This window comes from Sodalis sp. RH24 (assembly GCF_047324145.1).
Classification (GTDB): Bacteria; Pseudomonadota; Gammaproteobacteria; order Enterobacterales; family Enterobacteriaceae; genus Acerihabitans.
The window spans coordinates 172296-286009 of record NZ_CP178729.1 but is presented as its reverse complement, the minus strand read 5'-3'; the positions used below and the strand labels follow the sequence as shown (position 1 = coordinate 286009).

Here is a 113714-nt window from a genome sequence, read left to right as displayed (position 1 = left end):
CCACACATTAGCTTCACGGCATGCAGCCGAAAAAACCGCCGTTTCATCACCAGGAATGGTCGACGCCGTGGTCATCATTTCGTCCGGATCGTACATAATGCCCATGGTGCTATACTCAGGGAAAATAATTAAGTCCATCCCCGGCAGGCCTGATTTAACACCTTTAACCACTTCCGCTATTTTTCGCGCATTCTCCATAACTTCCTGCCGGGTATGCAAACGCGGGATTTTATAGTTTACAACCGCGACCCCGACACTGGTCGGGCTACTGGAAATATCACCATGACGCATATTAACTCCTTACATGTTTTTAAGAAAAAGGGTATCGGCACATCATTGCGATGTGAAATTTAACAATTACAAGAATAACCCCAGGCCTGCTTTATAAGGGTGCGTGACGCATAACACACTTATCGCCATTTACTCCACTGGCAATAATCTAGGCCAGCGTATCCATGGATTTTTTATGGCTATATTTTTTATTACGGAAATAATGAAAGGCTAAAAATAGCAACATTAAAATGACAAACCCTGCCCCGACCATAGTGAAGACAAGCTCGTTAAAAGCAATTTCAGGATTAAACTCGACTGTAATGTTATAAACAGCCACGAAAAAAGACATAAATACAATCAGGTAGCCCAGGCTGTTGCGCCAGACGTTTTTTGTCTGTATTGACTCCGTCTGCTGGCTTAGCCGGTTAACAATCCTGCCATCCATGGTATCGGTTATCATCATGCCGGCGGTAAATACGCATCCCATGATGGCCGCATACATCGCCTGCCAATTTTGATTGCTATTGCTGGCAACATAACCCCACGCCGCCGCCTGCGTCGCCGTATCGAACACCGCGGCGAATATGACCCCGACCAGAATAATAGACAACGGATTGGACTGTTTTAATAATCGGGTCGGGAACAATTTCATTTTCCAACCTACCGGGCGGTAATTGGCGCTGTTCATTAGTGTCCACAGATTTGTCACGCCAATGGCCAAGAGCATTAACGTCGGCAGCCAATCAAGGGAAAACCGCACAGGGGGGGGCAAGGTAAGGGTTTGCGTAAAATAGCTTACGAATATGGCAATGCCTGTCACCAGGCCGCCGTGGCCGATGGCAAACAATGTCCCCACCCACTTGGCATGACCATGCTTATGCCTGATAGCATGCCAGGTCAGGCCGTCGATACAGGCGATATGATCGGGATCGAGGCCATGCCTCAATCCTAGGGCAAACATGATCAGTAAACTTGATAGCTGTAGGTTTAATTCAGTCATAATATAATCACTCCGTTCCGGGGGGTAAAAACGCAATGGGAAAATTCAGCTTTCAGCATCTCGGGATCAAGATCTTTACCAATTACCACCAACTCGCTTTCATGTACGGCATCCCCCATCCATTCATCGAGATGATTTAGCGTGGTGAGCATGCGCACGCTCTGAAATACCACCGGTTCCGTAAAACCCTTGGCATTTAGCAGACCTTTCGTCCGAATCATTTTATCGCCATCCACAGCGAGCAGTGCGGTCATCCATGCCATGAAACGGTTAATATCCAGCGGCGAGCGTTCCCGCAGCACCAGGGTAGAAATGGATGGGTCATGCTCATGGGTATGATCGGTTAATAAATCAGGCTCAATTTTCAATTTTTCCGTCAAACTAAAGCCATGGGTATTCATGAGTTCGGTGATATCCACGCGGCCATATTCACTGACGTGGATATGCGCAATGGGATTGAGAGATTGTATCCGTTGTTTGACCTGATGGAGCCTTTCGGGCGTAACCAGATCGGCTTTGTTCAGGATGATAATATCGGCAAAAGCAATTTGCTCTTTTGCCTCCAGGCTACCTGCAAGATTTTTATCAATATTAACCGCATCCACCACCGAGATAAACGCGTCCAACTGGGCGCGGCGGCTTATCTCATCGGAAACAAAAAAAGTGGACGCCACCGGCGCCGGGTCGGCAAGGCCGGTTGTTTCAATAAATATATATTCAATATCATCCGAGCGCTGCATCAGCTGATCAATCGTTTCTATAAGATCACCGCGCACCGTGCAGCATAAACAGCCGTTATTAAATTCAATCAGCTGCTCATCGCTGTGTGTGACTAACAGTTTTGCGTCAATGCTCATTTCACCGAATTCATTGACAATAACCGCGATTTTGGCGCCTTCATTTTGCAAAAGCATATGATTTAATAAAGTCGTTTTTCCGGAACCTAAATAGCCGGTAATCACTGTGATGGCGATATGCCGTTTGTTAATCATAATAGCCCCTGTAGCAGTTGACCTTTATGTCAGCTACCCTAAAGATGAAATAATCGAGCCTGGGAGGGTGGGTGATTACTGCGGTGTGGCAACCACCGTTTCCGTCATTTTTCGAATCGCCTCCTCGCGAATCACTTTACGGTTGGCCGGCGGCAATACATCACCGCGCAGTTGATCGTAAGGCACCACCACCCAGCAGGCGCATCCCCAGATACATTCACCGGCCATGCCTTTAAAACGAATGGCGGGTTCGGAAATCATCGGTCCGAGATCGATAAGCCAGGCATGTTCAGCCAGCTTCGCTTTCCAGTTGAGCGCATCGTAATTCTTCTGGCTATTCCAGAACGCGGCCAAATCGGTTTTTGCCACCCCGGGTAAAATCACGTTGCAGTAAGACGTCAGGGCATCAAAAAATTCGTAATGATAGACTTGCAGCGACGAGCCGGTTTCCATCAGATAGCTGCCGGTAATGGCTTCCTTGACATTGTGCGTCAGTTTTTCCAGGTTCATTTCGCGAGAGCAATGGATATGCAGTTCGGCAAAATCGGTTTCGAAACTGTCGGTCAAACCGTCGAAAGTCGCAATAAACTTAGTCCACTGCGCCAGGGTTTCATCCCAGACATCGCCGCTTTGTCCTGGGAGCACCTGCACCCCGGGATGGGTCAGCTTGGCAACGTTGAACAGCGTCCAGTTGCGGGATTTGGAACTGATGGTTTCGTGCGGTGCGCCGGTGAAGCCGGTCGGACGTAAAGAACGAAATAATACCCGGCTCTTGTCAAGCACGGCGAACCGCATAAAAGAATCGGCGACGAAGCGATTAGTCACCAGTTGTTTAAATTCATGGCGTACTTTTTGATTGCCGGTATCGGTATAGGATGACAGCCGTTGCCAGCTTTGCTCTGGATTTACGACAAAGAACCCGCCGGTAAAGGGGCTACGGTACAGATCGCCCCAAACTGTGGTCACGCCAGCATTTTTATCGTCATCAAGCATGCAATCGAGCTCATTAAGCGTGGTGTAAAGCCCTGGACTTTCTTTGTAGATATCCGGATCGCCGCTATGGGGCAACTGGCCGACGCCTATCACAGGCATGCGGCGCCCCAGTTTTACCGTCGCCAGGTGGCGCGCCAAATCCATCACGATCCCGCTGCCGGTTCCCCCCGCCAGGCTGAAGGACACCGTAATCATAGAGGGTAAGGTTGCCTCTTCAATATGGCTGACGAATTGCTCCAACGCGTTATGCATCGGGCGGTTGCCGTCATAATAGGCATTGGCGTATAAACCCTTGGCAATGGAGCGTGGGAAATGCTCTCCCGCCTTGGGGAATTTAGTATCATGGGGCACATAGGACTCGTAATTGGGATTCCAATAATAACGGGGATATTCCAGTTTCAGATATTCACGCGTGCGGTTCATCCCTGAAAAGTAGCTGTCCGTATCCTTCATATCCAGAACAATAGCCTGGAATTTGAAACGCGAAGCGGGAATGCCGCGCTCCTCAAGACGTTTTACCAAGGCGCCGGCATAATCCTTGGCGATTTGCATATCCTGATCGCCGATATCAACCACCATGGCGGCAAAGCGGGCACGCGGATCCTCCAATAAGTCCTCGACTTCACCGGTGCGCAGCAAAGCTTCCACATACGCAATGCCGGTCCTGCCAATACCGATGGCATGCAAGCAGTGCGGAGCCTGGACACCGGTAGCGCTGTTATATAAAGAAGCTGTCATTTTATATTCTCCTGGAGTACATGATTAACATTGCGCATATTCGGTTGAATATGCGGTACAAAGCCACAACTTAATCACACTGAATTCAACAGCGAACACTGAAAGTTTCGATTTTATCCAAAAATCCGAGATCTCTTAAGATATGCGCAACGGAGGTTGCCCGCTCATTGGCGACATATAAGATATAGTCTTCGACAAATAATCCCGGGTCGGAGGATATTATGCCTTCCTCTATTAACCTGACGCCTTTTTCCAGGTTTTCCCTGTGCAATTGTGTTCGCCAAATAGGTGATGAGATGGTAATAGCCTCATTATCGACTTTCTCAATATGCAGAAATTTATCGCCCACTACAGTGGGGACCTGGTAGCCGTCACCGTATTTTATGATCACATCGTTCCAGTTAAGCGGCATGGTGGACTCCTTTATATTTCTCCCCGAATAGCCGGGTATGGCAGATTTATCCATCGTTTGCCGGTTATGATATTGCGGCCGGCCACGCCTGTCTGCGCGTCGGAAGGCTCGCAAAGCAGCAAACCCTGTTCGAGTAATAAGGCATGGGATAGCCTTTTTTCATTTTGGCTACTTGCGTCATAACGCGCTTTCGCCTGCGCGAACAGCCGCAGATCGCTTTTCGCCAGGGACGGCAGGATAAAACGCATCTCTTGAGCGGAGCCGGCGGCGTAATGATTCACCATGATGTTCTGCCCGAAAGACTGGTGGATCGCGCGGGTCAGTTGTTCGGCCGTTTTTTTACTCAAACGCGCGCAAACCACTTCGACAAAAGCCGGCTCATAGCCGTCGGAAATGCCTAGCTGGTTTTTCAACGCGGCAAATGCCGATGGCTCTTTTACCGCCATCATGACCAACACGTGCAGCCAGCGATTGCCCCACGGGGTACGTGCGGCTGAATGTTGCGTCAATGGCGCCGCCAGCCAGTTAAGCTGGCGTAGTATTTCCCACAACCCTGCTCCGGCGCGATCCTGCAGCAATGAAGATAACGCCTGATACAACTTCCCTTGTTCTGATGGGGTCGGCTCCAGGTCCGGCACCATCAGGAAACCTGCGGTAAAGGGATTTTTGAACAAATCACCGCACGATGGCGTAATACGCTGATTCAATTGATCATTACACAGACATTCCAATTCATTTAACGTGGTATAGACATTCGCCGGCGCGATAGTGTCATTCGCCGCCGAAGCCGGTGCCAGACCTATGCCAGTAACCAGGATCCGGCGACCGAACCGCACGGTGGATAAATGCCGGCTGAGATCCATCGCAATAGCGCTTCCGACCGCATCAGCCAGGGAAAACACAATGCAGACCACGGATTCGGTTTCTGTTTGGCCGACGCTTTGGGCGAATCTTTTCAGGGCATGCCAGGCGGGCCGTTCACCGTGATAATAGGCCAGGCTATACATGGCCTTGACATAGGCCCGGCTGAGGCTATCCCGGTCCGGCGCGTTCCGCTCCGATTCCGTTAGCCAGGGAGCAAAGGTATCCGGATTAGGTATCAAGGGATATTCCAGTTGGAGGTGCGCGGCGTGCTGGCTGAAAAAATCGCCAAGCGCATCGGGTTTACCTTGCTCGATTGCCAATGATTCATAAAAGTATTTATTACCGTCCAGGGCCGCGGGCAATACTGGGAGACCAGCGTCGGCCTCTCCGGCCATATCCACCGAAAGGATGCTCAGCCGTGACCGTTCATGATCCAGCAGAGTGTCCGGCATTTGGCTGACAAATTGACGCAAGAAAGCATTGGCCGCCATGCCGATACATACCAGATGAACATTGTAAGGCACCGCCTCGTCATCGCTGATACGGTGTATACCTCGGGTTAAGGCGTCAAGTTTGCGCTGGCGCAGTTTGGCATCGGTACTGCCGATGGCCGGAACCGGCCTGCCGCGTAGTAAATCTATCCCAATCGCTGATGGCATACATCCTACCTCGTCTGTGTTTAACATTTCAGCCCGGCGATACATTGGCCCGTCTTCGCGAACCAGAGAGTCAACATTCTGGCTGGCGGCAAGCCGGCGGGCTTTATAGCTCATCAAGGCAAAAAAAAAGAGCCCCAAAAATGCGTGGTTGAACGCATTTTTAGAGGCTCTCTTGCCTGGAGTGATATCGGCCATCTGGGCGATAACATGGTTAAACCTTAAACATCAGGGTGCCTAAAGTCAACACCCCGGCAACATGAGATTATTTTTTTTAACCTATTGATATTAGGCATATCGAATTTATCTTTTTACAAATTTTCCTTAGGATTAAGATGGTTACATAAATCATTCCCTTGAAGATGTTTTTCTTATACATCAGCGCATTTATTGAAAGATTTTAATATCGCCATACATATTAGTACATGGTTAATATGCTGGATAGAAAACATCTTATGACACATCCGACTAAGTAAATCGTTACCAGCGACGTAATTCAATTATCACATCGTATAAGTAAATATGATTTTCAATCCGGTTGCTTTATTTTTATTCTGCTTTTAACTACTGGATATCGCGGATGACATATAATCCAAATATCATATTCAACAAAAATCCTGGCGAAAACTGGAAAAGGAAATTAACCAATGATATTAAACAAGCATAGTGATGCCGTCAGGGTTGGCGTCTTATTCTCCTCGACGGGATTCACCTCAAAAATCGAAAGATCGCAAATGGAGGGAACATTTTTTGCCATTGAAGAAATCAACAATAATGGAGGAATCAATGGCAGGGAAATTATTCCTATTTACTACGATCCCGCCAGTTCGCCTTACCGTTTCGCTGTTTATGCGGAAAAACTGATAAAAGAAGATCTGGTCAACGTGGTTTTCGGCTGTTATATGTCCAGCACGCGAAAAGCCGTAATGCCTATTATAGAAAAATGGCAAAAATTACTCTTTTACCCAACACCTTATGAAGGTTTTGAATTTTCAAACAATATCATCTACACCGGTGCGTCTCCCAATCAAAATAGCTTTTTTTTGGCTGATTATATGGCAAGCAATTATGGTACCCGTGTTTATATGGTTGGCAGTAATTATATTTACCCTTATGAGTCAAATCGCATCATGAGCGATTTCATGACCAACTTTCCGGGAGGGGCGGTGGTGAGCGAGCGTTATGTGGATCTGAATGCCGGCCGGGAAGATTTTCACTCTATTGTACAGGACATTAAATTAACCCACCCCGATTTTATATTTTCCACAGTGGTTGGTAGAAGTACCCAAGAATTTTATTTAGCCTGCCATGATGCAGGACTTCATCCAGATAAAATTCCAATAGCCAGCCTGACCACCAGCGAAGCGGAAATTTCAGAAATGCGCACGGGGGTGTCAGCAGGACATATCACTTCAGCGCCCTATTTTCAATCAATTGATTCTAAACGCAATAAAGACGTTCTCAGCCGATTTAAATCTAGCCCGTTTTATACCGTTGAGCCGAATATGTGTTGGGAGGCCGCCTATTTTCAGGTGCATCTTTTCGCTAATGCAATGGCAAAATCCGATACCGATGACATAAGCCAGCTGTTTCCGTATCTGCTGAACAGCGAATATGACGCCCCGCAAGGAAGGGTGAAAATCAATCCGCACAATAATCACACATTATTGTATCCTAAAATTGGCAAAGTGAATAAACAGGGGCAATTTTCCATTATCAAAGAAGTCACTCAAGGGGTGGATGCAGATCCCTACTTTGTTAACTATTCTCCGCCTGGGGTTGATAATGATAACGCATAAAATTTTCAACCGGGCAAAAAACAAAAGCGCCAGCCTGCGTTTTTTCAGACGTATCAGGAGCTGTAAAGTCGTTATATTTCATCCTGATGATGATGACCTCAAAATTCTCACGCAGCAACTGCACCGTATTGGCTGCCAAAGCCTGACTATATGGCCGCCAGTAAAAGAGGTGCCCGACGATATCGACGCGATATTCTGGGCCGTGCGCATGGAATACCTCGCTGATGAATACCTGATGCAGCATACGGATATCCCGGTCATTGCCATTATCAATTATGAAAATCCCACCGTTATCGACGCCGCGCTGCATGTAGGGGCTAAGACATTGATGAGCAGTCCCATCCGTCCAATCGGGGTACTTTCCAGCCTGGTGATGGCATTTAAAAATCATTACGACTGGAAGGACTTAAACCGTCGCATGGAAAAACTTTCCACCAAATTACGTATTGCCGATGTCATCAGTCAGGCAAAGGTGATTATTTCCACCATCCGGGGCGTTGATGAACTTGAAGCCTACGCGATCATTCGCGAGATGGCCATGAATGAAAGAATGTCGATCGAAGACATGTCGAAATCCTTGATTCGGGCCAATGAATTACTCCAGCTAAATAAAAAAAAGCATGACTTAAAATGAACACAATCCCCGAGTGATAAAGTGAACGCGGGCCAGTAGATTCCCGTTAATGCGCCAGCCCGGTGCTTTCCCAGTATTCAATATCGGCATCACAAGCGTCATCACTCCGGGTAGCGCAGCGCATCGACGATGACGGATAAGGCAGGAGAAAATTGCCGCCGGTTCGGATAGTAGAGATGATAGCCGGGATAGGGATCGCACCAATCATTAAGCATACGAATCAACCTTCCCTCGGCGATGTGCTCAAGCACCATGTCTTCGGGGACAAAGGCCAGGCCGTGTCCAGCCAGTGCCGCCCTGACGATGGACGAACTGTTGTTAAATACCCATTGTCCCGACACACGGAGCTTGACCTGCTGTCCATCCTTATCAAAATCCCACGGCAATAAGCCGCCATGGGTTGGAAGCCGAAGATTGATGCAATTGTGCTGAGCCAAATCATTTGGCGTCCCGGGCAGAGGCCGCTTTGCCAAATAGGCAGGTGAGCCGACGACAGCGATGCGCATATCGGGACCGATACGCACGGCGATCATGTCCTTAGCCACCTGATTGCCCAGGCGAACACCGGCGTCGTAGCGCTGGGACACGATGTCCGCCATGGTGTAATCAATAGTGATCTCGACATTGATATCGGGATATTCGCCGAGGACTTTGGATAGTTTGGGCCACAGCACACTGTTTGCAGCGTGCTCAGCCGATGTAATACGAACCGTTCCTGCGGGCTTGTCACGCAGCGCATCCACGACGCCCAGTTCAGCATCGATCTCCTCAAGACGAGTCGAAACGTTAAGGAATAGCCGTTCCCCGGCTTCGGTAGTGGAAATATTCCGGGTGGTGCGGGTCAGCAATTGGACGCCCACCTGAGCTTCGAGTCCACTGATGGCATGGCTTAATGCGGAAGGGGTTACGCCAAGCAAGGCAGCCGCCCGGGTAAAGCTTCCTTCGCGCACGACGTTGATAAAGGCGAGGACCTGGCTGAAGTTTTTGCGGGCCATTCTAGGACACCTCCGCCAGATCGGACGGATAGCGTAGCGCTTCAATCAGCACGGCCATGGCTCGCGAAGAAGATTGACGGCGTATCGGATAACAGAGGTGATACCCCGGAAATATTGGGCTCCACTCTTTCAAAACCTGTATTAGCTCGCCACGGTTAATATAGGGCTGCGCCATTTCCTCCGGCACATATCCCAGACCGAAACCTGCCAGCGCGGCATGCAGAATCTGCCTGGTGCTATTAAAAACCAGTTGACCGTCGACCCGCACATTCAATTGCTGCGGGCCTTTTTTGAACTCCCAGGCGTAGATTTCGCCGTGGCTCATCAGATATAAATTGATACACTCATGCTCCGTGAGATCGTGCGGCGTTCCGGGAGCAGGACGCCTTGCCAGGTAGTCTGGCGAAGCAACAATCGCCACACGCATGTCCGGTGCGATCCTTATAGCCGTCATATCACGAGCCACTTCACTGCCCAAGCGTATCCCCATGTCATATCGTTCAGCGACAATATCGGTAAAACGGGACTCCACAATGAGTTCGACCTTGATATCGGGATACTTGGGCAGCAGTTTGACCAGCCTGGGCCACAATACGGTTTCGGCCGCATTTTCAGTAGCTGAAATACGAATGGTGCCTGCGGGCTTGTCGCGCAATTCGCCGACGGCTGTCATTTCCTCCTCGATTTCCTCGAACCGGGGCGCAATGCGATCTATCAAGCGTTGACCGACCTCTGTCGGCGATACGCTGCGGGTGGTTCGGGTCAGCAGACGGACCCCCATTCTTTCTTCAAGGGAACGCATGGTGTGGCTCAGTGCCGACTGGGACATTCCGAGTTGCGCGGCAGCGCGCGTAAAACTTTTTTCGCGTGCCACCGCAATGAAGACCAACAGATCACTGTAGTTATCTCTCGGCATTGCCATTGTCCCTATAGATATTATTCATGAAAATGACTCACAAGTGTTTCCCAACTTTACCATCTAGTCGCCGCCAGATCCATTATCTATAGTAAGGCTCATAGTAAGAATGCGTCACAACAGCGTCGCACAGGTCCCTCGCCTCTTCATTGCCGCGCCTCGAATGCGCGGTTGATATGGGGTTTCGAGATGGAGGCGGATCAGCAAAGACGCACTATGGAAAGTATGACGGAATGGCTGAAAGCAGTAGTGATAAACGACTGACCAAAAGCTCGCTTGAGCCTATCGAACCGCTCAAGGAAGAATCCATTCAATTAAGCAGGACGATAAGGACCGCCGATGAAGTCACTTGCATTGAATACCGCCGTTTTGCTGCTTCTTGCTGCGAATGTATCAGCCCGGCAGATTCCAGAGGTGATGGTCACCCGTGCCGGCTCGCAGGCGTCCAGCGCAGGTCCCGAGAAGAATTTTACGGGGTCGGTTCGTGTGGATTCCCGTTTTCAGGCGATCTCGCCGGGCAGGGCCGGCGGCGGTATAGTCACGTTCGAGCCTGGTGCTCGCACCGCCTGGCATACCCATCCACTGGGGCAAACCTTGATCGTCACAGCCGGCGTGGGCTGGGTTCAGCAATGGGGAAAATCACCGCAAGAAATCCGACCGGGTGATATCGTCCAGATCCCACCAGGTGCCAAACACTGGCATGGCGCCGCCGCCACCACCGGTATGACCCACATGGCCATCGCCGAAGCGCTTGACGGAAAATCGGTCGATTGGCTGGAAAAGGTATCGAACGACCAGTATCAAACCGCGACGTCGCACGCAGCGACGAAGTAGCGACACCGCCTTGTCAAGGATTTAGCTTTTTGGCATCGCGCGGTGGCGAACCGGGAACGACGGACGGTAACACTGTTGAAAGTCAAATCCGACGCGCTGGCAACGCTGCCTAAGTTAGACAAATCAAAGGAACTGCCCATGTCTGGTATTGATTTACAACGCGAGCCAAGTGGCCGCGAAACAATAAACCTGCAGCGCCGTCATTTGCTGGCTTCAGCCGCAATCCTGGGCATTGCGCCATGGGTGCTCTCTGCCTGTATGACGTCCGCAGCTTTCGCGGCCGATATCCAGACCTCTTCCATCGCCGGTTCACTGCCGGCCAGCCAGCGGCGCAAACTGGGCACCCTTGAAGTCTCCTCCATTGGCCTGGGCTGCCAGTGGGTACCGGGTACGACCAGGGATTCGGTATCCGACTTCTATCATAGCCCCCTCGACCGGAAAGCGGCGATAACACTCATCAGGACGGCAGTCGAGCGTGGAATTACGCTTATCGACACCGCTGAAGCCTACGGTCCCTTCATCTCCGAAGAAATTGTCGGCGAGGCACTGCAGGGCATACGCGAAAAAGTGGTCATTGAGACCAAATACGGCTGGAATTTCGATCAAAAGACAGGCAAGCCGCTCGGCGGCCTCAACAGCCGGCCGGAACACATCAAGCTCGTGGTCGAAGGCATGCTGCGGCGTCTGCGCACCGATCGCATCGACCTGCTCTACCAACACCGCGTCGACCCGGCCGTGCCGATCGAAGACGTGGCCGGGGCGATCAAGGATCTGATCGCCGAGGGCAAAGTGCTGCACTACGGCCTTTCCGAACCCGGCATCCAGACCATCCGCCGTGCGCATGCGGTGCATCCGCTGACGGCTATCCAGAACGAGTACTCAATGCTTTGGCGTGGACCGCAGGCGGCGGTCCTGCCGGTCTGCGAGGAGCTGGGCATTGGTTTTGTCTCCTGGAGCCCGCTTGGCATGGGCTTTCTGACCGGCAAGATCACCGCCGATACGCGCTTCGTTGCCGACGGTCCGCGGGAGTTTCGCGCTACAGTGCCCCGCTTCGCCCCCGATGCCCTGCGCGCCAACATGGCGCTGGTGGACGTGGTCAGGACCTGGGCCGAACGTAAGAACGCGACGCCGGCCCAACTGGCGCTGGCGTGGCTGCTGGCGCAAAAACCCTGGATTGTGCCGATCCCCGGCACCACGAAAATTGCCCATATGGAAGAAAACCTTGGCGCCACCGCGATAAGGTTCACTCCCAATGAACTGCGCGAACTCAACGCGGCCGTGGCGTCAGTCAAGATCCAAGGCGATCGGCTTTCAAAAGGCGTGCTCGCGTTGTCAGACGTTGAAGCGCCGCCGAAAGACTAGCGAAACCCCATGCTTTGGCCCGTGGCGGAGTAAGCCTACTGCTAGAGGGCAGCGCTTTATCTTACGGCTTTACCGCTATCGACCAGGCCGGCTTGCGCGGCGTTATGTTTCACCACGGTTGGCGGTCCGATTCATTCAGCAACGGACGACCACCTTGCCAAAATGCGAACCGCTGTCGAGGTGGGCATAAGCTGCCCTGGCATCGTTAAACTCAAAAATGCGGTCAATCACTGGTTTGATATTGGACATCGCCATTATTGCACAAACATCTTCCAGCGTTTCACGACTGCCCACTGAAAACGGCCTGAAGGTTGCCAGGCTGCCAAATAACGCTAAAAAATCGATGCCTGCTCCCTGGGCGCTTAAAAAGCCAATGGATGCGATTTCGCCGCCAGGAGCAATCGCGCGCAGCGACTCGGCGATAGTTCCCGGTCCACCGACTTCCACAATACGATCAACGCCCTTGCCCTGCGTCAATTCACGCACCCGCTCGCCCCAATGGGGTTCTACCTGGTAATTGATAACCTCGCTGGCGCCAAACTGGCGTAATCGTTCCGCCTTGGCGGCACTTGAGGTTGTTGCAATGACCGACGCGCCAAGAACCCGGGCAAATTGCAAAGCGAAGATAGAGACGCCGCCGGTTCCTTGGATAAGTACGGTGTGTCCAGCGCGTATTTGCGCGGTGCCGCTCAATGCGTTCCATGCCGTGACCGCTGCGCAAGGCAGGGTCGCCGCCTCCTCAAAGGAAAGATTGTCGGGCATATGAACGACAGCTTCCTGGCTAACCACTTTGAATTCGCAAAGCCAGCCATCGTTCTCACTGCCATAACCGCGCTGATTCGAATACATCGGCATACGCCCGCCAAACCAGCGGGCATGGAATAGACCCACCACCCGATCGCCTATTTTAAAATCGTGCACATCCGGCCCGACGTCGACAACCTCCCCCGCGCCATCGCTGGTCGGCACCAAGCCCTTACGATGACTAAGGGGATAGCGATTGCCCAGCATGGCAATATCACGATAATTCAGTGAAACGGCCCGAACCCGGATTAATACTTCGCCTCGTTGCGGTCGCGGCGTCTCTTCTTCACACTGTTGAAGATCATCTAAGCTTCTAAAATCAAGCAACCGGTAAGCTTTCATAATATTAGTCCTCTATAATTTTATAAGCTGCCGCCAGCCAATCTCTGCCACCAATAGGGAAACCGTAGTGTTTTTCCCCAAGAATAATGGCAAGACGGCAATACCCGCACGGCGCAGCTTGCTGATGGTTGTGAACGGCTACAAGTAGCCGATCCACCCGAAACCATCTACGTCCCTGAATTACAGCGTTCTTCCATAGAAGGCAGTCAGCTTGCCGATGGCGGCGTTCACATACTTGGGAACCCAGTAGGTTTCGATATGCGTGGCGCCATCAATAATAAACAATTCCTTGTCCTTGGTGCCGGTGGCCTTGGGGAACGCATCTTTGGTCATGTACAGGCTGTCGGCCTTGCTGCCCGCGATCATCAGCAACGGCTGTTGGATAAGATCAATATGGTCGGTGGCGTCGAAGCGCATCAGGTCCAGCAGGCTGCTGGTGGTGTACTTGAAGGTTGAGCCGGGGTGCGCATACGTCTTCCAGTAGTACTCGTAGCCCTGGCGATACAGTTCAAACGGCAATTTGGCAATCTGCGCATCGGTGAGATTGGCATCACCCGAATAGAGTACTTTACCGCCGGCCGCTTCCTGGGCGCGGGCGGCGGAAGCCTGCTGCAGGCGCTGCTGGATAGTGTCCATTTGCGAATCGTTGTAGCCATTGCGGCGAACCCGTCCCGAATTGAACATGCTCACCGTCGCCAGCGACTTGAATCGCTTGTCGGTTTGCGCCGCGGCCAGCGAGTATCCCCCGCCGCCGCAGATGCCGAGCAGACCCAGGCGTTTCCCATCGACGCCGGCATATTGAGTGATGTAGTCCGCCATACCGTGGATATCCTCAATGCGGTACATCGGTTTGTCCACGCTGCGCGGTTCGCCACCGCTGGCTCCCTGATACGCCGCATCGGCGGTGATGGTAATGTAGCCATGCTCAGCCAGTCGCTGCGCATACAGACCGGCCACCTGCTCTTTCACCCCGCCGTTCGGATGCGCTACCACCACCGTCGGATAGGACTTCTTCGGATCATAGTTGGCAGGGGTATAGACGTTGGCGGCAATATCCAGGCCATTGAGCTTATAGGTGACCGGATGGATATTGACCTTACCGGGCTCATTTTGGGTAATGGCGCCATCGTAGACCAGGGTAAACGGGTTATTCCGATAGTCCGCCGCCCCGGCATTGCCTGCCGAGAGGCTGACCATGGCGGCCAAGAGCATGGCCTTGATCATTTTGTTTTTCATATTAATACTCCTAAAGGTGAAAACGTCGCGCGCCGGCAAGATGTTCCGCCATCATCGCGACCACCGGTCTTTGCCTGCGCGGCGCCCGGGCTACTTGCCGCGGTTGACCTGTTGTTTTGTCAGTCCAGTTTTTTCTCGGCAAGGAACGTCGACACGAGATCCGCAATCTGGACATTATTTAAGTCTGCAAACGGAAAATGGGTGTTGCCTTTAATACCGATCTCGGGCAGATGTACGACCGTGACATCACCGCCGTGCTTGTTAACGACATCACGCCACTTGCGCGCCATTTCAAGACGCGCGCGCCAGCTATCCTGGGCCGGCATGTCAGTCGGTTTGTCAGGGATATTGTCGCCGTAATAAATGACTATGGGGATGCGCGTCAGCGCCATGAATCTGTCCAGGGGAACAGTCTCGCCCCGCACAATATCAAAGGAACTGGTGATCGGCGCCGGTACCTCGCCATCAGGAAAGATAAAGCTGCTGCCCGGCTCAAATGCCACGATAGCTTTGACATTCTTGTTCTTGATGGCCGTCAGCCAGCCCGGCCCGCCGCCTTGCGAATGAGTGAACAGGATACCTGGGCCTATCTTGTCAAAGAGCGCGGAAGCACCGTCGGAGACGACATTCATGTCAAACGGTCCGGTATTGGGGGTCATCGACCGGAAGAACTGATCGAGCGTCCCGGCGCTGCGGTCAAATTGCACGCCTTTGAAATACTCAGGCCAGACTCCCACGCGAAATTGGTTGAACCACATTTGTTCGTCCGGCGTAGGCTTGACCAGGGTTTCGACCATACTGCGGCCGGCATTTCCCCGACGAGGCTGGTCAATCAGATACGTGGAGAAACCCCGTCGTAGAAAAATGTTTTGAAAACCCTCGCGGCCATCCGCCGTGGTTTCCCAGGTTTTGGAGAATTGACCGGCGCCATGCCACATGACGATGGGATACTTCCGGGGATTGACCGGTATCTGATAAAAAGCATAGAGATGGTCGCCGTGATAGGTTTGCCCTGCTGGCTCCATGGGCTTTCTTGGGTCAAATGTGCCCGGCGCGGTGTTCACATTCCCGCCAACGGTAAAACTTCCTTGCGCTTGAATGACCAGCGGCTTTTGCGAGTTTGTGTCAGCGGCGGTCGCATTAAAACCAGCGGCCATAGAGGCCACCACCCACGTAATAGCCCAGAGTCGTTTCCAGCGGCTTGCTATCATATTATTATTTCCTCTTCACGTTACTTATCAGGTTGCGCATATACGGCTTTGATAATGGGTAAGGACGACATTGCACGTGGCCACCCTGCATAAAATGCGAGTTGAGTGGCAACCTCCGCCGCCTGGGTCTTCGTCAATCCACTTTCACGGGCCTTGTTCAGGTGGAAGGAAAGCTGCTCGAGCTGCCCTCGGGCGATAAGTGCAGCGACCGTAACCAAACTGCGATCACGGGCTGCCAGATCGGGTTGGCGCCATAAGTCCGCAAACAGAACATCGTCGGTATAACGCGCCAATTCGGGCGCAACCGGTGCGATATTTTCCTTTACAAGCGCCGCCCGCTCAGCCTCGGCGGCCTTATCGACCGGCAACAGTGCCGACGACTCGGGACGTGATGTGTCGGGTGTGATCCCACGTTGTTTGAAAACGCTCTTCGCGACGCCTACAGCCGACATGGCATTCGGCCACCCCGTGTAGAAAGCAAGATGAGTGATCAGCCCGATGATTTCACTGGGCTTAACGCCATTATCCAGCGCCAGATTGATGTGCGAGGTCATCTGCGCCGCTTGCCCATTGGCGAGCAATGCGGACAAGGTCACCAGGCTGCGGTCGCGTGGAATGAGCTCGGTGCGCTTCCACAAATCGCCAAACAGCACGTTCTGGGTGTAGGCAAAGAGCTGTGGCGCGGTTTCTCTGGCCTCGCGCGCAGCTGGGGTATCGGGTACAACATCCTGGGCGGTTGCCTGCGCCGGCAGGCTAACCAAGAGAATGGGAATCAGCGTGCTGAGAAGTTTCATGACAGTAACTTCCTCTTCAATCCGAGTGGTTTTCTACCCGGATACTACGGGCAAACTCTCTTTTGATTAAGAGCACTATTACGCATGTCTTGTTGAATGAGATTCATTAATGAGTATTGCTATAGGTTGCTAAATATTGCTATAGCGTATAAATCCGCGCCTGATGGTCGTTTAATTTCGCCATTGATGAAATGGATTCAAAAGTCTTTGCTGATTTTGCCATCTAGTCACCTACCCGGGTAAAAGCTAATTTCAGGAGTAGTAAATCTTTATCGCCAATGGCATAGACGACGCCACTTCGGTTGTGGCTGGTACATAACCCTCCTTGTGATGCCGTGTGATGCTGCTACCGACAATTACTGATAATGAGGGCAAGATTTCAGTCGCTCGCTATCCCGCCGCTCTACAGGCCCGCGTCGGGTGTTGATTTTGTGAGAAATAACGTTGGAGATGAACATATGCAAATGCAGGATCTGAAAGGTAAAGTCGCGGTAATTACCGGCGCCTCAAGTGGCATCGGCGAAGCCACGGCACGTCTGCTGGTCGCTGAGGGCGTCCATATCGTATTGGCGGCGCGGCGGCGCGATCGAATCGAAGCACTTGTTGAAGAGCTTGGCAACAAGGCGACCGCTATAGTGACCGACGTTACTGACAATAGCCAGGTCGAATGGCTGTTTGCACAGGTAAAAGAGACTTTCGGCGGGCTCGACCTGCTGCTGAACAATGCCGGCCTTGGTATCCATGCCCCCTTTGCCGAGAGTGCGCCGGAACAATGGCGCGGCATGATCGATACCAATCTGATTGGGCTGCTTAATTGCACCCATGCCGCCATTCCTCTGCTGCAGGGTCGCCCTGGCGCGATGATCGCCTCGATATCCAGCACTGGCGGCCGCTATGGCGTAGAAGGCTGGTCGGTCTACTGCGCGACCAAGTACGCCGTGGTCGGCTTCCACGAAACATTGCGTAAGGAACTGGGCGCGGTAGGTATTCGCGTTTCTGTTATTGAACCCGGCGCGGTCTGGACGGAATTTGGCCACAACCTGCCTGAGCAGGCGCTACGCGAGCGGCGCGCAGCTTTGGATGCCCTGCACGCCGAGGATGTCGCCCAGGCGGTTGTTTATGCCTTTGCTCAACCGCCCCGCGTACTGGTGCAGGAAATCCTTGTTCGGCCTGTAAAGCAGGTTGCGCCCTAATCAAGCAATTCGCTTCGGCAAATGATCCTTATCCCTGCTATCGGCACCTCATGGAGATTCGTTACGCCGCGACCGCTTAGCACAGCACTACAGCAATGTGCCCTCAGCCGGATAGCCTGTATTAATGCGATCTTCCCACGGTATCGCGCTGACTCGCTTGTTACATATATAGCCAGAGAATGAGATGAACGTAAAAGCAAAAGTAACGACAGTGGCGTGGATGGCCACCTCTATCGTCATGACAGCTGGATGGCCGGTCGGTAACGCGGCCGAACGCCAATCCACATCCGTAACCGCCAGCACTGAAGTATGGAAAGTGGCAAACATACGCACCGCCTATGCGGACGGCACCTATACCGCTACGGGGCAATACGGGAATGCGCCCTCGTTTATCACGGTTACCGTTACCCTGCATGCTGGTCTCATTACATCCGCAAACATCAAAACCCATGCTACCAATCCCATTTCACTGGATTATCAGCGGCGGTTCGCCGACGCGGTCCCTGCGGTCGTGGTCGGCAAGCCTATTGAGCAGGTCAAAGTGGACCGTCTTGCCGGCTCAAGCGGCACGCCGGAGGGCTTTAATGCCGCTCTGGAACAAATCAAGAAACAGGCAGCCAAATCAGGTTGACCCGGCTGATACAACCCGCGGTTGTATACCGGTACAAGCCAGGTTTACAGGACCTCATTTATTTGCGCCAGCCCTTTCACCTTTGCGCCGGCAGCGCGGTCGGTATAGATAAAACCGACGACAGAAACAAGTCGTGGCACACGCCGTGCAGCAGGACGCCGAGATACAGCAGGAACCGCCCTTTCTCACTGACGCCCAGGGCGAAAAAAGCGTAGCGAACGAACCTGTCCAGCATGCCGATCAGCAGCATGTACTTAACGCCCAGGCGGCGGAACAGCAAAGGGATGCACCACATAAAAAAGATTTCAAACATTTGGCCGAAAGCCATGGCGGTGCTGACATCGCTAAGCCAACATCGCACGGAACGCGAGATACCATGGGCCCGGCTGCGAGCCCTTTTGATACCCACCCGTAAACCTCAGCGCCAGTCACCGGACGCCCAAGCCCAGTCCTGGACGGCAGACCTGGTATTTATAGCGGGGCAGCCCGTAAGCCTGCATTTCATCTCCTGATGTATACCGGGAGTGGAACTCAGCTTTATCGTCTGCTAACAACTCTATTAATTAACTTGTTATTATTTATTATTATTTTTCACCCAGGTTTGCATCTGATCGATTTCCGGCTGCTGAGCGTTGATGATATCTTGCGCTAATTTCCTCATTTCAGGATCTTTACCATATTTGAGTTCAGTTTTAGCCATTTCAATGGCGCCTTGATGATGCGCGGTCATACCTTTTGCAAAGGCTACATCCGGGTTGGACGACATCATTCCCGCCATCATGTTGTCATGCATACTTTGCATTCCAGACATGTACTCTTGTGCTGCTGGCGACATTGAGGACTGATTATCCATGTTCATACCTTGGCCGGCGGCGAACACTGCCACTGGAGACATCAACGCTACCACCACAACTAATAATTTCTTGTTCATTTAGTTACCTCATTATGTTAGGTGTTATTAACATTATAAATATTAACGATATTTATTTTTTTGAAGGACCACAATGGCATACGAACAATTGTGGTCCTATAATGAAACTCAATTCATTTTCTTCAAATGTTCATCAGCCATTTGCTGATGGACTTCTGAAAATCCATTTTTACCGTTCTCGTGTATGACAGCTGCTTTTTCATGCTCATTCATATCCTTGAAGGGCTGGGCCGTCACCGGTTTTTTCACTTCCTGGTTATTACCCATCATTTTTTTGTGCTGCTCAGCCATATACTGATGGGCTTGGGATTGTCCATTTTTCGTGGATTCATGAATATTAGCTGCTTCCTCATGTTGGTCCTGCTGCAGCTTGCCAGCAGCAATCTTATTTTGTTCTGGGGATTTTTTCACCATCAATTGATGGGCCTGCGCGCTACTGTTATTAACAGACTCATGCACATTGCCATCACTCGCAGCATAAGCACTCGTAGCAAAAACTAAGGCCATTGCGGTAGTCAAAATAATTTTTTTCATCTTAAATTCTCCAATTATGGATACTTCAGCGTTCAGATGGGCAGAGACCTAGTATCCGAAGTTTTATTTCCAGAAGCTGACTCATTTGTTAAAAAAATTGTTATAGCTCAATAATCAGGGCTAAGGATAAATTATTCAGCACGCTGTGCCGCCAAAAGAATTAACCGTCAACTCATATATTATCTCAGGATGCTTGCAAGTTAAGACTAATTATATAACGCGAATTCTGTTTAACACGTGACTGCATGATGACATTTTTGTCATTCTTGATAGTTAAAACATATATACAATTCAATATGTTACAATTATAGTGTTACAGACTTATCCTTAATCCGCCAAAAACAAACGAGGGTGCGCTGAGTGACTGCGTTGCGCATGGAATTTACAGCATTTTTCTTGCTCAAGGGAGCCGATGACTCCGGCGCATCGCCGGAGTCAATCACTCGGTGTTGAATGATTAATTAACCGGTAACTTTACTAAAACGCATTCATCCCCTTCACCAACGACACACCTAAACTAAATCACAATAGATCAGAGTAAAGAAAATAATCAATATGGACACAAGTTTATTATTTCGAGTGTCATTAAAGATTTGCTGAATATGGCTATTTTGGCAAGCTTATTATAAACTTTGTTGATATAACATCGGAGGTTACGGATATCTTACCTTGATGCGCGCCAATAATAGATTTCACAATGGCTAAACCGATACCACTACCATCGCTGCTTCTTTGTCTCGAAGGATCGACACGGTAAAAACGGTCGAAAAGTCGCGGCAGGTGCTCGGCGGGTATGGGGGTACCTGGGTTTTCAACAACTAGCTGTACATCATCGATAGTATCCGTCACGCTCACTGTGACTGAATGGCCTGGGGACGTATAACGTACGGCATTTGACAGCAGGTTACTGATAACGCGGCGTAGCATCAGAGGGTCGCCTTTTACCAATAATGGACTGCCAATGAAGTGCAAGCTTACCCCGCGTTCTTCAGCTAACGCTTCAAAAAAATCGAATACTTTGATAATTTCTTTTTTGAGATCAATAGAAACACATTCAGGGATAAGTAAGTTATTATCGGCCTGAGCAAGGAATAACATGTCATTCACCATATTTGCCATTCGAGAAAATTCTTCCAGATTTGAATAAAGAATATCCTGATACTCCTTTGATGAACGAGTCTGGCTAAGTGTAATCTCCGTTTGCGTCACCAAGTTAGTAATCGGGGTCCGTATCTCATGGGCAATATCCGCGGAAAAATTTGACTGGCGAGTGAAAACATCTTCAATTCTGCCAATCATGTGATTAAATGACACAATGAGTTGTTCTAGTTCAATGGGTACTTTCGTTGACAATAATCTCACATGCAAATTTTCTGAAGTGATGCTTTTTATCTTTCTGCTTACACGTCTAAGCGGTGCATGCCCTTGATAAACAGCAAATAATACAACCAGTACAATAATCATACTGAACAAGAGCGCGGTGATTATCAGTTTATATTTCAGCTCTTGGATGTAGTGCAAATGGAAGTCGATGGAAAGTGCAATAAGAAGTGTATATCTTGTCGTTTTACCGTTAACGAAGGTACTGACAGGTAGTGCCACAACGCGATAACTGGCCGCTTCCATTTTGCTGTTATTGATAACGGCTTCCCCTGTGGATTCATCTTGCCACATGATAATATTATTGGCATTAATTTTATCGAAAGCAGGAAGTAATGCTCTTATCTTGGTAAAATCAGGGCCGTCCGTGGATTGATAAATAACCTGATTTTTATCATTTGCGAGATTGACGAAGATATTTTTATGATTAACAATTGCGTTAATGATTTTATCTAAGCGTATGTTTTCAGATTCTTCTTTCTCGCTGAGTATATTAGCCAAGGTCGCGCTGATTTGTTTTAAATCGGCTATATCCTGCTCGCCAAAATGCCTTTCGACAGAATTGATCATAATCCAGGTGAAGACGAAAAAAGCGGCAATGGTTGTCAAGCTGATAAAGAAGGTTAACCGGAAGGCCAGAGAGAAAGGGCGTTGCATCGGCTTAATCAGCATCCGGCACCTCTAGTACATAACCTACGCCGCGTACTGTCTGGATAAGTTTTGGCGTAAAATCATTATCTATTTTCGCCCGCAGGCGTTTAACAGCAACATCAATTGCGTTTGTATCGCTATCAAAGTTCATATCCCAAACCTGGGAAGCAATCAAGGAACGAGGCAATACTTCCCCAGTATGACGGATAAAAAACTCTAAAAGTGTAAACTCTTTACTGGTCAGTATAATTTTCACACCGCCCCGGGTTACCCGCCGTGTGACCAAATCCAACGTCAAATCCGCAACGCGAAACTGGCTTTCAGCAATAACGGTGGTACCCCGTCGCAACAAAGTGCGTACCCGCGCCAAGAGTTCAGCAAACGCAAAGGGTTTAATCAAATAATCGTCGGCCCCCAATTCAAGTCCTTTTACCCGATGCTCCACTGTGCCCAATGCGGTCAAAAGTAAAATCGGCATGCCCTTTTCCGCTGAACGCAGCATTTTGACAATATCCCATCCATTAACATCAGGCAGCATGATATCAAGGATCACTAAATCATACTCCGCTGTCATTGCAAGGTGATAGCCTGTCATACCGTTATCCGCTAAATCAACAATAAAACCAGCCTCTGTTAATCCCTTGCAGAGATATTCTCCTGTCTTCACCTCATCTTCAACAACCAATAATTTCACGCATCCTCCGACACAACGACGTTGTTACATCATTCTAGTGAGCCGATAGCCGATATCAATAGACGATCACTAAAATGACAGCATTGTCATCGTTTTGTCATGCGTTAATCAGATTAGGCCATTTTATGTCTGTCCATAATAATCTTTAAGGGTCCAGTCCATTCGGGCGGCGAAGCCGTGTTGATCTGCCTCGCGTCCGTGCCAGGCCGGGCATTAATGACATAGTGCATATTACGCGGTTAAACGCTGTTTACTTTAACATGCACTTCTCCTTGATTGGCGAACATTCATTCAAATTCCAATCGCTGGCCGGTTAAAGCTCTGCCCCTGGCCCCCCAGAAGGTACGCCGCGAGAAATGGTTATTATCACTGCTATTTATTAATCCAGCTAATAAAGCCATGCGGATTACAACCACTAATCTCATAACGACATCTACGCTATCCTTATAAAATAGATAGACAAAGATTTTCACATTTTCATATTTTCACAGAGGATAACGCTATGCAAACCCTAACATTGAATAACGGAATTGAGATGCCCTTGATTGGGTTTGGTGTTTTCCAGATGACTGACGCAGCGGAGTGCGAGCGTGCTGTCATTTCCGCCATTGAAACCGGTTATCGTCTAATCGATACAGCAGCCTCTTATCAGAATGAAACCCAGGTCGGTAACGCATTAAAACAAAGTGGCATTGCGCGCAACGAGCTATTTATCACCACCAAACTTTGGTTGCAGGACACCAGTTATGACGGCGCCAAGGCGCAGTTTGAGCGTTCACTTAATCGACTCCAGCTTGATTATGTCGATTTATATTTAATCCATCAGCCCTATGGTGATGTCCACGGTGCATGGCGGGCGATGGAAGAACTGAATCAGACAGGAAAAATTCGCGCCATAGGCGTAAGCAACTTTCATCCCGATCGCCTGGCGGACTTAATGGCATTCAATAAAATCCCCCCGGCAGTCAATCAGGTCGAGGTCAATCCGTTCAATCAGCAACTTCAGGCGGTCCCCTGGATGAAAAGTCGTGGCATCCAGCCAGAAGCCTGGGCGCCATTTGCGGAAGGACGCAACGGACTTTTTCAAAATCCAGTATTAACGAAAATAGGGGCGAAATACGGTAAAAGTGTCGGACAGGTGATATTGCAATGGCTTTATCAGCGCGGCATTGTTTCTCTGGCAAAAACAGTTAGAAAAGAACGTATGGCAGAAAATATTAATGTACTTGATTTCGAACTGAACACCGATGAAATGACTCATGTCGCAGCAATGGACACCGCGACCAGCGCTTTCTTTTCGCATCGTGACCCGGCAATGGTGGAATGGCTGGCTACGCGCAAGCTGGATGTCTAAGCCGAACTCAGAACAGAAATTTTCCGACTTGAATCTGCTAGGGATGCATGCTTATCAGCGGGGCACCCCGGCCAAATACGCATCCAACGCGGAACAAGGTGTGAAACAAAGGGCATCCTGCCTGGTTGATGTGCGCCGTCATCTCCTTCACGACATGGCACAAAACGGGCAATGAGCAGGCATGTCACTAACCCGACCGCGCCCACGAAGGCAAACACGATATGCCAGCTGAAAAGCTGGCCAATCCATAAGCCCAGCGGAACCCCCACCCGTATGGCCACAGCCAGGCCCGGCATCATCCGGCTTAATGCGCTGCCGCGCCACTAAAGAGCTGCTGCCTTCTGATATGACGCCGCTGCGGCCGTCATGCCAGGCTTTCGTGGCAACCCTCGTCAGCGATCAACCGTCTTGTCAGCGTCGCCGCTGCGGATGCAGAAGTATCATGAACAGCATCAGGGCGATCGCGACCAGGAGAGCAAGCCCGGCGAACGCAATACGATAGCCAAGGAGGCTAATCGACACGCCGAGCAGCACGGCGCCGAGTCCGTAGCCGATGTCGGCGGTGGCAAAAAATGTCGCGCTGGCAACCCCGCGGCGGTCCTCGGGTGCAATGGCATATGTGATGGACTGCAGGAGCGGCAGTGCCACCCCGTAGCCGAGGCCGAACAGCGCGGCCGAGGTCAGGAAGACGGTGAGACCGTCTGCCCAGCCGAGGACGAGAAGTCCGGCAAGCATCGCGGCGACGCCGGGAACGAACACGATTGTCGCGCCGAAGCGGTCGGTTATCCGTCCGACGCCAAGGCGTACGACGAGAAGGGCGAGGGCGAAGACGGTGAAATAAAGGCCGATCTGCATGACGCCCTGGTGGATGCCATAGGCGGCGACGTAGGCCATGATCGCCCCGTAGGGCATGACGACGAACAGAAGGACCGCACACACGCGCAGCACGCTCTTCTCGAGCAAACGCTCCCAGCCCCGCGGCGACACTACGGGATCAGGGACCGACGTCGGGAGGGAAACCTTGGGTTGGCGGCCCCGGCGTCGATCCCCGACCCATAGGCCGGTGATGATGGCGACCAGGCCGGAGGCGACGCTGGCGATAAACAGCCAGTTGGCGCCCCACTGCTGGTGGATCATCAGTCCGAGATTTGGGCCGGCGGCCATGCCGATGGTATTGGCAAGCGCATAGTAGCCGATGCCCTCGCTGCGGCGAGAGGCTGGAACGAGGTCGGCGGCGACCGTCGCGGCTCCGGTTGAGGAGGCGCTGAACCCGACCCCCTGGACCAGGCGCAGGCTGATGATCACCGGGAGTATGCCGGCGACGGTGAACAATGGGGAGATGACGGCCATGATCGCCACGCCCAGCAGGTAGACGGGTCGTCGACCCCAGCTGTCGGCAAGGCTGCCCCACATAAGCCGGGGCAGGAGCGATCCGACGGTATATCCGGCGACGATGACGCCGCCCGCCGCGGTGGTGCCGGCGCCGATGTCCTGCACGAACAGGGGCAGCGTCGGGGTGAGCATGAACGTCATCATATACATGAACACCGCGCTGACCAGCAGCAGGACAAACCGGGACGTCCATAGCGGGTCCCGGGCGGCGGCGCGGTGCCCCTGGCCTGTCATACTTGCCATGCAGGACCCGTCTTTCCCCCGGCGACGGAGGCCTTACTCCCACACAATGGAGCGCCCCCCCATCCCATGCCCGCCATTTTCAATAGCGTTGGACGGCCAGACTCGGCGGGCAGAGATCCCCGATTGGCTTCGTTACATTGAATACACACAATAAGTTTCCATCAATTCGGGGGTCGTAAAAACGCGCCTCATGTGCCCCTCAGCTTTAAAAAAGCCGGCGGCCTGGCGTAAGAGACGAAGCTTTGAATGCAATGCTGCGCAAGTAGCACGACAGCGCTGGACGCGGTGGCTCCGTCACTGAAAAGCCTACAAGCACTTGGCCCCCTCGTTAAGGCCATAATCCCGCATGCCCTATTGAACTGAATTCATGAATATACAACGGATAGCGTTTCCCGCGTGGCAGATCCCGCAACGTGCCAGCGCGTGGTATAACACGGCGACTCAGCGAAAATGAAAGAGAGCTTAATGGCGATGGCCCGCTAGTCAGCGTGAACGCCAGCAGCTTAGTCTGCTGCGTGACGGGGATCGGTGGTTGAGGGATGACTATCGAACCTGGCAATTTTTAATGACCCGGGCGCGCGCCGGCTTACTTTGCATGCAAGCGCACTCTTTCTTTATGCTAACAGCATCACTCCCCCACCCCTAGCTGCGCCAAGAAAAAAAAAGTGAGAGATCACTCATGGGGTAACACGTTTTTTAAAAACCCTCTTCAGCAGGGGACCATGTTAAAAGAGCCTCTGAATCAGAGGCTCTTGCCATCATGAAAAAACATTTAAATGAGGGTGCTCAGATTTGCAGTTTGCGATCAGTTGGTTTTATCCTGGCCGCGATGCTGCTCGGCCTGCTGCTCATGAATAATCGATGATTGACCATTATTGGATTTTTCATGAGCGACGGCGGCCTTTTCATGCTCGCTCATGTCAGTAAAGGTTTTTGACGTGGCAGTGTCACCCGGCGCCTTGTTTTTTATCTGCTTTTTGTGCATTTCCGCCATACTCTGATGGGCAGGGGAATTACTATTTTTTAGATTTTCATGTGACAACGCGGCTTTACCATGTTCATCCATATCCATCGTTTTCGGATCAGTTCCCTGGATTGCGGCATCCTGCTTTGATGACATCATCTGATGTGCCGGTGCCTGGGCATTATTTATCTGGTCATGCACATCCACGGTTTCAGCTGCCCATGCAGAAGAAGCGAAGATCATGGCAACAGCGAGGGTAATAAGATTTTTTTTCATAGTTCATACTCTCCAGTAACAAACAGTAGATGGTTAGCGTTTCATGATCGGAATCCGGGATGTCTACCCGCAGTTTATTTATGACTCGCAACCCCAGTTTTTATTTCAGTCCAGGTCTTAAGCGAAACGTCTCATTCCACTGTTATCCTGATTTACGATTGAGTATAAAGATCTGGTTCTGTTTAACGCGTGACGGGATGATGACAATTTTGTCACCCGGCATCAGCGTTAATCTGCTGTTTATCCAGCACCGGGAAAGAGAGACTTCACTTTCCGTCATCGCAATATCTGGCTAGAAAAAGCATATTGCTGCTCATTCTGGATAGTCGTTTAAGCGCTTCAAGATTAGCGAAAAGTGGCAGGATCGCATCGACATGTGCTTCCCGTTTCATCAGTCGAACTTGACCAGGTCCTTTAAGATCAGTTGACCCCAGCCTTTTTCCCGCGCCTGCACCAGCAGGCCACCTTTCGCCAGGGCGCCAAGTGAGATCGGAGCAAAACCGAGCTTCTCCGCCAGTGCCGCTATCTCTGTTGCTGCGCTGTCGTCATCGCTCGCGAGGAACACGGCCCTCTTGCCACCATGGACGGCCGGATCCTGCCCAAGAACGGAAGCGCCCAGATGGTTGAAACCCTTGACGACTTTTCCACCCATGAAAGCCTGCGCGACGACCGCGGCCGAAGCCTGTCCTTTCAGTTCCTCGGCGAGCACGCCGTAGGCGTTGGTCACATCGACGATGGTCTTTCCCTGCCAGGTCGACAATGTTTTCGCGACATCCGGGTGCGATTCGTAACGGACGGCCAAAAAGATGATGTCTGCCTTGATGGCTTGCGCCAGTGTGGTGGGAATGACCGTGGGTCCGATTGCGGCAGCATCGGCAGCAAAACGTTCCGGATCGCGCGTGGTAGCAACCAATACGTCGATGCCGCTGCGGGCGAAGGCTTTGGCCAGCGCCTGGCCAAGTTTGCCGAAGCCGATAATTGCATACGTCATCAGTGCTCCTTGTATGTTAGATCTAAGCCAGGCCGCCGTCGACGGCGACCGCGCTGGCCGTTAGGCCCGGGTCAGCCAAGGTTTGCAGCCGCCATTCCGGCTGCCCGTGCCAGTGCCAGCGTGTCGATATACTCCCGAATGTGCGTCACCTTGCCATCTTGCAGCGTCATGGCGAAGACAAAATGGTCCACGAACGCCTTGTTCGTGGCCTTTATTTTTCCCGTGCTCAAACCCACGATCAGGACGCGGTCGGCCTGCGCGATAAATTCGAGGGGCGCAGAAATGGACGTTTCCACCCTGTCAGCGGCCTTGTGAAAAAAATCAGCCAACCCCCTATGCCCGTGGTGCGTGCCGGCCAGCGGCCACTCGCCCGGAATGACCCACTCGACATCGTCGTCCGTCAACGCCAGCACACCTTGCAGATCGCCGCGGCCCAGCGCTGCAAAGAGTGCCTTCACGATCTGCACGTTCCCTTGCGTGCTCATCGCGCCAATCCGATATCGACGTGCATGGCAATATCGAACGTGCCGGCGCCGTTTTTTGCCAGGCCGATCATCAAGAGGCCAAGCGATTCGAGCGTCTGGGCCATATGCAGGGCACCAATGTCCAAAGGCCGCAGGCCGAGACTCCCGAGGAAAGTCGCAACGCGGGCCTTGGCTTGCCCATCGTCGCCTGCGATGAACGCGTCGAGCCGCCCCCCCTTGGCAAGCACAGGGCCGAAGAGAGTGTTGAACGCTTTCACGACATGCGCACCGGCGGGGAGGCCTTTGGCCGTCTCCTGCGCGCCGGAACTGCCGTTGGGGGACACGAGGCCCGAGAGGTCGGGTGCGATAGGGTTGGTGATGTCGATGATCACCTTACCGCCCAGCGCCGCCCCAAAATCGGCCACCACCGACGCAGCACTGCCGTATGGCACGGCGAGGATGACGATGTCGCCCTTGGGTGCGGCGCCGTACGTCCCGGTGGTCGCGCCAGCGCCAAGCTTATCGGCAAACGCCTGCGCCTTGGACGGGTCGCGGCCGATCACCTCGACGGTGTGCCCAGCCTTGATGGTACGGCCCGCGATTGCCGTGGCCATGCCGCCGGCGCCGATGATGCTGATAGTGCTGATGGGAGTGCTCATATTGTTTCCTCGTCAGTTAACAGGTTGCTCGTCATGTATTACCGGGACATCGCCCCGGTAATACAGCGCGCGTCAGGCGGTAGGGAAATAGTGGCCGTTATCCATATCGGCGAACAGGTCGGGCTGAGTGGGTTCCCAGCCCAGGGCCTGCCGGGTGATAAGGCTTGATGCCGGGAGATCGAGCGTGACCAGATTTGCCAGGAAGCCAAAGTAGCCCGGCAACATCAGCACGTCCGCGGGAATGCTCACGGCCGGCACGTTCAGGCGGCTGCCAATGGCCTCGGCGATGGCGCGGAACGGGATGCCCTCACTCTCGACCCCATGCCAATATTTGCCCGCCTCACCCTTCTCCAGCGCCAGGCGGAACAAGATGGCGAGGTCACGGGCGTGTACGGCCGGCCACAGGTTCGCGCCTTCTCCCGGATAACCGATGACGCCCTTCTCCTTCGCCAGCCCGATCAACAATGGCAGGAAGGCGACGTCGGTCGTGCTGTGCGCGATGGTCGGGATCCGCACGATCGACGACCGCACGCCCCGCTCGGCGAGGCCGATGACGGCGAGATCGACGACGTTACGCACTCGCAGGGTCCCCTTGTACGCATCGCCGCCGGGAAGTGACGGGTCCTCCTCGGTGGCTGGCCGGCCCAGTTTTTCCCATCCGGGCGCGCCGATGCTCCCCGACACGACCAGCGGCTTGCCGCTTCCCGCCAGCGCCTCCCCGTACGCGAGCATGATCTGGCGTTCCGCGGCGGCCACGGCGTCGATCCCGCCGGAGGGAAGCAGGTCTTGCCTGTGGGCGACGTGAATGACGCCGTCGGCGTCCGCCGCCGCCGCCTTGAGTCCCTCGAGGTCGGAAATATCTCCGCGCCGCACCTTGGCGCCAAGTGCGGCCACCGCCTCTGCGGCTTTATCCGAGCGGGCCAGGCCGGTAACGTCGTGTCCGGCCGCGATCAGTTCAGGGATGATGTACGAACCGATATGGCCGGTTCCGCCAGTAACTAAAACGCGCATGGTGCTGTTCCTTGTCAGTGAGATGAAAAAATAGCGCTACGGGTGAGCTCAGCCGGGAAGGCTGACCCCGATTGAAAAGTGGGTGTGCTTGATGGCGTGGGCGAGCAGGCCCAGCGACAGCAGGCAGACGTGTTCCAGCGTCCGCGCCATGGGCAGCAGTCCAATATCCATCGGGCGCAGCCCGAGGCTTTCAATGAATACCGCGACATGCCCCTTCGCCCGCGCGTCGTCGCCCGCGATGAAGACGTCTAGCGAGCGCCCCTGGAAGGAGCCGGCGGCCAGGACGTGGGAAAACAGGGTGTTGAATGCCTTGACGACAACGGCGTCCGAAGGCGCGGCCTTCATGATCTCCCGCGCGCCGAAGCTGTCGCCAGGTGTCACAAAACTCGTGAGGTCGGCGACGACGGGGTTGGTGATGTCGACCAGGAGCTTGCCTGCCAGCTTGTCACCGTATTGCTTCACGACGTCCAGAACGGCGGAGTACGGAACCGCCAGGATGACGATATCCCCGGCCGGGGCGGCGCCGAACGTGCCTATGATCGCGCCGGCGCCAATCTGCCCGGCCAGCGCCCGCGCCTTGGCGGCGTCGCGGCTCATCACCTCGACGGTGTGTCCGGCCTTGGCGGCCAGGCCGCCGATCGCTGCCGCCATGCCGCCTGAGCCGATGATGCTGATAGTGCTCATGTGCAGTTTCCTTAGTGATAGGAGGCTAATCATTCATGGCTTGCCGGCGGCGATCCGGTGACCGCGCTCAACATACAAACCATGCTAGCCACATCACTTGCAATAAGCAAGCATTGTTACTTGTAAAAAGAAAGTAATCATAGCATTTGCTTGCTATATGCAAGCAATGTTAATATTTCGCCATGAAAACGACAGATAAAGAAATCAGGTCCCACTGCGCGGTGAACTACGGCGTGGAGATCTTCGGCGACCGGTGGTCGCTCTTGATCATTCGCGACATCGTTTTTGCCGGTAAGAAGACCTACGGCGAGTTCCTGAAATCGGAAGAGGGGATCGCGACCAATGTCCTTGCTTCCCGCCTTGCCTTTCTTGAGGCGCAAGGCATTCTCTCGCGGGCGCCCAGCCCCAATGACGGGCGCAAGGACTTCTATACGCTGACCGAGAAAGGCCTGGACCTCATTCCCATCATGCTGAGCATTGTCCTGTGGAGCGCGCAGCACGATGCGAAGTCATATGTGCGGGGACAAAAGGAGTTCATTGCGAGAATCAGTCAGCATCCCGTGCAAGTGAGCGAAGAGGTGAAGGCACGGGTTCGCAATGGCGGATGTATATTCCCCGATGGCAACGGGTGAGCAAGACGGCAAGCATGCCTGTTAGCTCCCGCAAACGCTGTGCGCACGCGAGCAGCGTTTTATTCTGGGCCTGCCCGAGATGCTGGACAACGGCCATGACTTCCCCGCCCCGCCAGCCAGGTTAAACGATAGGGAATACCCTAACTCACGCGGAAAATACCCATGAGAGCGGAATCTGGTCGATGCCGGGGAGCCGGTGTCAGGCTGGGCTGGGGTTTGAACGAACTGGCTAAGATGAGCTACTGCCATATTGCAGCCAAGATTCGTCATCCTTTCGAAACCCTGTTTGCCGCGTCCCATGAAACGATTGATATATCAACGCTGCGCGGCAGGGAAGTCTATTTCCTTGACAGGATTGCCTCTGATCAACTGGTCAGGGTCGTGCCCACGATCGATAGGCCTAAGCCTCTCTATGCTATGGCCAATGGCAAAGTCATTCTATCCCATTCTCCCGCCCTGAAGTTGGCGCTGAGCGCGGTGCAAACAGAGTGCCAGTCGATCCTAGGAATCAGGAATAGATAAGGCTTACCGATGCGGGAATTCGCCCCAGACTTCCACCAGATAATCAATGAAAACCCGCATTTTTGCCGGTAGGAACCGGCGGCTGACATAAACCACATACAGATTGAATTCCCCAAAACTCCATTCAGTCAGGATCCGCTGTAACTTCCCGCTGGCGATATCCTCACTTACGATAAAATCCGGCTGCGCCATAATGCCCCCGTCGGCCAACGCCAGGTGACGCAGCAGATCGCCATTGGTGGCATGCACCGTAGGCTGGATACGTACCTGGATTGCTGTTCCCGCCGCATCATAAAACTCCCAGTTATCACTTGAGCTGAGATAAGAATAGCCCAGCGTATCGTGGCCGGCGAGATCGGCGGGAGTCATGGGTACGCCGCGCTCGGCCAGGTAACCTGGCGCGGCGCAAACGATCATATTGATGCGCGCTATCTTGCGGGCAATCAAATTGGGGCTCGGGGCTCGGGTAATGCGGATGGCGAGATCAAACCCTTCATGTACTAAATCAACCACCCGATCAGAGAGATCGATATCAAACTGCAAGTCCGGATGCCGCCGATGAAACTCAGGCAATACCGGCGCTAATTGATGGATACCGAACGACAGCGGCGCACTGATGCGAAACGATCCGGACAGCCGCAGCGCGTATTGCCCCACCACAGCCTCGGTTTCGGCGATACTGGCAAGTATCTGTTGGGCACGCTCATAGAGCGCCTCGCCTGGTTCGGTTAGCGATAGCCGCCGCGTGGTGCGCTGCAGCAAGAGCGCGCCGAGATGATTCTCCAATGCCGCAATCTGGCGTGACACCGCCGCTCCCGATGTCGCCAGTTTATCCGCCGCCCTGGAAAAACCGCCTTCCTCTACCACTGTGGCAAAGACCTGCATAGCTTTGACGATATCCACTTCATTTCTCTTATTATTACGTTTTACGTAATAGTCATATTCTCATAGCGCCATTTTTCCCACCATTTAAAACGCTTATTGTATCAATTCGCTTGTTCAGTCATCGCCATCACCCCCTATACCAAAAGGAAATTGCTATGAAAATAACCGTTATCGGCGCAGGCAATATGGCCGCAGGTTTCGTCAAACAACTGACCAAAGCCGGACATCTGGTGTACATCGTCGGGCGTGACGCCGGCAAGTCCGAAGCGCTGGCTAAGCAATTCGGAGCCAAAACCACGGAACCCGCCAAGGCCGCCGGGGCGGACGTGATTATTCTCGCCACCGCCTACGGTGACGCGGTGAACGCGCTGCGCGCCCTTGGCAATCTGGACGGCAAGGTGATTATTGATATCACCAACCCGTTGAGCGCCGATTATATGTCGCTCACCCTTGGACACGTCACGTCCGCGGCCGAGGAAATCGCCAACGCCTTCCCCGGCGTCCGTCTGGTGAAAGCCTTCAACACGATATTTGCCCAGGTACTGGCCGCCGGTCCCGAGTTGGCGGGCAGCACGGTGCCGGTGTTTATCGCCGCTGACGATGCGTCGGCAAAAGAAACGGTATCCACGGTGGTTCACTCGCTGGGCTTTAGCGCGATTGATGCCGGCGGATTAAAAAATGCCCGTTATCTTGAGCCGCTGGGCGGGTTGAATATCTACTTTGGCTATGGCGCCGGACTTGGCACCACCATTGCGCCGACCTGGCTTATCAACAAATAACCGGCGTCCAGACACGCTATCTAATAAGAAGAGTATTATCATGCAATTATCATCTCATGTCGTGACTGCCGCACTGGCGCTTGGGCTGGCTGTTTCCTCCGCATTTGCCGCTGATAAAGCCAAAAGCGCGAATGACGCCATACCACCGTTGATGCAGGAACTGTCGAAATATCAGAGCGCTGAAAAAAACGTTAATAACAATCTTAAAACGTTTGATACTCTCGATTTCGACGTATATACCCATCAGAAATGGGATCGCCTGCATGAAAGCCATGCCCAGGATATCCTGGTGCATTATCCTGACGGCCATACGACCAAAGGATTGGCGGCCCATATTGTTGAATTAAAGCAAACATTCGTTTTTGCGCCGGATACGCATATCAATGTGCATCCGGTGCGCTTTGGTTCGGGCGAATGGACCGGGGTCATCGGCATGATGGAGGGAACCTTCACCAAACCGATGCCTTTGGGAAACGGCAAAATGGCGGCACCCACAGGCAAGCCATTTAAGCTGACGATGGCCACCCTTGGCCATTGGACTAAAAGCGGCGTGATGGATGAAGAGTATTTGTTCTGGGACAACGCCTCGTTTATGCAGCAAATTGGATTGGCACATTAATATTATCCTAGGCGCTGGGAATTGACCCCCGGCGCAGATAAAATTGGCGATTCACGCGGCCAGTTCTTCTTCCTGGCGATTTTTCCAGCTTTTTATGTGCGTGACTTCAGCTGTATGTACACCGCTGACGCTCAGCCAGTGCACGATGGGAAGGGGTAGTCTGGTTTACCTTAATTCCTATGCCTGAAAACGACGAAAAACAAGATAACAAATCTATATAGGATAATCATGAGGATATCATGTTAGGACCATGGCTTAATAGTGCGGCAATTATCTCTGGGGGACTGCTAGGCATTTCATTCGCCAAACATGTACCAGAGCGGCTACGTGAAGGATTACCCGCAACTTTTGCGCTGGCATCGATATCGATCGGTATTGTGATGGTGATAAAAGTACAGAATATGCCGGCGGTAATTTTCGCATTGATCCTTGGAACCACATTAGGTGAATTGTTTTCCCTGGAGCATGGCGTTAAATGGGGGGCAGGAAAGCTTCAGTACTGGCTATCCCGAGTCATCAAAACCCGTAGCACTATGCCAGCAAAAGAATTCGCCCAAAGTTTTACCGCTATGATTGTCCTGTTTTGTGCCAGTGGACTAGGCATAGTCGGCGCATTGACCGAAGGATTCGAAGGTAATTATCAGCTGCTGCTGGTTAAATCGATTATGGACTTTTTTACCGCGATGATTTTTTCGATGTCACTTGGGATTACCTTAGTGATGGTGGCCATACCCCAGTTGTTAATCCAGAGCGCTTTATTTGGACTAGCGGTGTGGATTATGCCATATATGGATAAGGCGGCTTTCGCCGATTTCTCGGCCTGCGGTGGTATAATTATGATTGCCGTGGGACTTCGCATCGCACAGATTAAAATTTTTTCCGTGGTGAATTTTTTACCAGCGCTATTGTTTGTTGTGCCACTTTCTTTTGTATGGAGGGCACTGATGACAGCTTGAAAAAAAATTCTCTGTCGTGCCATTTTTTTTTTGCCACTATAAAAAATTGCCGCGGCATCATAGTAGGCGACCGTCTAGCGCCGTATTGCCCCTTACTCAGCAGGGATGTCGAGGTGCCACGGCAGGAGATCTTTGATCTTGTTGATGGGATGTTCCGCGATAACTGCCAGCACATGACGCAGATACGCTTCCGGTTCCACCCCGTTTAGCTTGTGCAACGCCCGTTCACCGCCGCGGTCCGAACCGAAGAACAGGCAATTTTTGCGGCCCGGGCTCACTACCCGCAGCGCGTTTGCGGCGATATTGTTATCGATCTCCGCCCAGCCATCGCCGGCGTAGTAACACAACACCTGCCAGTGATTCATCAGATAGTTGGACGCCTTCGCCGTATCGGCCTGGCGCGACAGCGTGGTAAAGGCCCTATCAGTAACGATCGGGATCGTGCTTCGCACCCCTGCCTTCGTTACCCGGCCGGACGCCCCCGGATACAAATATCACCCGCACAGCGCATTGGGATACCGCCAGGCAAGGACAACGATGTCTTCAGCGGTATACCGGTATCAGGTATTGGCAATTCGATTGATGCAGCGTTGCTATCTCCTCTTTGCCTTGCGGATAAAAGCACTCTATATCCGGCCCCTGACGGCGCGTTAATTTCAGCTTTGGCAAATAAGTGTCATACAGCATCAAAATAAAATTCTGCAGGCCGCCCGTATCTCCGTTATAGGTAAATAGCGCGTATTCACCGCCCGCCAGTATTACCGGTTGACCTATGGGGGCATACTTTGGCTGAAGCGCAGTGGTGTAACGGAATATGACTTCCTGCCCCATTTCAGGGCTTTTATTCGGCAGTACATGATTTAGACCAAACAAGACGGACGGTAAGATCCGCGCTTGCGCCAAATAGTGAAACCAAAAATCCGTATGCAAATCGGCGCGAAAAAAAGTGCTATCCCGCCCAAGCGACCCGGTATAGCTGCTGGTGACGCCGTATAACTGCACATCCCGTAAGGTGACATAGGTGAGCGGCGGTATAGTCGCGGCGCCTGGTCGTATCGGAGGACAAATGCCAAACGACGGCCACTCCGTCGTATCGCGGTAAAAGGCGGGCGTTTGGCCAAACTGTTTTTTAAACGCCCGGGTGAAGCTCTGCCGGGAGTCAAAATGATATCTGATGGCAATACCAATAATGGGTAAATCGGTGACGCATAACGCCACCGCTGCCCGGGACAATCTGCGCGCCCGGGTATATGAACCCAGCGTCGTACCGGTTATTCTGGAAAACATACGTTGTAAATGCCATTTTGAATAACCTGATTTACTCGCAATCCGATCCATTATTAATGGCTGATCCAAGTTATTTTCCAACCAGCCCAGCAGGGCAAAAATGATGTGGGAGGGATCCATCGGCATTCCTCATAACACTCATGGGCATAAAAAAACACAAACCGGGTGCCGGACCGATAGCCCCAACCCCCAGGTGGCGCATAAACGATTTAAAAAGATGAGTGTTTATAATGGCTATAACCACCCTGCCAATAATTCTGCTCCAATGACCGGGCAAGGTCCTTTTCCGACATGACCGACGCCACGCCTTCTTCCTGGGCGGTTTTGGCCACCTTAACGGCGATCGCGCGCGATATTTGCTGAATATCATTCACCGGCGGCAGTAGCGGCCCCGCGCCGGTCATCGCCAATGGCGAAGTGGCCGCCAATGCCTGGCTGGCCGCCATCAGCATGCCATCGGTGACGCGGCTGGCGCCCGATGCAAGAATGCCCAGCCCCAGGCCAGGGAAAATATACGCATTATTGCATTGGGGAATATCATAGCGTCGATCCTGGTAAATCACCGGCGCAAACGGGCTGCCCGTCGCTATCATTGCCGCGCCTTCGGTCCAGGCGAGCACGTCCTGCGGCCGGGCCTCCGCGCGCGATGTCGGATTGGACAGCGGCATAATAATCGGCCGCGGGCAGTGGCGCAGCATTTCGTGCACGATTTCCTCAGTAAACAGCCCTGTCTGGCCGGAGACGCCGATAAGCACGCTCGGCTTGGCGTGACGCACCACGTCCAGCAGCGAGACGCTGGGTGTAGTCAGGCCCCAGCCGGCGAGCGAGGAGCGGGCGGTCACCAGCCGGCGCTGGAAATCAAGCAGGTTGGGCATATCGTCGGTCAACAGACCAAATCTATCGACCATAAAGACCTGGGCACGGGCTTCTTTTTCTCCGGCCCCTTCCGCCATCATTTGCGCGATGATATTTTCAGCAATGCCGCAGCCGGCGGAACCCGCCCCGAGGAATACGACCCGGTGATCGCGTAACCGGCCGCCCGCGGCATGGCTGGCGGCGATCAGGGTTCCCAGCGTTACCGCGGCGGTACCCTGGATATCATCGTTAAAACAGCACAGCGTATGGCGATAACGTTCAAGCAGCGGCATGGCGTTCTTTTGGGCGAAATCCTCGAACTGCAACAAGACGCGGGGCCAGCGGGTATTGACCGCCACGATAAAGGCGTCGATGAAGGCCATATATTCGTCATCGTTTATGCGCGGGTGCCGCCAGCCCATATACAGCGGGTCGTCCAGGCACTGCATATTGTTGGTTCCGACGTCCAGCATGATCGGTAACGTTTGTGCCGGATTAATGCCGCCGCAGGCGGTATATAAAGAGAGCTTGCCGATAGGAATGCCCATGCCGCCAATGCCCTGATCGCCCAACCCGAGAATGCGCTCCCCGTCGGTAACCACAATGATTCTGATATCATGTTTAGAGAAATTCTGCAGCATGTCGTCAATACGATCCCGGTCCGGATAGGCAATAAACAACCCTCTGGCGCGGCGATAGATCGCCGAAAATCGCTCGCAGGCCTCGCCAACCGTTGGGGTGTAAATAATCGGCAGCATTTCGTCAAGATGATAACGCAACAAATTATAAAACAATGTCTCGTTGGTATCCTGGATATTACGCAAATAGATATGTTTCGAAATATCCCGTTTAAATTGGCAGTATTGAGAATAAGCGCGCTCCGTTTGCTCGCCGATGGTTTCGACCTGATTCGGTAACAGTCCGCAGAGATTGAGGGCGCGACGCTCTTGTTCGGTGAAAGCCGATCCCTTATTCAGCAAGGGATTATCCAGCAGCAATGACCCGGTATAATGTGTGTACAACGTTTTGCACGATGCCATTTCACAACCCTCGCAGATAACATCAATAAATACGCTTGTATTTATATTTTTCCACTCACAGCCGGCGAGCAGCTTGGCATAAAGCAGTTGTCCGCACCCGGCTAAAAAACCCATCAGTGGTGACTGTTATAGCATGTCAGGTTGCAACTCTCAGTTAAATTTAATTATTAATATGCATTTTTAACTATTTAAAGTTTTTTAATTAAACAAAGATTAATTAAATTACCAAAAAGATTGTGTGATGAGTAGCGCACACAAATTATACGTCTGAGTATAAAATAAAACATCATAATTTTATAATATGTATTTAACGTCAGCTATTTAATCAATAAAACCCATTAACCTCTTATCAGCGCACCGCCAAAACAGCAAGGTGATTATAATGGAAAAAATCGACAAACCAATTGAGAATTATGAAAAAACAGCAACGTCGCCCTCATCGACATTCTTCAGGCAATGCAACGGCGCTGATATCAGTTCGGTGCCGTTGATTCTTTTCATTACCATCGCCAGCATCGTGTTTATTTCCGCCTATTCCAGCTACCTGCCTAAAAATATGATTGGTGGTTTGGCCGTCATTATGACCCTGGGATTTTTGCTGTCGCATATTGGCCGACGGATTCCCGTGCTGCGCGATATTGGCGGCCCAGCCATTCTTTGTCTAATGGTACCGTCGGTAATGGTTTTTTTTGGCGTTTTTAAAATTAATACCCTGGAGACGGTACACCTGTTAATGAAGGAGGCCAACCTGCTGTATTTTGTTATCGCCAGCCTGGTGGTCGGCAGTATCCTCGGCATGAACCGTATTGTCCTGGTGCAAGGCATGATCCGTATGTTTATACCCTTGCTGGCGGGAACCGCAACGGCGGCGATAAGCGGATTGGTGGTGGGTAAATTATTCGGGTATAGCGTTTACCATACTTTTTTCTTTATTATCGTCCCCATCCTGGGCGGCGGGATTGGCGAAGGTATTTTACCCCTTTCCCTGGCTTATTCCGCCATCCTGGGCGCCTCGCCGGATGTTTACGTGGCGCAGTTGGCTCCCGCCGCCGTCGTGGGCAATATTTTCGCTATCGTCTGCGCCGGCGTGCTGGCCCGTTTGGGCACCCGCCGCACTCACTGGAGTGGCGATGGCACATTAATCAGGTCGGCGGCGGAAAATGCCTTGTTTGCCCGAAAAGAAGAAGAACGTCCGGTGGATTTTGCGCTGATGGGCGGCGGTTTATTGATGATTTGCACCTTTTTCATCGTTGGGGGATTAGTCGAAAAATGGGTTCATATTCCCGGACCGGTATTGATGATTCTGATTGCCGTACTGTGTAAATACGCGCGGGTGATCCCGGCAAAGATGGAGGAAGGAGCCCATAGTTTTTATAAATTTGTATCCACCACACTGGTATGGCCGCTTATGATTGGACTGGGCATGCTGTATGTCCCGCTGGAAAGCGTCGTCGCGGTGTTCTCCCTCGGCTATGTGATCGTCTGTGCCTCGGTGGTCATTTCCATGGGCGTCGTGAGTTTTCTGATTGCGCCTTATCTCAATATGTACCCGATCGAGGCCGCCATCGTCACATGCTGCCACAGCGGACTGGGCGGGACCGGCGACGTTGCCATTCTATCAGCGTCAAACCGCATGTCATTGATGCCGTTCGCCCAGATATCCACCCGGATCGGCGGAGCATCGACGGTCATCGGCGCCACATTACTCCTTGGATGGCTGATCTAGCATCCGCTACCGGGCCTATGCCAACGCCGTTCTCCGCGGGCTTAAAAATAACCTTGCCCACGTCTGATGCCAACATTTCCAAGGCAGGACTCGTTGTTTCTATTTACAAAACTTTAACGTATTTGACACGACTTAAATTGCTTTTTTATTTCAATCTGTTTTATTTGTTGACCAAGGGTAACGCAACCCACGAGGACGATGCCTTATGCGCTGGCGCAACTCAGCCGACAGTTTCGGCCATATCAGCATTGCTATCCACTGGCTGGTGGCGTTGGCCGTTTACGGTATGTTTGCGCTAGGCCTGTGGATGGTGACGCTTGGCTATTATGCGACCTGGTATCATCGCGCGCCCGAACTGCACAAAAGCATCGGCTGTCTCCTGTTCGCCATGATGATCTTACGCCTGATCTGGCGTTTTATTTCCCCGCCGCCCAAACCCCTCAGCCATTACTCGCCGCTGACCCGCGCCGGCGCGGTGCTGGCGCATTGGACTTTATATATCCTGCTCTTCGCCCTGCTTACCAGCGGGTATTTGATTTCCACCGCGGACGGGCAGCCGATAAATGTATTCGGCTGGTTTTCCGTTCCGGCCACCCTGAGCGGCCTGGCGGGGCAAGCCGATTTAGCGGGCGACATCCATTTGTACCTGGCGTGGTGCGTGGTGATCCTGTCGGTATTGCACGGCCTGGCCGCGTTAAAACATCATTTTATCGATGGCGACATCACGCTTAAGCGGATGCTTGGGTATCACCTTCATCAACCTGCGCAATATAAGGAAAAACACCATGCTGAAAAAGACTAGCCTGGGCCTGGCGACGGTCGCGTTATTTTTCGCCTCGGGCATAGCCGTTGCGGCGGAGTATAAAATCGATAAACAGGGCCAGCATGCTTTTATTCAATTCAAGATCAAACATCTTGGCTACAGCTGGCTCTACGGCGGTTTTAGGGATTTTGACGGCGGCTTCACATTCGACGCTGATAATCCCGCCGCCAGCAAGGTGAACGTGGTGATTAACACCGCAAGCGTCGATACCAATCATGCGGAACGCGATAAACATCTCAGGAGCGCGGAGTTCCTCAACGTAGCACAATATCCCCAGGCCACCTTCGCCTCCACGCAGGTGAAAAAAGACGGCGATGAATGGGATATCACCGGCAACCTGACGTTAAACGGCGTGACCAAACCCATTACCCTGGAAGCCAAATTGGTCGGCCAGGGCAACGATCCCTGGGGCGGCTATCGCGCGGGTTTCGAAGCTGAAGGAACCCTGGCGCTAAAAGATTTTAATATCACCACGGATCTGGGTCCGGCCTCGCAGCAGGTGGACGTGCTTATTTCAGTTGAAGGGATCAGGCAGTGACCTGCCGGCCATCCCCGTTTTTTCACCGCCGCCAGGGTTCTCTGCTGTCCGGCGGCGCAATATCCGTCAGAACGACGTGGTTAAGCCGGCATAATAGGCTCGTCCTGGTTCGTTATATGTTAATGCGCCTTCGTTTTCACGATAAATGCGTTTATCCAGCAGATTGCTGATACCGACATTGACCCGGACATTTTTTGTCACATCGTAATTCAGGCCGACGCCCAGCACGGAATAAGCCCCCAGTTCTTTGCTGGACAGCGAGCCGACTTCGTTGCGTATGTCCGCGTATTCACGCGGTTTCTGCCGGCCGTACATGGTCCAGGCCGCATTGGCGGACAATTTATCGTTAACCTGCCAGTCCAGCAGGGTATTGATGGTGTATTTGGGAATCACTGATAGCGGATTGCCGGTTTCCTTATTCTCGGAGGTGATCATATAAGTGGCATTGGTACGCCAGTTCAGCGTATCGGGCAGCACCGGTATCGCCAGATTAGCCTCCAGCCCTTCCACCAGCGCCTTGCCGCCATTTTCCCAGCGCAGGATATTGCCGCCGTCCGACGCGGTGCCGATAACATCGGTGCCGGCCACGATTTTATTACGGTAATCGTTACGGAAATAAGTGATGCCGGCGTCATAGCCGTTGGCAGTAAATTCCAGGCCGATCTCTTTGTTGATACTGATTTCCGGGTTTAAGTCATCGTTGCCGAGCAGGTAGCAGGCGCCGGTGGCGACCCCCGCCGGGCAGCCGTTGCCATTGGTGCGCAATAAATACCCTTCGCTTGATTGATACAGATTAGGCGCCTTAAACACCCGGGCGATGCCCGCTTTGAGCTTGAAAAAATCGCCGAGCTCCTGGGACATATTCAGGCTGGGGCTCCAATTGGCGCCGAACTTGCTGTGATAATCGAAACGCAGCCCGGGGATAAGATCGGTGCCTGGCAGGGCTTCGATATTATCTTCAAAATAGAGCGCGCTTAATTCCGCGCTATTTTTACTGCTGCGCAGCGCGGGATTGCCCGATACACCGCCGATGTTCGCATTGGTCTGGCTGGTGGCATGCATCGATGCCGGGTCGTTCAGCTCTTCGCGGTTCCATTCGGCGCCAAGGGTAGCGGTTTGATCCACCCATAACTTCAGCGGGATATTCAGCTCCGTATTGGCTTTGTAGTTCTCCAGCCGGCTGGTGGAGAAGGTGTCGCTATTGATCATGCCTTCTACGCGTCCCGTCGACCCCTCCATCAGGCGCGTATTATTGGTTTTTTCATAATAGAAGCCGGTGCGGGACTGGCCCCAGTCCCAGACGCCGTTATGGGTCACGCCATAATTCTGGCGGTACATGCGGTTGGTTTCCTCGCCATACAGCGTCGGCACCAGGCTGCTGACGTTACCATTGCTGTACTGGGTATCGCCGGTGTAGATATTGCCCTGGCGGCTGTAGCCGTATTCGAAGTCCATGCTTTGCCGGGGATCGATTTTCCATGATAGCAGCGTGTTGATGTCCTTGTTGCGCACCCCTTCGCGGCCGGCGGCATAGGAGCCATTTTGCTGGGTATTGATATCGGGGCTGTCGGCGTCGGTTTTATTGATATTGCCGTACAATCGCATGGTCAGCACATCGTCGATCAGCGGACCGCTCAGGCTGAAATTGGCCCGTTTGGTGGCGCCTTCCTTATCATCCTCCGGCTGGTTGGTATACAGGGATAACGACCCGTGCCAATCGTTGGTCGGCCGCTTGGTGATAATATTCACCACGCCGCCCGCAGCGCCGGAACCGTAGCGCGCGGCCGCAGGCCCTCTCAACACTTCGATCCGCTCGACCATCTCCACCGGCACCCAGTTAGTATCGCCGCGGGTATCGCGCTCCCCGCGCCAGCTGTAGCGCACCGCATTACGCGACGTGACCGGTTTGCCGTCTATCAGGATCAGCGTATTTTCCGGCCCCATGCCGCGGATATCGATTTGGCGGTTGTTGCCGCGGCTGCCCGAGGCGCTGTTGCCGGTCAAGTTGACGCCGGGCATTTTGCGGATGATATCCGACAGGTCATTTACCGGCGGTTCTTTTTTAATGTCGTCCGCGGTAATAATGGATACGCCGGGCTGCTGTTTCAGCTCCTCTTCGGCCGTGGCCTTGACGACCATCACGTCCTCGCTGTCGGTTTCCCCCGTCGTTTCGGCGCCGGCGCCGCTGCTGAAAATGGCGGTGAATAAAATGGCGAGCGGTCCCATAGTGAAATTTTTAGTTACACACATTTATTATGATCCTATTGCAATTTATATTTTCCCAAGAGAATACGAATAGTAATAAGAATCGTTATCATTGTATATGAATGCGGGAATTCTTCACATTTTCTCCTTAATGTGAAGAACGGTGGTTTTCTGAGCATACCAGTGCGTGAGCCAGGCGCGCTTTCTGCGACGTCTTGAATGGGGAATGCAAAGCCGGTTGTTGGAGAATATCAGCAGTAATCGGGTAAGCGCCCAGAGCCTGCCACCGCCGTTGGGCAACCCGCAGCGGAAATGCCCCGCTTGCGCCGTGCCTCCGGCACGTCCAGTTCCGGGGCGGGCGGCATATCGGAAAGGGTCAGGCAGGACGCCGTCGCGCCCTGCCGGATATTACTGCAGCGCGATACGCATCACGTCATCCGGGCTGGTGGCTTCCTGCTGGCGGCTGGAAGCCTGCTTTACGCTGACATAAAGCGTTTGGCCGTCGGGCGACAGGGCCAGGCTATTCGGGTGCACCGGGGTAGCGATGGTGCGCAGCACGTTATAGGTCTTGGCGTCGATCACGCTCACCTGCCCCGCCTGGCGGTGGGTTACATAGACTTCGTTGCGCGCCGGGTTAAACAGCACCGCCAGCGATGCCGGCACGCCGATTTTCGCCAGGATATTACCGTTGCGGGTATCCGCCACCAGCACCTGCGGCTGTTTGGAATCGGTGATAAACGCGCGGTGCGTCGCCGGGTCCAGGCTGAGGTTGAGGAAAAAGTGTTCCGTCGCGGTTTCATCGAGCTTTTTGCGCAGCACCACGTTGTTGGTGACGGTGTCGATGGACAGCAGTTCGTTGTCGGCATTGGTCACGTACAGGCGTTTTGCCGCCGCGTCCAGCGCCAGCCCGGTGCCCATTTTGCCGATATCGTCCAGGGTGGCGCGCAGGGTCAGGGTAGCGCCGTCCACCACCCATATCACGCTGGACTCACCCAGTCCGGCGATATAAAGGGTATTGGTCTCCTGGTCCACCACCAGCTCACGCGGCGCCAGCGGTTTGACGGTGTCAGAACGCTGGCGCCCATCCAGCACCAGCCGGCCTGTTACCGCGCCGGTTTTGGCGTCGATGGCGGTGACGGCGCCGTCGACGGTGTTGCCGAAGTATAGGGTATCGGTCTTGGTATTGATGGCGGCGCCGAAGGGTTTGATATCGTTGTGGATAATCTGGGTGATATCAAGCGTGGCGGGGTCGAGGCGATATACCACCCCGCCTTTGTCCAGCTTGCGGCTTTGCGAGGTGGCCAGGTAAAGCGCGTCGCCTTGCGTGCTGTACGCCATCTCGTAAGCGCCTTTGCCGACGGGTTTGCGCAGCGGCTCCTGTGCCGCCCAGGCCTCCTGGGCCAGGGTAAACAACAGCGCGCCAGCCAGCAGCAGCGCATACGCCGCGCGTGGCCCCGGCCGTCCGCCGGTGGTCGTTATCACGTCCATACTATCTCCATTTCAATGAATTGAGGTTGCCGCCGGGCCAGCGCCAGGCAGCTAAAAGGGGTTTCACATTGCATCAAGAAGCAGCAAGAGCCGGAACGTCATGGCGTCCCGATCTTTATATGAGAATAATAATCATTATTTTTTGAAAAGCACAATGATTTTACCAACCCAATCAGGTGTTTCGTAACGCATTCTGACACCGCAAATGAATGTCACCCGACGCTAAACCGGGCCGTGGCCGCACCCCTTTTATCGCTACCGTCTGCTTTAGCGGCCGGCTTCATTTCACCGTCGGGCGGCCCTGTACGGCGGTGGAAGCCGCGCGGTTCGGCGGTATTCAGCCGGAGATTTTTTTAACGCCGGCGACGTTCCGCGGATATGGGGATTCCTCGGCCGTATCGTCCCGGATTCATCACCGCGATGAAAATGCTGCCGACAACCAGTACGGCGCCCAGCAGCTTGCCCTGATCCAGTTTTTCGCCCAGTATCGCCGCCCCCAACAACACCGCCAGCGCCGGGCTGAGTAGCGACCAGGGAAGGATTTGGTTTACCGGATACTTTTTCAATAACCAGTACCAGAGCGAATAGGATATCAGCGACGAACCCAGCGCGCTGTAGATTATCCCAAGCCAACCCCGCCAGCCCGCCGCCAGGAACAGCGTCAATTGGTGATGCTCCGTTAGGAAGGAACAAAGTGAAACCAGGGGAATGGCAAAAAGCGACAGCCAGCCGGTCATCGCCAGCGGCGGGATCGGCGGCGATCGCTTAATCACAATAGTGGTCACGGCCCATCCGCCGGCGCTTAACAGCAGCAAAGCCGGCCCATGCCATGAATTCAGCGCGGGGCTGCCGGAGAGCACCACCACGCCCGCCACAGCGCCGCAAACACCGATTATCTGCCGCAATGTGAGCCTTTCCTTCAGCCATACCGCCGCCAGCGCCATCGCCATCGGGGTCCCCATCTGTACCAGCACGGCCGCGCTGCCGGCATCGGTATAGCGCATACCGAGCAGCAGCAGTGAAAAGTGAACAAAACCAAAGGTAAATGCCAATAAACACAGTAGCGGGACCTGTTGCCACCGTATTGGATTGAACGGCACCAGTACTGCCGCCACAATCATAAAGCGAACCAACAACATCAGCAGAGGCGGCAGTTCCATCAGGCCGAATTTCATGGCGATCACGTTGAAGGCCCAGCCCGATGCTACCACCAGCAGAATCAGCACATCCTGGAACAGCAGTTTTTTCAACGGTTGACCATAACCGGCGTGCGCCGGTGGTAGTCGCTTTCCCGCTGGAAACAGGCGGCGATGCCCATCAGTCGCTGTTCGCCGCCATCCGGGCCAATCAGCTGCATGCCGATGGGTAAACCCGCACTGTCAAAACCGGCGGGAAGGTTCAGGGCGGGCAGCGCGGCCAGGCTGGCAAGCGCGTTAAAGCGCATATTGCCGGTGAGCACGCTCTCCTCATCATCGCCGATGCGTACCTGCGTCTGGCCTTTCAACGGCGCGGTAAACGGCAGCGTGGGTGCCAGTATCACGTCCACTTGGTTGAATTTTTCCACCATTTGCTGTCGTAATGCGGTGCGATAGCGCTGCGCCTGCAAATACTCCACCGCGCTGATGCCCAGGCCGGCCTGCAACAGCAGGCGGACATCTTCCCCGTACTCCCCGGCCCGGTCCGCCAGCCACGGTGCATGCAGCGCGGCCGGCTCGGCCAGATTGATTAACACCAGGGCATTAACCGCCTGCTCCAGTCCGCTGAACGACAGGGTTTCGCAGCGGCCCCCGGCAGCGCGGAACCAGTCCGTCAAATCATGATAGGCGCGCGCCACGTCCGGCTGTACTTTCTCGCTATACTCCCCCAGCAGGCCAATGCGCAGGCCGTGCAGATCGGGTAAGGCGGCGGGTACGGTATCGCCGGTCAGCGCACTGAACATCAGCGCGCAGTCTTCGGCATAGCCGGCCAGCGGCCCGACGGTGTCGAGACTGGCGGCCAGCGGGAAAATACCGTCGGTGGCGATCCGTCCCACGCCCGGGCGCAACCCGGTTACGCCATTCATGGCGGCGGGCAGCCGGATGGACCCGCCGGTATCGGTGCCCAGCGCGCCCAGCGCGCTGCGCACCGCCGCCGCCACGCCCGATCCACCGCTTGAGCCGGCTGGTATGCGGTTGCCATCCCAGGCGTTGCCGCTGGGGCCGTAATGGGGATTATCCGTCGTGCCGCCCCAGGCGAATTCATGCATATTGGTGCTGCCGATGATAATCGCGCCGGCCCGTTTTAACCGCCGCACGACCCCGGCATCGCGCTGCGCCAGCGATCCGGCCAGTATCCGGCTGCCGGCGTGCATCTCCTGCCCCGCCAGGGCGATATTGGCTTTAATGGCGATCGGCATCCCCTGGAGGGGACCGAGATCGTAGCCCTGCTCCAGCAGCGTCTGGCTGGCCTGCGCCACGTTGCGTGCCTGATCGCGATAAAGCGCGTTAAACGCATTCAGATCGCGGGTGGCGGCTTCGCGTGCCAGGCAGGCCTCCAGCAGTTCCGGGAAGCTGAACTGCCGGGCTCGCACCCGGCGTCCGGCTTCGCCCATGGAAAACGCTAACAGGTCGTCCATCAGCCCTCCTCCACAGCCATCGCCGTCGGCGGATGCAGCGGCGAGACCCAAGCGGTGGCCGGCAACAGGGCCGGCGGGAAATGGCGCGCGCCGTAGGCGGCCACGCCGGCGGCCCGCTGCGCGCAGTCGCCAAGCAATGGGAGTAATAGCGCGGCATCCGCCGGGGTATAAAGGTTAATCAGCGCCAAACGCGCGGCGATTTCATCATTCATGGCCCCGCTCCTACTGTTTACCCATGGCATCTACCGCCTGCTTGGCTTTGCCGGCCAGTTCGGTATTCACATTGCTGTCGTAGGACGTGGCGGCCGAGGGATAGGCCTTGATGTTTTTGGCATACAGGGCAATGTTCATATTGTTGTCCCACGCTTTTTGCGAGACCAGCACATTCTCCGGATAGCCCTTGGCGTCGATTTCGCGCAGCACCGCGGTGCGCACCAGATCCTTGGGCACATTGGGGAAGTATTTGGCGGCAATCTCCACCGCCCGGTCGGTATTGCTGTAAATAAAGCGCGACGCCATTTCAAAGGCGGTCACCACGCCCTGCGCCTGCGCGGGGTTCTTGTCGATGTAGTCCTGGGTCGTGGTCAGGCTGGAGAACGCAAAGGGAAACCAGTCCTGGTTGGCGGAAAATGAATACACCACATGCAGGCCGTTCTGCTTTTCCGCCATCGAGGTCTGCGGCTCCACCGCCAGCGCATAGTCGGCACGATCGGCCACCACCGCCGGGATTTCATTGCCTATCGCCACATGCACCAGCTTCACATTGCTTAATTTTTGCTGCTTGATCAGATAGCTCATAAATGCCCAGGTGGTGTCGGGCTGCGGACTGGTCACCACCCGCTTATTGGACAAAAAGCTCAGGTTATTTTGCAGCGGCGTGGCGTCCTTGCCGAAGATAAACACCGTCGGCGCGTTTTGCACGCCGGCCACCACGACTCCGCCGCCGCCATTTTCATGGGATTTCGGCACAAACACCGGGTCCTGGATGGAAAAATCCGCCGAACCGCCGATCACCGCCGCCCAGGATTGGGAGCCGCCTCCGCCGGTGCTGATCTTGACCTCAAGGCCCTGCTGTTTAAAAAAGCCCTGTTCCTGCGCGACATACAGCGGCAGGTAGAGCAATGATTGAAAAGCCTGGTTGATGCGCACCGGCGTTTGCGCCGCCGACGCCGACCCCCACACCGCGCCGCACAGTACCGCAGCCAGGGTAAAACTACGTATACGCTTGCTTGTATTCATTTTTCAGGCCCTTTCCCATGAGAGAATCATACGTTCGAGTAAAGCAACTAACCCGTTGAAAATCAGCATCATAACCATCACCAGCACAATACCCGCCAGGACGATATTCATACCGAAATTGGAACTGCCCAGCAGGATCATATGGCCGACGCCGGCGTCGGAGGAGATGTATTCCCCGACGATGGCGCCCACCAGGGCGAAACCGACGTTCAGGCGCAGGCCGGACACGACCCACAGCATGGCGGACGGCACTACCAGCTTGACGAAAATCACCGTGCGCGAGGCATCGAAGGACCGCAGCAGGTTTATCAGGTCGGGGTCGGTGCGCAGGGCGCCCTTATAGGAGGTGGTCAGCGAAACCACCACGCAGGAGAAGGCGACGATAACCACTTTGGACAGCATTTCCGTGCCAAACCAGATGATAGTGATGGGCGCGATGGCCAATACCGGAATGGCGCCGATGGCGGCGATAAAGGGCGCGGCCAGATCGGAAATAAATTTGGAGTACCACAGCAACAATCCCAGGATAGACCCGCCTATCGCGCCGACGACAAAGCCTATCAGCGTCTCGTAGGTGGTGATTTGAATGTCGGCCAGCAGTTCGCCGGACTGGAAGCGCTGCACCAGCACCTCCCACACCATGCTGGGACTGGCGAACAGGAACTTGCTGATGCTGCCGTTGCGTACGCCGATTTCCCAGCCGGCCAGCAGGCCGGCCACTATCAGTATCTGCAACAGCAGCAACGTATAGCGCCTGACGGCCGGGGTACGGAAAAAGGACTCCAGCCGTTCGCTCTTGCGGGACGTGTTCACCCGGGTAGGTTGCGGAATACTGCTCATGATTGCGCCTCGCGAAAAACATTCATATATTGACCGGGGCGGCGCCGATGCTGCGCCAAATCATTTCGTAATACTCATTGAAGCGCGGCGAAAGCCGGCGCTCGGGAATGATCATGCTGTCGGTTTCCAAATCGACCCTTATCTCGTGTACGATTTCGCCCGGCCTGGCTTTCATGACATAGACCCGATCCGAGAGCGTGACCGCCTCCTCGATATCGTGGGTGATAAATATCACCGTCTTTTTCTGCTGTTTCACCACCGTCAGCAGTTCCGACTCCAGCGAGACTTTCAGCGGATAATCCAGCGCCTTATACGCTTCATCCATCAGGATGATTTCGGGCTCGGTAACCATGGTGCGCATTAACGCCACCCGTTGTTTCATGCCGCCGGACAGCTGGGCGGGATATTTATCCTCGTACCCTTCCATGTGGTAAGTACGCAATAAGTCGGCGGCGCGTTCACGGGCGATTTTTTTATTTATTCCCCGCACCTCCAGGCCCAGGATGATGTTCTCCAGCACGGTTCGCCAGGGGAACAGCAGGTCTTTTTGCAGGACATAGCCCAGATCCGGCGAGGGGCTGCCGGTGGTCTCGCGGTTTTTGATAATGATGTGGCCGTCGTCCGGCGCCAGCAGGCCGGTGATAATATTAAACAGCGTGGATTTACCGCAGCCGCTGGGGCCGACAAAGGAGATAAACTCATTTTCATCGGCATGAAAATCCAGGGCATTGAGCACCGCCACCGGCCCCGCGGCCGAGACATAGCTTTTGGAGATGTTAACTGCTTCCAGGGTATGCGGCATGGCGTTATTCCCCCACCTGTCTGGCATGGTAATGGCGGACGGTTAACGGCGGATCGGATGCCCGCACCGGCACATAATCTTTGAGGAAAAAGTACCCCATATACCCTACGCTGCGCGCGCGGGTGATATCCTGCCGGATGTTGACGCTCGCCAGGGCGATGCCCGCCGCATTGCCGGTATCGGCAATAATATTGCCACGCGGATCGATGATGCGGCTGTGGCCGTGATACAGCAGGTTGCCATGGGGACCGTGCAAATTGGATTCCACCATCCAGCATTGATTTTCCATCGCGCGCACCCGGCCGAACAGGGTATAGCTGTCGACCATGGAATCCTGCTCCGGGTCCCGGCTGTCGCCCGCCAGCCCCCAGGCGGTGGGCATGATCATGATATCCGCCCCGTTGAGGGCCAGTTCGCGGGTACTTTCAGGAAACACCTTGTCATAACAAATCAGCATGCCGATGCGGCCGAGCGCCGTATCGAATACCGGGAAACCCTCGCCGGGATAATAAACATGCTTCTCGTCCCCCGGCTGGTGCACTTTGCGATAGCGGCCCACCTCCCCGCCCGGTCCCAGCAGCACCACGGTGTTGAACAGGACTTCCGGGTAACGGGGATGGCGCTCGGTCATGCCCACTACCGCATAGACCTGATGCCGGATCACCGCCTCGCGGATCTGGCCGATGCCCTCCCCGCTTTCGATCACTTCGGCGTTGGCGAATTGCCAGGCCACGTTATCGAAATCCAGACTCAGGGTATCGGTCAGGTAGCCTTGCAAAATTTGCTCGGGAAACACCACCAGCCTGGCGCCGGCGGCGACGGCCTGCGCCAGTAGCGCGAGGATATTGCCGACATTACGCGGCTTGTCATAAAACGCCTGCATGGAAACGGTAGCAATAATGGTTTCGCTCACGTCCTTCTCCCGTAGCTTAATGAATCAACCGCCGCCGGTTTTCCCGGACCCGCGGGTTGCGCTGGTTTTCACATCATGCCGCCTATTTTTCATTTACACCAAAATGTTTTTCTTATAGTAAAAAATAAGCGATCCATGAGAAAATAACGTACACTTCAGCGCTAAGTAGGTACTCAGTATTCCGGAGCGGGCGATGGAGAATAATAGCTACAGTAAAACGGCAGGTATAAGGACCGCGTTGACCACCGAGCAGGATTTCGGCAAACGGATTAAGGCCATGCGGGTGGAACGGCGCTGGACGCTGGAACAGGTGGCGAAAAACTGCGGAGTGTCCATCTCGACGCTGTCAAAGATAGAAAATGGCCAGGTATCGGCCTCCTTCGACACCATCACCAAAATTGCCAACGCCTTCGATTTGTCCTTCAGCGATTTGTTCAGGCAGAACGCGTCGTCCGCAGCAAATGCCCGTCCGCCGGTGGCGGGCCGCCGGACCGTCACCCGCGCGGGAGAAGGATTGGTATTTACCAACGCGCATTACATCTACAATGTGCACGCCGAGGAACTGACCCATAAGGGCATGATCCCAATAGTCATGCAGATTACCGCACGCGAAGCGCCGCCGCAGGACCAATGGTCCTGCCATGAAGGCGAAGAATTTATCTACGCGATCAGCGGGACAACCATTTTGCATACCGCCTGGTATGCCCCGCTTTGCTTATTGCCCGGCGACAGCGCCTACATTGATAGTTCGATGCCGCACGCCTTTGTGACGCAGGGAGAACAAGATGCGTCCATTCTGTCCATTTGCCTTACCGATAAACTGGACTTTGAGCAACATGCAAGCGCCGCGCCGTTATAGCCATTGCGGAACAGCCCATTCCGCACCCGCAAGCCATTGCGCCTATTGGTTTGGCCAACGACGGGCCAGAACAGGTTCCTGCCGGTAAGCCCATCATGATTGCGGACCTTACGTCAGTTCACCAACCAGGACGGTTAGCAACCCGGCCAACGGTAATGAGCGCTTCTGTCGCTGTGTACCACGGGCCTGTCATTATCAGCGAGACACTGTTGAATAAATCGGAATGCAGGCATTTTGGTGTGCAATAAAAAATTAACGATTAAAATTAAATATAAAAACATTTCAAATATTGTCACAAAAAAAATTATTCAGTAATGACCATGTTATAAAGGAAGAAAATATAGCAGTCTGATATTTTAAAAATCCCGATATGTACTGGCGTGAATACTAAAAAAATAATACTTACTCAGGCCCTGAACATACCGAGAGATCGATTATGCTGTACGCCACCGAACTTATTCAAACAGGATTTTATCTCAGCGTTTAACTATCATCATTCAATTGACAGTGATTGTTTGCGAATGCACTATCCCGCGCCTACTTTTCTGCCCCGTCCTGCAACTCAGATCGCGCCACCATGTTGCGGGCGGAATCCGCTGCGGCCTGGACTTGCGAACGCTGGGTGATCAATGAGGACTCAGTCTGTGAGGCCCGTTCTGATGCATTGCTGCGGGCGGAGTCCGCTGCGGCCTGGACCTGCGAACGCTGGTTGCTCAATGAGGATTCAGCCTTTGAGGCGCGCTCTGATGCATTGCTGCGGGCGGAGTCCGCTGCGGCCTGGGCCTGCGAACGCTGACTGCCGAATGAGGACTCAGCCTTTGAGGCGCGTTCTGATGCATTGCTGCGGGCGGAGTCCGCTGCGACCTGGGCCTGCGAACGCTGGTTGCTCAATGAGGACTCAGCCTTTGAGGCGCGTTCTGATGCATTGCTGCGGGCGGAGTCCGCTGCGGCCTGGGCCGGCGAACGCTGACTGCCGAATGAGGACTCAGCCTTTGAGGCGCGTTCTGCGGCATTGCTGCGGGCGGAGTCCGCTGCACTGCGAGCCGAATTACGGGCAGAGTCCGCAGCGGCTCTGGCCGAGCTGGCATCATGCGCCATTGCGGTGCTGACACAACCCGTAACTAGGATAAAACTCAAAAAAAAATGTTTCATATTCATGATGTAATTCCTATGTTATTCGTTTCAGAAACGTCCATCGATAATATAATCCGTAACTGGATTTCTATTATTTATGGTTAGCGATCATGGCAAGGTCTTTATGCCATGGCAGCCATTAAAACAGCAAAAAATAATTTCTACATTTGGAATAATCCTAAATAGTAACCTAGGGTTACTATTTTTTAAAACAGTATTTATAAAATAAAAAATTAATTAAATTGTCATGAAACCGCAATCTGTTCTCCGGTATAGCAGGACTTTTCATCGTAAGCGATGAGATGGTCTTCCCCCTTCTTCACGACAGCATCCATTTCCGCCATGATGAATAAACTTCAATCAGAAGAAAAAGTAAAAGGTTTACGAAAGCAAACCTGTCACTATCATTATGACTGCCGTCTTGCAATACGGGGGAAGACCCTATACGTACGCCCAGCGCCGTCTGTTGATTACCCGTCAAGTTGTTGAAAATGATGTCCAGGGTTCGGGGTTCAACCCAAAATCCCCGCGACGCAGAACGCTGAGCTGTTGGCTAACCGAGCTTCCTGCGTATTACCCAGGTACAGGCGATGATTTTCCGCATCAAACGCAGTGGCGAATAAATGCCCGGTCCCGGCGCCTGCCAGCACATTGATAAGCCGCATTCTTTTGGTGAATTGCTGCCGGCATCAGCCGGGTGGCGCACCGTTTTAAACGGCGCGGGGCGTGGCGGATTACCTTCGTCATGTTCCTGATTACCGTTGGCGTTTCTACCTTGGGCAAGGGGGAAGAGACCTTGGATTTTTATGCTATTCTTATCCCCCGGCTGTTCAGTCTGGGCTATAACAGTGGTCGCGTGCGCCGGAGCCGGTATTTCGCTAACCCAGGATATCGGTCTGCGGCTGGTGATGTGCGTGGTGCTGTCCGCCATTGGCCAGGTCAGGCCAGTGCGTTGAGACCCATAAGGGTCCTGAAAGGCATAGGCGCCGGGAAAACGGGCCGAATGGCAACATGCCCGGAACGGTTACCCGTTCCGGGCTAAGGAGTACCGTGATGGATGATAAAGACTGGCTGATTATTCGTACCGTTTATGAATTAAAAAACGTTACCCGCGCCGCCCAATTACTTAATACGTCCCAGCCGGCGCTCAGTTACCGTCTCAAGCAGATTGAGAAAAAGCTGGATGTGCAGCTTTTCGACATGAGCCACAAAAGCCTCACGTTTACTCTGCAAGGAGAACAAATCGCGCACTATGCGGTTAAGGTATTGCAGGACTACCGGGATATGAAAGAAAATTTGCAGCAATGCGGTGACCGGCTGCGCGGAGAAATACGCATTGGCGCTTCCAGCAATTATGCCGCCTACCGGCTGCCAAAGCTGCTGCAAGACTTCATCGCCCAGCATCCCCAGGTGGCGGTGAATGTCACCACCGGCCTGAGTCTGGAAATTTTCCACCAGCTTCAGCGCAATGACGTGCATCTGGCGCTGGTTAAAGACGATCTCAACTGGAAAGAGGGCAAACACATGGTGGATGAAAATTATTTTTTTATCGTTTACCATCGCCCGGTCGACCTGGCGGATCTGCCTCATCTGCCGCAGATCCGCATCAGCCACGGTCCCTATATCAGTACCCTGCTCGATCGCTGGTGGAACGCCAGTTTCTCTGCCCCGCCGCGGGTGGCCATGACGGTGGACAAACTGGAAGTCTGCCTGGAAATGGTCAAACACGGACTGGGTTATGCCATTTTATCCAACTACCTTCCCTTCGATGCCGCGTTGCACCCCTGCCCCATATTCGACGAAGATAATAAGCCGATCACCAATCACACCTGGCTGCTGTACCGGCATCATGCCCTGCACACGCCGCGCCTGGCGCGCTTTATCCAGCTGCTGTCCGCCCCGGCGCCCGCGGCTACAGGCTGCGCAACCTGGCAATTTGCGTCGGATGGTTCCTGAACTGCATATAAAGCGCAACCAGAGTGACCAGACCGATAGCGCCCAGTATCAGCCAGGGCAACGCAGGCGTGGCGGTACGCGTGCCGAAATCATACAGCCAGCCGCCGCCGCTATAGCCAAGGGCCCCGCCGACCGCCGCGCCCATGCGGCTAAAGCCCATGTAGCTGCCTCTGGCGCGATAATCAGACAGCTCCGCGCCCAGCGTTTCGCGCGCCGGTTCGGCGATAAGCGAGCCAAGATAAAACAAGATGACCAGGCTGAACAACACCATAAGCCGGTCCACATACCCGACCAATACCAGGCTGGCGGCCATTAATGCCAGGCCGAAGATCAGCCGTTGCTCCAGACGGAAACGGCGTTCGCTCCAGCGCGCCAATGGATAAAGCAGCAGGAGGGCCATCACCGCGTCAATGGAGTACATCCAGCCCACCGCCGCCGGCGAACCGGCCACCGCCTGTACTGCGATGGGCAACATCAGCATCACCTGCACGTTGAGCGTGTAATAACCGGTCAGGATCATGACATAACGGCGAAACGGCTTGTCGTTAAATGCCCGCGCCATGCCCGACAGAATGGGCGCACGGACGCTGGAAAGCTTGTAATCAGGTAGCTTCCAGGCATTCCAGCCGGCAGCCAGGATAAACATGGCCATACCCGCGAAACAAACGCTTTGGAAGTCATAGGCCATTAATAACCAGCTGCCCAACAGCGCGCCCAGCACCCGGAAAGCGCTGTCTTCAACCATCAGGATCGAGTAAAAGCGCCCGCGCTCGTTGGGGCGTACCAGTTTTATCACCAGCGCCGATCGGCAAGGAGAGAACAGCATGCCGCCAATGGCCGCAAGCGTACAGGCCATCATCAAAATCCAGCCACGATCGGCAAAACCCATCAGGCCCATGCCGGCGGCGCGCAGCAACATGCCGATCACCAGCATCGGTTTAGCGCCAAAATAGTCGGCAATGGCGCCGCCGAGAATACTGGTGCCCGACTGGATAAACTGCCAAATACCCAGCGACACCCCGACTATAACCGCCGGCCAGCCCAATTGTTCGACAAAATGCACCGATAACAGGGGAAAAACCGCCGAAAAGCCCAGTTCCAGCAGCATATTATCAAGGAGTAAAAAGCGCTTTCCTGCACGACGTGCCCGCGCGGTAACTGGAAGCATAAAGTGCCCGTATGAAAAAATCATCCCTATAACAGCCGGTAACCGCGCCTTAGCGTGCGGGAACCAGCCTCATTATTCTCAGCGTTTGGCCAGCGCGATAAGACAAAGCTCGGTGAACAGCACCTGAGCTGTGATTTGTGCGGTGTTCGAGGTGGCATCGTACTGAGGCGCCACTTCCACGACGTCTGCGCCGACGATATTCATGCCGGCCATCGAACGCAGGATTTGTTGTACCTCGCGCGGCGTCAGGCCGCCAACTTCGGGCGTCCCGGTGCCCGGGGCGTAACCGGGGTCAACCGAATCAATATCAAAGGAGATATACACCGGACGATCGCCTATCACTCCTTTGATTTTCTCGATGGCATAGGCGGTGCCTTTTTCCAGGATATCTTCACCATAAATTACGGTCATGCCGGACTCGAGGGAAAACTCGCCGTGGTAGGTGCCGCCGCCGCGGATACCGATTTGCACGCATCGCTCCGGGTCCAGCACGCCGTCCAGCACCGCCTGGCGGAACGGTCCGCCGTGGTGGTATTTCGTGCCGTAAGCACCGGACGTATCGCAGTGGGCATCAAAATGCACACAGGCTACCGGCTGCTTTTTACCTACCGCACGCAGAATGGAATAGGTAATGGAATGATCGCCGCCGACGGTAAGCGGAACCACTCCCGCATCCATCACGCGCAGATAATAGTTTTCAATATCCTGGTGACATTGTTCCAGGCTGCGCGGATTGGTGAAGGCCACATCCCCAACGTCCATCACCTTGAGTACGCCGGCCGGGGCAATATTCAGAATGCGATCGTAAGGCCCTACGCGGCTGACCGAGCGCACCGCCTGCGGACCAAAACGGCAGCCGGGACGGTCGCCGGCGCCCAGATCCATGGGAACGCCGATGATAGCGACATCCAGGCCGGCGAACTGTTGCTGGTAAGCGCCTGCGTCATAGGCCAGGTTGAGGAAGGTCGCCGGGTCGGCCAGCGGCCACCGGCTGTGGCCGGGAGCGCGACTGGCCTCCAGCACTTTTCCCGCGGCGGCGAAATCCGGATTATAAATTTTGCCGTCTTCAATATGATTGCCAAATTTTTCGATCAGTTGTGTCAATTTTTCCTGGTTCATAACAGCCTCTTTCGGGATATACCGACGCAGGGGTGTCGCCAGCCCTACGCCAAACAGATGTTTACACGCCCCGTGGGTGACGCGTTATTTCAAATTACCGCTGAGAAAACATTGCAGCCGTTCGCTTTGGGGATGGGTCAGCACTTCCTGTGGCCGTCCCTGCTCTTCAATTTTTCCCTGGTGCAGGAACAACACCTGGTTTGAGACATGCCGGGCAAAGCCCATCTCATGGGTGACGACGATCATGGTGCGGCCTTCCTCCGCCAACAGTTGCATGACCTTGAGCACCTCACCCACCAATTCCGGGTCCAGGGCGGAGGTTGGCTCGTCAAACAGCATAATGTCGGGTTCCATGGCCAGCGCCCGGGCAATGGCCACGCGCTGCTGTTGGCCGCCGGATAAATGCGAAGGATATTTGTTGGCCATTTGCATCGGTAAGCCCACTTTATCCAGATAAAGTTTAGCCCGTTCATAGGCATCCTTTTTTTGCATACCCAGAACATTGACGGGGGCGAGCATAATATTTTCCAGCGCGGTAAGATGGTTCCATAAATTAAAATGCTGGAATACCATGCTCAGGCGAGTACGGATCTTTTGCAGTATTTTGCCGTCGGCGACTTGCATCCGGCCTTGACGGTCTTTAATTGTTTTTATCAATTTACCGTCAAAAAATATCGCACCGTCATCCGGCCGCTCTAAAAAATTAATACAACGCAGTAGCGTACTTTTGCCCGAACCGCTGGCGCCGATCAGACTGACGACATCACCGGCCTTGGCGCGCAGTGATACGCCACGCAATACCAGATTATCGCCATAACTTTTACTAAAATTATCAACAAAGAGCTTTTCCAATGCCTTGTCCTGTCAAAATAAAAATGTTTTATGTATTCATCGGGCGCATAAATGCCAGCCAGCGACGCTCACCCAGGCGGAATAATGTAATCAGGGCGCATGAAGCCATTAAATAAATCAGTGCCGCAATGCCATAAGCCTGAAAGGACATATACGTCTCGGCATTGACATCCCCCGCCACTTTCAGCACATCAGGCACCGTGGCCGTAAAGGCTATGGCCGTCGCGTGTAACATCAGGATGACTTCATTACTGTAGTAAGGTAAAGCGCGCCGCAGCGCGGAGGGTAGAATAATGGTTCGGTACAGCATATGCCGGCTCATGCCGAATGCCCGCGCCGCTTCAATCTCACCTGGGGAGATAGAGCGGATGGCGCCGGCAAATACTTCTGTGGTAAATGCCGTGGTATTTAAGCCCAGCGCCAGTATGGCGCAATAAAAACCATTGCGGAAAAAGCCATTTAACAGCGGCTGATCGTGCACCCATTGCAAACTGTAGACGCCGGTGTAAATAATCAACAGTTGAATATACAGCGGCGTGCCACGAAAAACATAGGTAAAACACCATACCGGCACTGAGAAAAATTTTATTTTTGAGGCACGCATAATAGATAATGGTAGCGAAAATGAAAACCCCATCAGCAGCGAGGCAACCAATAACCAGAGGGTTATTACCAAACCGGAATATTGGTAGCCATCATGCCAGATATAGGCTTTCCAATAAGTTTGCAGAATTTCAATCATAATCCCGCCTCCCTCACGCCAAGCTCATAACGTTTACTCAAGAGCGCAATCACCACGCCGGATATGCTGGTGACCAGTAAATAGAACAACGCGGCAATCACCAGATAGAAAAAGAGTTGCCCGGATCCTTTACCGACCTCCTGGGCCGCTTTGGTAATATCCGACAGGCCGATTATCGATACCAATGCGGTGGCCTTGACCAGAATAAGCCAGTTATTGCTTAACCCGGGCAGGGCAAAACGCATCATCTGAGGAAACATAATCAAACGAAAACTCTGCCAGCCACCCATGCCGAATGCCTTGGCCGCCTCCATTTGGCCGGCAGGCACCGCCATAATGGAACCGCGAAAGGTCTCGGTGAAATAGGCGCCATAGATAAAACCCAGGGTAATCACGCCGGCGCCGAAGGGATTAATATCGATCTGTTGCCAGCCTAAGGCGTCGGTGGCGTTATTAAGCCCCATTTGCAGGCTGTAAAATACCAGCAGCATAATGGCCAAATCAGGGATACTACGAATGACCGTGGTGTAGAGAGTGGCAATACCGCGCAAGACCAGGCTACCGGATAACTTGGCTACCGCGCCCGCCAGTCCGAGCAGCATTGCCACCGCCAGTGAAGCCAGGGATAGACGGACGGTCATGCCGATACCGGCGAGCAACATATCGCTATAGCCCTGTGGGATCATAAATACCTCGTTTCGCCGGTAATGTTATTGGCCGTAAATATCGATGCTGGGCGGAAAGTATTTGCGGGCTATTTTCTGATAGGTGCCGTCGGCATGCAGTTCCTTTAACGCCTGGTTAATATTGTCGGCCAGCTGTTGGTTATTTTTGTCGACGGCGATAGCCGATTCACCGGTGCCCAGCAGCGGATCCTCGATGGCGTTGCCGGCAAAGCGATAGCCTTTTCCCTTATCCGTGGACAAGAAGCCCAGTTCCCCCTGCACTTCACCGGTAAGCACGGCATCCAGCCGGCCGGAACGAAGGTCGCTATAGGCCAGATCCTGATTGCTATAAGAGATCACTTTTACTCCCGCCGGCGCCCACACTTTTTTAGCAAAAGATTCTACGTTGGTGCCCTGCTCGACACCGACGCTTTTACCGGCCAGACTCGCGGTATCCGAACTGAATCCGGCATCGTCCCTGGCAATAAGACGCGAATGCCCGACATGGACTTTATCGGTGAATAAAAGCTGCTTTTTACGCGCTTCGGTAACGCCGATAGAAGCGAGAATTGCGTCAAATTTTCGCGATTTTAAGGCCGGGATCATGGTAGATATTTCCGTTTCCACCCACTGGCACTTTTTTTGCAATTTGGCGCAGATGGCATTGCCCAGCTCTATTTCGAAACCGGTCATCTGACCGTCGCTGCCGCGATACTCAAAGGGCGCGTAGCCTAATGCCGTGCCGAATCTCAGGATATTATTATCTTGCGCCCAGACAGAGGCGCTCAACAGCGAACACATTAATACTAGTAAAGCGCCTGTGTGTTTCTTACCCGAAAAATTCATAATGCCTCAACCTTTATATTTAATGAGTAATAAAAAACAGCATATAATTTAATTTACCATGCGCTTCGAGCACGGTTAAATATTGCAATCACTATGCCAGCTTTTTTATTTTATAAAATTAAACAAAAACGCTTACTTAACCCTATGAATTATCATTGATTTAAATTAATAAATTAAATTTTCCATGCAACCAATGTTACGATGAATAAAATCTTTTTATTACTGATTTCTTTTTACTATAAAAGAATTTTATTATAAAAATCACCTCCACGACCGCCTGCACTTAATATGTGCGCACCTGCACTTAAATAGCGCCGCTTTTGGTTAATTTCATTTTTAACTTTTTCAAATAACACCATTTCCTTAGCGTTGCGGTGGGTAGCTCACCGCTCGCGGCGCGGATACGCGCCTGGACCACAGTATCCTCAGGCAGTCGTGGCCGTCACATCGCGTTACCCTGGGTAAAAAAGCGCCGAAAACGAGATTTTGCTCACTGAAAACGGCTAACTAAACGTTTAGCTTAACAACATAAACGTTTAGGTCGGTGTGAAAACGGCCATTGAGACCAGAAAATGCCCATGCGAAAAGTCACTATGCGGGACATCAGCCAAGCCACGGGTTTATCCATGTTTACGGTATCCAAGGCGCTTAACGGCGGTGAAGGCGTGTCGGAGGAGAGCCGCAACATGATCCTGCGGACGGCGCGGGAACTGGGTTATGTTCCCAATCGGGCGGCGCAGGAATTGCGCCGGTCCAGCCGGGATTCGGTGGCGGTGATCACCGCCCACGCGTCAAACTCTTATTACCTCAACCTGATGTCCGGCATCCAGCAAACGCTGCGGCCCTCGAACTGGACGGTGGTGGTGGGCGATGTCGCGGTGGACGGCGTGTACGATCCCTGCCTTGAAGACCGGATGATCAAGCGGCTTATCGAGTCGCGCATGGCCGGCGTGATTGCCACGCTGACGCTGAGCCCCGACAACATCAGGCTGCTGGAAACATGGGGGATCCCCATTGTTTTTGTTGACTCGGCCCCCCTGGGTGAAAACAGCCATCCCAGCGTCACCACCGATAACTATAACGCCAGCCTGCTGGTGGGAGACCATCTGGCCGGGCACGGCTATCGCGAATGGCTGTTCCTGATCTATCCGGAAAAATGGACCACGCGCTTTGAGCGCGAACGCGGCATACGCGAAGCGGCCCGCCGCCATGACGCCCGGCTGGTGGTGCTGGAAACCGATAACGACACGCACTCGGCATATGCCATGCTCGGACAGTACCTGGAACAAACCGCGCGGCTGCCGGACGTGCTGATTGCCGGCAACAACCCCTTGCTGCTGGGGGCGTTAAAACTCCTGCAGGACCGCCGGATCGCCATTCCCGCCGACATGGCGCTGGTCGGCTATGACGAATTCGACTGGGCGCCGCTGCTTAACCCACCGCTTACCACCCTGAACGAACACAGCGAAGAGATCGGCCGGCGCGCGGCCGAAATGCTGGTGGCGCTGATCGGTGAGCAAACCGGGCCGCAAAACGCGACGCCCTTGCCCGTATTCCGGCGCGAGTATCAACAGCAGGTACCGGCGGAGCTTATCGTCCGCCAGTCCTGCGGCTGCGGTTTTCCCGCCGCGTCCAAAAAGAAAGAAGAGTCGTAACCGGGCAACGCCTTTGCAGGATGTCCCGGCGCGCTGTACCTACACCTGTGCTATCCAACAATACGTGAAGTGAAGGGGAATCGAATGAAAATAATCCATAAAACATGTCTGTCCGTGGCCGTCGCCGCCGTGGTCGCCGCCACGCTCAGCCTGGCGCCCGCGGTCCAGGCGCAGGCCGCGCCGAAAAAGATCGCCCGCATCGGGTTAATGGTCCAGGACATGTCGAATCCATTTTTTTCCGCCATGACCAAAGGCGGCAAAAAAATGGCCGGCGAGATCGGCGCGACGCTGAACGTCCAGGACGCCCAGCTGGATCTGTCCAACCAGAATACCCAGATCGACGCTTTTATTCAGCAGGGGGTGGATCTGATCGTGATTTCCGCTGTGGATGAATCCGGTATCGAGCCGGCTATCGAACGGGCCAAAGCCGCCGGCATCATTGTGATTGCAGTGGATACCCCGGCCAAAGGGGCGGACGCCGCCGTTATGACCAACGCCGTGCAGGCCGGGGAAAAGTCCTGTGACTACTTATTTACCCAAATGGGCGGCAAGGGGGAAGTACTACTGGTGGACGGTACGCCTATCCAGACCATTATAGATCGCATTAAGGGCTGTAAAAACGTCGCCCAAAAATACCCCGGCATCAAGATTGTCGGGCAACAGTCTTCCCGCAACGATCGGGCCTCCGGCCTGGCGGTGACCACCGATATGCTGACCGCCCACCCCGACGTCACCGGTATTTTCGGCATGAACGACCCCTCAGCCCTGGGCGCCGTGCTGGCGGTGGAACAGGCGGGCAAGGCGGGAGGTATTAAGGTCACAGGCGTCGACGGCAGCCCGGAGGCAGTGGACGAGCTCAAGCGATCAGGCTCGCCCTTTATCGGCACCGCCACGCAGAATCCGGGGGAAATGGTGCACCAGGCCATTAAGATTGCCCAGGATATCGCGGCTGGCAAACCGGTTGCCGCGCGCACCGTTCTTATTCCCAGCGTGCTGGTCACGCGCGACAACGTGGCCGGCTACCCGGGCTGGTAAGCGGCGAAACATCAACACGGGCGGGATGGGCGACGCGGCCTATTCCGCAGGGTGAGGACGATGGCTGACAGAACGGCACACCCCCTTTTACAGCTTGAGGGGATCTCGAAACGCTATGGCGCCACGCTGGCGCTAAATGATGTCCGCTTCGAATTGCGGGCCGGGGAAGTCCACGCCCTGATGGGCGAGAACGGCGCGGGCAAGTCGACGCTGATGAAGATCCTGGCCGGCAATGTGGCGCGCGATAGCGGTCGCATCCTGATCGACGGTAATGCTATCGCTATCCGATCGCCGCGCGATGCGCGCAGCAACGGCATCGCCATCATCCACCAGGAGCTTAACACGGTGCCGGATATGACGGTGGCCGAAAACCTGGCGCTGGGCCAGGAGCCACTGACCCGCCTGGGGTGGCTGGATCGGGAACGGATGTACCGGGAGGCACGGCAAAAACTGGAGCGCATCCAGGCGGATATTGATCCCCGCCAGCCGCTCGGTGCGCTGAGCATCGGCCGGCAGCAGATGGTGGAGATTGCCCGCGCCGTCAGCGAGGATGCGCGCGTCCTGGTGCTTGACGAGCCGACGGCCGCCCTGTCCCGCACTGAAGCGCAGGCGCTCTACGGTATCATTAACCAAATGAGCCGCGCGGGCGTGGGCATGATTTACATCTCGCATCGTATGGAGGAAGTCTGGCAGTTGGCGCATCGCGTCACGGTGTTTCGCGACGGCGGCTGGGTGGGCACCCGGGACATGCGCGATATCTCTCCCGCCGAGGTGGTGCGCATGATGGTGGGGCGGCAAATCATTGATCTTTATCAACATGACGCCCGCGTGCCCGGGGAGGTACTACTGGGTGTGACCGGCCTGGCGGGGGATAAGGTCGGTCCGGTGACTTTTCAGGTACGGGCCGGTGAGGTGGTGTGCATGGCCGGGCTTATCGGCTCGGGGCGGACCGAAATCGGCCGCCTGCTGTTCGGCGCCGACCCGCGCACGGCGGGTACGGTGCGTCTGGCGGGACAGGAAAGCGCCCCCGCCGATCCAACCGCCGCGATTGCCGATGGGATCGGCATGGTATCCGAGGATCGCAAGGCGCAGGGGCTGTTTCTGGACCATTCCGTTGAGCGCAATATCGCGCTCAGCTCGCTTGACCGCTACGTCACCGCCGGCGTGATCAGGCAGGGCGCCGTGCGCGCCGCCGTTACCCAACAGATGGCCCGGCTGCGGCTGCGGCTCAACGCACTCGACCTGCCGGTAAAGGACTTATCCGGCGGCAACCAGCAAAAGGCGGCGCTGGCGCGCTGGCTGCTGCGCGATTCCCGGCTGCTGATCCTTGACGAGCCCACCCGCGGGGTCGACATCGGGGCCAAGCGGGAAATTTATGAGCTTATCGATCAGCTGGCCCGGGCCGGAAAAGCGGTGCTGGTGATTTCATCCGATTTACCCGAAGCCATCGGTATCAGCGATCGGCTTCTCGTGATGCGTAACGGACGCATCGTCCATGAAATGTCCTCGGCAACGGCGACGGAAGAGATCGTGATGCTTCACGCCACGGGGACGTTTGCCGGTCAGCCGGAAGAAAGTGAAGGTGGGTAATATGAACAAAGAGAATCCTGTTTCCGCAACGCCGGCCGCCCGGGCGCCGTTTGATTTTGCCCGCTGGTGGGATCGGGTGGGAATTCTGATGGTGTTGCTGGCGCTGGTGCTACTGATGTCGCTGTTCGCCCCGAATTTCAATCGGGTGGACAATCTGCTGAATATCGCCCGCTCCATATCCGTGAACGCGATCCTGGCGGCGGGACTGACTTTTGTGATCCTGACCGGCGGGATTGATTTGTCCGTCGGCTCTATTGTCGCCGTCTCAGGCGTAGTGTCCGTGGTGGCGGCCATGGCCGGCTGGCCGGCGCCGGTGGCGATTCTCGCCGGCACCCTCGCCGGAGCCGCCTGCGGGCTTATCAACGGCACGCTGACGGCCTACCTGTCGCTGGCGCCGTTTATTGTTACCCTGGGCACCATGACATTTTTACGCGGACTGGCCTACACCATCACCGAAGGCCAGCCCATTGTGTCAAGCAGCCTGAGCTTTCGCGAACTTGGCAACGGCTACCTGGCCGGCATCCCGATCCCGGTGATCATCATGGCCGTGGTGTATGTGCTGGCGTGGTTTATCCTGGAGCGCACCCGCTACGGGCGCCACCTGTACGCGGTGGGCGGCAATGCCCAGGCGGCGCGCCTGGCCGGGGTGCGAGTCAATCGCATTACCACCTCCGTGTATGTTATTGCCGGCATCTGCTCGGGCCTGGCGGGTATTATCTTTGCGGCGCGGGTTATCTCGGCCCAGCCCACGGCGGGCACCGGTTATGAACTGGACGCCATCGCCGCGGTGGTGCTGGGGGGCACTAGCCTGTCGGGCGGACGCGGACGAATTATCGGCACGCTGATCGGCTCCATTATTCTTGGCGTGCTGAGCACCGGGCTTATCCTCCTCAGCGTCCCCTTCTTCACCCAGCTACTGATCAAAGGAATCGTTATTATCCTGGCGGTGGCCATCGACGGGCTTAAACAGCGCCCGGAGCTGTTCACCTTCTGGCGCCGGCAAAAAACCCCGCCGTCATAACGCCGCCTGGATGTTCCCTTACTCAGTCCGCTGTCGCGGCAGCGGACTCTATGCCTCTTGTTATGGAGACCCTGCATGTCAGATACCATTACCGTCACGGATCCGCTTTCCGGGCAGCGGGTGCATGAACCCGTGATATTCGCCATCGAACGGGATGTTGCCGGCGACCTGTGGCTGGCCGCCACCGACAGTGGCGAGCCGGTGCTCTGCCAGCGGCTCGCCGCCGGTTCAGGCCATGGCCGCACCCGCTTTATCGCTACCGTCAGCTTTACCGGCCGGCTTCGTTTCACCCTCGAGCGGCCCTGTACGGCGGTGGAAGCCGCGCGGTTCGGCGGTATTCAGCCGCTGCCCGGCAAAGAAATTGACTGTTTCGCGCGCCTCGATACCGGCGCCTTCGATCTTGAACTGTGCCGCGGCACCGCCCAGGGGGCGGGTTCATCGAAGTGGGGCATCCGCCATTTCCGCGCCGCCGGGGATGGTTTTGAGTTGCTGCCGTCCGGGAATAACGCCATCGGCGGGTTTTATGGCCCCTTTTTCACTCCGGAAAACGGGCTGATCAACCCCCCCGAACATACCACGGTGGCCATTGAAACCGTGGAATGCGGACCGGTACTGCATCATTACCGCATGCATGGGGTGATCCCCGACGGTCTGCTGCCGGAATTACGCGGCAAGCGCTTTAGCATCGACTGGCAATTTTTTTATAAAACACCCTTCTTTCAGCGCCGCTACCGGGTCGATAGCTTCCAGACCGAGATCAACGGCCGCTCGGTAACCGATAAAATCACTGTCGGCGATGAGTTTGAAGGCGGCCCGGGACAGCTGGTATTTGATCGCTTCGCCGCCTACGGTGGAACGCGCTATCGCGCCGGCGATCCCTACGCCGGGGAACTGGTGGCGATGGTGGCCGATACGGTGGCCAACTCAGCGAATCACAGCCCGAAATTTGAAGAGTTCCGCGCCCGGCTGGCGGATATGGCGTCGGCCCACTGGGATCTCTACTGGCGCCTGTTCTGCGCCTGGGAAAACGTGCTCGACGAAGACGAACTGCGGGACAGGCTGGCCCGGGTAAGAGCCCGCGCGCACGTCAGCGCCGATCTGAATGACCGCCCCTGGGTCTTGACGGACCAGGCGGTGGATGTCTCCGCCATGGCGCATGAAACGATTTTCCCGGGACCGGCCAGCAAAACGGTGGAATACCACCAGGACGCGTGCCGCGCCATGGTCTGGTGGACTTCACGCCCCTCCGGCGCCTTTCAAATTGTGCAGCGCCGCCAGTCCGGCTGGGTGAACTGGGGCAGCAACGGCGAGAATGAATGCCCGGAACTGCCGACCGGGGTGGCGATCAAAACCGCTTACGGTCATTTCGCCGCATGCTGGATGCAAGTTGCCGACCAGCTTGAAACACCGCCGGTGGTCACGGTGGGTGAAGGAGAACGCTGATGATTTTATGTTGCGGCGAAGCGCTGATAGATATGTTGCCCCGCGTTACCGCGGGCGGGGAAGCCGCCTTTCTTCCCTGCCCCGGCGGCGCGGCGTTCAATACCGCGATAGCCCTTGGGCGGCTCGGGGTGCCGACGGGGTTGTTCTCCGGTCTGTCATCCGATTTTATGGGCGGGATACTGCGCGACGCCCTGTCGCGCGCCAATGTCGATGGCACGCATGCGGCCTGCTCCGCGCTCCCGACCACGCTGGCGTTTGCGCAATTGGTTGAGGGCCAGGCGCGCTATACCTTCTATGACGAGAATACCGCGGGCCGCATGCTGACGGAAAGCGATCTGCCGGCCACGCAAGAGGCGACCGCCCTGCTGTTCGGTGGCATTAGCCTGATCGCCGAGCCTTGCGGCAGCGTCTATGAAGCCCTGATGGCGCGTGACGCGCCGCAACGGGTGATGTTCCTCGACCCGAATATCCGCGCCAACTTCATCGCCGACCGGGAGACCTATCTTGCCCGCCTGCAACGCATGATGGCCCTGGCGGATATCGTCAAACTCTCCGACGAGGATTTAGCCTGGTTCGGGGAAAGCGGCAGCGACGAGGAGATTGCCGGCCGCTGGCTGGCGCGCGGTCCAAGCCTGATGGTCATCACCCGCGGCGCTGCCGGCGCCGACGCCTATTCGGCCGCCGCCAGGGTGCATATTCCGGGGGTCAAGGTACCCGTGGTGGATACGGTGGGAGCCGGAGATACGGTAAATGCCGGGATACTGGCCAGCCTGCACGCCCAGGGGTTGCTGACCAAGGCGGCCATTGCCGGACTGAACGAGGAGCAGATGCGCGCCGCGCTGGCGCTCGGGGTTGGCGCGGCCGCGATTACCGTGTCGCGCGCGGGGGCGAATCCGCCTTGGGCTGATGAAGTTGTCGCGTGGTGACACGGCGCCGCGGGGAATGGCCCAGCGTGCGGGACGCATCGTGGCGCTGGCAGGAAAAGCCTCATCTTCGTTTAACCGACTTAGCATGCTGGCATGGCACGAAAAAATCATGCCCGGCCCCCTGATATGCCTGCTCCGCAAACGCTGATACCGCAATCCCTGTCATTGTGCTCCCGGATTTGGACTTCCGGGAGCATTAGCCTGGCGATTTACTCCTTCGCTATCGGCACGGCGTTTTCATCGATTTTGGTCTCGCCCTGAATAGCCGCAATCTTCTTCTCAACGTCTGCGACCTGCTCTTTGCCGTGCAGTAATGTATAGGTCAGATCAAACTGGGTGCTGGCTCCCGGCTGCAGTTGCTTAACGCGTTTTTGCTCACGCTCGATGGTGACCGGGTAAGCATAGCTGGTGCCTGGTTCGATACCCGTTACATACCCCTGTTTTACCGTATCGGTATTCTTCCATAACGTCAGCACGGGTAACTGACGGGTATCGAACTGGATGGATGCGCCCTGATCTCCCTCTTTGTTCACGACTGCCGCCAGTGATTGGTGGTTCTGGTCGGATAGCGGCCTGATGTTAAAAACCATTTCATCAAACCCTTTGGTCGGACCGGCAAAGGTTTGCCATGTCTTCAGTCCGTCTTTGGCATAATCGTTAAACGGACTGATACTGGCCATCGGCGCCAGGAAGCGCGCGCCGTTTTCCAGAATCGGCGCGCCGAAATTGCTGTGATAGATAATCTGGTAATCGTGGGGATAATCCGCATGGTTGGTTAAGACGTCATGCAGGCTGAAACTGTTGCTACCGGGCACATAGCGCAGTTCGGTCATGGTCTGCAAATCGGCTTTCTTGAAGGTGCTTTCCTTGATCAGGCCACGAATATGAATTTCATAGGGCGCCGTATCCGCCACCTCCACTTCCACCTGTGAGGCCGGGGTGTTGCCCGCTTTACCATGCAGCGTGTAGATTTGACCGTCTGCGGTAACCGGATGACCGGTCCATTCATAGCCACAGCGGACTATCATTTCATTAAAACCTTCCAGCCAGCCCACCCCATTGCGGCTTTCCAGATTGATAAACGCCGGGTTGACCACCTCTTTGACGGGGGAATCCCAGCCCATTTTCGAACCGAAGCCTTCAACCCGCAGCAGGTTCATCCCGCGGGTTGGACTCAGGGTAATGGTGAGGCCATCTTTGCTGCTGATGACAATCACTTTGCTGCCTTCTTGTTTACCGCCATGCAGCACTTTCTGTTCAATGCTGAACGTCTTATCCTTTACCTTCAGCTCTGTGCTTGAAATCTTCCAGTTTCCCTTTTCAGCGCCCACTTCAGCACTTGTCAGCACCCAGGTTTTAGCCGCGGCATGACCCGAAATCATGACTGCAAGTACCGTTAAAGCCAGTTTAGTTTTCATTTCTCTTCCCTTTTGCTGAATCGATTATTGTTTTGCCTAAGAAAATCTACCGGCAAGCAGGTTAAAGAAATGTGATGAGCTTCACCTGATAGAAAAGTGAACTAAAAATGCGATAAAAATGGGGTTCATATCGCAATAATAATGAAATAACATCGATGCATTACTTTATATTTGCGTTATACAACAACATTTGCTTTATCGTTTCAGCTAAATTATTACTGATGTGGCCCGGACGTGTGCGCCGGGTAGAAATGACGAGGCGTTAACCAAAAGCGGGTCAGGGATGGTTTAGGCTGAAACTGACGCACAGGTGTTTCTCCTCCCGGGAAAACTAACGGGCGCAAAGACTGGGAAGCCCGGCGCCGTTTTCCCCTGTCAGGCGCCCTTTTGTGCCGGCTGACGAATCGGGCTTTGATTCGCCAGCCGTAAGCCTTGTAGGCACAGGAACTTCTGTGAGGTTTATCGGCAATGCGGAAAAACAAGGTGCCATTTCTGGTCAGCCGATAAACGTAGCGCCAGGCCGCAGGTCTTGTCAGCCAGCATAAGCCGGTTATTCTTCAGGCGCATGATAGGCACTCACCCGTCTTCCGGCCCGCTTACGGGCACAGGCTCTTTTCGCATCACCAGACATAGAAAAGCCCGCGTCAGTTCCCTGAAACGGGCTTTTTACCAGGCGATCTCTATCGTTGCTGCCGGTCAACAATTTTTATAAGTCGAATCGATCCAGATTCATCACCTTCGTCCAGGCCGCGACAAAGTCTTTAACAAACTTTTCTTTGGCATCACTGCTGGCGTAAACCTCTGCTGATGCGCGTAATACGGCATTAGAGCCAAATACCAGGTCGGCGCGCGTTGCACTGTATTTGACCTCGCCACTGGCGCGATAGCGTCCCTCGAATCGTTCACCTGAGGAGTCGATGGCTCTCCATTCAATGGCCATATCCATTAGATTTACAAAGAAGTCAGTATTAAGTTCACCCAGGTTATTTGTAAACACGCCAAGCTGGCTGCCATCGTAGTTTGTTCCAAGCGCCCGTAAACCCCCGATGAGCACCGTTAATTCCGGCACGGTGAGGGTAAGCTGCTGTGCCTTGTCGATCAGGAGATCCTCAGTCGATGTACTGTCGAAAACACCGCGATAGTTACGGAAACCATCCGCTTTTGGTTTAAGCAATTCGAACATGGCGATATCAGTCTGATCCTGGCGGGCATCCACACGACCTGGCGTGAAAGGCACATCAATCTCAACGCCGGCCGCTTTCGCCGCCCGTTCTACACCGACCACGCCGGCCAGCACGATCACATCCGCCAGGGAAGCTTTTTGCAATGACTGCTGAATGGCTTCCAGCGTGGGCAGGACGCGGGCGGCAATGACGTTCACGTCCCATTCTCTTTGCGGCAGCAGCGCCAGCCGCGCCCCGTTTGCGCCGCCCCGTTTGTCGCCGCCGCGGAAGGTTGACGCCGTAGCCCACGCCACGGAGGCCAGTTCACCGGCGCTCAGGCCGGATGCGGCAATTTTTTCTTTCAGCAGTGTGATATCGGCGCTGGTCGGGTGATAGACCGGCAGCGGCAGCGGATCCTGCCAGATTAAGTCTTCTTTTGGCACCTCGGGCCCGATATAACGCGCTTTGGGCCCCATATCCCTGTGAGTCAGCTTGAACCACGCCCGGGCAAAGGCTTCGTTGAAGGCCTGGGGATCGTCATGGAAACGACGCGCTATCTTTTCAAACTCCGGATCGAAACGAAGCGTCAGATCGGTGACCAGCATGGTGGGTTTGCGTTTTTTTTCGGCATCAAAGGCATCAGGAATACTCTGCGGCGCATTAACCGCTTCAAACTGGATAGCGCCCGCCGGACTGCGCGTCTGTACCCACTCATATTTAAACAGATTTTCGAAGAAGTTATGGCTCCACTGCGTTGGCGTCTGCGACCAGATCACTTCCAGACCGGAGGTGATGGCATCAGCCCCGGCACCCGAGCCAAAACTGCTCGCCCAGCCCAGGCCTTGCGCTTCAATAGCCGCGGTTTCAGGGTCAACGCCGACATGGCTGGCGGGACCTGCGCCATGCGTTTTGCCCAGCGTATGGCCGCCGGCGATTAACGCAACGGTCTCTTCATCGTTCATCCCCATATTGCCGAAGGTGGCGCGGATAGCCGGGGCGGCCGAGGCGGGATCACCACTGTGGTTGGGGCCTTCGGGATTGACGTAAATCAGCCCCATTTCCGTTGCGCCCAGCGGCGATTGCGCCAGCGATTCAGGATGGCGGTGTTCAAGCCAGGTTGTCTCGCCGCCCCAGTTCACGTCCAGATCGGGTTCCCATACGTCTTCGCGCCCGGCACCAAAGCCAAAGGTACGGAAACCGGAGTTTTCCAGAGCGACGTTGCCCGCAAGGACATAGAGGTCGGCCCAGGAAATTTTTTGCCCGTATTTTTGCTTCACCGGCCACAGCAAACGGCGCGCCTTGTCGAGGCTGACATTATCTGGCCAGGAGTTCAACGGTGCGAAGCGCTGCTGGCCGCGTCCCGAGCCGCCGCGCCCGTCGACGGCGCGATAAGTCCCGGCGCTATGCCACGCCAAGCGGATGAAAAGACCGATATAACTGCCCCAGTCGGCGGGCCACCAGGGTTGCGACTCAGTGAGCAGCGCTTTCAGGTCGGCTTTGAGCGCGGAGTAATCTAATTTGGCGAATTCCTGGCGGTAATCAAAGGATTCGTCCAACGGGTTAGAGCGGGTTGAGTGCTGATTCAGGAGGTCGACTCTGAGCTGGTTAGGCCACCAGTCCCGATTATGTGTCCCTCCGCCGGATGCCTTATTGGAATTTCCTTCATGAAAAGGGCATTTACTCTCTGATGCTTCTCTTTCTGCTTCAACAATCGGCTTTGCGTCTTTTGCTTCTTCATCAATCGAATTGCTCATGACCATACTCCTTTTATGTATTCTCATTGCTACTCTATACGCGGACTTAACCCAGTCACACCTGTATTACCCTATGTATTTGATAGACCTCTCCATAGGATTACAGCGTTCATTCTGTGGTGTTAATCATGCAAGCGTTCTTTCCCTGCGCCTATATTGCCAGTTAATGGCAAAGGGATTCCCTGCCAGAGACGCAAAATAAGAAAAGCCCAGGCGGATTGATAAATATTGATCAGGGCGGCTTGTTGCCAATATGTTAAATTGCCAGTAAGTAGTATAAGTGTTAGGATATTATATATTTTGTATAATCCGTAGAGGCCCTATGCTGCAGCACGAGAGCATCAGCCATAAAGTTTATGAGCTGCTAAAGCAGGAGATCATTTCCAATCAGCTTAAATCCGGTGAGCGGCTTATCGTTAAAAATCTGAGCGTACGGTTTGGCGTCAGCGGCATACCCGTGAGGGAAGCGCTGTTTCGTCTCGCCGCAGAAAAACTCATTTTACTGGAGCATAACAAAGGATTCCGGGTGGCGGATAAACCCGACGCCCGGGATATTGCCCAGTGGCAGCAGGCGCGCCTGCTGATTGAGCCTGCCATAGCCGACATGGTCCTTACGAATATTACGCCGGATGAAATCGCTTATCTTCGCCAGCTCAATGATTCCATGCGTACCCACCATTATGGCCCCCGGTATGAACAGTACAGTTATTTCATTAATCTTAATGCCGAATTTCATAAGCACATTGTCATTGCGTCACGTAATGATTTAATTATCGAGATGTACGCCACCCTGAACTATGGACCGCAGGTGGGCCGCTTTCACGAGGAGCGCGGCGTGCCTGACCTGCAACTGTTGTGCGATGAGCATGATGAGATTATCGATGCCATAGAGCGGCGGGATGCGGAAATGTATCGCAGTAAATCAGCGGACCACATCATCCTGGGCTTTGACCGCCAAATCTCATACAGCACAGCCCGATAAAACGCGCCCTTTAGTTTCCCTAACGCCGCCGGGCGGGCGTAGGGGTAAATCCGCATATTCCTCAGGGCAGGTAGCGCCCGTGGTTTTCCCGGATGGCGTCGAAGATATCCCCGGCCTGTTTTCCGCTAACCAGGCCATCGCGGACGATGGCGGATGAACTGTCTTGGAACGGGATGTAGCCGTGATACTTTGGCCGGACATAGGCATTGGCAACGGTTGAAAACGTGTTGCGGAAAAAGTTGCCCGTCAGTTCGTTGGCATGGTGATCATGCCATGCCCGGACATTGGCGGGCTGTCCGCCGTTTTCAACCACCAGCGTGGACTGTACGCGTTCTGACACATACCGCATGATGTGGTCGATAAGACCAGGCGTTAGCCCGCAATGCACGGAAATCGCCAGCCCGGTCCCGCCCAAAATGGATCCACGCATAGCCGGTTCGCCGCAGTGGGGAATGTCAACGAAGCTGACGGGCCTGCCGTCGTCAGGCGTGGCGTAATTGACATAACCGAAAATGGCGGGACACAGGTCAACACGTCCCTGAGCCATTTCATCCAGCAACCCGATGGGGTTAAGATCAACCAGCCCGGGCTGCTGAGAGGAATAAATCTCCCGCATAAATGTCAGCGCCTGGGCCGCCACCGCCTTATCCAGGACAAAATCATTGCCCAAAAAAAGCGTGCCCCCCAGCGACAGGCTAATGGCATAAAATGTCAAAAGCGCATGAGGTCCGCCCAACGACAGCGCCACCCGTCCCGGGTTTAACCGGCTCAAACGCAGGACTTCCTGCCAGGTGTCCGGCTGGGCCGAGGCGGCCTGCCCGGCCAGCGCGCAAACCTGGGCGGCGGCATCAATGGGAATGGCCCAGTGCCGGCCGTAATACTGGTAACTGTCAAAGGAGGGACCTACGCTGCTGTTACGCAGGAAGGATAACTGCGCCTCGCTTAGAAACGCCTCCAGGGGACGTAAACAGCCTTTCTCCGCCGCTTCACCGATGCCGGGATTATCGACAATCAGGAAATCATATCTCTCGGCGAGCTCATCAATGGGATGGGACTCAAAACCTTCCAGTTTCTGGACAGCCCAGTCCACCTTTACCGCACCGTCTTCTCGCGCCCACGCCTGAAGAGGCCGGTGGCCGCGCGGATGATCCCAGGTTAACCCTTTGAATGTTTTCATTATAATTCCTTTATTAATTAATAAGATACCAAACACTGACCCTGATTCTATCGGTTAGCACGCATAGAAATTTCGATCATCATCACACTTTTTTAAATATTATATATAATATCTAATAAATTTCGCCTAAATTATTTCCATCAATCATCCCCGCCCCGGATGGCGGCGTTTCTGAGAGCAAGAGGTCGTTTTATGTCAATTCTTAAAGGGTATCGGGTACTTGACTGTTCAATTGCGATGGCCGGGCCGTTTGCGGCGCTGCGCATGGGGGATATGGGCGCCGATGTGATTAAAGTCGAGCCGACCTCCGGCGAATGGCAACGCCACACGTCGGCCGGCGCCGCATTTGGAAACGTCATCAACACGTCGTTTCTGTCCCTGAACCGTAACAAGCGCAGCCTGGCCGTGAACCTGAAAGATGAAGAGGGCAAGGCGCTGTTGTATAAGCTGGTTAAAACAGCGGATGTCTTTATTCAAAACTATCGCCCGGGTGTTGCGGCGCGTCTGGGCGTGGACTATGAAACCCTGAAAAAAATCAAACCGGATTTGGTGTATGTTTCAATGTCCGGCTACGGGGAAACCGGTCCCTATTCAAAACGCCCGGGCCAGGATTTACTGTTGCAGTCGCTCAGCGGCGCCATGCTCAGTACCGGTGCGGCCGGTACCCCGCCCCAACCTTCCGGCCAGTACGTGGTCGACGCCATTACCGCGTATACCGCATTTGAAGGGGCTCTGGCGGCGCTCCTTCACCGTGAACGTACCGGCGAAGGCCAGTTGGTCCAGGTCAACATGCTGGATGCGATCATCGCCAACCAGATGCAGGAAATGACCGTATTCACGCAGGGCCGCAAACCGCAGCGCCGCAGCGAAGAACCGCACGGGCACTGTTATATCCGCGCGCCGTATGGTGTGTTTAAAACGGCCGACAGCTATATCACCCTGGTGACGCCGCACCTGCCCACGCTCGGCAAAATCCTCGACGTGCCTGAATTCGACACCATGGAAGATGAAGTCGACGGGCATACATTGCCTCAGCGCGATTTCATTTTCCGGGTGACCCGCGAAAAACTGCGGGAGCGCACCACCAAAGAATGGCGGGCCGCTTTTGATGCGGAAGGACTGTGGAGCAGTGAGGTCTACGGTTATGAAGACGTGGTGCAAGATCCGCAGGTCATTCACAACGAAACCTTCGTCGAATATGACCATCCGAGCGAAGGGAAAGTGAAGACGCCGGGCTTCGCCATTAAATTCAGCAAAACCCCCTCTTCCATCTATCGCCCGACGCCGTTTGTCGGCCAGCATACGGATGAAATCCTGGCCGAACTGGGCTTCACTGAGCAGCAAATCGCCGCCCTGAAGGAAACCGGCACGGTCATCCGCACCAATGGAGAGAAAATCGATGGCTGAGTTCGACTTTGAAATTGATCCCAACGTGCAGTTTACGTTGGCGGACAGCGTCGCCATTATCGCGCTGAATCGCCCGGAAAAACTGAACGCCGTCACCCCCGCCATGTCGGTCGCCATCACGAAACTTGCTTCATGGTGTAACGAAGCGCCTGACGTCCGCGTGGTGGTACTGACGGCAAACGGCCCTAAAGCCTTCTGCTGCGGCAGCGATATCAAAGAGCTGGATTCTTACCCGTCTCCGTGGATCCACCGTATGAAACACGATCACTGCGACGCGATGGCGGAAATCACCAAACCCACGATCTGCGCGATTAACGGTTACGCCCTCGGGGGCGGCCTGGAGCTGGCTTTGTGCTGTGATATCCGCGTCAGCACCCGTAATGCCCTTTTTGGCGCGCCGGAAATCAAGTTGGGCTGGGTCGGCGGCGGCGGTATGGCGGTGTACCTGAATAAAACCATCGGCGCGTCCCGCGCGTCGCGCATGCTTTACACCGGCGATCCGGTTGACGCCGCCACCGGGCTGGCATGGGGCATCGTTGATGAATTGTTTGAATCGGCCGAAGCGATGATGGCGTCGGTGAAAGCGCTGGCCTCCACTATTGCGTCACGCCCGCCGATTGCGGCCCAGACGGCGAAGCTGAACATGCGCGCCGCGGTCAATATGCCGCTCGACCAGGCTGTTCGCTACGAGCGCGACCTGCGTACCCTATGCTTTTACACCGACGATGCACGGGAAGGTAAAGCCGCGTTTAAAGAAAAACGCACGCCGCATTTCAAAGGGGAATAACGCCTCACTATCCGGTGTCCGTGTTTAGCGGACCCCTTTTACAGCTGAACATCTTATTATCAAACACCCTAATCATCTTTGGTGATGAGGAATAACTATAGCCACAGAACAGGGGAAAACCCTATGAGTCACGCAAAACATCCATCTATGAAAGGGGTAGCAGCCGCCTCCCTGGTCGGCTCTGCGCTGGAATGGTTTGATTATTTCCTTTACGGCACGGCGGCAGCGCTGGTTTTTAATGAAATCATGTTCCCCAAGGGGCATGCAGTTGTGTCTACGTTATTGGCCTTCTCCACACTTGCCCTCGGATTTTTCGTCCGCCCCTTTGGCGCCGTCTATTTTGGCCAATTGGGGGATAAAATCGGCCGGAAAAAAGTGCTGGTGATTACATTATTAATAATGGGGATTGCGACCACGCTGATTGGTTTTGTGCCGACCTATGATTCCGTGGGCCTTTGGGCTCCGGCGATGCTCGTGACCTTGCGGCTGATTCAGGGTTTTGGCGCGGGAGCGGAGTTTGGCGGCGCGGCTATCCTCAGCGCGGAAAGCGCACCACCGCATCGCCGGGGATTTTATTCGTCTTTCCCGGGAGTGGGCGTATATATCGGTCTGTTGCTATCGGCAGGTACGTTTGCTGTACTCACCCAACTGCCAAAAGAGATATTTTTAGCCTGGGCATGGCGGGTGCCGTTTTTGTTCAGCTCTGTGCTGGTGGTCATTGCACTGTTAATTCGTATGAAGGTTTCCGAAACATCAGCGTTTGAGAAACTGTCGACAACCGAGGCCGTCAGCAAGAGCCCGCTGCGTGATCTTGTCCGCACTGAGCGCAGGAGCCTGCTTGTGGTCGCCGGCTCCCAGGTGGCGCAGAGCGGCGTAAGTTATGTTTATCAGACTTTTGTCATTACCTATATCGTCGGCACCCTGCATATGGCATCGTCCGTGGGGCCGATAGCGGTTGCCATCGCGGCAGGCGTAGCCATGTGCACCACGCCGATGTTCGGCGCGATGTCTGACCGGTTTGGGCGCCGCGCCATCTACATGTTCGGCGCCGTTTTTTCAGCTGTCTTCGCCTTCCCCTTTTTCTGGCTGGTGAATACCGGGACCACCTGGGGAGTCATCATCGCCATGACGCTCGGTGTCGGTGTCGGCGTTGCCGCCATGCTCGGCACTCAGGGATCGTTTTTCTCGGAAGTTTTCCCATCGAAAGTGCGCTTTAGCGGATTGTCCCTTGGTCGCGAAATCAGCGCATCCTTGTCAGGCGGCATCGCGCCCTTAGCCGCCGTCGTCCTGTCCAGCATGGCGGGTGGCGCGTCCTGGCCTGTCGCCTGCCTGGCCGTTGCCATGAGTTTGGTTACCGTTGTCGCCGTGGCCTGTGCGCCTGAAACGCATAAATTGGATCTCACTGAATTTACCGATAGTGGAAGCCATGCGCCAGATAATGAAGTCCACTCCGTGGACGCGCGCTATGAGCAGGCCCGGCATTGAAAAAAAATTCACATCCGGGTCTCTTCATTACGGCGCCTCACGGCGCCGTATTCATACTTATTAGCCAGCGGCATAGTGCCGGGCATAGTGCCGGCATAGTGCCGCCATTGAACTCCCTGGGCGCCGCTGGAATCCATCGGCCACTGACCGATCACCCCAGCCGTTGAAGCGCGAGTTCCACAAACCGGCGCAGCTTGGCCGTCATGCGCCGGTCGGCCAGATGAACGAGAGCCAGCGGCCATGCCGGCGTGGCGGTATCGCGCAGCAGCCTGACCAGACGCCCCGCGGCCAGGTCAGCGGCTATTTCGAAATCCGCCAGCAGCGCCACGCCTAAACCCTCCCGCGCCGCCGACAACAATGCGGCGCCGTTATCGGCGACCAAGCGGCCCGATACCTGGACTGGCGGCATGCCGGCGAATTGCCAGCGGTTGCGCGACGCGCCCTCCCGGAACAGCAGACACGCATGTTGTGCCAGGTCAGCGGGGGTTAGCGGTACGCCATGCTTCGCCAGATAATCGGGCGCGGCACAAACCTGCCTGAAGCAAGGGCGCAGTGACCGCGCAATCAACCCGCTATCCGGCAGGTCGCCGAATCGGAATGCGGCCTCTATGCCCTCCTCGGTCAGGTCAACGATCCGGTCGGTTAGCCGCAGGTCGACCTCCACGTCCGGGTAGAGCCTGAGGTAATCGTGAATGAGCGGCGTGACGACATGGGTGCCGAACGACACAGTGGCGCTAACCCGCAAGCGCCCGGTGGGGCTGCCATGGCGTTCCCGCGCCGCATCTTCCGCCGTCTCGACGCGGGCGAGCACGTCTAAACAGTCGGCGAGGAAGGCCTGTCCCACCTCCGTCAGGTTTTGCCGGCGGGTGGTGCGCTGGATAAGCCTGGTTCCGAGCCGGCGTTCCAAATCCTGAATATGATTCGCCACCATGGTGGGGGACAACCCGCAGACCTTGGCTGCCGCGCTAAAGCTGCCCTTTTGCGCCACGCGGACAAACACGGCCATGCTCTCAAGTCGGTCCATTTCACACTCCTGGTTGGGTCTGTTCGCAGAATTAAGCGGATTATCCAAATGAAAGTGCTCAATTATAGTTCTTGTCTGGGGATTCCGGCGCGGTTGCGCCGATAAATCGTATGAGTAAGACAGCGCAAGGAGAAATGACATGGGCAGGCTTGAGCATAAGGTGGCGTTGATCACGGGCGGCGCGCGCGGACAAGGCGAGGCGGAAGCGCGTTTATTTGTTCAGGAGGGCGCGCGCGTATTCCTTTGCGACGTGCTGGAGGAGGAAGGCCAGGCGCGCGCCGCAGAGATGGGGGCGGGTGCCAGCTTTGCGCGCCTTGACGTGACTGATGCCGGCGCCTGGCAGCGGGTGGTGGCCGAGATCGAGGCACGGACAGGCCGGCTCGACATTCTTATTAACAACGCCGGCGCCAATGTTCGCCATGCCCTCACCCATACGACGCGGGAGGAATGGGAGCGCATGTTGAACGTCAACCTTACCGGGCAGTTTCTCGGCATACAGGCGTGCGCACCCCTGATGAAGCACGGCGGCGGCGGCAGTATTGTCAACCTGGGATCCACCGCCGGCATTATGGGCCATCCGGTCGCTGGCTATTCCACGTCAAAGTGGGGCGTGCGCGGCCTGACCAAATCGGCGGCGATCGAGCTCGCCCCCGCCAACATCCGTGTTAACGCGCTCCATCCCGGCGTCATAGCCACGCCGATGATGGACCCGGCCGGTCCGCTATTTCGCGCGCTGGTCGAGCTGACACCGCTGGGCCGCGCGGGCCGTCCCGAGGAGATGGCAGAAGTGGTTCTGTTTCTCGCCAGCGATGCCGCCAGCTTTATCACCGGCATCGATCTCGCCGCCGATGGCGGCTTCAGCGAACTGGGCACTTACGGCGCGGTGTGGAAGCACCTCCACGCCGCAACCTGACGGACTTTATGGCGCGTTCCATATCAAGCACCGCCGGCATATAGAGGAACGTCCAATGGCGATTGACCACCTACGCCGTTATTTGCTGGCGTGCGCAGACGCCGACCCGGGCCGCGCATCCGCCGCCATTAAGGACAAGTTATTTCCCTTAGCCGATATCGGTTGACTGCGACAGCGCCTGCCATTCGTGCGCTGCGGCGAAGCTCGTCTGCGCGCGCCATCAGCGTCTCGAAGGCGTTCGTCCCCGCAGCCCATCGCACCGGCGGCGTTTTATCTTCGGCAAGCCTGACCACGGCCTGGCCAAATTTAACCGGATCTCCGTCCTGGTTATGGTTCGTATTGGCGAGGGCCCCGCGCTTGGCTTGACTCGACTGTTGATAATCATCAACCACGCGATCGCCGAACCTGACCGAGGTTGACTCGAGAAAATCAGTGCGAAAAGGACCCGGATGGATGCAGGTTGCCCTGATCCCGAAAGGTTCAAGTTCGATGCTCAGGGATTCGGACCAGCCCGCGACGGCAAACTTCGTCGCGCAGTAAATAGATGCGCCGTCGAATCCGGTGATGCCGCAGGTCGAAGAGACGGTAATAACATGGCCGGAACGTTGTGCCCGCATTAAGGGCAGCACTGCCCGCGTGACATTGAACACACCGAACCAGCGAGGCGCGGAGGTGGCAAAGCTTGCGCATTTGCGGCAGCGGCCCTTGCCGTCCGCCATCACGCTGGGGGATGGCGGGGCCAAACCCGGCCGAGTCTACAGCCGGCGTTTAATTTTAACCAGCGCGTCAACCAGGCGGTGCCTATCCGCGTCGCTAAGATGGGGCGCATGCAGCAAATTATACATTTCCGCCTTATCCGCTTCACTGAAACCACCGGCGAGCAACCGCTGGCCGATCGAATTGAGTATCACCTTGTCCTGGTCGGCGATCGCCCCTCTGACCTCATCAAGGCTTCTCGGTTGCCATGACGGTTCAGGGCTGGATAACCAGTCAGCCAGATAACGGTATTGAATAGCCTTGGCCACATCCATCTGAGCCTGGATAAAGGGCAGCACAGACTGCGGATCCAGGCCCTGGGCCAGGGCATCTTCCTGAGCCGAAGCCACCACCTTCCGTTCCCGCGCCAGGTCTTCTACGGGCAAGTGATGCTCCGCCTTGTAACCGGCGACATCTTTCATCACCAACAGGCGCTGGTTTATGGCGGACGACAGATGAGGAACCGTCACAGTCGACACCGAGCTGGCGAATACCGCCCCGGCCATGAAAAATGATGATAAAAGCAAAACGATATGGTGCATTTCCTTCCTCCCCTGCGACACTTAAGCAAAACAAAAGCATACAACAGAAACAATACCGTACAGTGACAATAGGGGATAATACCTTGACCTTATTGTCGTCTGGTTGCGCTTTGCCGCCAGGACCGCACCCGGACGGCGATCGCACGGCCCGTCGCGCCCCAAGATCAGCCCGTCCGCAGGCATTGCCCAAACAGCGTCAATGCGTCTACCTACTAGGGATTATGGCAACACGCTAAAAGATGCATGTATAATGCATCATAAATTTTCCCTCTCTCTAAGGTGTTACCATGCAATATCGCGATCAGGCCCTTGGCTCTCTTGCTATAACCATTCCGCGCGCCACCCGGCTATTCCGTGAGTACGGTTTGGATTTTTGCTGTGGGGGCAAACAGACCCTGTTGCGGGCCGCCGAAAAACAACTCCTGGACATTGAACTGATTGAAACGCAACTGGCGGCGTTGATGGAGCAGCCCGGTGAAACCCGACCCTGGCAGGACAGCGCCTTGACTGAACTGATTGATCATATCCTGGCGCGCTATCATCAGCGCCACCGGGAACAATTGCCGGAACTGATTTTGATGGCGGAAAAAGTAGAACGGGTACATCAGGATAAACCGGCATGCCCGCGTGGGCTGGCCCGACAATTGACCCTACTCTGCCGGGATTTGGGGGATCATATGATGAAAGAGGAGCAGGTGCTGTTCCCGATGATTAAGCAGGGAATGGGCGTCCATGCGGCCGGGCCGATTTCCGTCATGGAGCTTGAGCATGACGATGCCGGGCGGCAGCTTGAAATCATCAGTGAATTGACCCATAACGGGACGGCGCCGGCCATGGCTTGTACGACCTGGCGTGCGCTTTATGCAGGCATTAATGAATTTACCGATGATTTAATGGAACATGTTAACCTGGAAAATAATCTGCTGTTTCCCCGGGCGCTGCGCGGAGAATAACACCCTAATCCCGCTGAAGACGGCCACTAGCGGATCGGTAATTCCGGCGGGATAGCGGCTTTATCCGTCTTCACCCGGTTCGATAGCATGACGCCGGAAATGATCACCACAGCGCCGACCCACTGCGCCAGGCCGGCCGGTTCCTTCAGCACAAATACCGACAGGAATACTGTAATAAAGGGGACTAAATTGATAAAAGAAGCCGCTTTGGTCGCCCCGATTTCGTCGATACCTTGATTAAAGAATAAATAAGCCAGCACCGAGCCGCCGATCGACATAAAAATTATCGAGGCAATACTGATAAGGGTGATCCCCCGCCCGGGATAACAAAATGCCACCTGATGATACGCATCAATGAATACCCAAGGTAAAAAAGCCAGGCTGCCGTAGAAGAACAGGAAAAACATCCGCACCATGCCCGGGATGGGAATGTGCCATTTTTTGATTAACACATTATAAACGCCAAAACATAAGGTACTGATTAACAGCATAATATCGCCATAATTGTAGGATGAATCCTGCACACTATGCCAATTGCCGCCGCTGATGGTAATCGCCACCCCCAGGTAGGCAACAATCAATCCCAGCAGTTGCCAGGGTTTAACGCGCTCCATGCCGGATAAAGACGCCATCAGCAGCGTAATCAGCGGGATGGTCGCCTCGATAATGCCGGCATTGAATGCGCTGCTGATATTCAGGCCGTTAAAGTAAAAGTAATAACATAAGGTCACGCCAAAAACAGCCGTGACCAGCATGCGCAGATGGGTCACCCAGTTGATATGCAGCAGCTGTTTTTTATTATCAATTAAAATAAAGATGATCGCCGCGGCCAGGAAAAAACGGACAAAGGTGACGAACGAAGGAATAAATACCGCCAGGGCATATTTACCCGCTATTGCCGAACCACCCCAAAAAAAGGCGGAAAGGGATAATGTAATATAGACTTTCATGCGCATGTTATTTGGTCCCATAAAACATGAACAGCTTCTTCATGTTCTCTTCCAGCCGTGCAATATAGTTATATTCAGCCCGCAGCAAACGATCGGAGAGGGTGTCCTGGCAGGATAATTCGCTAATCAGGCCCATGACAAACTCCACCGTATCGCCCTGAATCGTGCTGACGTGCTGATCGAAGGCCTTCTCCAGATGGGAGTAACCGGTGATGCCGCAGTAAAATTGCGTCACTTTTATTGCATCGCGAATCTCGCGCAGCATACGGTCTTCGAGGCGGATAATCTCATAGCGGTCGATTATCCGGCGGATGAAAGCGTAGAGCGTGGCCACTTTGTCATCCTTGAAATGATAATTCTCCACATCCCAGGGCACGTGCCGTTCGTGTACCCGCGTCTGGTGATTAAGACGAATACCGGGCAGCGTTTCGGCGCGCGAGGCAATATTCCATAACGACGCCAGCCCGACGCCGTACAAAAACAGCACGCTATTTTGTATTTGCCGCAGCGTCACGTCCTGGAAAAAGGTAATGCAACCGTTGGTAGACCCGGTCATGCCAAGGGATTTGAGGTAGTGGTAAACCTTACTTGATTCGGAGGGAACGATTTTTTTATTATACAAATCAAGCTGTTCATTATCACCGGCCTCCAGGCCCAAATAGGTGCTGATAAGACCGACGCTTCTTAGACGCAGCAGCAGATCCCGATCCCTGGGTTTGTTGATGTCAACGCTGTCGGCGCGGATAAAGGCGTCCAACGGCAAGGTTAACGATCGCCGCTCCATCTCGTCGCAAAATTCCTCGATCCAGGCGCGGTTTTCTCTGGCCGGCGTCACAAAGGTGGCATCAAAGATATGCAGGTATCCCCGGGTTTGCTTGACCAGCGGTTGCATTGCCGCCATTTCTTTGACGACATTGGCGGGCGAGCGCGCCCGGATGCCCGTAGACTCATTGCCCAGGAAACGCTGCGCGTTGCAAAATACGCACGGGTAAGGACAGCCGCGTTTCATTAAAATGCCGGTTTTGACCGGCCTGGCGGTACGCACGCTTTTCAGCGCAATATCATGGGCCGCGAAACATAGGCCATCGAGATGATTATTCGCCGCCCGGTTGGCGTTAATACGGCACTCGCCGGTCGCCCGGTCCCGCCAGGTGATGCCGGCGACATCGTTAAGCGGAAAACCGTTGCTGAGGGCGTCGACCATGCGGTGGAAGGTAATCTCCCCTTCTCCCCGGCAAATGGCGTCGATGGACGGATAGGCCGACAGAATGCCGACATCCTCATACGAAACATGCTCGCCGCCCAGGACGATAAAAGGTTTGGGATCGGCAAACAGCGCCAGCCGCTGGCTTATCCTCAACGCCGAATGCAGGGTGGCGTAATTCACGCTAAAGCCGATCAGGGCAAATTTTTCCTGGGCGATCAGCTGGGCCATAGCGCTTTCCGTTAAACCGTCCACCCGCAAATCGTACAGCTCCACGCTATGCCCGCTCGGCCGTAGCTGGGCGGCAATCAGCGCCAGCGCCAGGTTTTCATATTGATCATACAGTTCGCGCATCCCCACGGTTTCCGTCTGCGGATTGATCAGAGCGATCCTCATGCCACCTCCCCTATGGAACAGCAATAAAATGCCATCAAGCCATACCCGCGCAAACGCATTACTCTTCTATACGGCTCACTAATAGGGATATTATGTAATGATATTTACCGGGCTTGATAGGACAGGAAGGGACAAGATGCGTATAAATCATGCCAAAAAAGGCCACCATGTCGTGGCGGTAGCCTACGACAGGCTGCGAACCTTCGAGTTTGGCTGCGTGGTGGAATTTTTTGCCGTGGCGCGCCCGGAACTGAACGTCGACTGGTACCGCTTTACGGTTTGTACCGCTGATAAGCACCTGATCCATGCCGTCGGCGGTATCCGCATGGAGATAGAAGCCGATCTCGATGTGCTGGCCACGGCGGATACGATCATCATACCGGCCTGGCGGGATATCAATGAAACCCCTTCGGAACGCCTGTTGCAAAGCCTGCGTGACGCCTACCGGCGCGGCGCGCGCATTTGCAGCATCTGTACCGGGGTATTTGTGCTGGCGGCGGCCGGCCTGCTGCACGGCAAAAGCGTCACCACCCATTGGCATCACGCCAGGCTGCTGGCGCAACGTTATCCCGATACCATCGTCTTGCCCTCGGCGCTGTATGTTGATCAGGGGCAAATCATGACTTCGGCCGGATCGGCGGCCGGGCTGGATATGCTGATGCATCTGGTCAAGAACGACTATGGCCACCGTGTCGCCAATATGGTGGCGCAGCGTCTGGTGATCCCTTTTCACCGGGAAGGGAGCCAACAGCAGTTAATCAAAACCAAAGTGGTGGAAAAAGGGGAAAACCGCATTGCCTCCCTGGTTGACTGGCTGCGGGGCAACCTGATACTGACCCATACGGTTTCCTCGCTGGCAAAACGCGCCATGATGTCCGAGCGGACGCTGCAACGCCATTTCCAGGAAGCCATGGGACTGCCCGTGATGCAATGGCTGGCGCAGTGCCGGTTGGATTATGCCAGGGAGCTGTTGAGCAGCGGGTCGCTGTCCATCGCGCGCATAGCCGAAGTCTCCGGCCACAGCTCGGAGGCCACGTTTCGCCATCAGTTCAGGCTGCATGAAACGATTTCGCCGACCCAGTTTCGCCGCCAATGCCGGCAAAAATACGGCGCGGCGTCCGCGCATGCCCCGCAGTCAGGCGAAGATTTGCCGCGGTAAAACAGGCTGCGCCGGCAGCGATGGGGGGAATGGCGCTATTTCATCAGCCGGCGCCGCTTTACCTGAAGCCATTGAATTCTGCCGATACCGGCAATCTTGTCGCGTATGCGCGGCGTGGGAAATCAGTAGATCATGCCCTCGCCGAATGCCCCTTCCACCATACATATCCGCGCGGCGAAACCGGCGCCCCGGCGCAGGCTTTCCGCCAGCGTGTCACCCGCGGCATGGGCCAGCAGGAACGCGGTGATAAAAGCGTCTCCGGCGCCAAGGGTATCCACCGGCGTGATCATCTCCGGCGCCTGGCTGAACCAGCGGCTGCCGTCGAACAGCAAAGCGCCCTCGGCTCCGCGGGTGGCGATCGGCAGGCGGCAGCCCGCATGCCGGGCCGCGGCAAGCACTTCCCGTGTTTCCCCCAGGCTGCGGTCCGCGCAGGAGAAAAAGCCGTAATCCAGCCAGCGACACAGCGGCAACGCCCGCTCAATTTCAAAATCATCTGAAAAATCATAGGATAAACGGCCAGGCAGCATGCCAAGCGCCGGCAACAGGGCGTCGGCATAGCTGTAGGCGCTGGTATGCACCAGTGTGAACTGGCCTAGCCAGGGCATATCCTCCAGGGCAAAATCCATGGCTATTTTTTGACGAATGCCGCCGGCGTTGGAGCCGAGAAAGCGGCGCTCCCCCTGTTCGATGGTCAGGCTGGCATGGCCATTTTCGCCGGCCGCCACCAGGCAGCGGGAAATGTCCACTCCCCTCGCCGCCAGCACGCGGCGGATATGCTCCGCCGCCCGATCGTCGCCAAAGACGCCCAGATAGGCGGCCTCGGCCGACAGCAGCCGGGCGTATACGCTGAAGTTAAGCGCGTTCCCCCCGGGATAACCGATGCCGGTATGGGTATAGCGGTCGATAACGTTATCGCCTAGTCCGAGTACTTTCATCATGTCGTCCCTCAGTAGGGCACCTGTCCCATATACCGCCGCGTCTCCAACGGATGCCGCCGCTCATTGGCCAACGCGGCACGGTATTCGCACATCACGCTGTAAAACAGTATCGGGTTAAAATAGTCCACCACGCTTACCGGCATCACGCCCAGGCCCAGTTCCCGGGCATCGATAATTTCCACCTTATCGCCATACCGGCCCAGGAAGGCATGCGCCCGTTCGTCCAGCGCCCGGGTGCGGCCTTCGTTCATCATCAAAATCCAAGGCGTATTGGCATCCGTCACTTCAAACGGACCGTGGAAATACTCGCCGCTGTGGATGGACGCCGCGTTAAGCCACTGCATTTCCATCAGCGAGCAGATGGCAAAGCCATAGGCATGGCCGTAGGACGCTCCGCTGGAAAGAATATAAAAAAGCGACTCCTGCGCATAGCGTTTGGCAAACGCTGCGCTGCGCGCCTGGACCTGACGACGGGCCCGGGCGATAACCCCGTCGATCTGCTCCATGCCGGCCAGGAAATCGGCATAGCCGTCGAAGCCTTCGGTCTGCTGCAACGCCTCGACGCACAGGCTCAGAATCAGCGCCATCGGATTATTGATAACCTGGCTGTCATCGCCCCAGGCATACAGCAGATTGCTGTCGGAGAAATCGATCAGGCCTGCCCGCTCGTTATGGGTCAGGGTGACGGTGGCGCTGCCCCGGCGCTGGGCCAGCTCCGCCGCCGCCACCGACTCGGGGGTATCGCCGCCGTGGGAGCAGACAATCGTCAGCGATTGCCTGCCCAGCGTCTTCGGCGCGGCATGGACAAACTCATTGGCGGTCATCATATAGCTGTGCAGGGTGGTGGATTCGCTATTAAGAAAATAATTAGCCGGGTACATATCCACCAGCGAACCGCCGCAGGCCACCAGGAACACCTGGCGCAGCCCACCCTGCGGGCGGAAACGCTGTTCAATAAGGGAAGAAATAATTGCTGCAGTATTCATAAATTAGTCGCCATACACATTGAAATTAAAATATTTTTTCGCCAGCTGATCATAGGTGCCGTCGCTGCGGATCGCCGCAATGGCGCCGTTGAGCTGTGCCAGCAGCTTGTCGTCCTGCTTACGCACGCCTATACCGGTGCCGGGGCCAAAAATGACATCGTCTTTTACCTGCGGATCGACCAGGCTGAAATTCTTGCCCTGGGGTTTGTTCAACAGCGCGTCGGTCACCACCGTCGCATCGTCCAGGGTCGCGTCCAAACGTCCGACCACCAAATCGGCATAGACCGCTTCCGCGCTGGGGTAGGAAACCAGCTCGACCCCCTGATCCTGCCAATGTTTCTTGGCATAGGCCTCGAATACCGACCCCTGCTGCACGCCCAGGCGCTTGCCGCGCAGGGATTCGGCGGTCGGCTTGAGGCCGCTGTCTTTCGCGGCGATCAGATACGCCGGGGTATTGAATAATTTATCGGAGAAGTCGATGGCTTTTTTACGCTCATCGGTGATCGACAGCGAAGAAAGGATGGCGTCGAACTTGCGGGCATGCAGCGCCGGGATCAGGCCATCAAAGCTGTTTTCCACCCACACGCACTTAGCCTGGAGATGAGCGCAGATCGCATTGCCCAAATCAATGTCAAAGCCCTGCAGACTGCCATCCGCGGCTTTCGACTCAAACGGCGGAAAGGTGGCATCGGTGCCGAACCGGATTTGTTGCTGGGCTGATGCCTGGCAGGAGAGTCCCGCCAAAGCCAGGCCGAGGGATAACAGGGCAAGCGTTTTTTTCATCATTTACTCCTGATAAATATACCATAAAATAGACCATACAAGATATACGCCTGCGCCGTGGGATACGCAATTCATTTTTCTGTTTTATGCCGGCCTGACGGGTCGTGATGGCGTGATGGTCTGCTTAATGCCGGCCCTTCATCGCGCGGTGCCGATGAATTTCCGATGACGGAACAACGGCTGAGCGGCTATACTGGCCCCATTGCCCAAGTGTAATCCGGACTAAAAAACAGACCATGAGCGAGCCGAGCGAAGGTAAGCGCCGTCCACGCCGGGCCTATCTGCAGGCCAGGCAGGCATTGCTGAATTTATTGAGCACCCCTGAGTTCAACGATGGCGATCAGATCCCGGCGGAACGGGATCTTGCGGCCCAGTTGGGCATCAGCAGAATGACGCTGCGCAAAATCATTGATGAACTGGTCGCGAGCGGCGTGCTGGAGCGGCGCGGCAATCAGGGCACCTGGCTGACCCATACCACCATAGAGCGCCCGCTGACCCAGGCGATTGAACAGGGTATTAGCAAGATCACCGAGCTTAATGGCGCGGTGCCGGGAAGCAGGCTGATTTATTTCCAGGATACCCAGGCCAGTTCCCGTCTTGCCGCGCTGCTGAAAATCAGCGCCGGCGATCCGCTGGTGATGATTAAACGCCTGCGGCTGGCCGATAGCGAGCCGTTCTGCCTGGAAACCAGCTACCTGCCCCGCGCCATAATCCCGGATCTGACGGCGGAGATGCTGGAGCAGAATGGCTCGCTGTACCGGCTGCTGGCGGAGCGGTATCACATTTTCGGCGTGTCCGACGAGGGCACTATCCGGGTCGGCATCATGAATGAAGAAGAGCAGGCGTTACTGAACGCGCCGCCGGACAGCCCGGCGCTGGTATACCGGGGCGTGATCGCCGACCGTTTTCAGCAGCCGGTGGAATATCTGGTGTCGGTGAATCATCCTCAGCGGGTGTCGTTCCGCATTAGCCACCGCTAGGCCGCCGGGCGCTTGGAAAACGCGGATAACCGCTCCGTTGCCTCGGCCCCCCGCGCCGTTATAAGTGCCGCCGTCATGCCTATTTAGCGCTATGGGCGTTATTACCTGGATTCCGCAGCCACGCGTAAACCCTGTTAAGTACGCCCCCCGCTGGCTTTAAGGGATTTTATAGCCAGTTTTTTTCCCATTCCGGTTGGCCGGAAAAGCGGTCGGCAAGAAAATCTATCAGCGCCCGGGACTTCTGAGCCAAATATTTTGCCGGGGGATAAACAGCGTAGAGGCCCAGGGGCGGCGCTTCATAATGTCCAAGTACGGGCATGACCTGCCCGTTTTGTAGCGCCTCGCCCGCCACGAAAGCGGGCAGACGGGCAATGCCCATTCCTTCGGTGGCCGCGCGCAGGCAAACCTCCGCATTAGAGAACTTCATTTTCCCTCTGACCGAATGAACATGTAACTGTTGGTTATCATCCAGAAAAGGCCAGAGAAACGGATCGCGAAAATTGGTGTCCAGAATACAGTTATGATCGGCTAGTTCCCCCCAATGCGAGGGAGTGCCGTGATCGTTGAGGTAGTCTCTTGATGCCACCATGACGATACGGATATCACAGAGCTTACGGGCGATGAGACTGCTGTCATCAAGGTTGCCTATACGTAAAGTCAGATCGAAGCCCTCATTGACAACATTCACCAGCCGGTCAGAAAAACTGACATCAAGCTCTATGTCGGGGTAACGGCGGGCAAAAGCAATCAGCGGAGCGGTAAGCTGAGTGGAGCCGAAAGTGACGGGGGCCGACAGCTTCAGCTGGCCGGAGAGACCTTTAGATGCGTTAAGTAAATCTTCATTCAGCGCATCATATTCCGCCAGCAAAGGGCGGATCCGCTCGTAATACGCCAGTCCTAATTCAGTAGGCTGCAGCGAGCGGGTGCTGCGCCTGAACAGAGTAACCGCAAGCGCCTTCTCAAGCCGTGAAATCAGTTTAGAGGCCTGCCCATGGCTGGTAGACAGCCGCTGTGCCGCGGCCGTAAAACTGCCCGTCTCGATCACCGCGATAAACATACGATCACAGTCCAATCTTTCCATTTTGATTCCGGCAATAAGGCTATCGGTGCGTCACCATAGCAAACAAAGGCCGGCCAGGGGATAAGAACAGATAAAATGATGATGATATAAAGTGCTTTATCCAGGCCGTCGGTTCAGGTCATCACGCGGGGATAAACCTGCCCAGCCTGATTTATATTTTCTTCTGATATCCGTCAAAAATGAAAAAGCAGCCTGAGTCAACGCGATGAATAAACGCGCTGGTGACCTGATAATTTCCATTATGGAACAAAACTTGCTCTGAATGATGGGATAATATCCATAATGGAAATAAGGTATCTTTCTCACATCAACCGACTGAGAGGAAATAACCATGACCGACACGCGTACCGCACCTTATGCCGCCCTGATCATGCGCCTGGCGCTGGGTATCTTGTTTCTGGCCCATTTTAGCCTGAAGTTTTTTGTGTTTACGCCCGCGGGTACGGCCAAATTTTTCGCCTCGCTCGGCCTGCCCGGCGGTCTTGCCTATATTACCATGGCGGTGGAACTGGTGGGGGCCATCGCACTGATTCTGGGCGTGTATACCCGCGTAGTGGCGGTGATCCTTATCCCTATACTACTGGGCGCGATTTTTACCGTTCACGGACCCGCCGGCTTTTTCTTCACCAACCCTAATGGCGGTTGGGAGTTTCCCGCCTTCTGGATTATCGGGCTGATCGTTCTGGCGCTCACCGGCGATGGTAAATATGCGCTTAAACCAACCCTGAGTCAGCGTTAAGGGGAACCCGCATGCTTGTTAATGGAAAATGGACCGCCGAATGGCATCCCGTACAGGCAAAAGATGAGAAAGGCGGATTTGTTCGTCAGGCTTCCAGTTTTCGTCATTGGGTCACCCCCGAGGGGTTGCCGGGCATGACAGGTGACGGCGGTTTCAAGGCCGAGCCGGGGCGCTACCATCTGTACGTGGCGCTGATTTGTCCGTGGGCGTCACGTACCTTAATAGCCAGAAAATTGAAAGGACTGGAGGATGTGGTTAGCCTATCAGTCGTTGAACCCTGGCTTCTTGACGAGGGCTGGCACTTTGGTGATTATCCGGGAGCCAACCGCGATGATCTCAATCAGGCGGAATGGCTGCATCAACTCTATACGCGTGCCGATGCTCACTATACTGGCCGCGCCACCGTGCCGGTGCTGTGGGATAAAAAGAGCCGAACCATTGTCAGTAATGAATCCGCTGATATCGTCCGTATGTTTAACAGCGGCTTCGGGGCGCTGGCTGGTTCCGATATCGATCTCTATCCGCCTGAATTTCAGGCGGAGATCGATTTATTAAATGCGGAAATCTATCCGGCGCTGAATAATGGCGTTTACCGGGCCGGATTTGCCACCTCGCAAATCAGCTATCATGAAGCCTGCAATGATGTTTTCGGTATGCTTGACGCATTGGAGAAACGCCTGAGCGACGGGCGTGTTTATCTCACGGGAGATAGGATGACCGAGGCGGATATCCGTCTGTTCGTGACATTGATTCGATTCGACGCCGCTTACCACGGTTTATTTAAATGTAATATCCGCCAGCTTAGGCAATATCAATTTCTTTTCGCGTTTACCCGACGCCTATTGCAGGTACCGGGCATAAACGAAACCGTTAACATGGATCATATCAAACAGGGATATTATTCCATCAAAGCGCTGAATCCCAATGGCATCGTGCCGATGGGGCCAGACTTGCGCGATTATGGTTTTCACGAGGACGAGCTGAAATGAAAAAATTAGTTGTTCTGCTACATGGTGTCGGCAGCTCGGGGGCGGGTATGCAGGGAGTGGCACAGCTTTTACGCCAATTACTGCCTGACGTTATTGTCTCCACGCCCGATGGCACGTCTTCCTTTGACGGCGGTAACGCCGGTTATCAATGGTTCAGCGTGCAAGACATTACAGAGAATTCCCGGCCACGTCGTATCGCGGAGGCACGCAGCGCGTTTGACGGGGTTTTAAGGGAGATATTCAGGCAGCATGACTTCGTGCCGGGCGAGGACCAGCTTATTCTCCTCGGTTTTTCCCAGGGCGCTATTATGGCCCTGGACGCATTGGTCACAAACCGGCTGCCACTGATTGCGGTTGTGGCTTTTTCCGGACGCTTATCTTCCCCTGAGCCCTGGAGCGGGCAAATACACGCAAAAGCGCTTCTTATCCATGGTACGTCGGATGCCGTAATACCCTGGCGGGAAAGCGAAAATGCCTGCGTCCGGCTGAGAGATGCGGGTATCGAGGTCGAAACGCTTTTCGAACCCGGGATATCACATACCATTTCTGCATCGGGTATAAAAAAAGCGGCTGAGTATATCGCCCGGCGCTTCAATTTAAACGGATGATTTGTATTCCCCCAGTATGTCTGAAAACGTGCCGGACCCGCTCTCTTCTGATAAGAAGCCTGTCAGAAGACGCAGTGTAGTTTGGCAAAATTTTCAGGGAATATTGAGTTACAGGTAAGAAATCTTTAATGAAAATTCCGGTAAATAGCTTTATCAGAGACTAACGAGTTTGATGAAAACGCTTAGACTTGTTTGCCACGAACTTAACATTTAATCCTGTTTTCGCGCTATGCTCACTTAAGGGCCCAGAGGATGAATACTTTTGAGTTTTCCATTAAATCCGAATCGATAAGCTTTCTCTGGCAAGGAGGGGATCGCGCGATAAAAATCCCGGCAGGTTATGCTCATGCCGCCAAACACCTGTTTAAATCAGGAATGCTCACTGCCTATGACCTGGAAATGTTGATTTATCGCATTGAAGAGATGATTGAATCCGATAAAGGTCTATTTCCCGTGAACGGCGGCGCGTTGTGCCAAGATGAATTAATGAAAGAGGTGAGTAGTATTTACCTCGATGGGTCTAACGTCATTTTACCATCAGAGATTGAAGCGGCGTTCAACACGCTGGCGGATAGGTTGTCCTATTCTGAAATTGTTATCTCCCCTGAAAAAATCCCCTGCCTTACGTATTTTGTCTTTATCAGGGAAATGACTCATCATTTCCACATAGACAAGATAACCATACTATAACCTCATTTAAAGCTCGCATTTAAGGCAACGCTTTTTAGCTGCTTTGGACGTATACACACCTTAATGCGACGGTATCGGCGTTTTGCCAGAATCCAGCGCTTGGGCCTACTATGCAGGTAGTATTTCGTTATTTCGCCAGCCGGATAGCGAGGAATAAGGACGCTATTTCTGCGTCCTTTCCGCAGGGTCTTATAGCGTCGCTATTACTTTAGATTTTCAGGAAAATGAGCCGGCAGTTCATCTGCCGCGCAATTTATTACCGTTTCGTTATCCGCGCCGCAATCGCGAATAAAGGTTATCGTCGCAAATTCGTCTATCACCTCCGTGGGATAGGCTGGGCCTTGTTCGCGTAGCAATGCCATTTCCTGGAGATGATCATTCTGAAAACAAACCGTTTTTTCCGGATGATCAATGACCCAGCGCGGGAAAAATATGGTGCCGTGAAAGATGTTATCTTCCAGATTGGCGATCAGGCTGACATCCGTGCCGGTGGGCTCTGTCCAGGATATTTTATAGACTTTATTGGCGACGCGAACGATAAACGCTTGCTGATCCCTCACCCAGCGATTCCCTACAATCCCGCTATGGATGCGATAGTCAAGAGTAGCGGCGTTTTTGACATAAATTTCATAATTCCAGCCATTATCATAGGTATACACCAGATGTTTACCGACAAAACCGCTTAAATCGTTCTTATCAAAGGTATTCATACTCTTTTCCTCATCCGTTTTTTATACTATAAACATTTTATTGTTAGATTAAAAAACGTATTATCAGAACATATTAAACGAAATTTTGGATTGGTTATGGCATTAAAAACCACCCTGGAGCAATGGGAATTATTACAATCCATTGTGCAAGAAGGCAGCTTTGCCAAGGCGGCCGAAAAATTCAACCGCAGCCAGTCGGCCATAAGTTATAAAGTCGGTTTATTGCAGGAACGCCTGGGGCTTCCCCTGTTGACCCTCAACGGGCGTAAAGCGGAGCTGACCAAGGAAGGCTTCTGCCTGCTTGAGCAGGCGAAACCCTTGTTGCGGTCGTTTTACGCGCTGGAAAAACGCGCCTTAATGCTAAAACAAGGCGACAAGATGCGCGTGCGCATGGCTGTTGACAGTATTTTCCCCAAACATCATCTCTTCGGGGCAATGCGCGCCTTTCAGCGCCAGTACCCGGCTATTTGCATCGACCTGATGGAAGTGCTTCGCAGCGAGACCACCGAGCAGCTGATAGCCCGCCAGGCGGATCTCTACCTGGTGACCTGGCGTGACGATCTGACGGCCACAGGTAACAAACTTATTGAACTCACCTTTATGGCGGTGGTCAATGCGTCCCATCCGTTACTGTCGCAGCCCTACCCGATCATGGACAACGCCCTGGCCTCATGGCCGCGTATCGAACTGACCCATATCAGCCAGGATGCGCCGCCAAAAGAAGCCGTTTCCGTGACGGACAGTTGGACATTCACCACCATTGAATCCGCCATAGACGCGGTAGTCCATGGCATCGGCTATGGCTGGTTACCCGTTGAGCATATTAAAAAACAGCTTCAGTCCGGTGAACTTGTCCCCTTACCGCTGATGTATGGCCAGACACGCTCAACCGCCCTTTATCTGGTTATTGACGAAAACAGCAAGGTTTTTGATAACGAGATCAACGCGCTGGCCCGGCATCTCTCTTTTTATGCCTCGCAGTCATAGCCTATCCTGCCGCCCTACCTTAGCGGGTTATCGGGAGCAGGCTTAAGCACTGGCCCGTGCAATAAAGTGCCAGTTCAACATGACGCGTTCCGCCGGGGCGTCCGGGTTATCAATTTTTTTAAGCAGCAGGGAAACGGCCTGGCGGCCTATTTCCCGCGACGGCTGCTCAATGGTGGTGAGCTGGGGCGACACCATCTCGGCCAGTTCAGAACCGTCGAAACCGACTACCGCGATATCGCGCGGAATGGACAGTCCGGCGGCTTCAATGGCGCGCATGGCGCCCGCCGCCAGCGTATCGGATACGGCAAACACCGCATCCGGGCGCGGATCCGCATCCAGCAATGTTTCCATGGCCGCCTTGCCCGCCCTGCTGCTCAGGTCGCTGGCATACGCAATGGCTTCATAACTGGGGGCCTGCCGGCGCAGTATCGTTTTATAGCCCCGCTCCCTGAGCTGGGCATATTTGTAGCTGAGATCGTGATTGATAAGCGCAATACGACGGCATCCGCGTTTCAGCAAATGCCGGACGGCATGCTCCGCCGCGTCGGTATCATTGATACCGACGCAGGAAACGTTGCCGGCATCGGCATATTCCGCGCACTGTACCCACGGCGTCTGGCCAATCATGGCGCTGAGCTCGGGCAAGGTTGAAAACGCATCCATGGTAATAATGCCATCGACCATTTTGCCCGAGAGCAATCCCAGGCTTGATTTTGACCGTTCGATGTCCGAATTCGAGTTGCATAGCAGGATACGGTAGCCGTTTTTTTCCGCTTCTTCCTCAATCCCTTTCACCACCACGGCACAGAAGGGATTGGCGATATTCGAGACCATCACCAGGATCATGGAGCTTCTGGCGGTTCTCAGTTGACGGGCCAGCAGGTTGGGCTGGTAATTGCTGGCGCGGATAGCCGCCAAAACGCGCTCGCGGTTATGGACTTTCACGGTATCACTGTTATTCAGCACCCGGGACACCGTCGCCACCGAGACTCCCGCCAGTTTAGCTATTTTCTGAATCGACATTACGACAACACATCCTGCGGTCATCACCCTATTACCAGAGGCTACCACAGTTTACTTGCGGCATGAATCAAAGCCCGGCGTTTCTGTCTGCGCGCCGGGCGTCCGTTCTCAATCGGCGACGGTAACCCAGCCCTGCTGCCGGTGGCTTTGCACGATGGCATCAATAACGCGCATCACGCCGGCACCCTCATAAAAGGTGGCGAATGGGCTGCAGCCCTTCGCCGGCGCCCGGCCGTCGCGCACGGCGGTATAAAATTGCAGCATCATGTTCTTGAACGCATCCGGCCAGCCTTCAATGTGCCCTCCGGGGAAGTGCGCACTGTGCGCCACGTCGGCGTTCATCAGCCCCGGATCGTCGCAGAGCAACTGGTTGGCCGCCGTTCGATGCCCTATCCACAATTGCTGCGGCGTTTCCTGATCCCAGGCGACGGAAGCATCGCTGCCGTTCACCTCAAAACTCAGCCGGTTTTTTCTGCCCGCGCTGACCTGCGACACACTGAAACAGCCTTTGCTACCGTCGTCAAAGCGGAACAGGACAAACCCCATATCTTCCGTGGTAACCGGGCGGTCTTCGTAACGCGCGTCCTGTTGCCCGGCGGAAAACGTCGAATTGCCCCGCATATTGGCTTTACGCGTTGGCCAGACGGTGGATAAATCCGCCATGACCGCGGTAATCCGCCGGCCAGTGACAAACTGCACCGTGTCGCACCAGTGCGAGCCGATATCCGCCACGGCGCGGGAGCTGCCCCCAAGGGCGGCGTCCACGCGCCAGTTGTAATCGGTCTCCAGCAGCATCCAGTCCTGCAGGTAGCTGCCGTGCGCCGAAAACAACCGGCCCAACCGCCCGTGGCGCAGCATACTGGCGGCCTGCTGCACCATGGCGAACTGCCGGTAGACGAAACTGACGCCGTGCACCACCCCTGCCTGCTCGGCCATGGCGACCAGTTCGCCCGCCTCAAGGGCGGTCAGGCACAAGGGCTTTTCCGAAAAAACATGTTTGCCGGCGCGCAGGATTTTGCGGTTGATGTCGGCATGCAAATGGTTGGGCGTACAGTTATGCACCACATCGAGTCCGGGATGGGCCAGCAAGTCATCAATGTCGCCGTAAGCATAAGGAACATTCAGCTGCGCCGCTTTAGCCTTGGCGTCGGCCAGCGGCGTATCGCACAGCGCCACCACCTCGACAAATCCCAGCCGGCGGATGGCTTCAATATGGGCAGGGCCGATAAAACCCGTGCCGGCGATACCGACTTTAATCATGAGTAGCATCCTCCCCCAGCCCCAGCATACGGCGCGCGTCTGCGCGGTCCTCATTGCCGGCGGCAAAATCATCAAAAGCCCGGGCGGCGACCGGAATAATATGGCGGCGGATAAAGTCGCCGCCTTCACGGGCGCCGGTTTCGCCGTCCTTCAGGCAGCATTCCCATTCCAGCACCGCCCAGCCATCGTAATCATATTGCGCCAGCTTGCTGAAAATCCCTTTGAAATCAATCTGCCCATCTCCGGGGGAACGAAAGCGCCCCGCCCGGTCGGCCCAGTTCTGATAGCCGCCGTAAACACCGCTGCGCCCGCTTGCCGCAAATTCCGCATCCTTGACATGGAAGGCTTTGATGCGCGAGTGATACCGATCGATAAATGCCAGATAGTCCATATGCTGCAGGTGCAGATGGCTGGGATCGAAGAGGATGTTACAGCGCGGATGGTTATCCACCCGCGCCAGGAAACGTTCGAACGTGGCGCCGTCGTGCAGGTCCTCGCCCGGATGGATCTCAAAACATACATCAACCCCGTTCTGGTCAAAACAGTCCAGTATCGGCCGCCAGCGCAGCGCCAGTTCATTAAACGCCTCGTCCAGCAGCGTCTGGTTATGCGGCGGCCAGGGATAGAAATACGGCCAGGCCAGCGAGCCGGAAAAGGTGGCGTGCGCCGTTAATCCCAGCTTTGCGGACGCGGCGGCCGCCTGTTTCAACGCCTGGGTCGCCCATGCCCGGCGCGCCCCCGGGTTTCCCCTGACGGTAACAGGAGCAAAGCCATCGAACGCCAGGTCATAGGCGGGGTGGACGGCGATAAGCTGCCCCTCGAGGTGGGTGGAAAGCTCGCTAATGGTCAGTCCGTGGCCAGCCAGTGTTTCCAGGATTTCATCGCAATAGATCTGGCTGGCGGCGGCTTTTTCCAGGTCAAATATCGCCTTGTGGTTACAAGGGATCTGCAAGGCGGTATATCCCAGCGAGGCGGCCCACTGCGCCAGCCCGTCAAGCGTATTAAACGGGGGTTGCTTCCCGATAAACTGGGACAAAAAAATGCCCGGACCTTTAATCGTTTTCATTACATCTCCCAAACTCAAACATGCTCTGGCTCTTTATATTTAAAGTAAAAGAAGAAAATTACCGCGATAACGGCGGCGGACACCGCCGGGATCCACCAAAAGGTGACCCACGCCTGCGGCACTGTCTGTCCCGCCACCAGGCGGTTGTAAAGTGCGCCGGAAATCTGCGAACCCAGCAGCATGCCGATGCCATAGGTAAACATGACGATCATGCTCTGCGCCTGCCCTTTGACCTTTGCGCCGGCGACGCGGTCGGTATAGATAAAACCGACGACAAAGAAAAAGTCGTAACACACGCCGTGCAGCAAAATGCCGAGATACAGCAGGAACCGGCCTTCCTCACTGACGCCCAGCGCGAAAAAGGCGTAGCGGACGAACCAGGCCAGCATGCCTATCAGCAGCATGTATTTGACGCCCAGCCGGCGGAACAGCAGGGGGATGACCAGCATAAAAAAGATTTCAGACATCTGGCCGAAGGACATGGCGGTGCTGACATCGCTGATGCCGACATCGGCAAGATATGACGCCGTATAGGCATAGTAGGTGCCCAGCGGTACGGAAATCAGCATGGCGCAGAGCGAAAACACAAAGAAATGGCGGATTTTCAGCAGCGCGAACGCATCGGCGCAGAACAGATCGCGCAGCGCCAGCGGCTGCCCTTTGGCCGGTGCCGGCGTATGGGGCAACGTCAGGCTGTAAACCGCCAGCAATACCGAGCAGATGCCCGCCACCCAGAAAATATTCACGCTGGCCGACACGCCGGTTACACCAATGAATATACCCGCGACAATCCAACCGATGGTGCCGAATACGCGCACCACCGGGAAGCTTTTATCGACATTTTTCAGGCTGTGGAAGGCAATATTGTTGCCCAACGCCAGCGTCGGCATAAAACAGAGCGTATAGCCGAACAGCAGGGCAATAAGCAGCGTGCCGTTGCCATCGATCAATGCCTGCGGCACGAACCAGAGGATCGCCGCGCCGGCCAGATTCATCACCGCCATGACTTTCTGGGAAGCAAAAAAGCGATCGACCAGCATGCCCAGCACAAACGGGGACAAAATCGAAGCGATGGGCCCCGCCGAGAACGCGTCGCCAATCAGCAATGACATATTGTGATGCGCCATCACCAGCCCCAGGGTAACCGACCAACTTCCCCAGATAAAAAATTGTAAAAACATCATCAGGGACAGCCGCGGTATCAGGAACCGATGCTGTACTTGGCTGACTTCACTGCTTTCCAGTGTTGACATCATGAGTTGCCTCGCCTTAAAAAGTAATCGATTACAAAACGTGTTTGCACAAAAGTAATCGATTACAAATTAATTATCCCGCTCTTTATAACAAAATTGCGATTTGAATCACGATAAAACCCCGGTTAAAAACGCCCGGTTCAACGATGGCCAATCCCTTCGAGATAGGCGCAGAACATATCCGCCATGGCGTCGGAATAGGCGGTGATCTCGGCGGCGGTACGGGGACCCGCGGAAAAATGTTTCCCCACGGTACTGAGGGTCGTCATGATCAGGTCGCTTGCCAATGCCCGGGTTGTTAGCGACGCGTTGGGCAGCACCTCCCGCATAAAGGCTTGCACAGTCTGGTCGATCGCCGCCTGGGCCTCATGCGCCTCGGGGACATCCCGATAGAGGGGTGCGGCATCATTGAGCGCCACGCGCATCTCGGCCTCCTCGCATTCGGAGCGAATAAAGGCGTGCACTAATATGCGCAAACGCTCCAGCGGCGGTGTCCCGCCATCGTCAAGGATGCGCCGCAGTAATTCCGTAGTTTGCCGCCATTCATCGCTTTGGAGACGAAAAAGGATCGACGCCTTATTCGGGAAATACTGATACACCGATCCAATGCTCACACCGGCCCTTTCGGCAACCCGCGCGGTGGTGAACCGCGGCGCGCCCTCTTCCTTTAAAACCTGAGTAGCCGCTTCGAGAATCGCGGCCACAAGCTCTGCCGAACGCGCCTGCTGGGGTATTTTTCGTGAGGAAATCTGCGGGTTTCGGCGATGGGTCATGGGGGCCCTGGCAACGTGAAGGTGAATGCGAATAGGAAACATGACGAATTAGTCGTATTCTAAAACGCGAGTAATTACTCATATTATCCGGCCGCCGCAAGGCGGTCAACATCAGCCCTACACTATCGGACACTTTTATGATCACCACACTCTCCACCGCTCCGCTGGCTCCCCTGCTGGATCGCCTGTTCAAACAGGCGGACGAGGCGCGCAGTCCGGCCTGGGCGGCAATGGCGCACGAAGAACGCGAACGCTTTATGCACAGCAAGACTGACTATCTCGCGCTCTATGGGCACCTGAAAGACCTCTGGCTGCCGGTCTCGCGCGAAACCGGCACGCTTCTTTATATGCTGGCGCGCAGCGCCAATGCACGCACCATCGTGGAGTTCGGTACGTCGTTCGGCATCTCGACTTTATACCTGGCGGCGGCGCTGCGCGACAACGGCGGCGGCCGGCTTATCACCAGCGAGTTTGAACCGTCCAAGCTGGCGCAGGCGCGCGCGAATCTGACCGCCGGCGGGCTGATCGACCTGGTGGAGATCAGGGCCGGCGACGCGCTCAAAACGCTGGCCGCCGATCTGCCCCCGTCCATCGACCTGCTGTTGCTGGATGGCGCCAAGTCGCTCTATAGCGACATCCTTAACCTGGTCGAAAAGCGGCTGCGGCCGGGGGCGCTCATCGTCGCCGACAATACCGACTACAGCCCCGATTATCTGGCGCGCGTGCGCTCGCCCGCCGGGGGCTACCTGTCCACGCCATTCGCCCAAGACGTGGAATTGTCCATCAAACTCGGTTGAGCATGACTTCCCATGTTTTTCATTCAGGCGATGCCATTACGCCAATATTCATTACCGGCGCCACGGGGTGGCGCTTTGCGGGGATTAATGCATTATGACTGATACGCTTAAGCGGGATCCCGCGCAGAAACGCCTCATGCTGCTGATGGCGATCTTGTTTGTTTCCTATTTGTGCGTGGCCATTCCTCTCCCGGTCATTCCCATATTCGTGACCGGGAAGCTGGGATTCGGCAATGTTTACGCAGGTCTCGGCGTTGGCGTCGCCTTCCTGTCGACGGTATTGACCCGCGGCTATGCCGGCAACCTGGCCGACCGCCGTGGCGCCAGGTATGCGGTCAGGATGGGGCTGGGCTTTTATACGTGCGGGGCGCTCATTTCGTCGGGGGCGGGATTTTTGCCCTACGCCCCCTGGCTTGCGTATCTGGTTCTTATCGCGGGCCGGTTGCTGGTCGGCCTGGGCGAAAGCCTGGCCGGCGTCGGCATTATCCTATGGGGGGTGGGTTTGGTGGGGCCCGCGCGTTCAGGCCAGGTACTGGCCCTGGTCGGCGCCGCCATTTACGGCGCCCTGGCCGTCGGCGGCCCGGTGGGACTGGCGCTGCTGAAATGGTTTGGCTTTTCCAGCACCATGGCTGTGAGCGCGCTGCTCTGCGCCCTGGGCCTGCTGGCGATCTGGCGCGTGGCCGGCGTCGCCCCGTCTGCGCACGGCAAACGCCCCGCCTTTACGAACGTGCTCGGCAGAATCTGGATGCATGGGGTGGTCGTTTGCCTTCAAGGCATTGGATTTGCCGCTATCGGCGCGTTCTTCGCCCTCTATTTCCTGCATCAGGAATGGCATTACGCCGGGCTGGGCCTGACGGCTTTCGGCTGCGGATTCGTCCTGGTCCGCGTGCTATTTGGCCATCTGCCCGATCGCATGGGCGGCCTTCCCGTGGCGCTTGGATCGCTGGCAATCGAAGCCATCGGCCAGATTCTTATCTGGAGCGCGCACGATCCCTCCCTCGCCCTTGCCGGCGCATTCCTTACCGGACTCGGGTGCTCATTGGTCTTTCCGGCCATGGGGCGTGAAGTGGTCCATCTCGTGGAGCCGCATCTGCGCGGCAGCGCCATGGGCGGGTACGCGGCCTTCCAGGATCTCGCCTATGGCTTAACGGGGCCTGTGGCGGGATTTCTGGCGGACCGCGCCGGCTACGGCAGCCTATTTCTGGTCGGCGGGATTGCGGCGGCGATGGGCTTTTTCATCGCGCTTTATCTCTATCGCGCCAATACCGCCGTGGATGCGCGCAACTCCCGCGCGTCGGGAGATTGACCACGTCAGCGCGTGCGCGGGTTATCCCTGCGCATTCGCCTACGGGCCTCCCAGGCCCTGTTGCTTGCAAATGCATTACTCGGGAGCGGTTTCGGGCCTGGCGGGAAACACCGCCGAGAAGAGGTTCAGATAGATTTGCTGCAAACCCTTATGCGTGGTTTGCCGCTGCTGTGTCAAGATACGCAGCATGGTTCCCTCGGTGAGCACCGCCATCAGCTCCGCCAGACTGGCGGCGGCGTCATGGCTCATCTCCGGATAGGCCTGCATTAGCATCTTGCAGCCCTCCCGGAAGAGTACGGCATCAACATCCAGCAGAATGCGGGCAATACGCGGATTGCGCGTCGCTTCCGCCGAGACCTCCAGCATCAGCGCCTGGTTGATTTCCGTCTCATCGCCATCCAAAAGCCGGTGATCCGCCAGCGCTGAAGCCATATGTTCCAGGTTGTTATCGTTATCAAGCATGAGTTGCACCCGATGCTTGACGATACGATGCGCGATTTCTTCGATAATCGCCTCTTTATTGGTGAAATAGCGGTATATCTGGCCGACGCTCAACTGGGATTGCGCCGCGATTTCAGCCATACCGGCGCCATGGAAACCGTGTTTACGAAAGCATAGGCGGGCAGCGGCAATAATCTGATCGCGCCGATCCGCAATTTTCTGTTGCCTGTCGGGCACCAGGGGTTTGTTTTTAGTTGCCATCAGATCTTAATCCTTTACCGGGGCCAGCAATAAATCTAGCGGTAAGCCGGTCTAAAAGGCAATCGCCAGGCGCCGATGATAGCGGACCGGGGGCGGTAAGCGCCAGGGCTACTGTCGCCACCCGCCGCCCAGAACTTTGTACAGGGTAATCTGTTGCTGCAGTAAATCCAGCTGCGTCGTGATTTGCGACTGTTGCGCGCTATAAAGCGAACGCTGAGCCACCAGCACAGACAGATAATTATCCACACCCTGGCGATAACGCATATTCGACGCATCGTAGTTTCGCTGGTTGGCCGCGGTATTCAGCGAACGGGCGTCCAGTTCGTCCTGATAGGTCGACTGGCCGGCCAGGGCGTCCGAGACTTCTTTAAACGCGGTTTGGATGGATTTTTCATAATTCGCCACCTCGATTTTTTGCGAGGTTTTAGCGATATCCAGATTGGCCCGGTTCACGCCGCCATCAAAAATCGGCAGGGTGATTGTCGGCACAAACGACCAGGCCGCGGTCCCGCCTTCCAGCAAATGTCCCAGGCTGCTGCTTGAGGATCCGCCCGCCGCCGTCAGGCTGATGCTTGGGAAAAATGCCGCCCGCGCCGCGCCGATATTGGCGTTAGCCGCTTTCAGGGTATGTTCGGCGGCAATAATATCCGGCCGCCGCGTCAGCAAATCGGACGGCAGGCCGGCCGGTGTCGCCGGGAAACGCCACTCTTTATTCAGGCGGGCATGCTCGGCCAGACCGGCGGGCAGCCCGGTTCCGGCCAGCAGGCGCAGCGCATTGATATCCTGCCGTACCTGGCGGGTATATTGCGCCACATCGGCCTGGGCGCTGCGCACCGTGGTTTCCGCTTGCGCCAAATCCTGCGAGGTGCTGACGCCGGCATCATAGCTGCGTTTGGTCAAATCATAGGATTGTTGCTGGCTGGCGGCGGTCTGTTGCGCCAACAGTAATAATTCATTGTCCGAACACAATGTCAAATATCCCGTCGCCACTTCGGCAATCAGGCTGATTTGCGTCGCCTGCTGCGTCGCCTCGGTCGACAGATAGCTTTCCAGACTTTTGTCGCGCAGACTGCGCACCCGGCCGAAAAAATCCATCTCCCAGGAAGTGACGCCCAGGCTGGCATCGTATTGATGGTAGGTTACCGGCCCGGAGCTTTGGGTCGAATACAGGTTCCCCGGCAAATGTTCCGCCGTTTGACTGGCGGACAAATCTACCGTGGGCAGCAGCGCGGCCCGGTCGATATGGAATTGCGCGCGCGCCGTCTCGACATTCAGCGCCGCTACCCGCAAATCGCGGTTATTGGCTAACGCCAGGCCGATCAGCTGATGCATGGCCGGGTCGGTAAAGAATGTTTGCCAGCGGATATCCGCGCCGTCCGCCGCCTTGCCGCGCTGGCCGGCGGCGTCCCAGTCCGCGGCCACCGGCATTGCCGGCCGGTGGTACGCCGGCTGCAAGGTACAGCCGGCCAGCGCCAGGGAAATCATAACAGGCACAAGAGCCGGAACCAGATAACGTTTATTCATGAGAGGTCGCCTCGGACTGCGATGTTTTTTTGTTTTTACGGGTGAACAGGTTGACCACGACGACATAAAACATCGGCACAAAAAAGATGGCCAGGAAGGTAGCGGTAAGCATGCCGCCCACCACGGCGGTGCCAATGGAATGTTGACTGCCCGATCCGGCGCCATGGGAAATCGTCAATGGCAAAACGCCGAGGATAAACGCCATCGAGGTCATGATAATGGGGCGGATCCGCAGCCTGGCCGCGTCAATGGCAGACTCGACCAGATCTTTGCCCTGCTTTTCATGCAGCTCTTTGGCGAACTCCACAATCAGGATGGCGTTCTTCGCCGCCAGCCCGACCGTGGTCAGCAGCCCGACCTGGAAAAAGACATCGTTTTGTAATCCGCGCAGCAATACCGCGCCGATGGTGCCCAACACGCCAAGCGGTACCACCAGCAGCACCGAAAAAGGTATGGACCAGCTCTCATACAAGGCGGCGAGGCAAAGGAATACCACCAGCACCGAAAGGCTGTACAGGGCCGGCGTCTGCGAGCCGGACAATTGTTCTTCATAAGACAGTCCGTGCCACTGCACGCTGAAGCCCTGCGGCAATTTGGCGGCGATGTCATTGACCGCCTTAACCGCGGCGCCCGAACTCAACCCGCTTGCCGGCGATCCCATAATCTCCACCGCCGAGACGCCGTTGAAACGTTCATAGCGGGGTGAGCCATAGATCCATTTACCGCTGCCGAAAGCCGAGAACGGTACCATCTGGCCGCTGCCGTTGCGGAAATACCATTTATCCAGATCTTCCGGGGTCACGCGCGATGAGGCGTTGCCCTGGATGTAGACCTGCTTGACGCGGTCCTCATACATAAACTGGTTTACATAGGTGGAACCCCAGGCGGCGGACAGCGTATCGTTGATATCGTCCAGGTTCAGGCCCAGCGCGCTGGCGCGCTCGTCATCAATAAGCAGCTGGTACTGCGGTTCGTCCTCCATCCCGTTGGGACGTACCGCCGTCAGGCGTTTATCCTGCGCGGCCAGTTGCAGGAACTGATTACGCGCCGCCATCAAGGCGTCATGGCCTTTGCCGGCGTTATCCTGCAGGTAGAAGTCAAAACCGGTCGCGTTGCCCAGCTCCATCACCGCCGGTGGGATCAGCGCAAAGGCCTTACCGTCTTTTAACGTGGCGAAGTGCTGCATGGCGCGGCCGGCCAGCGCCTGCACCGACAGGTTGCTGCCGCCGCGCTCGCTCCAGTCCTTGAGCTTGACAAACGCCATGGCGCTGTTCTGCCCGCGGCCGGAAAAGCTGAAGCCGTTGGCGGCGAATACCGAGCTCACCGAGGCGGATTCCTTGTCCAGCAGATAGTTTTCCATATCCATCAGGACCTGCTGGGTGCGCAGCGCCGAGGCGTTGGCCGGCAGGGTCACCTGCATCATCATCACGCCCTGGTCTTCGTCCGGCAGAAAGGACCCGGGAACACGGGTAAACAAATAACCGGTGGCCGCCACAATAAGCAGGTAAACCAGCATAAATACCCCGCGCCGTGAGATAACGCCGCCGACATAGCGGGTGTAATGCACGGTGCCCGAATCAAATTTGCGGTTGAACCAGCCGGAGAAACCGCGCTGCGATCGCTCTCCCGCCGAGGCCCTGAGCAGGGTGGCGCATAATGCCGGCGTGAAAATCAGCGCCATCAGCACCGACAACGCCATGGCCGAAACAATGGTGATGGAGAACTGGCGATAAATAATCCCGGTTGAGCCGCTGAAAAAAGCCATCGGGACCAGCACCGCCGCCAGCACCAGGGCGATGCCAAACAACGCGCCCTGAATTTGCGCCATGGATTTGATGGTGGCGTCTTTCGGCCCGAGCTTTTCTTCGGACATGACCCGCTCGACGTTTTCCACCACCACGATGGCGTCATCCACCAGCAAGCCTATCGCCAGCACCATACCGAACATGGTCAGCGTATTGATCGAGTACCCAAAGGCCGCCAGTATGCCAAACGTACCAAGCAGGACCACGGGCACCACCATGGTGGTGATGAGCGTGGCGCGCAGATTTTGTAAAAACAGCAGCATGACGCAGAACACCAGCACAATGGCTTCAAACAAGGTTTTGACCACCTCTTCTATCGAGGCGCTGACCACCGGCGAGGTTTCGTACGGGTATTCGATCCTGACGTTGTCCGGCAGGGAAGACTGCAGACCGGCGATGGTGGCTTTGACCGCTTTGGCGGTATCCAGCACATTGGCGCCGCTGGCCAGCCTTAACGCCATCCCGGATGAAGGCTTGCCGTTAAAGGTTGACGAAATACTGTAATCTTCCGGCCCCAAATCAATTTTGGCGACATCGCGTAAGCGCACCTGCGAGCCATCGGTATTCACCTTAAGCAGGATATCTTCAAACTGTTTCACGCTTTCCAGGCGGGTTTTACCGATAATCGTGGCGCTGAATTTGGCATTCTTTACCGAAGGCAGCCCCCCCAGTTTACCGGAAGAAATTTGCACGTTTTGCCGGGTAATGGCGGTACTGACGTCGCTTGGGATCAAGGAATATTGATACAATTTGGCCGGGTCCAGCCAGATACGCATGGCGTATTCGGAACCCATCACCATAAAGTCGCCCACCCCTTTGGTACGGGCGATGGGGTCTTCCAGCTTGGACACCAGGAGATTGGCCAGATCGGAATCGCTCAATTTGCCGTCTTGCGAAATCAGGCTCACCACCATCATGAAATTGGCCTGATATTTAGCGACCCTCAGCCCTTGGGTGGTCACCTCGGTGGGCAATTGCGACTCCGCCAGCGAAACCTTGTTTTGTACCTGTACCTGCGCGGTATCCGGATCGGTGCCTTGATCGAAGGTCGCGATAATGGTGGCGCTGCCGTCGCTGTTACTTTGCGATTCAAGGTAACGGAGGTTGTCCAGGCCGTTCATTTGCTGTTCGATAACCTGCACCACGGTTTTTTGCGTGGTTTCCGCGCTTGCGCCAGGATAGGTCACGGAAACCGAAATAGCCGGAGGCGCGATATTAGGGTATTGATTGATCGATAAAGACAAGATGGACAAGCCGCCCGCCAGCATAATGACGATGGCGATGACCCAGGCAAAAATGGGACGTTCGATAAAAAACTTCGACATCTGGTTTCCCCTATTGTGCCGACGGATCGGTCATCGAAGAGTTGTTGCTGCCCGTTGAGGCGACGGCGTTCCGGCGTTCGCTGGCGTTAACCTTGATACCGGCGCGGATATTCTGGAGCCCGTCGGTAACGACTCTTTCACCGGCCTGCAGCCCCTGCACCACCAGCCACTCCCCGTCGATCATTTCGCCGGTGGCGACAGTGCGTTGTTCGATGGTGTCATCGGTTTTCACCACATAGACGTAAGGTTTACCTTTGACGTCATGGCCGACCGCTTCCTGGGGAATAAGAATACCCTGCTCCTGCACGCCCTGGCGCAGGACCGCATGCACAAACATCCCCGGCAGCAGTTCGTTATGCGGGTTGGGGAACGATGCCCGCAGGGTTACCGATCCCGTCCCCTCATCCACCGTCACTTCAGAAAACTCCAGCTTGCCCTCATGTTGATAGATGCTGCCGTCTTCTAGGGTCAGTTGTACCGCCGCGGCGTTATCGCCGGCCGATTTCAGATGGCCCTGCGCCAGCGCCCGGCGCAAACGCAAGAGATCCTGAGAGGATTCGCTGATATCGACGTACATCGGATCCAGCTGTTGGATGGTGGTCAGATAGCTCGTTTGCCCGCTGGTCACCAAAGCGCCCTCGGTGTATATCGACCGGCCGATATGGCCGGAAATCGGCGCCTTGACCTGGGTGTAATTCAGATTGACCCGCGCGGTTTCCACATCAGCGGCCGCTTCTTTGGCGGCGGCGACCGCATCGTCGTAAACCTGGCCGCTGACGGCGTGGGCTTCCGACAGCGGCTTGTAGCGTTTGGCCAGCGCAGCGGCGTTGGTGAACGTCGCCTGCGCCTTATCATAGGCGGCCTGATACGTGGCGGGGTCGATCTGATATAACGGCTGGCCGGCCTTCACCTCGGCACCCTCGGTGAAAAGCCGCTTCAGGATAATGCCGTCGACCTGCGGCCGGACCTCCGCGCCCTTTACCGCCGTGGTCCTGCCGGGTAATTGGGTGGTGAGTGTTACCGGCTGGGTATGTAGCGTGACAATACTGACTTGCGGTATGGCGGCTGGTTGTCCGGCCGTTGGCGAGGTCGAGTCATCACAGCCGGCAATCAACAAAAACATACTGATAATCAGTAATTTTGGATGCGTCATCGGTTCACTCTTTCAATCGTTATGTTTTGAGAACAATCATTCTCAGAAAGAGTGGATATTACCCTAACGCCGGCCGCGATAACGTAAGGCTTGCGTTAACAATAATGTCAAATTGAATCGCAAAAACACCTTTTTTGCCGTTATGGTATGCCAGGAGGATTAATATCATGGCAAGGAGACGTTTATTTTCGCTGTTTGCCTTGGGGAATATTCAAGCGCACTCATCGAGGCAAAATCTGCCGCCGGCTGTATTAACGATCAACAAGAATAAAGCAGCCGGCATAACGTAACAAAACGGCCAATACCGATAACACGCGGGATGTGGCATTAATATGAGACGGGGTCACTTGCAATGACTTTATCTCATTCCCCGGGTGTTTTATGATGCCGAACCAGCGTCAATACTTTCGAGGGTGGAAGCACGTGAGCAAAAGCAAACAGACCGCAAGAAGCGCCTTTTCCCGCCTTGACGCGGCGGATCGCAAGCTCCTCGCCCTGCTGTCGGAGGACGCAACGAGAAGTTACGCCGAGCTGGGCCAGTTAATGCATTTGTCGCCGCCCGCCATCCACGAGCGGGCCAAGCGTCTAAGACAGGATGGCGTCATCAAAGGCACCGTCGCCCTCTTGGACGGCAAAAAGCTAGGCCGCCCCTTGCTTGCTTTCGTGCACGTTGACACCAAAAACTGGACAAGTACCCGCAGAATCCTAGAATTTCGCGCCTTTAATGAAGTCGAGGAAATCCACACGGTTACCGGGGAAAGCGCTATCCTGCTCAAGATTCGCACGCAAGATACTCAGTCCCTGGAGGCATTGCTTGGCAAGATTCATGAAATAGAGGGCGTGTCTTCCACGCATAGCCATATCGCCCTCTCTACCTACCTGGAACGCGGCCCGAGTCCGTTAACGGATGGCGACGACGCGGATTGAAAAAATTGCCGCCGCATTTCCCTGCGTTTTTTTTCAGGCCTGTTCCCAAGGTGCATACAGGCTATTAGGGCTGAAGAATATTCAGGATTTCATGGTCCGGCAAGACACTTAAACAGATGTGCCGTGAACCGCGTTCGTATTTTCGCGCCTCTCGCCTTATACACTTCCTAGCGCCGAATATTATGTGAGAAAATTATATTACCGCAGAATAATGTTCAACCAGCGATAGTGAATGACGATATGGTACCTCTGACCAAGACCGCGATAATACTTTTGGATCCCCTTCCGCTCTGGAAAAAACTGAACGTCACGGCTTTTCTGGCGACAGGCATTGGCGATGCCTCCCCCGAGGCCATGAGCGAGATATATATCGATGCGGATGAGCGGCAATATACCCGACTGTTCGGGCAACCTATAGTCGTATTTTCGGCTTCGCAGGATACGCTGTTACGCGCGCTGCGGGTTGGTCAGGAGAGGGGCCTGACGTGTTCCGCCTATGTGAGCGCCATGTTTGATCAATCCCATGGCGAGGAAGGGCGCAGGGTTTTTCGCGCCGAGCATGCGCACAGGCCGGATTTAGTGGGGCTTGCCGTGCGTGGCCCGCGTAAGGATGTCGATAAGGCAATCAAAGGCGCCCGGCTCCATCCGTAAGCACGGGTATAAAATACCGCCGGTGTCACGGGTTCGATGACCGCGTCAATTCCGCCGTGCGTCCCGCGCCCCGCAATGCGATAAAGATGACGATGGCGGTTATTGCCGCAATTGCCGAAAGCACGTCGAGCAGGAGGCTGAACACGCTCTGGTAAATTGCGGTCAGGGCCTCAGGGGAAGACGCGTTGAGGGCGGCATTCGACCCTGCCAAATCGCCGCCTGCCAGGCGCTGCGCGGCCGCGCTGGCCGATGATGGCGCCTCCGGCAGTAAAGAATCAAACCGGGGGATAAGCAACGCCACGAGCAGCGCGTTTACCATCGCGAGCGCGATGCCTTCACCCGCCACGCGGGTCGTGTTGAAGATGCCCGTCGCCATGCCGGCGCGTTCGCGCGGCACGACGCTGAGGGCGAGCCCGTCCATCAGCCCCCAGGGAAGACTGATGCCGATGCCGATCAGCAGGAGCGGAGCAATCAGCGCCGGGCCGGCCTCGCCGCCCGCCCAGCGGCCCAGCCATAAGAGACCGCCGGCCGACAGCATCAGCCCTGTTCCGCACAGCGCAGCAGCGGAAAACCATCGCGTGAGCAGGCCCGCGATGAGCGGCAGGACCAGGAGCGGACCGCAAAGCGCCATCATGATCCATCCGACCTTCAGTTCACTCATGCCATTGATGCCGACGAGCCGGATGGGAAGCAGCACCAGCAGGACCACAAAAGCGTAAGCCGGCGCCGCGGCCAGCAGTTGTACAGCGACGAAACGCGGAATACGGAACAGCGACAGGTCGAGCATCGGCCGCCGCGCGGAGGTTTCTACCCGGACAAAAACGGCGCCGAGGAGCAATGCGCCGGCCAAAGACACAATGACCGGCATAGCCAGCCAGCCGGCCGCCGGCGCGACCAAAATGCCGTTGGTAAGGAAAGCCAGCGCGGCGGTGAAGCTGACGGCGCCTTTCCAGTCGAGGCCTGCGGCGTCGGGATCGCGGGATTCGCGCACCACGCCGGTGCCAAGAAGGAACGCCGCGCCGGCAAGGACCGCCGCCAGGAAAAAGATTGAGCGCCAGCCGAAGATAGCGATCATAAGCCCTGAACTTATCGGCCCGAAGGCCAGGCCGATGCCGAAACTCGTGCCGACCACGCTGAAAGCCCTGATGGCGCCGGGACCGGTGAATTCTTGCGCCAGCGCCGCCATCACGCCGGAGAACGCTAACGCCGACGCGACGCCCTGGGCGGCGCGCAGCAAATCGGCGGTGAACAGGTTTGGCGAGAAGGCAAGCGCGGCCGAAACGATGCACAGGGCGCAGGACCCGCAAAGGAAGATCTTCTTTCGTCCAAAGGTGTCGGCGAGCGCTCCGGCAGCCATCAGGCAACTGCCGAAGGCGAGCATGAAGGCATTGGAGATCCAGGCGAGTTCCAGCGAACTGCCTTCCAGCGCCCGGCCGAGCGTCGGAATGGCCACGGCCGGCCCGGTGAAGGCGAGCGGGTTCGCCACCGCGATAAGGCAGGCAGACAGGAGTACGCAGGCCTTGCGCAACGCGCCGCCTGAAGTCTGGTTAGTGTTCAAATAAACCTCATTGATGATTTCAGCGTGCCTTAACGGCGGCGCTGCCGCATAAAATAATGCCATGGAGCTTACGCGATATATTGGCGAATGGGTGTCGCCACAGCGGCGACACCTATGATGCAAGGACGGGGGGGCTGGCGAGGAAAGGGAATGTAGGACTGATATCTTTTATGAGCATGATGAATAAGTCCTATGAATAATGGTCCCATTGTCATTAATCATCTTTGCCTTATGCTGGCGGTGGCATCCTCGAAAAAGGATTCTCGCTTTTCCCAGCCTTATTCACATCATAATGACCAGCAGGCAGGTCATTATCGTCGGGCATCTATGCTGGAGAAAATAGTCATAA

107 protein-coding genes and 4 pseudogenes (2 of these 111 cut by a window edge) are annotated in these 113714 nt (G+C 55.2%); 43 read left to right on the top strand and 68 right to left on the bottom strand.

The genetic code is table 11. The features are described from left to right. From ACL2XG_RS01280 to ACL2XG_RS01255, 6 genes are all read right to left on the bottom strand, one after another. Positions 1-291, bottom strand: the start of a protein-coding gene (locus ACL2XG_RS01280) for an aliphatic amidase (RefSeq protein ID WP_413723089.1). Its footprint begins 750 nt before the window's first position; 291 of the gene's 1041 nt are visible here — the first part of the coding sequence; it begins with the start codon at positions 289-291; the stop codon falls past the left edge of the window. Positions 292-439: 148 nt separating this feature from the next. Further along, the gene (locus tag ACL2XG_RS01275; RefSeq protein ID WP_413723090.1) at positions 440-1273 is read right to left on the bottom strand and encodes a hypothetical protein; all 834 of its coding nucleotides are present in this window, start codon (positions 1271-1273) and stop codon (positions 440-442) included. After that, positions 1270-2265, bottom strand: coding sequence for a CobW family GTP-binding protein (locus ACL2XG_RS01270; RefSeq protein WP_413723091.1), 996 nt, complete (start codon positions 2263-2265; stop codon positions 1270-1272). Before ACL2XG_RS01270 ends, ACL2XG_RS01275 begins: the two co-directional genes overlap by 4 nt. Positions 2266-2340: 75 nt before the next feature. Then, entirely contained in the window at positions 2341-3996 is a 1656-nt protein-coding gene (locus ACL2XG_RS01265; RefSeq protein ID WP_413723092.1) for a tubulin-like doman-containing protein, read from the bottom strand. 85 nt (positions 3997-4081) lie between these two features. After that, the gene (locus ACL2XG_RS01260; protein WP_413723093.1) at positions 4082-4408 is read right to left on the bottom strand and encodes a hypothetical protein; all 327 of its coding nucleotides are present in this window, start codon (positions 4406-4408) and stop codon (positions 4082-4084) included. An 11-nt stretch (positions 4409-4419) separates the two neighbouring features. After that, a complete protein-coding gene (locus ACL2XG_RS01255; RefSeq protein ID WP_413723094.1) occupies positions 4420-5931 on the bottom strand; it encodes a hypothetical protein in 1512 nt (503 codons plus the stop codon). Between the two features lie 644 nt (positions 5932-6575). Here ACL2XG_RS01255 and ACL2XG_RS01250 point away from each other — a divergent pair. Next, on the top strand, positions 6576-7727 hold the full coding sequence (locus ACL2XG_RS01250; protein WP_413723095.1) for a transporter substrate-binding domain-containing protein: 1152 nt from the start codon (positions 6576-6578) through the stop codon (positions 7725-7727). Then, positions 7714-8361 (top strand): ANTAR domain-containing response regulator, encoded by a 648-nt coding sequence (locus tag ACL2XG_RS01245; protein WP_413723096.1) that lies wholly within the window; start codon positions 7714-7716, stop codon positions 8359-8361. Before ACL2XG_RS01250 ends, ACL2XG_RS01245 begins: the two co-directional genes overlap by 14 nt. 101 nt (positions 8362-8462) lie before the next feature. Here ACL2XG_RS01245 and ACL2XG_RS01240 read toward each other — a convergent pair whose 3' ends face one another. Then, positions 8463-9356 carry a LysR family transcriptional regulator gene (locus tag ACL2XG_RS01240; protein WP_413723097.1) on the bottom strand — a complete coding sequence of 298 codons (894 nt, stop codon included), beginning with the start codon at positions 9354-9356 and terminating at the stop codon, positions 8463-8465. A 1-nt stretch (position 9357) separates the two neighbouring features. Further along, positions 9358-10272: a LysR family transcriptional regulator gene (locus ACL2XG_RS01235; protein ID WP_413723098.1), complete on the bottom strand. Its 915-nt coding sequence runs from the start codon at positions 10270-10272 to the stop codon at positions 9358-9360. Between the two features lie 339 nt (positions 10273-10611). Here ACL2XG_RS01235 and ACL2XG_RS01230 point away from each other — a divergent pair, with 339 nt between their 5' ends. Together ACL2XG_RS01230 and ACL2XG_RS01225 are read left to right on the top strand one after the other, a co-directional pair. Beyond that, complete coding sequence (locus ACL2XG_RS01230) at positions 10612-11106, top strand: cupin domain-containing protein (RefSeq protein ID WP_413723099.1); 495 nt, start codon at positions 10612-10614, stop codon at positions 11104-11106. A 138-nt stretch (positions 11107-11244) separates the two neighbouring features. Further along, complete coding sequence (locus ACL2XG_RS01225; RefSeq protein ID WP_413723456.1) at positions 11245-12468, top strand: aldo/keto reductase; 1224 nt, start codon at positions 11245-11247, stop codon at positions 12466-12468. 135 nt (positions 12469-12603) lie between these two features. Here ACL2XG_RS01225 and ACL2XG_RS01220 read toward each other — a convergent pair whose 3' ends face one another. The 4 genes from ACL2XG_RS01220 to ACL2XG_RS01205 form a co-directional block, all read right to left on the bottom strand. After that, positions 12604-13614: a zinc-dependent alcohol dehydrogenase family protein gene (locus ACL2XG_RS01220; RefSeq protein ID WP_413723100.1), complete on the bottom strand. Its 1011-nt coding sequence runs from the start codon at positions 13612-13614 to the stop codon at positions 12604-12606. A gap of 180 nt (positions 13615-13794) precedes the next feature. Continuing rightward, on the bottom strand, positions 13795-14850 hold the full coding sequence (locus ACL2XG_RS01215; RefSeq protein WP_413723101.1) for an alpha/beta hydrolase: 1056 nt from the start codon (positions 14848-14850) through the stop codon (positions 13795-13797). Positions 14851-14969: 119 nt separating this feature from the next. Beyond that, positions 14970-16007 (bottom strand): alpha/beta hydrolase, encoded by a 1038-nt coding sequence (locus ACL2XG_RS01210; RefSeq protein WP_413723457.1) that lies wholly within the window; start codon positions 16005-16007, stop codon positions 14970-14972. A 74-nt stretch (positions 16008-16081) separates the two neighbouring features. Further along, positions 16082-16855, bottom strand: a complete 774-nt coding sequence (locus tag ACL2XG_RS01205) for a carboxymuconolactone decarboxylase family protein (protein ID WP_413723102.1) — start codon at positions 16853-16855, stop codon at positions 16082-16084. A 458-nt stretch (positions 16856-17313) separates the two neighbouring features. Between ACL2XG_RS01205 and ACL2XG_RS01200 the strand changes: the two genes are divergently transcribed. Together ACL2XG_RS01200 and ACL2XG_RS01195 are read left to right on the top strand one after the other, a co-directional pair. Next, complete coding sequence (locus tag ACL2XG_RS01200) at positions 17314-18048, top strand: SDR family oxidoreductase (RefSeq protein ID WP_413723103.1); 735 nt, start codon at positions 17314-17316, stop codon at positions 18046-18048. A 184-nt stretch (positions 18049-18232) separates the two neighbouring features. After that, positions 18233-18679, top strand: coding sequence for a hypothetical protein (locus ACL2XG_RS01195; RefSeq protein WP_413723104.1), 447 nt, complete (start codon positions 18233-18235; stop codon positions 18677-18679). 62 nt (positions 18680-18741) lie between these two features. Here the strand turns inward: ACL2XG_RS01195 and ACL2XG_RS01190 are convergent. From ACL2XG_RS01190 to ACL2XG_RS01170, 5 genes and pseudogenes are all read right to left on the bottom strand, one after another. Beyond that, positions 18742-19028 (bottom strand): annotated as a pseudogene (locus ACL2XG_RS01190) (MFS transporter); the annotation flags it as partial. A 225-nt stretch (positions 19029-19253) separates the two neighbouring features. Continuing rightward, a complete protein-coding gene (locus tag ACL2XG_RS01185) occupies positions 19254-19610 on the bottom strand; it encodes a DUF305 domain-containing protein (RefSeq protein WP_413723105.1) in 357 nt (118 codons plus the stop codon). Between the two features lie 108 nt (positions 19611-19718). Next, complete coding sequence (locus tag ACL2XG_RS01180) at positions 19719-20144, bottom strand: copper-binding protein (protein ID WP_413723106.1); 426 nt, start codon at positions 20142-20144, stop codon at positions 19719-19721. Between the two features lie 606 nt (positions 20145-20750). After that, positions 20751-22196, bottom strand: a complete 1446-nt coding sequence (locus tag ACL2XG_RS01175; RefSeq protein WP_413723107.1) for a Cu(+)/Ag(+) sensor histidine kinase — start codon at positions 22194-22196, stop codon at positions 20751-20753. Next, the gene (locus ACL2XG_RS01170) at positions 22186-22869 is read right to left on the bottom strand and encodes a copper/silver response regulator transcription factor (RefSeq protein WP_413723108.1); all 684 of its coding nucleotides are present in this window, start codon (positions 22867-22869) and stop codon (positions 22186-22188) included. Before ACL2XG_RS01170 ends, ACL2XG_RS01175 begins: the two co-directional genes overlap by 11 nt. A gap of 502 nt (positions 22870-23371) precedes the next feature. Here ACL2XG_RS01170 and ACL2XG_RS01165 point away from each other — a divergent pair. After that, positions 23372-24223 (top strand): aldo/keto reductase, encoded by an 852-nt coding sequence (locus ACL2XG_RS01165; protein WP_413723109.1) that lies wholly within the window; start codon positions 23372-23374, stop codon positions 24221-24223. Here ACL2XG_RS01165 and ACL2XG_RS01160 read toward each other — a convergent pair. The 8 genes and pseudogenes from ACL2XG_RS01160 to ACL2XG_RS01125 form a co-directional block, all read right to left on the bottom strand. Next, positions 24220-24531 (bottom strand): annotated as a pseudogene (locus ACL2XG_RS01160) (hypothetical protein); the annotation flags it as partial. The gene ACL2XG_RS01165 and the pseudogene ACL2XG_RS01160 overlap by 4 nt on opposite strands. Before the next feature lie 103 nt (positions 24532-24634). Then, the gene (locus ACL2XG_RS01155; RefSeq protein WP_413723110.1) at positions 24635-25858 is read right to left on the bottom strand and encodes an MFS transporter; all 1224 of its coding nucleotides are present in this window, start codon (positions 25856-25858) and stop codon (positions 24635-24637) included. 805 nt (positions 25859-26663) lie between these two features. Then, on the bottom strand, positions 26664-27098 hold the full coding sequence (locus tag ACL2XG_RS01150) for a copper-binding protein (protein WP_413723111.1): 435 nt from the start codon (positions 27096-27098) through the stop codon (positions 26664-26666). 391 nt (positions 27099-27489) lie between these two features. Further along, on the bottom strand, positions 27490-28104 hold the full coding sequence (locus ACL2XG_RS01145) for an NADPH-dependent F420 reductase (protein WP_413723458.1): 615 nt from the start codon (positions 28102-28104) through the stop codon (positions 27490-27492). A gap of 56 nt (positions 28105-28160) precedes the next feature. Then, the gene (locus ACL2XG_RS01140) at positions 28161-28574 is read right to left on the bottom strand and encodes a nuclear transport factor 2 family protein (protein ID WP_413723112.1); all 414 of its coding nucleotides are present in this window, start codon (positions 28572-28574) and stop codon (positions 28161-28163) included. Continuing rightward, entirely contained in the window at positions 28571-29212 is a 642-nt protein-coding gene (locus ACL2XG_RS01135; RefSeq protein ID WP_410014606.1) for an NADPH-dependent F420 reductase, read from the bottom strand. Before ACL2XG_RS01135 ends, ACL2XG_RS01140 begins: the two co-directional genes overlap by 4 nt. Before the next feature lie 72 nt (positions 29213-29284). Next, positions 29285-30223 (bottom strand): SDR family oxidoreductase, encoded by a 939-nt coding sequence (locus tag ACL2XG_RS01130; RefSeq protein ID WP_410014605.1) that lies wholly within the window; start codon positions 30221-30223, stop codon positions 29285-29287. Positions 30224-30271: 48 nt separating this feature from the next. After that, positions 30272-30907, bottom strand: coding sequence for an NADPH-dependent F420 reductase (locus tag ACL2XG_RS01125; RefSeq protein ID WP_413723113.1), 636 nt, complete (start codon positions 30905-30907; stop codon positions 30272-30274). Positions 30908-31089: 182 nt separating this feature from the next. Here ACL2XG_RS01125 and ACL2XG_RS01120 point away from each other — a divergent pair, with 182 nt between their 5' ends. Both ACL2XG_RS01120 and ACL2XG_RS01115 read left to right on the top strand, forming a co-directional pair. Beyond that, the gene (locus ACL2XG_RS01120; protein WP_413723114.1) at positions 31090-31539 is read left to right on the top strand and encodes a winged helix-turn-helix transcriptional regulator; all 450 of its coding nucleotides are present in this window, start codon (positions 31090-31092) and stop codon (positions 31537-31539) included. A 162-nt stretch (positions 31540-31701) separates the two neighbouring features. After that, positions 31702-32061, top strand: a complete 360-nt coding sequence (locus ACL2XG_RS01115; RefSeq protein ID WP_413723115.1) for a hypothetical protein — start codon at positions 31702-31704, stop codon at positions 32059-32061. A gap of 3 nt (positions 32062-32064) precedes the next feature. Here ACL2XG_RS01115 and ACL2XG_RS01110 read toward each other — a convergent pair whose 3' ends face one another. Then, positions 32065-32964, bottom strand: a complete 900-nt coding sequence (locus ACL2XG_RS01110; RefSeq protein ID WP_413723116.1) for a LysR family transcriptional regulator — start codon at positions 32962-32964, stop codon at positions 32065-32067. A gap of 137 nt (positions 32965-33101) precedes the next feature. Here ACL2XG_RS01110 and ACL2XG_RS01105 point away from each other — a divergent pair, with 137 nt between their 5' ends. The 3 genes from ACL2XG_RS01105 (at position 33102) to ACL2XG_RS01095 (ending at position 35300) form a co-directional block, all read left to right on the top strand. Then, complete coding sequence (locus ACL2XG_RS01105) at positions 33102-33725, top strand: NADPH-dependent F420 reductase (RefSeq protein WP_413723117.1); 624 nt, start codon at positions 33102-33104, stop codon at positions 33723-33725. Between the two features lie 40 nt (positions 33726-33765). Further along, positions 33766-34344: an ester cyclase gene (locus tag ACL2XG_RS01100; RefSeq protein ID WP_410014599.1), complete on the top strand. Its 579-nt coding sequence runs from the start codon at positions 33766-33768 to the stop codon at positions 34342-34344. A 239-nt stretch (positions 34345-34583) separates the two neighbouring features. Next, positions 34584-35300, top strand: coding sequence for a DUF554 domain-containing protein (locus tag ACL2XG_RS01095; RefSeq protein ID WP_410014598.1), 717 nt, complete (start codon positions 34584-34586; stop codon positions 35298-35300). Positions 35301-35392: 92 nt separating this feature from the next. On the opposite strand, the pseudogene ACL2XG_RS01090 reads toward ACL2XG_RS01095, so the two are convergent. From ACL2XG_RS01090 to ACL2XG_RS01080, 3 genes and pseudogenes are all read right to left on the bottom strand, one after another. Next, positions 35393-35710, bottom strand: a pseudogene (locus tag ACL2XG_RS01090) (IS66 family transposase); the annotation flags it as partial. Positions 35711-35843: 133 nt separating this feature from the next. Next, the gene (locus ACL2XG_RS01085; RefSeq protein ID WP_413723118.1) at positions 35844-36707 is read right to left on the bottom strand and encodes a helix-turn-helix domain-containing protein; all 864 of its coding nucleotides are present in this window, start codon (positions 36705-36707) and stop codon (positions 35844-35846) included. A gap of 89 nt (positions 36708-36796) precedes the next feature. Then, positions 36797-38482, bottom strand: coding sequence for an NAD-dependent malic enzyme (locus ACL2XG_RS01080; RefSeq protein WP_413723119.1), 1686 nt, complete (start codon positions 38480-38482; stop codon positions 36797-36799). A gap of 382 nt (positions 38483-38864) precedes the next feature. On the opposite strand from ACL2XG_RS01080, the gene ACL2XG_RS01075 reads away from it, so the two are divergent. The 3 genes from ACL2XG_RS01075 (at position 38865) to ACL2XG_RS01065 (ending at position 41569) form a co-directional block, all read left to right on the top strand. Further along, positions 38865-40208 carry a 2-hydroxycarboxylate transporter family protein gene (locus tag ACL2XG_RS01075; RefSeq protein WP_410014595.1) on the top strand — a complete coding sequence of 448 codons (1344 nt, stop codon included), beginning with the start codon at positions 38865-38867 and terminating at the stop codon, positions 40206-40208. Positions 40209-40413: 205 nt separating this feature from the next. Then, on the top strand, positions 40414-41010 hold the full coding sequence (locus ACL2XG_RS01070; RefSeq protein ID WP_413723120.1) for a cytochrome b: 597 nt from the start codon (positions 40414-40416) through the stop codon (positions 41008-41010). Next, positions 40997-41569 (top strand): YceI family protein, encoded by a 573-nt coding sequence (locus tag ACL2XG_RS01065; RefSeq protein ID WP_413723459.1) that lies wholly within the window; start codon positions 40997-40999, stop codon positions 41567-41569. Before ACL2XG_RS01070 ends, ACL2XG_RS01065 begins: the two co-directional genes overlap by 14 nt. 66 nt (positions 41570-41635) lie before the next feature. On the opposite strand, the gene ACL2XG_RS01060 is transcribed toward ACL2XG_RS01065, so the two are convergent. The 9 genes from ACL2XG_RS01060 to ACL2XG_RS01020 all read right to left on the bottom strand — a co-directional run bounded on the left by ACL2XG_RS01060 (position 41636) and on the right by ACL2XG_RS01020 (position 51670). Next, entirely contained in the window at positions 41636-43819 is a 2184-nt protein-coding gene (locus ACL2XG_RS01060; RefSeq protein WP_413723121.1) for a TonB-dependent siderophore receptor, read from the bottom strand. Positions 43820-44182: 363 nt separating this feature from the next. Further along, positions 44183-45262, bottom strand: a complete 1080-nt coding sequence (locus ACL2XG_RS01055) for a YncE family protein (RefSeq protein WP_410014592.1) — start codon at positions 45260-45262, stop codon at positions 44183-44185. A 353-nt stretch (positions 45263-45615) separates the two neighbouring features. Continuing rightward, positions 45616-46503, bottom strand: coding sequence for a DMT family transporter (locus tag ACL2XG_RS01050; protein ID WP_410016791.1), 888 nt, complete (start codon positions 46501-46503; stop codon positions 45616-45618). A gap of 5 nt (positions 46504-46508) precedes the next feature. Then, the gene (locus ACL2XG_RS01045; protein ID WP_413723122.1) at positions 46509-47876 is read right to left on the bottom strand and encodes an amidase; all 1368 of its coding nucleotides are present in this window, start codon (positions 47874-47876) and stop codon (positions 46509-46511) included. Further along, positions 47876-48088, bottom strand: coding sequence for a hypothetical protein (locus tag ACL2XG_RS01040; protein ID WP_410014590.1), 213 nt, complete (start codon positions 48086-48088; stop codon positions 47876-47878). Before ACL2XG_RS01040 ends, ACL2XG_RS01045 begins: the two co-directional genes overlap by 1 nt. A 10-nt stretch (positions 48089-48098) precedes the next feature. After that, complete coding sequence (locus ACL2XG_RS01035) at positions 48099-49115, bottom strand: ABC transporter substrate-binding protein (RefSeq protein ID WP_410014589.1); 1017 nt, start codon at positions 49113-49115, stop codon at positions 48099-48101. A gap of 3 nt (positions 49116-49118) precedes the next feature. Then, positions 49119-49955 carry an ABC transporter permease gene (locus tag ACL2XG_RS01030; protein ID WP_413723123.1) on the bottom strand — a complete coding sequence of 279 codons (837 nt, stop codon included), beginning with the start codon at positions 49953-49955 and terminating at the stop codon, positions 49119-49121. 22 nt (positions 49956-49977) lie between these two features. Then, a complete protein-coding gene (locus ACL2XG_RS01025; protein WP_410014587.1) occupies positions 49978-50757 on the bottom strand; it encodes an ABC transporter ATP-binding protein in 780 nt (259 codons plus the stop codon). A gap of 4 nt (positions 50758-50761) precedes the next feature. After that, a complete protein-coding gene (locus ACL2XG_RS01020) occupies positions 50762-51670 on the bottom strand; it encodes a carbon-nitrogen hydrolase family protein (RefSeq protein WP_413723124.1) in 909 nt (302 codons plus the stop codon). Between the two features lie 193 nt (positions 51671-51863). Between ACL2XG_RS01020 and ACL2XG_RS01015 the strand changes: the two genes are divergently transcribed. After that, positions 51864-52529: a helix-turn-helix domain-containing protein gene (locus ACL2XG_RS01015; RefSeq protein ID WP_410014585.1), complete on the top strand. Its 666-nt coding sequence runs from the start codon at positions 51864-51866 to the stop codon at positions 52527-52529. Positions 52530-53066: 537 nt separating this feature from the next. On the opposite strand, the gene ACL2XG_RS01010 is transcribed toward ACL2XG_RS01015, so the two are convergent. Next, a complete protein-coding gene (locus ACL2XG_RS01010; protein ID WP_413723125.1) occupies positions 53067-53687 on the bottom strand; it encodes a hypothetical protein in 621 nt (206 codons plus the stop codon). 673 nt (positions 53688-54360) lie between these two features. Between ACL2XG_RS01010 and ACL2XG_RS01005 the strand changes: the two are divergent. From ACL2XG_RS01005 to ACL2XG_RS00995, 3 genes and pseudogenes are all read left to right on the top strand, one after another. Continuing rightward, positions 54361-54453, top strand: a pseudogene (locus ACL2XG_RS01005) (hypothetical protein); the annotation flags it as partial. 16 nt (positions 54454-54469) lie between these two features. After that, positions 54470-54619 (top strand): hypothetical protein, encoded by a 150-nt coding sequence (locus ACL2XG_RS01000; protein ID WP_413723553.1) that lies wholly within the window; start codon positions 54470-54472, stop codon positions 54617-54619. A gap of 97 nt (positions 54620-54716) precedes the next feature. After that, a complete protein-coding gene (locus tag ACL2XG_RS00995; protein WP_413723126.1) occupies positions 54717-55619 on the top strand; it encodes a LysR family transcriptional regulator in 903 nt (300 codons plus the stop codon). Here the strand turns inward: ACL2XG_RS00995 and mdtH are convergent. The 6 genes from mdtH to ACL2XG_RS00965 form a co-directional block, all read right to left on the bottom strand. Beyond that, positions 55576-56787, bottom strand: coding sequence for a multidrug efflux MFS transporter MdtH (mdtH, locus tag ACL2XG_RS00990; RefSeq protein ID WP_410014582.1), 1212 nt, complete (start codon positions 56785-56787; stop codon positions 55576-55578). The genes ACL2XG_RS00995 and mdtH overlap by 44 nt on opposite strands. 78 nt (positions 56788-56865) lie before the next feature. Next, positions 56866-57906 carry an agmatinase gene (speB, locus tag ACL2XG_RS00985; protein ID WP_410014581.1) on the bottom strand — a complete coding sequence of 347 codons (1041 nt, stop codon included), beginning with the start codon at positions 57904-57906 and terminating at the stop codon, positions 56866-56868. Positions 57907-57990: 84 nt separating this feature from the next. Further along, entirely contained in the window at positions 57991-58758 is a 768-nt protein-coding gene (locus ACL2XG_RS00980; protein WP_410014580.1) for an ABC transporter ATP-binding protein, read from the bottom strand. Positions 58759-58786: 28 nt separating this feature from the next. Continuing rightward, positions 58787-59500: an ABC transporter permease gene (locus ACL2XG_RS00975; RefSeq protein WP_410014579.1), complete on the bottom strand. Its 714-nt coding sequence runs from the start codon at positions 59498-59500 to the stop codon at positions 58787-58789. Next, a complete protein-coding gene (locus ACL2XG_RS00970) occupies positions 59497-60183 on the bottom strand; it encodes an ABC transporter permease (protein ID WP_410016789.1) in 687 nt (228 codons plus the stop codon). Before ACL2XG_RS00970 ends, ACL2XG_RS00975 begins: the two co-directional genes overlap by 4 nt. 27 nt (positions 60184-60210) lie before the next feature. Next, complete coding sequence (locus ACL2XG_RS00965) at positions 60211-60954, bottom strand: transporter substrate-binding domain-containing protein (RefSeq protein WP_413723127.1); 744 nt, start codon at positions 60952-60954, stop codon at positions 60211-60213. A 635-nt stretch (positions 60955-61589) separates the two neighbouring features. Between ACL2XG_RS00965 and ACL2XG_RS00960 the strand changes: the two genes are divergently transcribed. The 6 genes from ACL2XG_RS00960 (at position 61590) to ACL2XG_RS00935 (ending at position 68681) form a co-directional block, all read left to right on the top strand. Beyond that, the gene (locus ACL2XG_RS00960) at positions 61590-62666 is read left to right on the top strand and encodes a LacI family DNA-binding transcriptional regulator (RefSeq protein ID WP_410014577.1); all 1077 of its coding nucleotides are present in this window, start codon (positions 61590-61592) and stop codon (positions 62664-62666) included. A gap of 84 nt (positions 62667-62750) precedes the next feature. Continuing rightward, the gene (locus ACL2XG_RS00955) at positions 62751-63701 is read left to right on the top strand and encodes an ABC transporter substrate-binding protein (protein WP_410014576.1); all 951 of its coding nucleotides are present in this window, start codon (positions 62751-62753) and stop codon (positions 63699-63701) included. 60 nt (positions 63702-63761) lie between these two features. Then, a complete protein-coding gene (locus ACL2XG_RS00950; protein WP_413723128.1) occupies positions 63762-65291 on the top strand; it encodes a sugar ABC transporter ATP-binding protein in 1530 nt (509 codons plus the stop codon). Between the two features lies 1 nt (position 65292). Beyond that, positions 65293-66312, top strand: a complete 1020-nt coding sequence (locus ACL2XG_RS00945) for an ABC transporter permease subunit (protein WP_410014574.1) — start codon at positions 65293-65295, stop codon at positions 66310-66312. A 75-nt stretch (positions 66313-66387) separates the two neighbouring features. Continuing rightward, on the top strand, positions 66388-67755 hold the full coding sequence (locus ACL2XG_RS00940) for a hypothetical protein (RefSeq protein ID WP_413723129.1): 1368 nt from the start codon (positions 66388-66390) through the stop codon (positions 67753-67755). Further along, positions 67755-68681, top strand: a complete 927-nt coding sequence (locus ACL2XG_RS00935; protein WP_410014572.1) for a carbohydrate kinase family protein — start codon at positions 67755-67757, stop codon at positions 68679-68681. Before ACL2XG_RS00940 ends, ACL2XG_RS00935 begins: the two co-directional genes overlap by 1 nt. A 209-nt stretch (positions 68682-68890) precedes the next feature. On the opposite strand, the gene ACL2XG_RS00930 is transcribed toward ACL2XG_RS00935, so the two are convergent. Together ACL2XG_RS00930 and katG are read right to left on the bottom strand one after the other, a co-directional pair. Continuing rightward, positions 68891-70099, bottom strand: a complete 1209-nt coding sequence (locus ACL2XG_RS00930; protein ID WP_410014571.1) for an aldose 1-epimerase family protein — start codon at positions 70097-70099, stop codon at positions 68891-68893. A gap of 706 nt (positions 70100-70805) precedes the next feature. After that, positions 70806-73016 (bottom strand): catalase/peroxidase HPI, encoded by a 2211-nt coding sequence (katG, locus tag ACL2XG_RS00925; RefSeq protein ID WP_413723130.1) that lies wholly within the window; start codon positions 73014-73016, stop codon positions 70806-70808. Positions 73017-73338: 322 nt separating this feature from the next. On the opposite strand from katG, the gene ACL2XG_RS00920 reads away from it, so the two are divergent. After that, a complete protein-coding gene (locus ACL2XG_RS00920; protein ID WP_410014569.1) occupies positions 73339-73998 on the top strand; it encodes a GntR family transcriptional regulator in 660 nt (219 codons plus the stop codon). 61 nt (positions 73999-74059) lie between these two features. Here the strand turns inward: ACL2XG_RS00920 and ACL2XG_RS00915 are convergent, their stop codons facing one another. Next, positions 74060-75175 carry a hypothetical protein gene (locus ACL2XG_RS00915; RefSeq protein ID WP_410014568.1) on the bottom strand — a complete coding sequence of 372 codons (1116 nt, stop codon included), beginning with the start codon at positions 75173-75175 and terminating at the stop codon, positions 74060-74062. A 192-nt stretch (positions 75176-75367) separates the two neighbouring features. Between ACL2XG_RS00915 and ACL2XG_RS00910 the strand changes: the two genes are divergently transcribed. The 3 genes from ACL2XG_RS00910 to ACL2XG_RS00900 all read left to right on the top strand — a co-directional run bounded on the left by ACL2XG_RS00910 (position 75368) and on the right by ACL2XG_RS00900 (position 78854). Beyond that, positions 75368-76582: a CaiB/BaiF CoA transferase family protein gene (locus ACL2XG_RS00910; protein ID WP_410014567.1), complete on the top strand. Its 1215-nt coding sequence runs from the start codon at positions 75368-75370 to the stop codon at positions 76580-76582. After that, positions 76575-77369: an enoyl-CoA hydratase/isomerase family protein gene (locus ACL2XG_RS00905; protein WP_410014566.1), complete on the top strand. Its 795-nt coding sequence runs from the start codon at positions 76575-76577 to the stop codon at positions 77367-77369. The genes ACL2XG_RS00910 and ACL2XG_RS00905 overlap by 8 nt, the downstream gene beginning before the upstream one ends. Before the next feature lie 123 nt (positions 77370-77492). Further along, positions 77493-78854, top strand: coding sequence for an MFS transporter (locus ACL2XG_RS00900; RefSeq protein ID WP_413723131.1), 1362 nt, complete (start codon positions 77493-77495; stop codon positions 78852-78854). Positions 78855-79005: 151 nt separating this feature from the next. Here the strand turns inward: ACL2XG_RS00900 and ACL2XG_RS00895 are convergent, their stop codons facing one another. After that, complete coding sequence (locus ACL2XG_RS00895; protein WP_413723132.1) at positions 79006-79878, bottom strand: LysR substrate-binding domain-containing protein; 873 nt, start codon at positions 79876-79878, stop codon at positions 79006-79008. Positions 79879-80017: 139 nt separating this feature from the next. On the opposite strand from ACL2XG_RS00895, the gene ACL2XG_RS00890 reads away from it, so the two are divergent. Then, the gene (locus ACL2XG_RS00890) at positions 80018-80791 is read left to right on the top strand and encodes an SDR family NAD(P)-dependent oxidoreductase (RefSeq protein ID WP_410014563.1); all 774 of its coding nucleotides are present in this window, start codon (positions 80018-80020) and stop codon (positions 80789-80791) included. A gap of 128 nt (positions 80792-80919) precedes the next feature. Here ACL2XG_RS00890 and ACL2XG_RS00885 read toward each other — a convergent pair whose 3' ends face one another. Both ACL2XG_RS00885 and ACL2XG_RS00880 read right to left on the bottom strand, forming a co-directional pair. Beyond that, positions 80920-81510 carry an SDR family NAD(P)-dependent oxidoreductase gene (locus ACL2XG_RS00885; RefSeq protein ID WP_413723133.1) on the bottom strand — a complete coding sequence of 197 codons (591 nt, stop codon included), beginning with the start codon at positions 81508-81510 and terminating at the stop codon, positions 80920-80922. A gap of 36 nt (positions 81511-81546) precedes the next feature. Beyond that, positions 81547-82089, bottom strand: coding sequence for a chorismate mutase (locus ACL2XG_RS00880; RefSeq protein WP_413723134.1), 543 nt, complete (start codon positions 82087-82089; stop codon positions 81547-81549). A 287-nt stretch (positions 82090-82376) separates the two neighbouring features. Here ACL2XG_RS00880 and ytfE point away from each other — a divergent pair, with 287 nt between their 5' ends. Continuing rightward, complete coding sequence (ytfE, locus tag ACL2XG_RS00875; RefSeq protein ID WP_413723135.1) at positions 82377-83042, top strand: iron-sulfur cluster repair protein YtfE; 666 nt, start codon at positions 82377-82379, stop codon at positions 83040-83042. A 26-nt stretch (positions 83043-83068) separates the two neighbouring features. Here ytfE and ACL2XG_RS00870 read toward each other — a convergent pair whose 3' ends face one another. Beyond that, complete coding sequence (locus tag ACL2XG_RS00870) at positions 83069-83992, bottom strand: DMT family transporter (RefSeq protein WP_413723136.1); 924 nt, start codon at positions 83990-83992, stop codon at positions 83069-83071. Between the two features lie 7 nt (positions 83993-83999). Continuing rightward, the gene (locus tag ACL2XG_RS00865; RefSeq protein WP_410014558.1) at positions 84000-85592 is read right to left on the bottom strand and encodes a B12-binding domain-containing radical SAM protein; all 1593 of its coding nucleotides are present in this window, start codon (positions 85590-85592) and stop codon (positions 84000-84002) included. 136 nt (positions 85593-85728) lie between these two features. On the opposite strand from ACL2XG_RS00865, the gene ftrA reads away from it, so the two are divergent. After that, the gene (ftrA, locus tag ACL2XG_RS00860; RefSeq protein WP_413723137.1) at positions 85729-86751 is read left to right on the top strand and encodes a transcriptional regulator FtrA; all 1023 of its coding nucleotides are present in this window, start codon (positions 85729-85731) and stop codon (positions 86749-86751) included. A 122-nt stretch (positions 86752-86873) separates the two neighbouring features. Here ftrA and ACL2XG_RS00855 read toward each other — a convergent pair whose 3' ends face one another. From ACL2XG_RS00855 to ACL2XG_RS00845, 3 genes are read right to left on the bottom strand one after another with little or no spacing between them, the layout of a single operon-like run. Then, positions 86874-87686: a PfkB family carbohydrate kinase gene (locus tag ACL2XG_RS00855; protein WP_413723460.1), complete on the bottom strand. Its 813-nt coding sequence runs from the start codon at positions 87684-87686 to the stop codon at positions 86874-86876. An 11-nt stretch (positions 87687-87697) separates the two neighbouring features. Then, positions 87698-88675 carry an SIS domain-containing protein gene (locus ACL2XG_RS00850; RefSeq protein WP_410014556.1) on the bottom strand — a complete coding sequence of 326 codons (978 nt, stop codon included), beginning with the start codon at positions 88673-88675 and terminating at the stop codon, positions 87698-87700. 3 nt (positions 88676-88678) lie between these two features. Next, positions 88679-89458 carry an ABC transporter substrate-binding protein gene (locus ACL2XG_RS00845; RefSeq protein ID WP_413723461.1) on the bottom strand — a complete coding sequence of 260 codons (780 nt, stop codon included), beginning with the start codon at positions 89456-89458 and terminating at the stop codon, positions 88679-88681. 236 nt (positions 89459-89694) lie between these two features. Here ACL2XG_RS00845 and ACL2XG_RS00840 point away from each other — a divergent pair, with 236 nt between their 5' ends. Next, complete coding sequence (locus ACL2XG_RS00840) at positions 89695-90438, top strand: GntR family transcriptional regulator (RefSeq protein ID WP_413723138.1); 744 nt, start codon at positions 89695-89697, stop codon at positions 90436-90438. 166 nt (positions 90439-90604) lie between these two features. Here ACL2XG_RS00840 and ACL2XG_RS00835 read toward each other — a convergent pair whose 3' ends face one another. Continuing rightward, positions 90605-91519, bottom strand: coding sequence for a LysR substrate-binding domain-containing protein (locus ACL2XG_RS00835; protein ID WP_410014554.1), 915 nt, complete (start codon positions 91517-91519; stop codon positions 90605-90607). A 331-nt stretch (positions 91520-91850) separates the two neighbouring features. Here ACL2XG_RS00835 and ACL2XG_RS00830 point away from each other — a divergent pair, with 331 nt between their 5' ends. From ACL2XG_RS00830 to ACL2XG_RS00815, 4 genes are all read left to right on the top strand, one after another. Next, on the top strand, positions 91851-92258 hold the full coding sequence (locus ACL2XG_RS00830; RefSeq protein WP_413723139.1) for a DoxX family protein: 408 nt from the start codon (positions 91851-91853) through the stop codon (positions 92256-92258). 11 nt (positions 92259-92269) lie between these two features. Continuing rightward, positions 92270-93247 (top strand): glutathione S-transferase family protein, encoded by a 978-nt coding sequence (locus tag ACL2XG_RS00825; RefSeq protein ID WP_413723140.1) that lies wholly within the window; start codon positions 92270-92272, stop codon positions 93245-93247. Continuing rightward, the gene (locus ACL2XG_RS00820; protein WP_413723141.1) at positions 93244-93855 is read left to right on the top strand and encodes an alpha/beta hydrolase; all 612 of its coding nucleotides are present in this window, start codon (positions 93244-93246) and stop codon (positions 93853-93855) included. The genes ACL2XG_RS00825 and ACL2XG_RS00820 overlap by 4 nt, the downstream gene beginning before the upstream one ends. A 252-nt stretch (positions 93856-94107) precedes the next feature. After that, entirely contained in the window at positions 94108-94545 is a 438-nt protein-coding gene (locus ACL2XG_RS00815; protein WP_413723142.1) for a hypothetical protein, read from the top strand. Positions 94546-94748: 203 nt separating this feature from the next. Here ACL2XG_RS00815 and ACL2XG_RS00810 read toward each other — a convergent pair whose 3' ends face one another. Then, on the bottom strand, positions 94749-95255 hold the full coding sequence (locus ACL2XG_RS00810) for a phenolic acid decarboxylase (protein ID WP_413723143.1): 507 nt from the start codon (positions 95253-95255) through the stop codon (positions 94749-94751). 96 nt (positions 95256-95351) lie between these two features. On the opposite strand from ACL2XG_RS00810, the gene ACL2XG_RS00805 reads away from it, so the two are divergent. Then, positions 95352-96242 carry a LysR family transcriptional regulator gene (locus ACL2XG_RS00805; protein WP_413723144.1) on the top strand — a complete coding sequence of 297 codons (891 nt, stop codon included), beginning with the start codon at positions 95352-95354 and terminating at the stop codon, positions 96240-96242. 42 nt (positions 96243-96284) lie between these two features. Here the strand turns inward: ACL2XG_RS00805 and ACL2XG_RS00800 are convergent, their stop codons facing one another. The 5 genes from ACL2XG_RS00800 to ACL2XG_RS00780 all read right to left on the bottom strand — a co-directional run bounded on the left by ACL2XG_RS00800 (position 96285) and on the right by ACL2XG_RS00780 (position 101617). Beyond that, complete coding sequence (locus ACL2XG_RS00800; protein WP_413723145.1) at positions 96285-97265, bottom strand: LacI family DNA-binding transcriptional regulator; 981 nt, start codon at positions 97263-97265, stop codon at positions 96285-96287. A 108-nt stretch (positions 97266-97373) separates the two neighbouring features. Then, entirely contained in the window at positions 97374-98525 is a 1152-nt protein-coding gene (locus ACL2XG_RS00795; RefSeq protein ID WP_413723146.1) for a Gfo/Idh/MocA family protein, read from the bottom strand. Beyond that, on the bottom strand, positions 98518-99591 hold the full coding sequence (locus ACL2XG_RS00790; RefSeq protein ID WP_413723147.1) for a sugar phosphate isomerase/epimerase family protein: 1074 nt from the start codon (positions 99589-99591) through the stop codon (positions 98518-98520). Before ACL2XG_RS00790 ends, ACL2XG_RS00795 begins: the two co-directional genes overlap by 8 nt. Positions 99592-99605: 14 nt before the next feature. Beyond that, positions 99606-100847, bottom strand: a complete 1242-nt coding sequence (locus ACL2XG_RS00785; protein ID WP_413723148.1) for an MFS transporter — start codon at positions 100845-100847, stop codon at positions 99606-99608. Positions 100848-100984: 137 nt separating this feature from the next. Continuing rightward, positions 100985-101617 (bottom strand): TetR family transcriptional regulator, encoded by a 633-nt coding sequence (locus tag ACL2XG_RS00780; protein WP_410014531.1) that lies wholly within the window; start codon positions 101615-101617, stop codon positions 100985-100987. A gap of 137 nt (positions 101618-101754) precedes the next feature. On the opposite strand from ACL2XG_RS00780, the gene ACL2XG_RS00775 reads away from it, so the two are divergent. Beyond that, positions 101755-102414 carry an O-methyltransferase gene (locus ACL2XG_RS00775; RefSeq protein WP_413723149.1) on the top strand — a complete coding sequence of 220 codons (660 nt, stop codon included), beginning with the start codon at positions 101755-101757 and terminating at the stop codon, positions 102412-102414. A 94-nt stretch (positions 102415-102508) separates the two neighbouring features. After that, positions 102509-103720, top strand: a complete 1212-nt coding sequence (locus ACL2XG_RS00770) for an MFS transporter (RefSeq protein ID WP_413723150.1) — start codon at positions 102509-102511, stop codon at positions 103718-103720. A gap of 75 nt (positions 103721-103795) precedes the next feature. Here the strand turns inward: ACL2XG_RS00770 and ACL2XG_RS00765 are convergent, their stop codons facing one another. The 4 genes from ACL2XG_RS00765 to ACL2XG_RS00750 form a co-directional block, all read right to left on the bottom strand. After that, complete coding sequence (locus ACL2XG_RS00765; RefSeq protein WP_410014528.1) at positions 103796-104422, bottom strand: TetR/AcrR family transcriptional regulator; 627 nt, start codon at positions 104420-104422, stop codon at positions 103796-103798. A gap of 108 nt (positions 104423-104530) precedes the next feature. After that, positions 104531-105946 carry an efflux transporter outer membrane subunit gene (locus tag ACL2XG_RS00760; protein WP_413723151.1) on the bottom strand — a complete coding sequence of 472 codons (1416 nt, stop codon included), beginning with the start codon at positions 105944-105946 and terminating at the stop codon, positions 104531-104533. After that, complete coding sequence (locus tag ACL2XG_RS00755; RefSeq protein WP_413723152.1) at positions 105939-109076, bottom strand: efflux RND transporter permease subunit; 3138 nt, start codon at positions 109074-109076, stop codon at positions 105939-105941. Before ACL2XG_RS00755 ends, ACL2XG_RS00760 begins: the two co-directional genes overlap by 8 nt. A 10-nt stretch (positions 109077-109086) precedes the next feature. Then, positions 109087-110229, bottom strand: coding sequence for an efflux RND transporter periplasmic adaptor subunit (locus tag ACL2XG_RS00750; RefSeq protein ID WP_413723153.1), 1143 nt, complete (start codon positions 110227-110229; stop codon positions 109087-109089). 384 nt (positions 110230-110613) lie between these two features. Here ACL2XG_RS00750 and ACL2XG_RS00745 point away from each other — a divergent pair, with 384 nt between their 5' ends. Both ACL2XG_RS00745 and ACL2XG_RS00740 read left to right on the top strand, forming a co-directional pair. After that, a complete protein-coding gene (locus ACL2XG_RS00745) occupies positions 110614-111156 on the top strand; it encodes an Lrp/AsnC family transcriptional regulator (protein ID WP_413723462.1) in 543 nt (180 codons plus the stop codon). Positions 111157-111384: 228 nt separating this feature from the next. Then, positions 111385-111807 carry a DUF2000 family protein gene (locus tag ACL2XG_RS00740; RefSeq protein WP_410014524.1) on the top strand — a complete coding sequence of 141 codons (423 nt, stop codon included), beginning with the start codon at positions 111385-111387 and terminating at the stop codon, positions 111805-111807. 25 nt (positions 111808-111832) lie between these two features. Here the strand turns inward: ACL2XG_RS00740 and ACL2XG_RS00735 are convergent, their stop codons facing one another. Further along, positions 111833-113428, bottom strand: a complete 1596-nt coding sequence (locus tag ACL2XG_RS00735; RefSeq protein ID WP_413723577.1) for an MFS transporter — start codon at positions 113426-113428, stop codon at positions 111833-111835. 282 nt (positions 113429-113710) lie between these two features. Here ACL2XG_RS00735 and ACL2XG_RS00730 point away from each other — a divergent pair, with 282 nt between their 5' ends. Next, positions 113711-113714, top strand: partial view of a cupin domain-containing protein gene (locus ACL2XG_RS00730; RefSeq protein WP_413723463.1) — the beginning only. 467 nt of this gene lie beyond the right edge of the window; only the first 4 of its 471 coding nucleotides appear in the window; its start codon is at positions 113711-113713; the stop codon falls past the right edge of the window.

Excerpts from the sequence above, each read along its gene's own strand:
- ACL2XG_RS01275 (WP_413723090.1), bottom strand. The coding sequence starts at position 1,273 with ATGACTGAATTAAACCTACAGCTATCAAGTTTACTGATCATGTTTGCC.
- ACL2XG_RS01270 (WP_413723091.1), bottom strand. The coding sequence starts at position 2,265 with ATGATTAACAAACGGCATATCGCCATCACAGTGATTACCGGCTATTTA.
- ACL2XG_RS01265 (WP_413723092.1), bottom strand. The coding sequence starts at position 3,996 with ATGACAGCTTCTTTATATAACAGCGCTACCGGTGTCCAGGCTCCGCAC.
- ACL2XG_RS01260 (WP_413723093.1), bottom strand. The coding sequence starts at position 4,408 with ATGCCGCTTAACTGGAACGATGTGATCATAAAATACGGTGACGGCTAC.
- ACL2XG_RS01255 (WP_413723094.1), bottom strand. The coding sequence starts at position 5,931 with ATGCCATCAGCGATTGGGATAGATTTACTACGCGGCAGGCCGGTTCCG.
- ACL2XG_RS01250 (WP_413723095.1), top strand. The coding sequence starts at position 6,576 with ATGATATTAAACAAGCATAGTGATGCCGTCAGGGTTGGCGTCTTATTC.
- ACL2XG_RS01245 (WP_413723096.1), top strand. The coding sequence starts at position 7,714 with ATGATAACGCATAAAATTTTCAACCGGGCAAAAAACAAAAGCGCCAGC.
- ACL2XG_RS01240 (WP_413723097.1), bottom strand. The coding sequence starts at position 9,356 with ATGGCCCGCAAAAACTTCAGCCAGGTCCTCGCCTTTATCAACGTCGTG.
- ACL2XG_RS01235 (WP_413723098.1), bottom strand. The coding sequence starts at position 10,272 with ATGCCGAGAGATAACTACAGTGATCTGTTGGTCTTCATTGCGGTGGCA.
- ACL2XG_RS01230 (WP_413723099.1), top strand. The coding sequence starts at position 10,612 with ATGAAGTCACTTGCATTGAATACCGCCGTTTTGCTGCTTCTTGCTGCG.
- ACL2XG_RS01225 (WP_413723456.1), top strand. The coding sequence starts at position 11,245 with ATGTCTGGTATTGATTTACAACGCGAGCCAAGTGGCCGCGAAACAATA.
- ACL2XG_RS01220 (WP_413723100.1), bottom strand. The coding sequence starts at position 13,614 with ATGAAAGCTTACCGGTTGCTTGATTTTAGAAGCTTAGATGATCTTCAA.
- ACL2XG_RS01215 (WP_413723101.1), bottom strand. The coding sequence starts at position 14,850 with ATGAAAAACAAAATGATCAAGGCCATGCTCTTGGCCGCCATGGTCAGC.
- ACL2XG_RS01210 (WP_413723457.1), bottom strand. The coding sequence starts at position 16,007 with ATGGCCGCTGGTTTTAATGCGACCGCCGCTGACACAAACTCGCAAAAG.
- ACL2XG_RS01205 (WP_413723102.1), bottom strand. The coding sequence starts at position 16,855 with ATGAAACTTCTCAGCACGCTGATTCCCATTCTCTTGGTTAGCCTGCCG.
- ACL2XG_RS01200 (WP_413723103.1), top strand. The coding sequence starts at position 17,314 with ATGCAAATGCAGGATCTGAAAGGTAAAGTCGCGGTAATTACCGGCGCC.
- ACL2XG_RS01195 (WP_413723104.1), top strand. The coding sequence starts at position 18,233 with ATGAACGTAAAAGCAAAAGTAACGACAGTGGCGTGGATGGCCACCTCT.
- ACL2XG_RS01185 (WP_413723105.1), bottom strand. The coding sequence starts at position 19,610 with ATGAACAAGAAATTATTAGTTGTGGTGGTAGCGTTGATGTCTCCAGTG.
- ACL2XG_RS01180 (WP_413723106.1), bottom strand. The coding sequence starts at position 20,144 with ATGAAAAAAATTATTTTGACTACCGCAATGGCCTTAGTTTTTGCTACG.
- ACL2XG_RS01175 (WP_413723107.1), bottom strand. The coding sequence starts at position 22,196 with ATGCTGATTAAGCCGATGCAACGCCCTTTCTCTCTGGCCTTCCGGTTA.
- ACL2XG_RS01165 (WP_413723109.1), top strand. The coding sequence starts at position 23,372 with ATGCAAACCCTAACATTGAATAACGGAATTGAGATGCCCTTGATTGGG.
- ACL2XG_RS01155 (WP_413723110.1), bottom strand. The coding sequence starts at position 25,858 with ATGGCAAGTATGACAGGCCAGGGGCACCGCGCCGCCGCCCGGGACCCG.
- ACL2XG_RS01150 (WP_413723111.1), bottom strand. The coding sequence starts at position 27,098 with ATGAAAAAAAATCTTATTACCCTCGCTGTTGCCATGATCTTCGCTTCT.
- ACL2XG_RS01140 (WP_413723112.1), bottom strand. The coding sequence starts at position 28,574 with ATGAGCACGCAAGGGAACGTGCAGATCGTGAAGGCACTCTTTGCAGCG.
- ACL2XG_RS01135 (WP_410014606.1), bottom strand. The coding sequence starts at position 29,212 with ATGAGCACTCCCATCAGCACTATCAGCATCATCGGCGCCGGCGGCATG.
- ACL2XG_RS01130 (WP_410014605.1), bottom strand. The coding sequence starts at position 30,223 with ATGCGCGTTTTAGTTACTGGCGGAACCGGCCATATCGGTTCGTACATC.
- ACL2XG_RS01125 (WP_413723113.1), bottom strand. The coding sequence starts at position 30,907 with ATGAGCACTATCAGCATCATCGGCTCAGGCGGCATGGCGGCAGCGATC.
- ACL2XG_RS01120 (WP_413723114.1), top strand. The coding sequence starts at position 31,090 with ATGAAAACGACAGATAAAGAAATCAGGTCCCACTGCGCGGTGAACTAC.
- ACL2XG_RS01115 (WP_413723115.1), top strand. The coding sequence starts at position 31,702 with ATGAGAGCGGAATCTGGTCGATGCCGGGGAGCCGGTGTCAGGCTGGGC.
- ACL2XG_RS01105 (WP_413723117.1), top strand. The coding sequence starts at position 33,102 with ATGAAAATAACCGTTATCGGCGCAGGCAATATGGCCGCAGGTTTCGTC.
- ACL2XG_RS01100 (WP_410014599.1), top strand. The coding sequence starts at position 33,766 with ATGCAATTATCATCTCATGTCGTGACTGCCGCACTGGCGCTTGGGCTG.
- ACL2XG_RS01095 (WP_410014598.1), top strand. The coding sequence starts at position 34,584 with ATGTTAGGACCATGGCTTAATAGTGCGGCAATTATCTCTGGGGGACTG.
- ACL2XG_RS01085 (WP_413723118.1), bottom strand. The coding sequence starts at position 36,707 with ATGGATCCCTCCCACATCATTTTTGCCCTGCTGGGCTGGTTGGAAAAT.
- ACL2XG_RS01080 (WP_413723119.1), bottom strand. The coding sequence starts at position 38,482 with ATGGCATCGTGCAAAACGTTGTACACACATTATACCGGGTCATTGCTG.
- ACL2XG_RS01075 (WP_410014595.1), top strand. The coding sequence starts at position 38,865 with ATGGAAAAAATCGACAAACCAATTGAGAATTATGAAAAAACAGCAACG.
- ACL2XG_RS01070 (WP_413723120.1), top strand. The coding sequence starts at position 40,414 with ATGCGCTGGCGCAACTCAGCCGACAGTTTCGGCCATATCAGCATTGCT.
- ACL2XG_RS01060 (WP_413723121.1), bottom strand. The coding sequence starts at position 43,819 with ATGTGTGTAACTAAAAATTTCACTATGGGACCGCTCGCCATTTTATTC.
- ACL2XG_RS01055 (WP_410014592.1), bottom strand. The coding sequence starts at position 45,262 with ATGGACGTGATAACGACCACCGGCGGACGGCCGGGGCCACGCGCGGCG.
- ACL2XG_RS01045 (WP_413723122.1), bottom strand. The coding sequence starts at position 47,876 with ATGGACGACCTGTTAGCGTTTTCCATGGGCGAAGCCGGACGCCGGGTG.
- ACL2XG_RS01040 (WP_410014590.1), bottom strand. The coding sequence starts at position 48,088 with ATGAATGATGAAATCGCCGCGCGTTTGGCGCTGATTAACCTTTATACC.
- ACL2XG_RS01035 (WP_410014589.1), bottom strand. The coding sequence starts at position 49,115 with ATGAATACAAGCAAGCGTATACGTAGTTTTACCCTGGCTGCGGTACTG.
- ACL2XG_RS01030 (WP_413723123.1), bottom strand. The coding sequence starts at position 49,955 with ATGAGCAGTATTCCGCAACCTACCCGGGTGAACACGTCCCGCAAGAGC.
- ACL2XG_RS01025 (WP_410014587.1), bottom strand. The coding sequence starts at position 50,757 with ATGCCGCATACCCTGGAAGCAGTTAACATCTCCAAAAGCTATGTCTCG.
- ACL2XG_RS01015 (WP_410014585.1), top strand. The coding sequence starts at position 51,864 with ATGGAGAATAATAGCTACAGTAAAACGGCAGGTATAAGGACCGCGTTG.
- ACL2XG_RS01010 (WP_413723125.1), bottom strand. The coding sequence starts at position 53,687 with ATGAATATGAAACATTTTTTTTTGAGTTTTATCCTAGTTACGGGTTGT.
- ACL2XG_RS01000 (WP_413723553.1), top strand. The coding sequence starts at position 54,470 with ATGCTATTCTTATCCCCCGGCTGTTCAGTCTGGGCTATAACAGTGGTC.
- ACL2XG_RS00995 (WP_413723126.1), top strand. The coding sequence starts at position 54,717 with ATGGATGATAAAGACTGGCTGATTATTCGTACCGTTTATGAATTAAAA.
- mdtH (WP_410014582.1), bottom strand. The coding sequence starts at position 56,787 with ATGCTTCCAGTTACCGCGCGGGCACGTCGTGCAGGAAAGCGCTTTTTA.
- speB (WP_410014581.1), bottom strand. The coding sequence starts at position 57,906 with ATGAACCAGGAAAAATTGACACAACTGATCGAAAAATTTGGCAATCAT.
- ACL2XG_RS00975 (WP_410014579.1), bottom strand. The coding sequence starts at position 59,500 with ATGATTGAAATTCTGCAAACTTATTGGAAAGCCTATATCTGGCATGAT.
- ACL2XG_RS00960 (WP_410014577.1), top strand. The coding sequence starts at position 61,590 with ATGCGAAAAGTCACTATGCGGGACATCAGCCAAGCCACGGGTTTATCC.
- ACL2XG_RS00955 (WP_410014576.1), top strand. The coding sequence starts at position 62,751 with ATGAAAATAATCCATAAAACATGTCTGTCCGTGGCCGTCGCCGCCGTG.
- ACL2XG_RS00950 (WP_413723128.1), top strand. The coding sequence starts at position 63,762 with ATGGCTGACAGAACGGCACACCCCCTTTTACAGCTTGAGGGGATCTCG.
- ACL2XG_RS00945 (WP_410014574.1), top strand. The coding sequence starts at position 65,293 with ATGAACAAAGAGAATCCTGTTTCCGCAACGCCGGCCGCCCGGGCGCCG.
- ACL2XG_RS00940 (WP_413723129.1), top strand. The coding sequence starts at position 66,388 with ATGTCAGATACCATTACCGTCACGGATCCGCTTTCCGGGCAGCGGGTG.
- ACL2XG_RS00935 (WP_410014572.1), top strand. The coding sequence starts at position 67,755 with ATGATTTTATGTTGCGGCGAAGCGCTGATAGATATGTTGCCCCGCGTT.
- ACL2XG_RS00930 (WP_410014571.1), bottom strand. The coding sequence starts at position 70,099 with ATGAAAACTAAACTGGCTTTAACGGTACTTGCAGTCATGATTTCGGGT.
- katG (WP_413723130.1), bottom strand. The coding sequence starts at position 73,016 with ATGAGCAATTCGATTGATGAAGAAGCAAAAGACGCAAAGCCGATTGTT.
- ACL2XG_RS00920 (WP_410014569.1), top strand. The coding sequence starts at position 73,339 with ATGCTGCAGCACGAGAGCATCAGCCATAAAGTTTATGAGCTGCTAAAG.
- ACL2XG_RS00915 (WP_410014568.1), bottom strand. The coding sequence starts at position 75,175 with ATGAAAACATTCAAAGGGTTAACCTGGGATCATCCGCGCGGCCACCGG.
- ACL2XG_RS00910 (WP_410014567.1), top strand. The coding sequence starts at position 75,368 with ATGTCAATTCTTAAAGGGTATCGGGTACTTGACTGTTCAATTGCGATG.
- ACL2XG_RS00905 (WP_410014566.1), top strand. The coding sequence starts at position 76,575 with ATGGCTGAGTTCGACTTTGAAATTGATCCCAACGTGCAGTTTACGTTG.
- ACL2XG_RS00900 (WP_413723131.1), top strand. The coding sequence starts at position 77,493 with ATGAGTCACGCAAAACATCCATCTATGAAAGGGGTAGCAGCCGCCTCC.
- ACL2XG_RS00895 (WP_413723132.1), bottom strand. The coding sequence starts at position 79,878 with ATGGACCGACTTGAGAGCATGGCCGTGTTTGTCCGCGTGGCGCAAAAG.
- ACL2XG_RS00890 (WP_410014563.1), top strand. The coding sequence starts at position 80,018 with ATGGGCAGGCTTGAGCATAAGGTGGCGTTGATCACGGGCGGCGCGCGC.
- ACL2XG_RS00885 (WP_413723133.1), bottom strand. The coding sequence starts at position 81,510 with ATGGCGGACGGCAAGGGCCGCTGCCGCAAATGCGCAAGCTTTGCCACC.
- ACL2XG_RS00880 (WP_413723134.1), bottom strand. The coding sequence starts at position 82,089 with ATGCACCATATCGTTTTGCTTTTATCATCATTTTTCATGGCCGGGGCG.
- ytfE (WP_413723135.1), top strand. The coding sequence starts at position 82,377 with ATGCAATATCGCGATCAGGCCCTTGGCTCTCTTGCTATAACCATTCCG.
- ACL2XG_RS00870 (WP_413723136.1), bottom strand. The coding sequence starts at position 83,992 with ATGAAAGTCTATATTACATTATCCCTTTCCGCCTTTTTTTGGGGTGGT.
- ACL2XG_RS00865 (WP_410014558.1), bottom strand. The coding sequence starts at position 85,592 with ATGAGGATCGCTCTGATCAATCCGCAGACGGAAACCGTGGGGATGCGC.
- ftrA (WP_413723137.1), top strand. The coding sequence starts at position 85,729 with ATGCGTATAAATCATGCCAAAAAAGGCCACCATGTCGTGGCGGTAGCC.
- ACL2XG_RS00855 (WP_413723460.1), bottom strand. The coding sequence starts at position 87,686 with ATGAAAGTACTCGGACTAGGCGATAACGTTATCGACCGCTATACCCAT.
- ACL2XG_RS00850 (WP_410014556.1), bottom strand. The coding sequence starts at position 88,675 with ATGAATACTGCAGCAATTATTTCTTCCCTTATTGAACAGCGTTTCCGC.
- ACL2XG_RS00845 (WP_413723461.1), bottom strand. The coding sequence starts at position 89,458 with ATGAAAAAAACGCTTGCCCTGTTATCCCTCGGCCTGGCTTTGGCGGGA.
- ACL2XG_RS00840 (WP_413723138.1), top strand. The coding sequence starts at position 89,695 with ATGAGCGAGCCGAGCGAAGGTAAGCGCCGTCCACGCCGGGCCTATCTG.
- ACL2XG_RS00835 (WP_410014554.1), bottom strand. The coding sequence starts at position 91,519 with ATGGAAAGATTGGACTGTGATCGTATGTTTATCGCGGTGATCGAGACG.
- ACL2XG_RS00830 (WP_413723139.1), top strand. The coding sequence starts at position 91,851 with ATGACCGACACGCGTACCGCACCTTATGCCGCCCTGATCATGCGCCTG.
- ACL2XG_RS00825 (WP_413723140.1), top strand. The coding sequence starts at position 92,270 with ATGCTTGTTAATGGAAAATGGACCGCCGAATGGCATCCCGTACAGGCA.
- ACL2XG_RS00820 (WP_413723141.1), top strand. The coding sequence starts at position 93,244 with ATGAAAAAATTAGTTGTTCTGCTACATGGTGTCGGCAGCTCGGGGGCG.
- ACL2XG_RS00815 (WP_413723142.1), top strand. The coding sequence starts at position 94,108 with ATGAATACTTTTGAGTTTTCCATTAAATCCGAATCGATAAGCTTTCTC.
- ACL2XG_RS00810 (WP_413723143.1), bottom strand. The coding sequence starts at position 95,255 with ATGAATACCTTTGATAAGAACGATTTAAGCGGTTTTGTCGGTAAACAT.
- ACL2XG_RS00805 (WP_413723144.1), top strand. The coding sequence starts at position 95,352 with ATGGCATTAAAAACCACCCTGGAGCAATGGGAATTATTACAATCCATT.
- ACL2XG_RS00800 (WP_413723145.1), bottom strand. The coding sequence starts at position 97,265 with ATGTCGATTCAGAAAATAGCTAAACTGGCGGGAGTCTCGGTGGCGACG.
- ACL2XG_RS00795 (WP_413723146.1), bottom strand. The coding sequence starts at position 98,525 with ATGATTAAAGTCGGTATCGCCGGCACGGGTTTTATCGGCCCTGCCCAT.
- ACL2XG_RS00790 (WP_413723147.1), bottom strand. The coding sequence starts at position 99,591 with ATGAAAACGATTAAAGGTCCGGGCATTTTTTTGTCCCAGTTTATCGGG.
- ACL2XG_RS00785 (WP_413723148.1), bottom strand. The coding sequence starts at position 100,847 with ATGATGTCAACACTGGAAAGCAGTGAAGTCAGCCAAGTACAGCATCGG.
- ACL2XG_RS00780 (WP_410014531.1), bottom strand. The coding sequence starts at position 101,617 with ATGACCCATCGCCGAAACCCGCAGATTTCCTCACGAAAAATACCCCAG.
- ACL2XG_RS00775 (WP_413723149.1), top strand. The coding sequence starts at position 101,755 with ATGATCACCACACTCTCCACCGCTCCGCTGGCTCCCCTGCTGGATCGC.
- ACL2XG_RS00770 (WP_413723150.1), top strand. The coding sequence starts at position 102,509 with ATGACTGATACGCTTAAGCGGGATCCCGCGCAGAAACGCCTCATGCTG.
- ACL2XG_RS00765 (WP_410014528.1), bottom strand. The coding sequence starts at position 104,422 with ATGGCAACTAAAAACAAACCCCTGGTGCCCGACAGGCAACAGAAAATT.
- ACL2XG_RS00760 (WP_413723151.1), bottom strand. The coding sequence starts at position 105,946 with ATGAATAAACGTTATCTGGTTCCGGCTCTTGTGCCTGTTATGATTTCC.
- ACL2XG_RS00755 (WP_413723152.1), bottom strand. The coding sequence starts at position 109,076 with ATGTCGAAGTTTTTTATCGAACGTCCCATTTTTGCCTGGGTCATCGCC.
- ACL2XG_RS00750 (WP_413723153.1), bottom strand. The coding sequence starts at position 110,229 with ATGACGCATCCAAAATTACTGATTATCAGTATGTTTTTGTTGATTGCC.
- ACL2XG_RS00745 (WP_413723462.1), top strand. The coding sequence starts at position 110,614 with ATGCCGAACCAGCGTCAATACTTTCGAGGGTGGAAGCACGTGAGCAAA.
- ACL2XG_RS00735 (WP_413723577.1), bottom strand. The coding sequence starts at position 113,428 with ATGGCATTATTTTATGCGGCAGCGCCGCCGTTAAGGCACGCTGAAATC.